We start from the raw sequence: 115,343 nt of genomic DNA on the forward strand, positions 1-115,343 counted from the left end.
TCAGCATACATGCGGAAATAATTGCGGCAGTCTTTTTCATCTTCTTCTCCTTAAAGCGATTTATGCTATTTAAAACGGACTCCGTAACAGGCAAAAATATTTGCCTAACACTCTACAGCATAAGACACTGGTCGGATTTCGCCAGGATATCCAGATAATTCTGATGGTTAGCACAAACCTTGTATCAGCGCCAATTTTACGCCACGATCGGTTCACTGAACTGAGGAATACCATGAACGCTTTCAACCCCGCGCAGTTTCGCGCACAGTTTCCCGCCCTTGCTGATGCTGGCGTTTATCTCGACAGCGCCGCCACCGCGCTCAAGCCGCAAGCCGTCATTGAGGCGACCCGACAGTTTTACAGTCTCAGCGCCGGAAACGTCCATCGTAGCCAGTTTGCCGAAGCCCAACGCCTGACCGCACGCTACGAGGCGGCGCGGGAGAAAGTTGCGCGTCTGCTGAACGCGCCAGATGCTCAAACAATCGTCTGGACCCGCGGTACGACTGAAGCTATCAATATGGTGGCGCAGAGCTATGCCCGCCCCCGCCTGAAGCCGGGCGATGAGATCATCGTCAGCGTTGCCGAGCATCACGCCAACCTTGTTCCCTGGCTGATGGTGGCAGAGCAAACGGGCGCAAAAGTGGTAAAACTACCGCTGAATGCCCAACGGTTGCCGGACATTGAACGCCTGCCGGAACTTATCTCGCCACGAAGCCGCCTCCTGGCACTGGGACAGATGTCTAACGTCACCGGCGGCTGCCCGGATCTCGCACGCGCGGTTACCCTCGCGCATGAGGCCAGAATGGTGGTGATGGTGGATGGCGCACAGGGCGTGGTGCATTTTCCTGCCGATGTGCAGCAGCTGGATATCGACTTTTATGCCTTCTCAGCCCATAAACTGTATGGCCCTACCGGTACAGGCGTGTTGTACGGTAAGCCAGAGCGACTGGAAGCCATGTCTCCCTGGCTTGGCGGCGGCAAAATGATTAATGAAGTCAGCTTTGAAGGCTTTACCACCCAAAAAGCGCCCTGGAAGCTGGAGGCTGGCACGCCTAACGTCGCCGGAGTCATTGGCCTGAGCGCGGCGCTGGAATGGCTGGAGGATATTGATATCGCACAAGCTGAAAGCTGGAGCCGCGGTCTGGCGACCCTGGCGGAAGATGCGCTGGCGCAGCGCCCCGGCTTTCGATCCTGGCGCTGTCAGGATTCCAGCCTGCTGGCATTTGATTTTATTGGCGTTCACCATAGCGATATGGTTACGCTGCTGGCGGAATATGGCATCGCCGTTCGTGCCGGTCAGCACTGCGCGCAGCCGCTGCTGGCTGAGCTTGGCGTGACGGGAACCCTGCGCGCCTCTTTTGCGCCTTATAATACAAAAAGTGATGTGGATGCGCTGGTTAACGCCGTTGACCGCGCGCTGGATATACTGGTGGATTAATGACAAGCCCAATGTTTGCCGGACACCCGTTTGGCACGACGATAACTGAAGAGACGCTGCGCAATACCTTTCTCCCACTTAGCCAGTGGGAGGAGAAATACCGTCAGCTTATTTTGCTCGGTAAGCAACTCCCTCCCCTTCCTGAGGCGCTAAAAGCCCAGGCCCAGGAGATTGCCGGATGCGAAAACCGCGTCTGGCTGGGGTATAGCCTGACGGCAAATGGCACAATGCACTTTTTCGGAGATAGCGAAGGTCGTATTGTGCGCGGCCTGCTGGCGGTACTCCTCACCGCAGTGGAAGGAAAGACCGCGGCAGAGTTGCTGGAGAACTCCCCGCTGGAACTGTTTGATGAACTGGGTTTACGCACGCAGCTCAGCGCGTCCCGCAGTCAGGGGCTACACGCACTGAGCGAGGCAATCGTCCTGGCAGCGCGACAGACTCAGGCCTGACGCGCCGCTTTCGCCATCATTTTCTTCAGCGCATGGGAAACCGCCACAAAACCAAAGCTGGCGGTAACCATCGTGGCGGCGCCGAATCCGGATGCACAATCCATCCGCTTTGGCCCTTCCGCCGTCGCTTTCATCGCACACACGGAGCCATCCGCCTGCGGATAAACCAGCGCTTCCGTTGAAAACACGCAGTCCACGCCCAGCTTACCTTTGCTGTTTTTCACCACGCCAAAATCGCTTTTCAGTCGTTCCCGCAGCTTCGCCGCCAGCGGATCCTGGATCGTTTTCGCCAGATCAACGACCTGGATCTGGGTCGGATCAATTTGTCCACCCGCCCCGCCAGTGGTGACCAGCGGGATTTTATTGCGCCGACAATACGCTATCAGCGCCGCTTTCGGACGCACGCTGTCAATCGCATCAATGACATACGAAAAACCCACGCTCATATACTCCGCGACGTTATCCGGCGTCACAAAATCATCCACCACGGTCACCCGGCACTCCGGATTGATCTGGCGGATACGTTCGGCCATCACTTCCGCTTTCGCCAGCCCGACATTGTCACGCAGCGCGTGGATCTGGCGGTTGGTGTTGGTCACGCAAACGTCATCCATATCGATGAGCGTAATCGCGCCAGTGCCGGTACGCGCCAACGCTTCTGCCGCCCAGGAGCCTACGCCGCCGATACCGACCACGCAAATATGCGCATCGGCAAACAGTTGCAACGCTTTTTCACCATACAGACGCGCGGTGCCGCCAAAACGCTGACGCCAGGCATCACTTATTACAACAGACATACGACCTCAGAATTAAAAAGGGTGAGATTATCCTCACCCTGTCTTATCCGTAGAAATGGTGTTCAGAATACCACAATCAGCCGCTAAACACGTTACCCGCGCCAGGTGCATTCTTAAGCACCCATACGCGACCGTAGTGGTTATACCAGCCTGCGCGGTGTCCGGCGTCCGGACCGATTCCCTGGTAAATATCGAAGTGCTGGCCTTTAATCGCCCCACCGACGTCCAACGCCACCATCAGCCGCAGCTCATACTGGCCGTTAAACTTGCCGTTGTCGTCCAGCAGCGGCACTTCTGCCAGCAGCGTCGTACCGGCCGGGATAATGCTGCGGTCAGAGGCCACCGAGGCGCGACCAATCAACGGCACCGCGCTGGCACCCTTCACCGGCGCAAAAGATTGTGGTTTAAAGAAGACAAACGACGGGTTCTGCTCCAGCAGCTCGCGCACTTCCGCTTCGCTGTGAGTTTCGCCCCAGTGACGAATGGCCTGCATCGACATATCTTCTTTCTTCACTTCACCACGGTCGATCAGCACCTTGCCGATACTGCGATAGGCGTGACCATTTTTACCGGCATAGCTAAAGAAGTTGAGCGGGCTGCCGTCGCCAAAATCGATATAACCGCTGCCCTGTACGTCCATGATGAAGTTATCCATCAGAGAGTTGCTGTACGCCAGAATATAGCTGTCGCTGAGCGCACCGGAGTAGATCTCCGCGCGCGAGGGTAAACGACCACGCTTTGGCGGCATACGATATATAGGATACTGGAATTCGCCCTGACGGGTATGACGCGCCTGGATAACAGGCGTGTAGTAACCGGTAAACTGTACGTTGCCGTAGTTATCCGCCCCTTCCATCTGCCAGGCGTCCAGCCCAAACTGGCGCATTGTGCGCGTATCCCCACCGGAACGCAGCCACTCCTGGACAGCGTTGTAGATATTACTCTGATTGCCATACAGACGCGGAGAAGCGCTGCGGATCTGATTGACTTGCTCGGCAAAATCTCCGGCGTTAATTGGCGCGCCTACGGCATCTGGCTGGTTCACCAGTGAGAAAGGCTGGGTAAATTTCCCATCTTTATACTGCTGTCCGCGATCGGTTGGTTTTGAGGTACAGGCGGCAAGCATTGCAACCACCGCCCCCATAAGAAGGTAATTTACCCAACGTCCTTTCATGAGCTCTCGTCTTTTAGCTGTAAATCATGCGCAACGAAGATAACAAACCCCCGAACCTAATGAAATGCGCAGAGGCCTCCTGAAGCAAATCTCGCACAAAAAACGTACCAAAGTGTTTTGTTTTTGCACACTTTCATCCTGATTTCGTGATCTGGATGAAAAAAGGGTTGCATGAAAATGTTAGCAGAGTATAGTGCGCATCCACGGACGCGGGGTGGAGCAGCCTGGTAGCTCGTCGGGCTCATAACCCGAAGGTCGTCGGTTCAAATCCGGCCCCCGCAACCAATTAAAATTTGATGAAGTACAAAGCAGTACGGTGACGCGGGGTGGAGCAGCCTGGTAGCTCGTCGGGCTCATAACCCGAAGGTCGTCGGTTCAAATCCGGCCCCCGCAACCAATTAAAATTTGATGAAGTACAAGCAGTACGGTGACGCGGGGTGGAGCAGCCTGGTAGCTCGTCGGGCTCATAACCCGAAGGTCGTCGGTTCAAATCCGGCCCCCGCAACCAATATTAAACACCTTAACGGGTGTTTTTTTGTTTCTGCAGTCCGTAAAAAAGCGCCTTTCAGCGCTTTTTTATTATCCCCTTCTCGCCAGCGTCGCCCCATCGGCAAAGTACGCTTTAATCCCCGCCAGAATTGACTCCGCCACCTCCTGCTGGAAGGTCGCCGTTTTGAGCTTGCGCTCCTCTTCAATATTACTGATAAAGGCCGTTTCCACGAGGATAGAGGGAATATCTGGTGCTTTCAGTACCGCAAAACCAGCCTGCTCGACCTGATTCTTATGCAGATTATTCACCTTTCCGAGTTTGTTAAGCACGGCTTTACCAAACTTCAGGCTGTCAGCAATGGTCAGCGACTGCACCATATCGAACATTGTGTGATCGACATAGCGATCGCCGCTTTTGCTGACGCCGCCGATGAGGTCCGAGGCATTCTGGGTCTGCGCCAGATACTTCGCAGCGGTACTGGTCGCCCCTTTGGTCGAGAGCGCAAACACCGACGACCCCCGGGGCTGGCGACTGGTAAACGCATCGGCGTGAATCGAAACAAAAAGGTCCGCACGCTGCTTCTGGGCTTTCGCTACGCGTACCTTCAGCGGAATGAAGATATCTTCATTGCGCGTCATGTAGACCTTCATGTTGCCCTCTTTCTCAATCAAGGCACGCAGACGGCGGGCAATCTGTAGCACCACATCTTTTTCACGGGTCTTGTATTTCCCGACCGCGCCGGAGTCTTCCCCACCGTGCCCAGGATCGAGCATGATCACAATGGGACGATCGCGTCCGGCTTTACCCGGCTGCGGCCCACTCTGCGCTGGGGGTACCTGCTTGTCCAGATCGCCTTTGTTGTAATCTTCAAGCAGCGCCAGCAGCGGATCCTGCACGTCCTGCGCGTTGGCTGGATAGAGATCCATCACCAGGCGTTCCCTGAAGCCTGCCACGGGCGCAAGGGCAAACAGCTGCGGCTTTACGTTCTGCTTCAGTTCAAACACCATGCGCACGGTTTGCGGATCAAACTGTCCGACCCGCGCCGACTTGATGAAAGGGTCATCAGCGCGGATCTGCGTCCCGATCCCTTTGAGTACCGAATTCAGGTTCACACCTTCAATATCCACGACCACGCGTTCAGGATTGCTCAGGGCAAACTGCTTGTATTTTAACTGATGATTCGATTCCACCGTCACACGGGTGTAGCTGGATGCAGGCCAAATACGAACCGCAACGACCTGACTGACCGCAGCCAGGCTGACCTGGCTTACGCTCAATAGCCACATGGCGCCTGCCCCTTGCAGTAAACGACGGCGGCTGATTGGTGAATTGGATCCTGACATACTTCTCCCGAGCAAAACAAACCTAACGATGGTCTTCGACAAAACGCCTGAATTGACCGGAAACTTTAGCGAATGACGCATAATCTGTCATCAATAAAAGGGTAAACTTTCTTTTAGTATTCACGGCATTACTGGGAAAAAAGTTCGATGGGATTGAAATTTGCGCTTGCGCATGAGGAAAAAACAGAATAAAAATACACTAATTTCGAATAATCATGCAATGAGGGTGTGCCGTGGTGAAGGAACGTAGAACCGAACTGGTACAGGGATTCCGCCATTCTGTTCCCTATATTAATACCCATCGGGGAAAAACGTTTGTCATTATGCTGGGCGGCGAAGCCATCGGGCATGAGAATTTTTCCAGTATCGTCAATGATATCGGGCTTCTGCACAGCCTCGGCATCCGCCTGGTGGTGGTGTACGGTGCGCGCCCGCAAATCGACGCGAACCTGGCCGCACACCATCATGAGCCGGTATATCATAAGAATACGCGCGTGACGGATGCGAAAACTCTTGAACTGGTTAAGCAGGCGGCAGGGACATTACAGCTGGATATCACCGCCCGGCTGTCTATGAGCCTGAACAACACGCCGCTTCAGGGAGCGCATATCAACGTGGTCAGCGGCAATTTTATTATCGCCCAGCCACTAGGCGTGGATGACGGCGTGGACTACTGCCACAGCGGGCGCATTCGTCGTATTGACGAGGACGCTATCCATCGCCAACTGGACAGCGGCGCGATTGTCCTGATGGGACCTGTCGCCGTCTCGGTGACCGGGGAGAGCTTTAATCTGACCTCTGAAGAGGTAGCCACACGGCTGGCCATCAAACTGAAGGCGGAGAAGATGATTGGCTTCTGCTCGTCGCAAGGGGTTACCAACGACGACGGCGATATCGTCTCCGAACTCTTTCCTGACGAGGCTCAGGCACGCGTTGAGGCACAGGAAGAAAAAGGTGATTATAACTCCGGTACCGTACGGTTCCTTCGCGGCGCGGTAAAGGCCTGCCGCAGCGGCGTACGCCGCTGCCACCTGATCAGCTATCAGGAAGATGGCGCGCTGTTGCAGGAGCTGTTCTCCCGCGACGGCATTGGAACGCAGATCGTGATGGAAAGCGCGGAGCAGATCCGCCGCGCCACCATTAATGATATCGGCGGGATCCTCGAACTGATCCGCCCGCTGGAGCAGCAGGGTATTCTTGTCCGTCGCTCCCGCGAGCAGCTGGAGATGGAGATTGATAAATTCACCATCATTCAGCGCGATAACATGACCATCGCCTGCGCGGCGCTATATCCGTTCCCGGAAGAGAAAATCGGCGAAATGGCCTGCGTGGCGGTCCATCCGGATTATCGTAGCTCATCGCGGGGCGAGGTGCTGCTGGATCGGATTGCGGCTCAGGCAAGACAAACGGGTCTGAGCAAACTGTTCGTACTGACGACTCGTAGTATCCACTGGTTCCAGGAGCGCGGCTTCACCCCGGTGGATATCGATCTGCTACCCGAAAGCAAAAAAGAGATGTACAACTATCAGCGCCGTTCCAAGGTGTTAATGGTGGATTTGGGATAATCCGCCAGGCCGGATAAGCGCAAGCGCCATCCGGCATTTTTCTCACCGTGTTTCATTAAATAGCGCTGAAAGTCCACTGCGACGCTCGGTGCGGGTGGCGACCGCGCCGCTCAGGATTCGATCATCGGCATACAGCGACAGACGCTGCCGCGCACGGGTTACCGCAGTATATACCAGCTCACGCGTCACCACTGGTGAGCGTTGCGTGGGTAAAATCAGCGCGGCATGATCAAACTCTGAACCCTGCGATTTATGCACCGTCATCGCCCAGGTTGTCTCATGTTCCGGCAAACGGCTGGGCTGCACGGACTTAATGGTGCCATCCGGCATAGCAAACCAGACCCGCAGTCCCTGACCTCTGTCGAGCGCAATACCGATATCGCCATTGAACAACCCCAGCGCGCTATCGTTGCGCGCAATCATCACCGGTCGTCCTTCGTACCAGCGGGAATGCGGATGACGTTGAATGCGACGCTTTTGCTGCATCGCCTGTTCAATGCGTTCATTCAATCCCGCCACCCCGAAGGGGCCTTCCCGTAACGCGCACAACAGCTGATAACGATTAAATTCATGAATGATTACCGCGGGTTCAGCCCTGTCGCGCAACAGTTCCAGATAACGTCCGTACCCGGACAGAGCCTCATCAAGCATCGCAATATAATCGTCACCGCTTTGCAGCACACGTTTTTCGATATCGCTAAAACCCTGCTGGAATACCGCATGAATTGCCGCCTTGTCGCCACGATTAATCGCCGCGGCCAGTTGACCGATGCCGGAATCACTGCCAAAACGGTAACTTTTTTGCAGCAGACAAAGGCTGTCGCGCAGCGAGGCGGCTTCCGCTCCCGCTCCTGCCGGAACGGGCAAGCCGGTCAGGCGGCTCAGCTGCTTCGCCCGCTCTGGCGTAAAACCGGCGTTCACATATGCACAAATATCACCCAGCACCGCCCCGGCCTCGACCGACGCAAGCTGATCGCGATCGCCAAGGAAAATCACCCGCCCATGCGCCGGTAAGGCATCGATCAACCGCGACATCATCGGGAGATCGATCATTGACGCTTCATCAACCACCAGTACGTCAAGATGCAGGGGATTTCCCGCATGGTGACGCAGGCGTTGGCTGCCGGGCTGCACGCCCAGCAGCCGGTGCAACGTGCTGGCATCGTCCGGGATGCGTTTCTTTTGCTCATCGGTTAGCGGCAGCTGGCGCAACGCCTTGCCGAGCGACTCGGTAAGGCGCGCCGCCGCTTTCCCCGTGGGTGCCGCCAGACGAATGCGGCAGCGCTCGCCGTCCGCCATCTGAATCAACGCCGCCAGCAGTTTCGCCACCGTCGTCGTTTTGCCGGTCCCCGGCCCGCCGGATATGACTGAAATGCGACGCGTCAACGCCACGGCAGCGGCGACTTTTTGCCAGTTGATGTCGCTTGTGGTCGGGAAAAGATGCTCCAGCGTTTGCGTCAGCTGCGCCTCATCGACCTCGATGGCCTGATTGACCTCGCCGAAAAATCGGGCAACCGTTCGTTCGTTGCGCCACATTCGATTCAGATACAGCCGATCGCCGGAGAGAACCAGCGGCGTCGGACGCTCTCCCTGGCTCACCGCGTCGGAGGCCAGCAGGCATTCGATCCACGCTTCCGGTTTGCCCACCTCATGGCACAAATCGGCCAACAGAGGTGGCAGATCCTCTTTAAACATCAGCTGCGAGAGCGGCAAACAGACGTGGCCTTCTCCCGCATCGCGGCTCAGTAGCGCTGCGGCCAGCGTAACGGCGGGTTCATTTTCCCCCGCCACCGCCAGCGCAAATTGGGCGTCCAGAGGCCGCAGCTGCTTTTGCTCAACGGCTTCCAGCAATCGCTCCTGTAACGTCATTGCGCTTCCTCCACGTCGGCTCCGGCAAACATCTCATCCATCAGCGCGATCAGCTCACCATCTGGTCGGGTCGCGTAAATCCCCTGCTGCGGTTGTTCGCTATCGACACCGCGCAGGAACAGATATATCACACCACCAAAATGGCGCTCGTAATCATAATCCGCAATGCGGTGGCGCAGATAACGGTGCAACGCCAGGGTATAAAGTTGATACTGCAAATCGTAGCGATGCGCCTGCATTGCTGCCGCCATCGCCTGCTGTGTATAGGCCGTGCTATCTTCACCCAACCAGTTAGATTTGTAATCGAGCAGGTAATAGCGTCCCTGATGACGGAAAACCAGATCGATAAAGCCTTTCAGCATACCGCGAACCTGCATGAACTCCAGCGGAGGGCAGCCTGCGGAGAGCGGATCATACTGGCGGATCAGCGCATCCAGCTGGCTGGCAACCAGCGGTTGAGCAATCGGCAGATAAAACTCCATCTCCACCTGTTTCTCACGTGCGGAAAGCTGGTTCAGACTCACGCCGGAATCATTGAGCGGCGCGCGCAGAATGGCGTCTGTCCACTGGGTGATTACGGGTTCCCAGTGCGCATCATAGCCGCCCAGCGCCAGCTTCTCCCGCACCCAGGCGGCATCTGTCGGTTGGGTAAAATCGAGATCTTCAAACAGGCTGTGCAGGAAGGTACCGGGCGACGCACCGCGCGGAAACTGGTGAGGTGTGAGTACGGGTTTATCCAGCACTTCGCCGACGCCAGCGGCATCCACGTCCAGTCGCGGCATCAGCTCCTGCGCAATGCTATGCCCGCGCTGTTGCAGACCGGAATAACTGGTCACCCGCCAGCTGTCTCCAGGCATACGCTGCATCATCCGGGCGCCCAGCCGTTCACGCTTCTCTTCACAAGCCAGCCAGGGTTGTGTATCAGGATCCTCAGGAGTTCGACAGGCAATATCTTCACCGCAGATAGCCTCAATCGCCGCGCGCAGTCCCGCCGCATCTTTCGGTTCACCTTTTTGCAGCAGCCGCCCCAACGCGCTCAGATGCACATCGGTATCACCTTTCTTATCTCCGCGACGACGTACCAGCGGCGCGACGCCAAGACTGCAATGCCACACTGAACGGGTCAGCGCCACGTAGAGCAGACGCAAATCTTCCGCCAGCCGCTCGGCTTCCGCCAGCTCCATGCTCTCCTGCGCTTCACTGAGATCCAGCACCGCTTCAAACGAACTGCGGTCGTGATAAAACGCCTGATCCTGTATACGGAAATGGGTAATAAAAGGCAGCCAGACCAGCGGGTATTCCAGCCCCTTGGATTTGTGAATAGTGACGATCCGGACCAGATGGTTGTCACTCTCCAGCCGAAGCTGCTGGCTGGAGGCATTGCTGTCCGGCTCAAGAGTATGCTGCGACAGCCAGCGTAGCAGCGCATGCTCGCTTTCCAGCTGCGAGCCTGCTTCCTGCAACAGTTCGCTGATATGCAGAATGTCAGTCAACCGACGCTCTCCGCCAGCGGTTGCCAGCAGGTTTTCCGCGATATTGCGCGCCGATATCAGCGCCCGTAGCATCGGCATAACGCCGCGTTTTTGCCAAAGTTGCCGATAACCGACAAACTCCTCAACCACCGCATCCCAGGCGTTTTCGTCGCCATTGAGCATTTCAATATCAAGTGCGGTTAATCCCATCATTGAGGTCGCCAGCGCACTGCGCAGCGTGGTTTCACGTTCCGGCGTCATCACTGCCTGCAACAACCACAGCAGCTCCTGCGCCTCCAGCGTTTCAAACACGCTGTCACGGTTGGAGAGATAGACAGAGGGAATCGCCAGTAGCGTCAGCGCGTCGCGCACCTGAGCCGCTTCCTGACGGCTTCGCACCAGCACGCAGATATCCGAAGCCCGTACAGGACGCGAGGCGTTGCCGTTAACAAGAAGCGCCTCGCCGGTTTGCCCCGCTTTCAGCCAGTCACGAATCTGCGTGGCGCATACCTGCGCCATGTAGCTCTGGTATTCACCCACGCCGCAGCTTTCGCCTTCCATCAGCCACATTTTCATCGCTGGCTGCGTTTCGCCGTTAAACACAAATCGCAGAGATCGATTTTTCTCTGCCGATTTTACCGGCTGGAATGGAATTTCGCGGAACATAAAGGCATCGTCCATCTGCTTAAACAGCGTGTTAACGCTGTTGACCATGCCGGGGGCGGAGCGCCAGTTCGTATCGAGCGTATAATGCGCACTCACCTCGCTGCGGGCCTTCATGTAGGTAAAGATATCCGCACCGCGGAATGCGTAAATAGCCTGCTTGGGATCGCCAATCAGCAACAACGCCGTTTCCGGCTGATGCTGCCAGATCCGGCGAAAAATACGATACTGCTGAGGGTCGGTATCCTGGAATTCGTCAATCATCGCAACAGGAAAACGGGTGCGGATCGCGGCGGCCAGCGCATCACCGCTTTCACTGCGCAATGCCGCATCCAGGCGGCTGAGCATATCGTCAAAACCGAGTTCACCACGACGCCGCTTTTCCCGCGCAACCGTTTCGCGGATCTCCGCCAGCGCCCGGGTGATCACCAGATCGCGTATCGTCAGTGGTTCAGATAACAACCCATCAATGGCGACAAACAGCGGGTGCTGAGGGGTTACGCCGCCCGCTTTGGTTCTCTCTTCCAGAAAGCGCTGGGAAAATTTTCCCAGCGCCTCAGGCAACTGGTAATTTTGCGTCTCTTCCTGCGCCCACGCGGTGATCTTTTCGATCCACTTAGCCTGATTGCTCCGGTTGAACTTCCGACGATCGATCCCTGAGGATTCGAGCAACTCTTCCAGCTCTGCGGCACTTGCGCACCATTGCTGTTTTATCTCATTGATACGCGACAGAATCTGCGCATGGCGCGAAGCCAGCGTTTCATCTTCTGGCGGCGGGGCTTTAATGACCGGCACTTCGCCCTGCAAATAGCGGTTGATATCCCGCAGCAGCGCCTGTGGGCCTTTCCACGTCTCAAAGACAACCTGAGCAATGTCGCGCGGGAGCGGGTAGCAGTGACGACGCCAGAAATCCGCACAGGCCTGATAACGCAGAAGCGATTCATCTTCAATCAGCTGCTGTTCGAACAACATGCCGGACTCAAATGCGTTCAGACTCAGCATGCGCTGACAAAAACCATGGATCGTAAACACCGCCGCTTCGTCCATCTGCCTTTCCGCTAACAGCAGCCACTGCGCCGCCTGCTTTTTATCGACAATTTCGTCCAGCAGACGGGCATACAGCGGATTTTCTGTCGTTTCGCGCAGACAGGCGATACGCAGTTCATGGATGTTGCTGCGGATTCGGCCACGAAGCTCTTCCGTCGCGGCCTCGGTAAAGGTCACGACGAGAAGTTCTTCAACGGTTAGCGGGCGGGGAAAGGCGGCAGAGCCGCCCAGTCCAAGTAGCAGACGCAAATAGAGCGCTGCGATAGTAAAGGTTTTGCCAGTGCCAGCGGAGGCTTCAATCAGGCGCTCGCCCGTAAGAGGCAGGCGCAGAGGATCAAGGGACTCGGCGACATCATTCATTCTTTTCACTCACCAGGGGCATAGTTTGCTGCAACGCGCTGACGTTCTGCCACACTTTCCAGCCTTCCGGGTGCACATATTCTGCTTTCCCGTTCTGGCTACCGGAAATCTGCGAAAGTATCGCCATGCCTTGCGGCTCCACCACCGCCTGATGGAAGAAATCGGCAAGTTTTTGCGGCGTCAGCAGTTTTATCTGAGCCACAATTTTATCACGTGAATCGAAGCGCATATTACCGCGATCGAAATCTTTGCTCAGCTTCGACGCTTCTTCGCCCAATGTCTGCGGTGCCTGCAGCATTTGAGCAATCATCGCCTGCTGAATTTGGGCGAATTCTTCAGGCTTCATTGCCCGTAGTCTCGCCTCCGCTGTCGGGAAGAACGCCTTATAACGCTCCCAGAGATAAGACGGCTGTTTATCACTGCTTTGCAGCAGGAAACCCATCCCCCACTGGCGACCAACGCTCATCGGAAAGGCAAATACCGCGTAGCCCAGCTGCTCTTCAGTGCGTAACTGGTTGTAGAACCAGGGCTGAACAATTTGTCCTGACATCGCGCTGTAGGCAGAGCTGGTATATTCATCATATCCCGTTGGTACGAACACGGCGGCCAGTGCGGAATCAGTGCTGCTGCCTGCTTTCTCAAAGATGACGGACTGCTTTTTATCCACCCGCACATCCTGGTTGCGGCACCACTCAGAGCCATTCGCGGCTAACTGTTTCTGCACATCACGCGCCATGCTCTTCGTTTGTGCTTCGCTCATGTTACCAATAACCAGAAATTCCGGACGAGCCCCTGCTTTCAAGCGGTCGCGATAGGTCATCACCTCTTGCAAAGAGACTGACGGCAGCAGCGCCCGACGCTCTTCCCGCGAGAAGTAAGGCACCTGCGAAATCATCTGTACCGGCATGATTGCCTGCTCGTAGGCCTTGCCCTTTTCCGCCGAATCCAGCATCTGAGCATACCAGGATTTCGCCTGTTCCAGCTGCTCATCTGTCGCCGTGTAGCTGAAATACCCCTCCAGCAACGCCTGGAACAATTGAGGCAGACGCTGGGTGTAGCCGTTGGCGTTCAGCATCAGCCCGTTATTGGCATTAGTGGAAAAACCAATGCCCCCCACTGCGGCCTGATTACTGAGCTGGTCGAGCGCTATCCCCGCCAGATAATCGTTGAGGGCGAACATCACCTGATTTCTGGCGCTGTCCATGGCTTTTGGATTACGCAAAATCACGCTGACGTCCGCTCTAGGTTCGCTGGCAAAATACCGGCTCGGCGAGTAGACCACACGCAGATCCGGCTCATCAACAATCAGCTCCGGATGCGCGTATTCCTTTTCTGGTTTAATCAGCGAGAAATCATCGGGAATATAGGGGTTCAGCTCAGGTAATGACAGCGCGATGCCCTGCGCTTTTTTCTGCCAGTCAGCAAACGTCTGTTCGCTGATTTTATTCACCTGATAAGGCGCATCAACAAAGTAGGCTGTCTTGTTATGAGGCTCTTTTGGACTGATGTACCAGATACGCGCATTTTGCGGCGTCATCATATCCAGACGATCTTTGATTGCTTTCGCGTCATAACGATCGGCAATGTTGACGGCATCCAGCGTATGCGCCACCGGCACGCGAATCATCGTATCCGCCAGCCATTCGACATAATCCATATCACGAGTGATCGACGGATAGCGGAAGTCGAGATCCAGCACGTGCGCCAACTCATCGAAATAGCGTTTATCCACACCATTTTCGCGTAACAAATTGAGATAACTGAAGATTGCCGCAACGACTTCATCACGGTTCGCCAGACCTTTATCTGTAAGTGTCGCAGAAATGGCCAGCACACCGCTGTTACCGTTGACCACCGGATCGGAGTCAGCACGAATGCCCTCCACTAAGCCCTGCTTTTGCAGCCAGTCAGAAAGCGTGCCCGGGCTGCGGTTGCCGATAAGATAGGTTATCAGCTCGTCCGTTTTGCTACGAAACCGGGCACTGTTGTTGTCGATGCGAAATTCGACGCGCAGCACTTTACGCGGCAATGCAGGAACATAATGGATGACGATACCCTTTTGCGCATCGGTCACCACCGGTACGGTAATTTCCGGTTTTTCAATATTCTTGTTCGGCACCCGCCCGTAAGTTTGTGCAGCAATCTTTGCCAGTTCCGGCAGCGGTTTGTTGCTGTAGATCACCGCCTTCATCAGGTTAGAGGAATAGTACTTCTCATGAAAATGCCGAAGGGCCTGTTGCACCGGATTACCCGGTTTATCGCTCAATGTCTCAAGATTGCCGCCAGAAAAACGCGAACCGGGGTGTGCCGGATTGATGGTTTCTGCGCTCACCTGCGCCATACGCATACCGTCGCGAGTGCGCGCCATCGTCAACTCTGCATTTACCGCATTACGCTCACGGTCAGCATATTTTTTATCCAGCAGCGGTTCCGCAATGGCATCAGCCAGGCGATCCACCGCCCCGGGCAACGCATCATTTTCAACCTCCAGGTAGAAGGCCGTGCGGTAAGGCGCAGTGCTGGCGTTGTGGCTACCGCCGTGCATTTTGAGGAATTCAGCAAGGCTGTCTGCCTGTGGATATTTTTTCGATCCCATCAGACACATATGTTCAAGATAGTGCGCCAGCCCCTGGTGCGCATCCGGATCTTCGAGTGAGCCGACGGGGACCACCAGCGCAGAGAGTGATTTCACAGCCTGCGGATCGGATACCAGCAACACCACCATGCCATTATCCAGACGCACGGCCTGGTACTGACGGGTATCTTTGTCGCTTTTACGGATGGTTTCCGCAATGGGCTGCCAACCGGTATCTGCCTGACTTAAGGGCGCCCAAAGGGCGATAAATAACAGTAACGCTTTGAACCAGGTGCTGCGGGGCATTCACGAACCTCATCATTAACTTTCTTTACTGCTCAGATAAAACACTACGCAGGTGCATATCGGAACAGGGCAAGACTTTGAGCCAAATACGTCAGCATTTCGTATTGTAAAAATCAGTCCGTGACAGAAAGCGCATCATAGAGGAAGCGCCTCTGTTGCGCAATTTTTATACAAACATCAGGACTGATTAAAGCGAAACAGCGGTAACAGGTAGCGTTGAGACTGTGAAATGATGGCCTCAAAGGTATCAGGCTCCAGCTGACGCCACAGGCGCTGATACCAGATGTCATCCCCTTCACCACGAATAACCATGTTACCTTCGTAAGCCTGCAGAAACTTTGTGCGGGCTTTTTGTCGCGTCTCTTCATCATCTAACATGGCATCATTTGCCACGTCATAACAGGTTTTTATCCACGCGCCGCCGCTTTCCGGTAAGACCAGAAGCGGCGATGACATGCCCTCCCGATATCCTTCAATCAGTTGCGCCAGGTAAAACTGAGCCTGTTCTGCCGTAAGCGGTGGAAAACGCCACTCGCCTTCCTTGCGCAGGAGCAATCGGCTCTCACCTTTTCCCCCGCAGGCACAATAGACAAGGTGTTCCAGCCAAAGTTGCACGCCCTGGGAGACGCTTATCAATGAAGGGCGCCAGCGTAACAACCCCTCTTCCTGTACCTGCGGCAGCCAGCCGGTAAGCTGCACCCCATTACAGCACAGGTCTATCTCCATACTCTCTCCCGGCTGACGGCAGGCGACAATTTTATCGGCCAGCGCCTGCATCTCCTCGCGTTGTGCGTCCCAGAGGATTTCACCAAACGCCCCATACGGCAAATCGCCAGCCGCCCGGAAACGGCGAAACAGACGATCGGCATCCTCCTGTTCCACCAGCGTATTGAGCAATTGTTGATTAATTTGATAGCGGGTCAGCCCTTCAAGGGTGAACGGTTCCGTTTCCGGAATATCACTCTCTTCAGAGCGGAAATTGACCTGCAACCGCAACTGGAAAAATGCCCGTACCGGATGCGCCCAAAAACGCTGCAATGTCTCAAGCGTCAGTATCTCTGGCATGTTGAAGGGTAATGGCTGCACAAAATCAGCGTGAGCCAGCCCGGACTGGCTTGCAGCCGGCAGCCACTCGCTGGCATAGCTTTGCTGCTCACCCGGCAGGTAGTTTTGTGCATCAAACGGCATACGGGTGTGCAGACGCGTGATATGCGCTTTGACACGTATTTCACTCTCATCGCAGGTCAGCGCTTCATCACCCGGCAGGTAGTGGCTTTGACCGATGTAGTCCAGCAACTCCTGCACCAGCACAGACGGAAACCGTTCGCTGTTGTCCTGGATAGAACGGCCAATGTAGCTGATGTAGAGCGTTTGCTGCGCAGAAATGAGCGCTTCAAGGAACAGGTAGCGATCATCATCACGACGACTGCGATCTCCCCGCGTGGGCTTCTGGCTCATCAGGTCAAAACCAAGCGGCGCCAGTTGACGAGGATAAACACCATCATTCATTCCCAGCAGGCAGACCACCCTGAACGGGATAGAACGCATTGGCATCAGGGTACAGATATTCACCGGCCCGGCGAGAAAACGCTGGCTGATTCTTTCCTGGTCAAGACGTTGCGCCAGCTCATCGCGTAACAGCGAAAGCGGCACCTCCTCGTCATACTCTGCCCCCAGCCCCTCGGCAATAATGGCCTGCCACTGCTGCTCAATCAGCGTCATCGCGGCTTCGGTATCGGCATCCGGCAGGAAGAAATCGTTCAGCATGTCCCGACATACGGGTAACCATTCCTGCAGCGGACGTTCCTGGGCCAGTCCGCGCCGCCAGAGATTCAGTTGCATCAGCAATGACGCCAGATGCCCGACCAGTTCAGCAATCAACCCGCTGGATTCGTCATAAGGCAGAACGGACTGCCACTCCCCCTGCGCACTCTCCATCGCGTACCCCAACAGCATACGCGTCAGGCCAAATTGCCAGGTGTGCTGACCCGTCGCGGGGAGATCCAGCTCCCGCACGTTATCATCATCAATGCCCCAGCGAACCCCCGATTCGTTAACCCACAGACGCAGGTAACGCAGCCCTTCTTCATTGATATTAAAGCGCGCCGCCAGCACGGGAACATCCAACAGCGCCAATACATCTTCAGAAACAAAGCGGCTATCCGGTAGCGACAGCAGGCTGATGAACGCCTCCAGTACCGGATGAGACTGACGGGCGCGACGATCTGAAATAGCATAAGGTAAATAACGTTCTGCTGGCGCGCTGCCAAACACCGCCTGAATAAATGGGCTGTAGCTATCGATGTCGGCCACCATCACGATAATGTCTCGCGGGGTCAGCGTGGGATCGGCCTCCAGCATCGCCAGAAGCCGGTCGTGGAGAATCTCCACTTCACGCTGCGGGCTGTGGCAGACATGGAACGTCACGCTGGTATCCTGCGGATCGAGCCTGCGCTTATTGTCGCTACGGGAATATTCCTCCAGGCTGACGCCAGCCACCGCGCGGCTTTGCAGTTCCAGGATATCGGCCTGAATATTATGCAGCAGATTGTCGGGCGTCACGTCAACAAACGCATCCAGCTCCTGGCTGTTTTCCAGTTCTGAAAGCAGATAGATATAATCGCGACCCAGCTTGCCCCACGAAGCCAGCAGCGGATTGCCAACATCCTGCTCGCCGTCGCTGTTAAATAATCCTTCCGCATTCTGGCTGTCGCGAAACAGCGGCAGATGACGATCCTCAAAGCTGTGCCGCCGCTGACGCGCCAGCAGCTTAGCCAGATAAGAGGGATCTTTGATATCCCCCCAGTAGTAGCGACAGGGATTGGTAAACAGCAGATGAATCTCAATATGCTTACCCAGCGCCTGCAATGCCTGAAGATAGACGGGCGGCAACGCGGAAATACCGCAGATAAACACGCGGGAAGGCAACCCCGACGGGCAGTGGGTTGCAGACTCTAACGTCTGGATAAAGCGCTGGTAGAGATTCGCACGATGCCAGCACGGCTGCCCCAGCTCTGCGGTATATTCCACCAGCGCTTTCCATAATGGTGCCTGCCAGATCTGCGCGTCCCCTAATCCTTCCACCAGGCGCCCGGCTTGCCACTGCGTCAGCCATTCAGGGCGATACACCAGATACTGGTCGTAAAGATCTGCCGTACGTGAAGAGAGCTGAAACAGCTTACGCTTATCGGTATCATCCGTCAGATAGTGACGCAGGAGCGCAAATTCGTCCCGTTCCAGCAGCTGCGGCAGCAGCGTCATCAGCTTCCAGCTCATGCTCTGTTTGTTAAAAGCGCTCTCTTTTGGAATATCGGGCAATACGCGGACAAACATGTCCCAGATAAAGCTCGCAGGCAGCGGGAATTCAATATTGGCAGCAATACCAAACTTTTGCGAAAGCGTCATTTGCAACCACTGTGCCATACCGGTGCTCTGAACCAGAATCATTTCCGGCTCAAAGGGATCGTCCAGCCTTTCGCGTTCGACGATAAATTCCATCAACGCTTCCAGCACATCCAGACGGTTAGAGTGGTAGACCCTTAACATAGAGACTCCTGACGACTAACGTTTCGGGCAGTGCAGCTGCATCAGCTGACCTTGCCTGCCCAAAGGTGAAGAGAGTGTGACGCTGATGCTGACACATCCCGCCCGCGTTGTCTGCATTCGGTTGGCCTGCCAGTTCTCAGGTGGCGAAAACGAACGCAGTTGCGTCTGTTGCCAGGCATATCGCCAGAGCTGCTGGTACTGGTGTCTGGTGGCGAAACTGTTCATCAACACCCGTTGGTAACCCGACAACGCAGTGACGATCATAATCATCAGAACCAGCGCCAGCATCACTTCCGGCAAGCTAAAGCCGCGCTGAACATTCAGGGGATCTGACATCGCGTCACCTCCTTCAGCGGGCAAAAATCGCTCCAGCCATCTGGAGAAAAAACAACCTGCTCATCCACAATTTTCCCCAGTCGCCATAAAGATATTCCTGCATAATGCGTAATAAGTAGCACCGCATTATCCGCCAGTGTGCGCAGGCATACGCTGACCCCAGGGGTTGCATACTGCCGACACTGCAGGACGGACCGCGCTTGCCAGGACTGTACCCGGCCCCATTCTGCTGCCGACTGTACAACCGCCTGGCGCTGCAAAGCCTGACTTTCCGTTGTCACACGGGCGGCGAAGCTCCGCTCCTGTTGGTTAACGCCTTGTAATAGCAGGCTACCGAGCACCAGAAGCAGCAAAACCAGCGCCAGAGAGGAGCCCCCACGTTCACGGTTCACAGGTTGAACCCCGTTACGCTGTAGTACGCATCAATGCTCGTTTGCGGGTCTGCTTTACTAACGCCGCGGACATACAGCGTTATTTCTGGGGCAAATCCACTGATGTTATGTTGTTCTACTTTGAATGCCTTAATCCGTACCGTTGTCGGATCTGTCATCCTGTCCCATCCCTTACCTTCACAAGATGTGGCCCCGCGCAGCGTCTCCAGCATCTCGTCCTTGAGACGAAACCCGGTCTGGTCAGCCTCTTTCACCGGTGTGGTATCCCATTTACCGTTACTGTTACCATCCCACTGCACGATGAGACATGTCCCCTCACTGGCAATTATCAGCCCTTCGCCAACGCAGGTTCCCCGGCAGTAACCCGCCCGCTGCAGGTGCTTCGCCACCGTCCAGACACGCTGCCAGATCTCCTCTTCCAGCAAGACCTTGCGTGTGTTCTGTAAAATATCTCGCTGTAGTGCCGGTAAAAATCGTGCAGAACCCAGCAGTAAGACACTGCTTATCGCCATCGCGATCAGCACCTCCAGGAGAGAAAAGCCACGTTCGCTTACTGGCATGCTTGCACCTCATCACGCTCGCACAGACGAATTCGTCCCCAGGCGGATACCACCAGCCGCCACTCTCCTGCGCCGTTTTTCAGACGAATATGTCCCGCCCACGCGGTATTGCGTAGTCCGAAGAAGGCCAGCGAGGGAGTGACCTCGACAAGGTCAACATCGGCCCAAAGCGGCGTGAAAACCCACGGCGAATCTGGCGTACAGGTACTTTGCTCCGCAAGTGAACTGATAAGGCACCATGATGCCCCTTCCCTGCCAGCGGTAATGGTATGGTCACGATTGTGCCAGTTGGCGTCTTCGCGTAAATACAGCAGGTAATCTCTTGCCTGGCTGGCGGTTTGCCACAGCCGCTGCTGCTGTTGCCAGTGCTGCCAGCCATAGAGTCCTGTCGCGCTCAGCGCAGCAATTAACAGCATCGCGACCATGATTTCGATGAGCGTATAGCCCTGTTCTCTTTTCATGGCGGCAGTATGACGGGGGCGAAAATAAAAACGAGGCGAGAATTTGGCTTATTCGGCGGGTCACGAGAAATAGTTATCGTATTGCAACACGTTGCAAAATTTCAGGAATCAGCGCCGAAGAATGACGTTCTGGCGAAAAAAAACCGACGCACGCAGGCGTCGGCTATGACAGGATAACGCAGGTCAGATAGCAACCGGCGCTTTGATTCCCGGATGTGGGTCGTAGCCTTCAATCTCGAAATCTTCAAAACGGTAGTCGAAGATAGAGTCAGGCTTACGCTTAATCACCAGCTTCGGCAGCGCGCGCGGCTCGCGGCTTAACTGTAAATGCGTCTGTTCCATGTGATTGCTGTACAGGTGAGTATCTCCCCCTGTCCAGACAAAATCGCCCACGTCGAGGGAGCACTGCTGCGCCATCATATGCACCAACAACGCATAGCTGGCAATATTGAACGGCAGGCCGAGGAACACGTCACATGAACGCTGATAGAGCTGGCACGATAGCTTGCCGTCTGCAACGTAGAACTGGAAGAACGCGTGGCATGGCGCAAGCGCCATTTTATCCAGTTCGCCGACGTTCCACGCAGAAACGATAATACGACGAGAATCTGGATCGTTTTTAAGCTGATTCACAACGGTGGTGATCTGGTCAATATGGCGTCCATCTGGTGCTGGCCATGAGCGCCACTGCTTGCCGTATACCGGGCCAAGATTGCCGTTCTCATCAGCCCATTCGTCCCAGATTGTCACATTGTTTTCATGCAGGTATGCCACATTAGTATCGCCCTGCAGGAACCACAAAAGTTCATGAATAATGGAGCGCAGATGGCAACGTTTGGTTGTAACCAGCGGAAATCCTTCCTGCAGGTTAAAACGCATCTGATGACCAAAAATGGAAAGCGTTCCGGTTCCGGTACGGTCGTTTTTCTGTGTGCCTTCATCCAGCACTTTTTGCATCAGTTCTAAATACTGTTTCATGGTTCCTCAGGAAACGTGTTGCTGCGGGCGACGGCGATAAGCCCAAATCATCATAATCACACCAGCGACAATCATCGGGATAGAGAGGATCTGCCCCATGCTGATGTACTGTACCCATGTGCCGGTAAACTGCGCATCCGGCTGGCGGAAGAATTCGACAATAATACGAAACGCGCCATAGCCTATCAGGAACAGACCTGAAACTGACCCCATTGGACGCGGTTTGCGAATGAACAGGTTAAGAATGATAAACAGCACAATCCCTTCCAGCACCATTTCATACAGCTGGGACGGATGGCGCGGCAGCATGCCGTAGGTATCAAAGATTGACTGCCACTGCGGATGCGACGGCAGCAGAGCGATATCTTCCGCACGTGAACCAGGGAAAAGCATCGCAAACGGGGAGTTCGGATCGACCCGCCCCCACAGTTCACCATTGATAAAGTTGCCCAGACGACCCGCGCCAAGACCAAACGGGATCAGCGGCGCAATAAAATCAGAAACCTGGAAGAAGTTACGTTTGGTACGTCTGGCGAAGATAATCATCACCAGAATCACACCGATAAGCCCGCCGTGGAAGGACATACCGCCGTCCCAGACGCGGAAAAGATACAGCGGATTATCAAGGAACAGCGGGAAGTTATAGAACAGCACGTAACCAATACGCCCGCCGAGGAAGACCCCGAGGAAACCTGCATAGAGTAAGTTTTCAACTTCGTTTTTGGTCCAGCCGCTTCCCGGACGGTTGGCGCGACGAGTCGCCAGCCACATCGCAAAAACAAACCCCACCAGATACATCAGGCCGTACCAGTGAAGGGCGACGGGTCCAATTGAGAAAATGACCGGATCGAATTCCGGAAAATGCAGATAGCTACTGATCATCTGTCACCACAAGTTCTTGTTATTTCGCTGAAATAAGACAGCCATTGATATGTGCGCCTGCCGATGACAGGTGCGCCAAAGGTGCGAATAATAGCACAAGGGGAAGACTGGCGGTGCCTGTAAGATGTAAAAGATATGTATACCCGTCATACTTCAGGTTGCCGGAGCGTTGGCTTTGTTACCCGGCCCATCCCTGGCCTCCCCCCTTTGGGGCCAGCGCAAGCGCTGTTCAAAACGACTACGCCGTTTTGTCCCGCAACCAACTCGAATTATTTAGCGTTTTTACTCTTTCACAATCCCCCGCGTATCAGCCCACCCATGCCGCGACGCTCCATAAACGCGGCCACCTGATGACGTACCTCCGTCGCCAGCTGCGCCTCCAGGCTGCGCTGGGCAAGGTTTTGCGCATCGGCAAAATCAATATGGCGCAACAGATACTTAACGCGAGCCACCGAACGTCCGTTCATGGACAAATGACGGAAGCCCAGGCCGATCAGAATCGCTACGCACATCGGGTCACCCGCCATTTCACCGCACAGACGCAGATCGATGCCGCTTCTCTCCGCTTCCAGGGCAATCATCGCCAGCGCACGCAGCATTCCGGGGTGCAGGCTATCGTAGATGCTGGCAACGCGGGTGTTGTTGCGATCGACCGCCAGAATATACTGGGTCAAATCGTTTGTGCCGACAGAGATAAAGTCGATCCGGTTTGCCAGATGCGGCAGCATAAATACCATTGACGGTACTTCCAGCATGATGCCAATCCGGGGTTTCGGGATCGCATAACCGATCATCTCTTCCACTTCACGTCCAGCACGCTCGATCAGGCGCCGCGCTTCATCCACTTCATCAATACTGGTGACCATCGGCAACAATATGCTGAGGTTACCCGTTGCGGCGTTGGCACGCATCATGGCGCGAACCTGGATCAAAAAAATCTCCGGTTGATCGAGCGTAATGCGGATCCCACGCCAGCCGAGGCAAGGATTTTCTTCGCTGATTGGCATATAAGGCAGCTGCTTGTCCGCCCCCACATCCAGCGTTCGCAGGGTCACCGGCTTGTCGTTAAACATCTGCAACATACCCTGATACTGCGCAACCTGCTCCTCTTCCGACGGGAAGCCGCTTTGCAGCATAAACGGGATTTCGGTGCGATACAGGCCAATGCCGTCAATGCGGCTACCCAGCTTTTCCTCATGTTCCGGGCTGAGACCGGCGTTGAGCATGATCTTCACCCGCTCACCGCTTTTCAGCTGTGCGGGCAGGTTTACGTCATCTTCCGCCAGGCGGCTAAGCTCAATTTCTTCGCTGATAAGGCGCTGATATTCCTGAACCAGTACCGGTTCAGGGTCGACCAACAGCTCCCCGCGATAGCCATCCACGACCAGCGTGCGGCGGTGCAGAACCGATGGCTGAATATCCGCCCCCATCACGGTCGGGATACCGAGCGCCCGTACCATAATCGCAGCATGAGAGTTCGCCGCGCCGTCACGGACAACGACACCTGCCAGCCGGTCCTGCGGCAGCTCAGCCAGCGTAGCGGCGGAAAGCTCGTCAGCAACCAGAATAAAGCGCTCAGGCCAGGCGTTCGGTCCCTGGATGGCGTCATCAAGGTGGAACAGCAGACGCTGGCCCAGCGCACGCAAATCTCCGGCGCGCTCTTTAAGGTAGCTATCGCTGAGTGTGGCAAATTGTTCGGCGAACTTTTCGATGATCGTTTTAACCGCCCACTCAGCCACCGAACCTTTATCCACTTCGGCAAACAGTTCACGGCGCAGTCGGGCATCGGAGAGCAGGTGCGAATAGAGATCGAAAATGGCCGCCGTCTCTTTTTGCGCCCCGGCAGAAAAACGCTTGCTGTAGCGACGAAATTCGTTAGCGGCCTCTTCCAGCGCGCCGGTAAGACGTTCGCGCTCCAGCGCCGAATCGAGTGTCGACGCCTGGTAAACCTGCTCCATCAACGGCAGCGTCGCATCCTGCCAGCCTTCTGCAATTGCCACGCCAGGCGCTGCCGGTAACGCACGGATCCGCGTCTGGCGATATTGCCCAAACAGCGCGGTAAGCTGTGATTGCGAGAGAATGGCCGCCATTTGGGTGGCCAGGGTAACGAGGAAAGACTCTTCACTCTCGTCGTACTGACGCAGCTCGCGTTGCTGTACCACCAGCACCCCCAGCAGCTGACGTCGCTGGATAATGGGCACGCCCAGAAAAGCGCGAAAACGCTCTTCTTTTACCGAAGGTATGTACTTAAAGCTGGGGTGTTTTTGCGCATCGGCGAGGTTGATCGGTTCCGCCAGCCTGCCAACCAGGCCGACGATACCTTCATCAAACGCGAGTGCAACAGTGCGACCGCGTGGTTTTTTAAGCCCCCGCGTCGCCATGAGGTAGTAACAACGTCGGTCATGATCGGCCAGGTAAACCGAACAGACCTCTGTATCCATCGCAAGACAGATGTCGGTGACCAGTATATTCAGCGCTTCATTGAGACGGGGTGCGCTGGCCACCTTTTCGACTATTTCGCGCAGGCGGGTGAGCATAATTTGCGTAACTTAACCTCTTTTACGTCGCCAGGCAGGTGCGCTCTGCGGCTTCGGAGCACTCTCCTGAAGCGCCATCACAACACTTGCAAACTCTTTCATCACCCTACGATAAACATCGCGTTTAAATGAAACCACTTGTCGGACCGGATACCAGTAACTCACCCAGCGCCAGCCATCGAACTCAGGCGTGCTGCTGGTTTGCATATTGATTTCCGCGTCGGCGCTCATCAATTGCAGGAGAAACCACTTCTGTTTCTGGCCGATACACACCGGCTTTGTATCCCAACGCACCAAACGCTTTGGTAACTTGTAACGCAACCAGTTACGAGTAGAGGCAAGGATCCGCACATCTTTACGGCTTAACCCTACTTCTTCAAACAGTTCCCGGTACATCGCCTGTTCTGCTGATTCTCCTGGATTAATCCCGCCTTGCGGAAACTGCCAGGAGTGCTGACCAAATCGCCGGGCCCACATAACCTGCCCCTGACGATTACAAATTACGATACCTACATTTGGGCGGTAGCCATCGTCATCAATCACCGGACTACCTCAACATAAACCTTATATATGAATGATTGTTTCACACTCCAGACAGGCGGTAAACCACTGTGTTGGCAACGTGCATATCTAATAACAATTGAATAACTCACAGTTAAGAAGCAAGTTATAAACAGATAACGGGCATGACAGGCGATTTTATTCACTTTTTCTGTGGATATAGTTGTGAAGAAGTATGGAATTACTACGGGAAAACCCGGAACAGTCTGAATCGCCCTTCCCCGACACCTTAAAAATAGTTATTATTATTCATTAAGTTATATATAAAACATGTAACTATACAGGTAAAAAAGTGACACACATCACATAGAAGATCCTCTTGCTGATGAAAGATCGACCAGCGTCGATTTTATCCACAGATTGTGCCAGTAAGTTAGACACAATTTGGCTGAAAATTCGATTTTCGTCGCACGTCAAGGCTGTAAATTGAAACAGTAGTGGCACTTTTTCACAGTTATCCCATCTTTCTGTGGATAACATGGTGTAAGATCCTGTTTATTTTCAGTGACCAGAATTGGAAAACCTGTTTCGCCGTTGCGCAACGCTACCGTTCGAACAATAAAATTCAATATAAATCATGGCATTGAATCTGGTGCGTGGAAAAAGATAAACTCTGTCCACGCGGTATAAAATCATTGTTCATTTTTTCGCCTAAGGTTTTACACGATGCCTGCACTGACGCCTTTACTCTCGCCACCCGAATCCGAAGCCCAACTGTTCGCTCAGGCGCAGCGACTTTCAGGCTATACGCTGGGTGAGCTGGCAACGCTTGCCGGACTGGTAACGCCAAAAGATCTGAAGCGGGACAAAGGCTGGATTGGCATCTTGCTGGAGATCTGGCTCGGGGCCAGCGCGGGAAGCAAACCTGAGCAGGATTTCGCCGCCCTGGGCGTGGAACTTAAAACCATTCCAGTGGATAGCCAGGGCCGCCCGCTGGAAACGACGTTTGTATGCGTCGCGCCATTAACCGGAAACAGCGGCGTAACGTGGCAGACAAGCCATGTGCGGCATAAGCTCAAACGGGTTCTCTGGATCCCCGTCGAGGGTGAACGCAGTATTCCCCTGGCCCGGCGTCACGTCGGCTCCCCGCTATTGTGGAGTCCGGATGAAGAAGAAGAGCGTCAGTTACGTCTCGACTGGGAAGAGTTGATGGATATGATCGTACTCGGTCAGGTGGAGCGAATCACGGCCCGACATGGCGAATTTTTACAATTGCGTCCAAAGGCGGCGAATGCCAAAGCGCTGACCGAAGCCATCGGCGCGCAGGGCGAGCCAATCCTGACGTTGCCGCGTGGTTTCTACCTGAAAAAGAACTTCACTCGCGCATTGTTGGATCGCCATTTTTTATTACAGCAACCTTAGCACGCTCCGGACTTTCACCTGCCGCGCTCCAGGCCTATAATTACCGCTTCTTTTTTTGGCAGGACTTTTTTCGATGTTATTTGCATGGATAACCGATCCTAACGCCTGGCTTGCGCTCGGTACGCTGACGCTGCTGGAGATCGTTCTCGGGATCGATAATATTATTTTCCTCTCTCTGGTTGTGGCAAAACTGCCCACCGCGCAGCGAAGCCACGCCCGACGTCTGGGACTGGCAGCAGCAATGGTGATGCGTTTAGCGCTGCTGGCCTCGATTGCCTGGGTTACGCGCCTGACGAATCCCCTGTTTGAGGTCTTTGGCGAAGCGATTTCCGCGCGTGATTTGATCCTTCTGCTCGGGGGGTTGTTCCTCATCTGGAAGGCCAGTAAGGAGATTCACGAATCGATCGAAGGTGAAGCAGAGGGCCTGAAAACGCGTGTCTCTTCCTTTATGGGGGCGATCGTGCAGATCATGTTGCTGGATATCATCTTCAGTCTGGATTCGGTGATCACGGCGGTCGGTCTGTCCGATCATCTGTTCATTATGATGGCGGCAGTCGTCATTGCGGTCGGCGTGATGATGTTCGCCGCGCGCCCTATTGGCGAATTTGTCGACAGACACCCCTCGGTAAAGATGCTGGCGCTCTCATTCCTGATTCTTGTTGGCTTTACCCTGATTCTGGAAAGCTTCGATGTCCACGTCCCTAAAGGGTATATCTACTTCGCGATGTTCTTCTCTATCGCGGTAGAGAGCCTGAATCTGTTGCGTAATAAAAAGAATCCGCTGTGATCCCATTCGCTCCTGACCGGGAGCGAATATTCCCCTTATTTCACTCACAGTTTAAGATTTTACTGCTTTCATCGCGCATAACTTCACGTTATTACTAAACTATTATCAGACGCAGGCCACGTGAGGATAAATGGATGAAAAAATGGGCAGTCGTAATTTCCGCAGTAGGACTCGCTTTTGCTGTTTCCGGATGCAGTAGTGATTATGTCATGGCAACAAAAGATGGCCGGATGATCCTGACCGACGGAAAACCAGAAATTGATGATGATACCGGTCTGGTGAGCTATCACGATCAGCAAGGTAATTCGATGCAGATTAACCGTGATGAAGTTTCGCAAATCATTGAGCGCTAGTACCCGACAATCCTGAATGAGGCCAGCCTCTCCGTTGGCCTTTAGAATTTTCCCTTTCCTTTTTCCCTCCTGTTTGCCATTTTTATAGACCCAATGGATTTCAAATTGCATTGAGGCGACAAGTCCGCGAGTCCCCAGGAGCATAGATAAGTATGTGAGCAGGGGTGAGTTGACGCCGCCAACAAACTTGCAGTGTGAAAGACGAAGGGTATAGTCCTTATGTCTTGATAATAAAAAGGAAACGGCTATGCAATATCACCGTATACCCCACAGCTCGCTTGAAGTCAGTACACTGGGGCTGGGCACAATGACGTTTGGTGAACAAAATAGCGAAGCCGACGCACACGCACAGCTCAACTATGCCGTCGCGAATGGCATTAACCTCATCGACGTTGCCGAGATGTACCCGGTACCGCCGCGTCCGGAGACGCAGGGGCTTACCGAAACGTACGTCGGTAACTGGCTGGCGAAGCATGGCAGCCGCGAAAAGTTAGTCCTTGCCTCAAAGGTGAGCGGACCGGCACGTAATAATGACAGCGGTATTCGACCGAATCAGGCGCTGGACCGTAAAAATATCCGTGAAGCGCTGCACGACAGCCTGAAAAGGCTACAGACCGATTATCTCGATTTGTATCAGGTTCACTGGCCACAGCGCCCAACGAACTGCTTTGGTAAGCTGGGATACAGCTGGACGGACTCCGCCCCGGTGATTTCTCTGCTGGATACGCTGGACGCCCTGGCAGAGTTCCAGAGAGCGGGTAAGATTCGCTACATCGGCGTCTCTAACGAAACGGCCTTTGGCGTGATGCGTTATCTGCATCTGGCGGATAAGCATGATCTGCCGCGTATCGTCACTATTCAGAACCCTTACAGCCTGGTGAACCGCAGCTTTGAAGTCGGACTGGCGGAAGTCAGCCAGTACGAAGGCGTGGAGCTACTGGCCTATTCCTGTCTGGCATTTGGCACCCTGACCGGTAAGTACCTCAACGGCGCGAAACCGGCCGGCGCACGCAACACATTGTTCAGCCGTTTTACGCGCTACAGCGGCGAACAGACACAAAAGGCGGTCGCCGCATATGTGGATATCGCGAAACGCCATAACCTCGACCCGGCCCGGATGGCGCTGGCTTTTGTGCGTCATCAGCCGTTTGTCGCCAGCACCCTGCTGGGTGCTACCACGATGGAACAGCTGAAGAGCAACATTGAGAGCTTACATCTGGCGCTAAGCGAAGAAGTATTAGCGGAAATTGAAGCGGTGCACCAGGTTTATACGTACCCGGCACCGTGATGAAAAGTGCCGGGGAGTTTCCCGGCACAAAAACTACGCCTGGCGGCGTTGCCAGACCCACAGCGCCGCGATTGCCAGAGCAAACAGTCCGCCAAAGCCGATACCGATCGCAACGACCGGTATTCCCACCAGCACCGCCAGCGAATAAAGTCCCAGCATCAGCAGCATCGCACTGTTTTCACCCAGATTCTGCACCGCAATCGCATTTCCGGCACCGACACTCTTCTTACCACGCTCCTGTAGTAACGCATTGAGCGGCACCACGAAAAAGCCGCCCAGCACGCCAATAAGCATCAGCAGCGCATAAGCCGGAAGCAGCGCGTGTTGCAGGGAGAAAATCAGTACCACCACGCCTATCAGGATCCCCGCTGGCATGCAGCGCGCCACCGTTTCCAGGGTGACCAGTTTTGCTGCCGCCCCGGCGCCCACCACAATACCAACGGCGACCATCGCGTTCAGATAGGTCGGCGTGGCGTTATCGGTAATGCCTAACGCCACCGGCACCCACAGTACCAGCAGAAAACGCAGCGTCACGCCAGCACCCCAGAACAGGCTGGTGCCCACCAGTGAAAACCGCGTTTCTCCATTGCGCCACAGCGACGTACAGGCACAGAAAAAGCTGCGCACCATGTTCGCCAGATGCCAGGACTGTCCGGGACGTGCGGCGGCCAGCCGCGGAATAAACAGGTTCGCCACCACCGCCCCCGCATAGGCCAACGCACAGGCCACCAGTGCTGCAATCACGTGCCAGTCAGCCAGCACGCCACCCGCCACAGAGCCCAGCAGAATCGCCGCAATGGTAGAGGCTTCCATCAAACCGTTAGCCTTCACTAGCTTATCGCCCGTCGTCAGCTCACCGAGAATGCCATATTTCGCCGGAGAGTAGGCCGCTGCGCCAATTCCCACCAGGGTATAGCCGACAAATGGATTAAAGCCGAAGCAAATACTCGCCGCCCCCAGTAGCTTAAGACCGTTGGCAAACATCATCACCCGGCCTTTGGCAAAGCTGTCTGCCACCTGCCCCACAAAGGGAGCAAAAAGAATGTAAGCACCTACAAACACCATTTGCAGGATCGGCTGACTCCAGTCCGGATAGAACTGTTCCTTCAGCAGCGCCAGCGTGGCAAACAGCAGCGCGTTATCCCCAAACGCAGAGAGGAACTGCGCGGCAATAACGGACATCATCCCTTTCGACCAGATCGACGTGTTAGTACGTACTGACTCACTCATTGTGTTTTTCCGATTCATCAACCCAGCTTTTCAGCGTCACGAAATCCGGCTTACCGCTGCCGAGTAACGGGAGCTGTTTCAGGTAACGGATATCCCGCGGTACGGCCAGTTCAGGCACACCGTGTGTGCGGGCATACTGGAGTAGTTTTTCACGCGTCAGCTCACTGTCGGTGGTGAACAGAACCAGCGCCTCACCTTTGCTGGCGTCGCTCTTGATCGCCGTTGCGTGCATTTTCTCTGCCGAGACGCCCTGCGCCAGTTGTTCAACCATCTCCAGCGACACCATCTCACCAGCAATTTTAGCAAAGCGTTTGGCACGCCCCTGGATCTGCACAAAACCGTTTTCATCGAAGCGTACGATATCGCCGGTGTCATACCAGCCACGCTCCATCTCACCCTGTGCATTTTCCGCCGACGGCACTTCCAGCACGCCCGGTTTCTCCACGCGCAGATAGCCGTTCATGATATTGGGACCTTTCAACTGCAGGCGTCCTCCGTCTTCAATACCGGGAACCGCCAGCAGACGGGCATCCATACCGGGCAGGATACGCCCTACGGTGCCAGGTTTTGCCGCCATCGGCACGTTAATCGACACTACCGGCGCGCATTCGGTCACACCATAACCTTCCAGAATGCGCAGGCCAAACTTGTCCTGCCAGAGCTGCTTTGTGCTCTCCTGCAACTTCTCCGCCCCTGCGACGACATAGCGCAGACGATAGAAATCATACGGATGTGCAAAGCGCGCATAATTACCGAGGAAGGTGGAGGTTCCAAACAGCACCGTACAGTTCCGGTCATATACCAGCTCAGGCACGATGCGATAATGCAGCGGGCTGGGATAGAGGAAAACTTCCGCCCCGGTCAGTAACGGCGTGAACAGGCCAACCGTCAGACCAAAAGAGTGAAACAGCGGCAGCGCCGACATAAAGCGATCGTTAGCAGTGAAGTCGGCAATCGTTTTAATCTGCTCGACGTTGGCCAACAGGCTCTTATGACTGTGCACCACGCCTTTCGGATGGCCTTCAGAGCCAGAGGTAAAGAGGATCACCGCGGCCTCTTCCGGCTGTTGTTTCACCTGCGCCAGATGCGGCATCAGCAGATGGGCAAAAATCCACAGTTTATCGCCGGTGGTCACATCGGCTTTTAAATCTTCCAGATAGATCCAGCGAACCTGGGTTAGCTGTTCTGGCAAGTGCCAGAGTTTGCCTTTATCGAGGAACTGACGGGAAGTAAAAATGGTTTTGATTTCAGCGGCGGTAATCGCGCTGTTCAGCCCTTTCACGCCTGCCGTGTAGTTCATCATGGCCGGAATACGGCGGCGGGAAACCGCGCCAAATATCACCGCCGCGCTGATCGCCGCATTCGGCAGCATCAGCCCAATCTTTTCCCCTTCAACGCTGTATTTTTCCAGAATACGTGCGACAAACAGCGTCCTGGTCAGCAGCTGGCGATAAGTATCCGGCTTAAAGTTAATATCTTCAATGCAGGGTTTACCGGCACCATAGCGATACTTTGCCGCCAGCAGCGATTCGTACAGCGTCTCACGCGGACGCACCGCCATGCGGGCTTCCATCATAATCTGATGCAGCATTTCACCTGCCATTTTACGCCTGTCGCGCGCGCGCGGCGCGTCCGGCATCGGCAATGTCGTCGGGGGCAGAATATGCAGATGAATACGCGGGAAAAAGCGTCGTTTCACCAGACCTTTCAGACGGCTGAAGTGGGTTAACTCTGCTCCTTCAATACGCACGGGCACCACTGTCGCCCCCGATTTCGCCGCCACAAAACCAGCGCCGTCGTAAATTTTCATCAACGACCCGCTTACCGAAATGCGTCCTTCCGGAAAGATCACCACCGGACGTCCCTGCTCGACCAGGCGAACCAGGTGTTTAATTGCCATGGGTTTGGTGGGATCAAGTGGAACGAAATCAATCAGCGACTTCAACCAGCGCATGTACCACTGCTGGCTAATAGAGGTGTAGACCGCGAAAACTGGACGAACGGGCAGAAACAGCGTCAGCAGAATGCCATCGATAAACGAGACATGGTTTGGCGTAATGAGGATGCGCTCTCCCTGTAGCGCCTGAGTATCTCCCGTGACACGCACGCGATAAAACATGCGACACAGATTACGAAAAAAGCCCAAAAGCATATCAACTCCCTTTGCTCACGATTCAGTAAACAGAAATGGGGGCAGATTACACGAGATGGAGAACAGGAGCGACAGTAAAATAGAGACGAAAAAAAACCTGCGCATCCGCGCAGGTTGGTGCAAGAGACAAGGTACGAAGAGCGTACCGAATAATCTCACCAATCAATACCTCTGGGATCCTGATTGTGGTATTTACCCGTCCGCTTCGCCAGTCAGAAAACGCAAAGGAATGAAGGGAAATGCAACGATATGTGTAAATTGTCGGTTGCTGTTACAGATTGATGAAACAGACAAAAAAAAACCTGCGCATCTGCGCAGGCTGGTGTAATGCGTGTGTTCAACCCGAAAGTTGACTTCACCTATCAATACCTCTGGGATCCCAACGTTAACAATTCGTCGCCCGCCGCCACCAGCGAACAATCGCAACAGCCCTGCGTAAAATGTAACTAAAAATGAGCATTCTCTATCTTCAGTCATACATCGCCTGGCGTTTGTTCACAATTGCAAGGTTCTGACGGGCAATCTGCTTGAACAGACCTTCATTTTCCGTACACTGGCAGGATGTAAGCGTTTACCCCTATAGGTACTATTGTCATGGCGACCATAAAGGATGTAGCCCGACTGGCTGGTGTTTCAGTCGCCACCGTTTCTCGTGTGATCAACGCTTCCCCAAAAGCCAGTGAAGCCTCTCGCCTTGCCGTAACCAGTGCGATGGAGTCGCTCAGCTATCACCCGAACGCCAACGCCCGCGCCCTGGCGCAACAATCCACGGAGACTCTGGGCCTGGTGGTTGGCGATGTCTCCGATCCCTTTTTCGGCGCAATGGTCAAAGCGGTTGAGCAGGTGGCGTATCGCACGGGTAATTTTTTACTGATCGGTAATGGCTACCATAACGAACAAAAAGAAAGGCAGGCCATCGAACAACTGATCCGTCACCGCTGCGCGGCGCTGGTTGTCCACGCGAAGATGATCCCCGATGCGGATCTGGCCTCATTGATGCAGCAAATACCGGGAATGGTGTTAATCAACCGGATCCTCCCGGGTTTTGAACAGCGCTGCGTCGCACTGGACGATCGCTACGGCGCATGGCTGGCGACTCGCCACCTGATTCAGCAGGGGCATACGCGGATTGGCTACCTTTGCTCCAATCATTCCATTTCCGACGCCGAAGATCGCCTGAAGGGTTACTATGACGCCCTCGCCGAGAGCAATATTGTAGCGAATGACCGGCTGGTGACGTTTGGCGAACCGGACGAAAGCGGCGGCGAACAGGCAATGACCGAGCTGTTAGGTCGCGGCAGAAACTTCACCGCCGTCGCCTGCTACAACGATTCAATGGCGGCGGGTGCAATGGGTGTGCTCAATGATAACGGTATCGACGTACCGGGTGAAATCTCACTGATTGGCTTTGATGACGTTCTGATCTCACGCTATGTTCGCCCAAGGCTGACAACCATACGTTATCCCATTATCACGATGGCGACTCAGGCCGCAGAACTGGCGCTGGCGCTGGCGGAAAAGCGTCCGTTGCCGGAAATCACGCACGTCTTTAGCCCGACGCTGGTTCGCCGACATTCCGTCATGACGCCGTCGGACTCAGGCCATTTGTCGTCAAACGAATAATCAGGATAGTTTTATGACAACAATGCTGGATGTTTCTCGCCGTGCCGGTGTGTCGAAAGCCACCGTCTCACGCGTACTGAACGGAACCGGTCAGGTTAAAGAAAGCACGCGCCAGAAAGTCTTCAAAGCGATGCAGGCGCTGGATTACCGCCCTAACTTTCTCGCCCGTTCGCTGGCCAACCGGACCAGCAATAGCATCGGTCTGGTGGTTTCGACATTTGACGGATTCTACTTCGGTCGCCTGTTGCAGCAGGCCTCGCGCCAGACGGAATCTCACGGTAAACAGCTGATCGTAACCGATGGTCATGACACGCCGGAACGCGAACTGGAGGCGGTGCAGATGCTGGCTGACAGGCAGTGTGACGCGATCATTCTCTATACGCGCTACATGAACGAAACAGCGATCATGACGCTTATTAATACGCTGCCGATGCCGCTGGTGATCATCAACCGCGACGTCAGCCTGGCGCGCGATCGGGCAATCTTCTTCGAACAGGAAGATGCCGCTTTTCAGGCGGTGGATTACCTTATCTCTCAGGGACATCGCGATATCGCCTGCATTACCGTACCCGGGCATACGCCAACCGGCAAATCCCGTCTGATGGGCTATCGTAAGGCTCTGGAGAAAAACGGCATCGCGTGGGATCCGGGCAAAGTGAAATACGGTGATTCCACCATGATGCGCGGGTACAGCGCATGCAATGAACTACTGCAGGAAGGGGTAAAATTCAGCGCGCTGTTTGCCTGTAACGACGATATGGCGCTGGGCGCGTCCAAAGCGCTGCACCAGGCAGGGCTGAATATTCCACAGGATATCTCGCTATTTGGTTTTGACGACGCCCCCAGCGCAAAATGGCTGGAGCCGGGGCTGTCGACGGTCTATCTGCCTATCGATACGATGATCACTACCGCTATCGATCAGGCCATCCGTCTGGTAAGTGGCGAGGAGATTGAACCTATCCCACCGTTCACGGGAACCCTGGTGCTGCGTGATTCCGTGACCACCGGGCCCTGGTTTACCGGCAGCACCGATGCCTGACGGCATACGCTTATCAGGCCTGCGGCGTTACCTCAACCCACAGGCCGGATAAGGCGACCGGCATGTCAGATCAACTCCAGCGCCAGTAGTTCTTCAATGGTCTGGCGGCGACGTATCAGCCGTGCCTGTCCTTTATCAAATAAGACTTCCGGCAACAGCGGACGGCTGTTGTAATTTGATGACATAGAAGCGCCGTACGCGCCGGTGTCATGCAGCACTAGATAGTCGCCTGGCTCGACCACCGGCAGCGCCCGGGTTTCCACTTTACCGCCTTCCTGCTGGGTGAAGACATCGCCGGATTCGCAAAGCGGCCCCGCCACCACGGTTTCTACCCGTGGTGCGCGATCGAGTGAACGCCCATCCGCCGCCAGCGCGGTAATGTGATGATAGCTGCCGTACATCGCGGGACGCATCAGATCGTTGAAACCGGCATCCACCAGCACAAAATGACGACTCCCCATCTCTTTGACGCTACGCACCTGCGTAACCAACACGCCGGACTGGGCAACCAGGAAACGGCCTGGCTCAATTTCCAGTTTTACGTGATGCCCAAGATGGCGTGCAATCTGCTCACGCGCCGCGTTCCACAGACCATAATAGTGCTGAGTATTCACTACCTCTTCGCCGTCATGATAAGGAATCGATAGCCCGCCGCCTGCAGAAATCGCCTCCAGATCCTGACCACAATCGATCACCTGGCGCACCATCGCACCGCAAACCTGTTCCAGATGTCCGTAATCGACACCGGAACCAATATGCATATGGATACCCACCAGTTTAAGCTGATGGCGCTGCATCACCGCCAGCGCCGCAGGAAGGTCGGTATGCCAAATCCCATGCTTGCTGTTTTCCCCACCGGTGTTGGTTTTCTGGCTGTGTCCGTGGCCAAATCCTGGGTTGACGCGCAGCCAGACGCGATGCCCTGGGGAGACACGACCTAACTGCTCCAGCATATCCACGGAGCCTGCGTTTACCGGGATACTTAGCTCGCTGACGCGGGCAAGCGTAGCGTTATCAATGACATCGGCGGTAAACACAATATCATCAGGATGCGTTTGCGGATCGTAACCCGCTGCCAGCGCACGCTCAATTTCACCTGCTGAGACGGAATCGATCTTCACACCCTGCTCGCGCATTAAACGCAGAATATGGATGTTAGAACAGGCTTTCTGGGCAAAACGTACCACGTCGAACTGGCTGAGTTTAGCAATCTGGGCACGGATAATCTGCGCATCGTAAACCCACACGGGACAGCCAAATTCGGCAGGCAGGCGCAGCAGGTTATCAGCCGTCAGGTCAGTGTCGGTATTGTTGAGTGGGTGTGGCATAACAGACTCCGGTATTCTTTTTTTATGATTACGCCACACTACGAAAAGAATAAAAAATATCGTTTTATTGCGAGTCTATGCAAAAATGATATGAATGACCTTACTGGAGGATTGCCTGTGCCCGCGGTTAACTTGCGCCATATTGAAATTTTTCACGCCATCATGACGACGGGTAACCTGACAGAAGCCGCGCGAATGCTCAATACCTCGCAACCCACCGTCAGCCGTGAGCTGGCGAGATTCGAAAAAGTACTCGGATTAAAATTGTTTGAACGCACGCGCGGACGACTCCAGCCCACGGTACAGGGGCTACGGCTGTTTGAAGAGGTGCAGCGCTCCTGGTATGGTCTCGACAGGATCGTGAACGCGGCGGAGAGCCTGCGCGAATTCCGCCAGGGGGAGCTGTCGATTGTCTGCCTGCCGGTTTTCTCACAGTCTTTTTTACCCCCATTGATTCAGCCGTTCCTGGCCCGCTATCCCGACGTCAGCCTGACTATCGTCCCGCAGGAATCCCCCCTGCTTGAAGAGTGGCTCACCGCTCAGCGTCACGATCTCGGCCTGACAGAAACGCTGCATGCGCCCGCCGGGACCGAACGCATGGAGCTGCTCTCTCTTGATGAGGTCTGCGTCCTGCCACAGGATCATCCGCTGGTGGAAAAAACCGTGTTGACGCCGCAGGATTTCCAGGGGCAAAACTATATCAGTCTGTCACGTACTGACAGCTATCGACAGTTGCTGGATGCGCTGTTTAGCGAGCACAATGTGAAACGCCGGATGGTGGTAGAAACCCACAGCGCCGCCTCGGTTTGCGCGATGGTGCGGGCCGGGGCAGGGATTTCGGTGGTTAACCCGCTTACCGCGCTGGATTACGCAGCAAACGGGGTTGCCGTCCGTCGCTTCAGTATTGCGGTACCGTTTACCGTCAGCCTCATTCGCCCGCTGCATCGTCCCTCTTCCGCTTTGGTTGACGCCTTCAGCAAGCATCTGCAAACCCATTTACCGCGGCTAATTGAGCCTCTTGAAGCGATTTTAGAGCCGGTTACGAAAGCATAAATTCTACCGCATCCGCAGCATGGATCGCCGTGGTATCAAACACCGGCAGCGCGCTACGATCGGCTGGCACCAGCAGGCCAATCTCAGTACACCCAAAGATCACCCCCTGCGCTCCCTGGGCCGCCAGACGTTCGATGACCTGCAGATAATACTGGCGGGATGCTTCGGTCAACTGTCCCAGGCAGAGTTCATCAAAAATTATCTGGTTGATCTTCGCCCGCTCATCAGCTTCCGGCACCAGGCATTCGATGTCAAACTGCTGCGCCAGGCGACCACGGTAAAAATCCTGCTCCATTGTGTAACGCGTGCCCAGCAGCGCGACCCTTGTCATTCCCTGTGCCGTAATCACTCGCCCGGTAGCATCAGCAATATGTAAGAAGGGAAGCGAACAGCGAGATTCAATGGCCGCCGCCACTTTGTGCATGGTGTTGGTACACAACACTATGCCCTCTGCGCCAGCCTGCTGTAAGCCCAGCGCGGCCTCAGCAAGAATATCTCCGGCCCTATCCCATTCACCCCGACTTTGGCACTCTTCGATTTCATGGAAATCAACGCTGTGCAGCAGCAGACTGGCAGAATGCAGCCCGCCAAGACGTTGCCTGATCCCTTCGTTGATCAAACGGTAATAAGGGATCGTCGATTCCCAGCTCATGCCACCCAGCAGACCGATTGTTTTCATTGCACACTCCATTTTGTGAGTCGTTTACCGCAGTGAAGCAAACTTGTGATCAAGTTTCCAGTTCATTTGATCGGCTATTTTCTTTATACTCGCGGTCGGTTAATTTATTTGAAACAACGTTTCAATCAATAACAGGATCCAACATGTTTATTTTTCATAAAGAGACGACGCTTGAAGATCTGGGCAATGGCGTCACCCGCCGTATCCTCGCGCATAACGGTAAAATGATGGCTGTGGAAGTGAACTTCGAACAAGGGGCAGTTGGCCCAATGCACAACCATCCCCATGAACAGCTTACTTATGTACTGTCAGGCGAGTTTGAATTTACGATTGGTGATGAAAAGCATGTCGTCAGTGCTGGCGACACGTTATATAAGAAACCCGATATCATGCACGGTTGCGTCTGCTTAAAATCCGGGACCCTGCTGGATACCTTCACGCCTGTTCGTGAAGATTTCCTGAAATCCTGACGGATATCAATACATTCTGAGCCTTTCTTTCAGGAAGGCTTTTTTTTGTCTACTCGCCCACAAATCGACAAGCTAATAATTGCTAATAATATTAGTTCCCATAATCTGGCTATCGCAGACACTCCCATACTTGTCGCCATCCCTGAGAGAGATAACTGACTAATTCTTCTCAATTATGATATGCACCTCACCTATTTGAAACACTGTTTCGACTTTGATCACATTTCCACCATTATGTGAATGACGTAGAAATAAATAGCAATAAAATAAATTAAAACGATGTTTTACAAATTGAGAACAGTAGTTCATTTGCGTTGAAAGTCAGCCGTCGCCATATCACATCATGCTGATAAATTACTGAATTTACGCACATAACAGGGAGCGTTAGCATGGCGAGACACAAAAAATACTGATGCTTCGTGCAGAAAAAACCTCTGCGTGGCTGTTACATCTGAATTCGTTTTAAACCATTACTTCTCAGGTAGGTCGCTATGAATGAAAACAGGATGCTGGGGCTGGCATGGATATCACCCTATATAATAGGGCTGGTTATCTTTACCGCCTTCCCATTTGTTTCATCTTTCTTCCTCAGTTTTACTGAGTATGATTTGATGAGTCCCCCCGTGTTTAACGGGATAGAAAACTATCGCTACATGTTTGCTGAAGATGCCCTCTTCTGGAAATCCATGGGCGTTACCTTTGCATACGTCTTCTTAACGATACCTTTAAAGCTGGCATTCGCCCTGGGTATTGCGTTTGTCCTTAATTTTAAACTCCGCGGTATCGGCTTTTTCCGTACCGCTTATTACATCCCTTCTATTCTCGGTAGCTCTGTCGCTATCGCTGTACTGTGGCGTGCGCTGTTTGCTATCGATGGCCTCCTGAACAGCTTTATCGGCGTGTTTGGTTTTGATCCGGTGAACTGGTTGGGCGAGCCTTCACTGGCGTTAATGTCCGTCACTTTGCTCCGCGTCTGGCAGTTCGGTTCCGCAATGGTCATTTTCCTGGCAGCGTTGCAGAACGTGCCGCAATCGCAGTATGAAGCTGCAATGATTGATGGCGCATCCAAATGGCAGATGTTTATGAAAGTCACCGTACCGCTGATCACGCCGGTCATCTTTTTCAACTTCATTATGCAGACGACTCAGGCTTTCCAGGAGTTTACGGGGCCGTACGTGATAACCGGCGGTGGTCCAACCTACTCCACCTATCTGTTCTCACTCTACATCTACGATACCGCCTTTAAGTACTTTGATATGGGTTACGGCGCAGCGCTGGCCTGGATCCTGTTCCTGGTTGTCGCGGTGTTTGCCGCCATCGCCTTTAAATCTTCGAAATACTGGGTCTTCTACTCCGCCGATAAGGGAGGCAAAAATGGCTGATATCCAGGAAATCTCGGCAGCACGAACCATTGCTGAACGTGAAGTGGCGCGTACCCTACGTCGGGAAAAAATCAACGCCATCGTCCGTTATGTCATTTTGCTGTTTGTCGGTCTGCTGATGCTCTATCCGCTGGTGTGGATGTTCTCAGCATCGTTCAAACCAAACCACGAGATCTTCACCACCCTGAGCCTGTGGCCTGCCCACGCGACCTGGGACGGCTTTGTGAACGGGTGGAAAACCGGTACCGAATACAACTTCGGTCATTACATGCTGAATACCTTTAAGTATGTGATCCCGAAAGTGATTCTGACCATTATCTCCTCCACCATCGTGGCGTACGGCTTTGCCCGCTTCGAGATCCCGTGGAAGAAGTTCTGGTTCGCCACGCTCATCGCCACCATGCTGCTGCCAAGCACAGTGCTGCTGATCCCGCAGTACCTGATGTTCCGTGAAATGGGCATGCTCAACAGCTATATGCCGCTGTATCTGCCGCTGGCCTTTGCCACGCAAGGATTCTTCGTCTTCATGCTGATCCAGTTCCTGCGCGGTGTCCCGCGTGACATGGAAGAAGCCGCGCAAATTGACGGCTGCAACTCCTTCCAGGTGCTGTGGTACGTGGTGGTGCCGATTCTGAAACCCGCGATTATCTCAGTGGCGCTGTTCCAGTTTATGTGGTCGATGAACGACTTCATCGGACCGCTGATTTATGTCTACAGCGTGGATAAATATCCGATCGCACTGGCACTTAAAATGTCCATTGACGTCACCGAAGGGGCGCCGTGGAACGAAATTCTGGCAATGGCGAGCATCTCCATTCTGCCATCCATCATTGTGTTCTTCCTGGCGCAGCGCTACTTCGTGCAGGGCGTGACCAGCAGCGGAATTAAAGGTTAAGAGGGAAATATCATGGCTGAAGTTATTTTCAACAAACTGGAAAAAGTCTACTCCAACGGCTTCAAAGCGGTACATGGTATCGACCTGAAAATCGCAGAAGGGGAGTTTATGGTGATCGTCGGGCCGTCCGGCTGCGCCAAGTCCACGACTCTGCGTATGCTGGCCGGGCTGGAAACCATCAGCGGCGGCGAAGTGCGTATCGGCGAGAAGATCGTCAATAACCTCGCGCCAAAAGAGCGTGGGATTGCGATGGTGTTCCAGAACTATGCGCTCTACCCGCACATGACGGTACGCGAGAATCTGGCATTTGGCCTGAAGCTGAGCAAGCTGCCGAAAGATAAAATTGAGGCGCAGGTGAATGAAGCCGCCAAAATCCTCGAACTGGAAGAGCTGCTGGACAGGCTGCCGCGCCAGCTCTCCGGTGGTCAGGCTCAGCGCGTCGCGGTCGGTCGTGCAATCGTGAAAAAACCGGATGTGTTCCTGTTCGACGAACCCCTCTCTAACCTCGATGCCAAACTTCGCGCCTCAATGCGCATCCGTATATCGGATCTGCACAAGCAGCTGAAGAAATCGGGTAAACCGGCGACCACCGTTTACGTTACCCACGATCAGACCGAAGCGATGACCATGGGCGATCGCATCTGCGTGATGAAGCTGGGACACATTATGCAGGTGGATACCCCGGATAACCTTTATCACAAGCCGAAAAACATGTTCGTCGCCGGGTTTATCGGCGCACCAGAGATGAATATTCGGGCCAGTAAGCTGGTGGATGACGCGGGTCGTCTGGCCCTGACCATCGGCAACGAAACGATGCCGCTTGGCGAAACGTTGCAGGACAAGCTCTCCGCCTATCAGCAGCAGGAGGTGTTCTACGGTATTCGCCCGGAATTTGTCTCGCTTTCTGATGAACCTTTCGCTGAAGGTGGTTGCAGCGGGGAAATGGTGCGCGTGGAAAACATGGGGCATGAATTCTTTGTGTACCTGAAAGTTGCCGACTACGAACTGACGGCCCGCATTCCTTCTGATGAAGCGAAACCGATGATTGAAAAGGGACTTCATCGCAAAGTGTATTTCAAGTTCGACATGAAAAAGTGTCATATCTTTGACGCAAAAACTGAACAGAACATCTCTCTCTGACTGGAGTTATAAAAATGAAAAAAGTGCTGCTAAGCGCCGCTATCACCGCTACTCTGGGACTAACTGCGCTGCCGTCGATGGCGCAGAACGTTGATTTACGCATGTCCTGGTGGGGCGGCAATGGTCGTCACCAGGTTACGCTGAAGGCGTTAGAGGAATTCCATAAGCAGAACCCGGATATTAACGTTAAAGCAGAATATACCGGCTGGGATGGTCATCTCTCCCGCCTGACCACGCAGATTGCGGGCGGCACCGAGCCGGACGTGATGCAGACCAACTGGAACTGGCTGCCAATTTTCTCGAAGAATGGCGATGGATTTTACGATCTGAACAAACTGAAGGATGTGATCGACTTAAGCCAGTTCGATCCTAAAGAGCTGCAAACGACGACGGTTAACGGCAAGCTGAACGGGCTGCCGATTTCCGTTACCGCCCGCGTGTTCTATTTTAACGACGAAACCTGGAAGAAAGCGGGCGTTGCGTACCCCAACACCTGGGAAGAGCTGATGGCGGCGGGTAAAACCTTCGAAAGCAAGCTGGGTAAACAGTACTATCCGGTTGTGCTGGAGCATCAGGATACGCTGGCGCTGCTGAACTCTTACATGATTCAGAAATACAACATTCCGGCAGTGGATGAGAAGGCGAAGAAATTCTCCTACAGCAAAGAGCAGTGGGTAGAGTTATTCCAGACTTACAAAAATCTTATCGACAGCCACGTGATGCCCGACACCAAATACTATGCGTCATTTGGTAAGAGCAACATGTATGAAATGAAGCCGTGGATCCAGGGAGAATGGGCGGGTACCTACATGTGGAACTCCACTATCACCAAGTATTCCGACAACCTGAAGCCACCGGCTAAGCTCGAGTTGGGTAATTACCCGATGCTGCCGGGCGCAACCGACGCGGGCCTGTTCTTTAAACCTGCGCAGATGCTCTCTATTGGTAAATCAACGAAGAACCCGGAAGCGGCAGCGAAAGTCGTCAACTTCCTGCTGAACAACAAAGCAGGCGTGGAGACGCTGGGACTGGAGCGTGGCGTACCGCTGAGCAAAGCGGCGGTGGAGATCCTGACTCAGGATGGCACCATTAAAGAGGACGATCCGTCAGTAGCAGGCCTGCGTCTGGCGCAGTCCCTGCCCGCTAAACTCTCCGTTTCGCCGTACTTTGACGATCCGCAGATTGTGGCCCAGTTCGGGACTTCTCTGCAGTATATCGACTACGGTCAGAAAACCGTGGAAGAAGCGGCAGCTGACTTCCAGCGCCAGGCAGAACGCATTCTGAAACGCGCAATGCGCTAAATAAGCCCAGGAGCAGGCGTCTCAGCCTGCTCCCTCTCCCCCCGCTACACGCTTTAGACTTTCCACGCTGATAACGAAAAGCTGATTTTCATTGCCACAATCGAAAGGCTGGAGGATATGCCCCTCTGTCAGCAATTCCGGCGCAGTAACAATGACTTCCATTCAGGTTTAATCTCCATTACACGTTTACGCCCGGCTTTGTTTTGCACCGCCGCTTCAGGCATCTTGATCAAATTCTGGTAGCAAGCTCTGACATTAGCCGGCCGATCCCTGGCTGGATTTTGCACCACGCCCCACAGAGACAATTTGCTATACATTGATGACAAAGCTGATGGCAGAGCCCGTGGTGACAAATGGCTGTATATAAAACACCGGTTAGTTCAGCACCTGTAAGCAAAGTGCCAGGGAGATAAAAAAAGACCGCCACGATAATCGTAGCGGTCTCTTAAAAAACCTAAAGCCAGGAAGGCGTATTAACGTGCCAGCCAGCCGCCGTCTACGGCAACGGTGTAACCGTTAATATAATCCGCGGCGCTGGATGCCAGGAACACCACCGGTCCCATCAAATCGCTCGGCAGACCCCAACGTCCCGCCGGGATACGGTCCAGGATTTCCGTGCTACGCTGTTCGTCAGCGCGCAGTTGCTGGGTGTTGTTGGTCGCCATATAGCCCGGCGCGATCGCATTGACGTTAATGTTGTGTTTTGCCCACTCGTTCGCCATCAGACGGGTTATGCCCATCACGCCGCTTTTTGACGCGGTGTAAGAAGGCACGCGGATACCGCCCTGGAAGGAGAGCATGGAGGCGATATTGATAATTTTGCCGCCGTTGCCCTGCGCAATGAAGTGCTTCGCCGCCGCCTGAGACATGAAGAACACGCTCTTGATGTTCAGGTTCATTACGTCATCCCAGTCTTTTTCGCTGAAGTCGATCGCATCTTCACGACGGATCAGACCTGCGTTGTTCACCAGAATATCAATATGACCGAATTCAGCCACGGCGCGATCCAGCAATGCCGGTATGCCGTCAATCTGACGCAGATCGGCAGTCAGGCTTAAAAAGCGACGTCCGAGCGCCGTCACGCGTTCAATGGTCTCTTTCGGCTCAACAATGTTGATACCGACGATGTCACAGCCCGCTTCCGCCAGGCCCAGAGCCATACCCTGTCCCAGGCCAGTGTCACAACCAGTCACAACTGCGACTTTACCTTCAAGGGAGAATGCATTCAAAATCATTGTAACTCCTTATTTTTTTATTGCCTGTCACGGACAGACAGAGTGATCGCCCGCGACTAGCGCAGGTCTTTTACCGCAACGTGATCCATGTCATCGAAGACCTGGTTTTCGCCAACCATTCCCCAAATGAAGGTATAAGCCTGAGTCCCAACGCCGGAGTGAATTGACCAGCTCGGAGAGATCACCGCCTGCTCATTGTGCATCACGATATGGCGCGTTTCCTGAGGCTGCCCCATCATATGGAAGACGCAGGCGTCTTCTTGCATATTGAAGTAGAAATAGACTTCCATGCGGCGTTCATGGGTGTGGCACGGCATGGTGTTCCACAGATTGCCCGGCGCCAGTTCCGTCAGGCCCATACTGAGCTGACAGGTTTCCAGCACGTCCGGAACAAAATATTTGTTGATGGTACGGCGGTTACTGGTGAGGTCGTCGCCTAAAGTCACTGGTGCAACGTCTGCCGGAGTCACTTTTTTGGTGGGGTATGTCGTATGGGCTGGCGCGCAGTTATAGTAGAACTTCGCTGGCGTTGTGCTATCGACGCTTGCAAAGCTCACCTCTTTTGCCCCTTTACCGACATACAGCGCATCGCGATGACCTATTTCATAGCACTTACCGTCTACGGTAATCGTGCCCGCACCGCCGATGTTGATCACCCCTAATTCGCGGCGTTCAAGGAAGTCGCTGACGCCCAACTGCTTACCGACTTCACTACCCACGGCCACCGTTTTGACGACCGGCATAATGCCGCCAACGATAATGCGGTCAATGTGGCTGTAAACCATGGTGTATTCGTCGGCAACAAACACCTTCTCAACTAAAAATTCATTGCGCAGTCCCTGGGTATCCAGCGTTTTAGCATGCGCACTGTGAATACTTTGTCTGACGTCCACGCTTACCTCCAATGATAAATGTCCGTGAATGACTAAACGGATAGCAAAACGCGGTTCCGTTTTCTGTATGCGCTAATGATAAGCCTCAAGGAACACCTTTTCAATATTAAGTAAAACGTTGTTTCACTTTTTCTGCATCTTATTATCAAAAGTGTAAGTACGATCACGAACCCCCAGCCAAACGCTTAACCATTTTTATAAATATTCTTTTAAAACAATATAATAAAAAGAAAATATTGCCGAAAAGCCATACGCATCACTGGACATCCAACAATCTTCAAGCGCTTTTTAAGCGTCTTTTCTCATAAATTGCGTTGTCAATCACACATATTGAAACAATGTTTTGATAAATTGACACCCTGTTTTTAAAACTATCATAAATCTGGGTGCTGTCGCGGAGCGCAGGTATCCACAGCGCAGTAAAGGAGTGAAATATGGCTAAAGGCATGCGGGTCAAGCTGAACTATGAAGTAAGCCGCGATCCGGGTACTGGCGTGGAAGTGACCCGACTAACCCCGCCGGAAGTGACGTGTCACCGGAATTATTTCTATCAGAAGTGCTTCTTTAATGACGGCAGTCACCTGCTGTTTGCCGGGGAGTTTGACGGTCACTGGAACTACTATTTACTGAACCTGGCGGATGCTGAAGCGGTGCAATTGACGGAAGGTCCGGGCGACAATACCTTTGGCGGTTTTTTATCTCCGGATGATAGCGCGCTGTATTATGTAAAAAACGATCGCACGCTGCTGGAAGTCAATCTTAAGACGCTGACAGAACGTGAAGTGTATCGCGTACCGGACGACTGGGTTGGCTATGGCACCTGGGTAGCAAACAGCGACTGCACCAAACTGGTAGGGATCGAAATTGCTAAAAGTGACTGGACGCCGCTCAACGACTGGAAAATCTTCCATGACTTTTTCCATAAAGGCCCGCACTGTCGATTACTGCGCGTTGATTTACGTACCGGGGAAAGCCGTGTTATTCACGATGAAAAAATCTGGCTGGGGCATCCAATCTACCGTCCCTTCGATGACAATACCGTCGCCTTCTGCCATGAAGGCCCACACGATCTGATCGACGCCAGGATGTGGCTGGTTAATGAGGATGGCAGTCACGTACGCAAAGTGAAAGAACACGCTGACGGTGAGAGCTGCACTCATGAATTCTGGGTGCCTGATGGTTCTGCGCTGGTCTACGTCTCCTATCTGAAGGGACAGCAAGGGCGCACAATCTCCAGCTATAACCCGGATACCGGTGTTAATGAAGAAATTATGCCAATGCCTGCGTGTTCACATTTAATGAGCAACTTCGACGGCACGTTGTTAGTCGGTGATGGTTCCGGCACGCCGGTGGATGTGAAAGATACCGGCGGCTATAGCATCGAAAACGATCCCTGGCTTTACGGCTTTGACGTGAACAAAAAAGCGCATTTCCGTATTGCCCGTCACGATACCTCCTGGGCAACCGTGGCAAACAGTCGTCAGGTTACCCACCCGCATCCGTCTTTTACCCCGGACGATCGCGCGGTGCTGTTCAGCTCGGATAAAGACGGAAAGCCCGCACTGTATATTGCTAAACTTCCTGAACAGCCTGAATTATTGCAAATGTAGTGTCCTGTTTTGAGTTAGTGTTTCTGTAACTGGCCTTGCCCTCCTTTCGGAGGGCTTTTTTTATTTGGGTCATGTAGGTAATAAAAACCAGCCAATAAAAAAACCGGCTCACAGAGCCGGTTTTTCCAGAAGGACTGATATTCATTATTAAAAAGAATAGGCTACACCAACGCGAAAACGGGTCTGGCGTTCATCCGTGGTCTTCACCCCAACATTGCCCACTTCTACATACGGTGCCCAGTTTTGATCCCACTTATAGGCTAACTTGGCATTATATTCGTTCGAATAAGTTTTATTATTATTACGGGTAACGCCTTCGGTGCTTTTCGCATAAACATAGTTCAACTCTGTACGCCAGTCACCCATGACCCAACCGACCCAGGCATCGCCACGGTTAACTTTGTCATCATCTTTATGGTCGCTTGAAGGGTAACGGGTATATTCATAGCGGTAGCGTGCTGCAACATAAAAACCACTATCAAAACTGTATTGTAAGTGGATATTCGGTTTATAAATGGTGCGGCTATCGTTACTTTCCAGCGTCATTGCAGGCGTGATCGCAATGTTATCCGTAGCCTTCCAGCGCCAGCTAAGCGAGTCTTCATGCCCATTTCCCACGACATCAGAGAATGGCTGGTCGGCCTTGTCGCCACCGGATTTCCATTTTGCTTCTACGGAAAAACCTATGCCGTTATCAAAACGGTGCGATACCGACACGCGATCGGCATTGACGCCACTGTCAATGTACTCATGTCGTAAATCGATAGTGACCGCTTGCGCTGCAAACGATGCACCAATTAAAGACGCCAAACCCAGAGTTTTTTTAAACATGGACTATCCTCATTTTTGAAATCGTGTTTCTTTTTTATGGAATTTTATTTTATTTTTTATGCAACATGATTTTATTGATCGAGATCGTAATTATTTGTTTCAAAAAAAATGAACAAATCACAACGTGATGAATATCAAAAACCAAAGATTTTGCTGAATAAAATGATGCTAAAGATCACATTTCAACGTGAATTAAATTTTTTTGAAAAATAAAAATAAATAAAGTCCGACATACTATAAAAGATGATGAAAAGCCCATGACAATAACAGCCGTTATTTCACCCACTGAAATAATTAGCGTGTTTATCATCTTGAGGTAATTTAATTTTAACGGAAATCAGTTTTAAAAGCAGAGTCGCCAGAATGCAGTGTCGCTGGTTTTATTTATTTCCAGACATGACTCTGGCGGATCAGGATGTAAGAGAAGAACAGCGGCAGGAGTATCTAAAGGTGGATTAATCGCGCTCAATAGCCAGTGCGACACCCTGACCACCGCCAATACAGAGCGTTGCCAGACCTTTTCGCACGTTACGTTTAACCATTTCATGAACCAGAGAAACCAGGATACGGCAGCCCGATGCGCCAATCGGATGACCAAGCGCGATGGCTCCGCCATTGACATTAACCCGACGTTCATCCCATTCCAGCATTTTACCCACCGAAAGAGCCTGAGCGGCAAAGGCTTCATTCGCCTCGATAAGATCAACATCCGCCAGCTGCCAGCCGACCCGCTCAAGGCAGCGCCGGGTGGCATAAACTGGGGCAATCCCCATCAGCGCCGGATCGACGCCTACGCTTGCAAAAGCACGAATACGCGCCAGCACCGGCAAATTCAGCTCCTGCGCTTTGGCTTCACTCATCATCATAACAGCCGCTGCACCATCGTTAATTGAGGAGGCGTTGCCCGCAGTCACCGAGCCGGACTTATCAAATTCAGGATCCAGCCGCGCCAGCCCTTCAGCACTGGCGTCGGTTCTTGGCTGTTCATCAGTATCAATATGGATCGTCTGGCCCTGACGTTGCGTCGCAACCGGGACGATCTCATCTTTAAAACGACCAGCATCAATAGCGGCACGCGCCTTTTGCTGAGAACTCAGGGCCCAGGCATCCTGTAATTCACGGCTGATACCATATTCCCGGGCCAGATTTTCTGCGGTCACCCCCATATGGTAATCGTTGAACGCATCCCACAGCCCGTCATGTACCAGACTGTCCACCAGCTGGCTGTTTCCCAGCTGCGCTCCGGTGCGACTGTCGGTAAGCACATGTGGTGCCCGGCTCATGTTCTCTTGCCCGCCCGCAATGACAATATCCGCCTCTCCGCACTGAATCGCCTGGGTCGCCAGATGTAGCGCTTTCAGCCCTGAACCGCACACGTCGTTGATCGTGATGGCAGAAACGGTGTTGGGTAGGCCACCTTTAATCGCAGACTGACGCGCAGGATTCTGCCCGGCGCCAGCGGTGAGCACTTGACCGAGGATCACTTCGTCAATGGCCTGGGCGCTCACTCCCGTCTGCGCCATTAACGCTTCCACCACCAGGCTGCCAAGCTCGACGGCTGAATGGCGGGACAGCGCTCCCTGAAAACAACCAATAGGGGTTCGCAGTGCCCCCACTATCACAACCTCTTTCATCACGACCTCGGCACAAAATGACATCGCAATAGTAGAGCATTGTTAAAAATAGTTATCCTGATTGTTTAAAAATGGTGATTTTTATCACAAACGAAATTCGTATAGCCACGTTTATTCGGGCACGCGCCCCTGCTGCAAATGGTATCTCAACCAGCTTCCCGCCACGCCTGGGGGAGATTTTTTATTCCAGAGGAGATCGATAGAGATGGCTTTCGGCCAGCCGGCTACGTCCAGTTGTACCAGCGGTTTTTCCGCGGCAAACTCTTCAACCAGCGCACAAGGCAGCGCACACCAGCCAAACCCCTGCACCGCCATACTCAGCAGCAGCAAATAATTCGGCGCTGACCAGACCGGTCCGCGAGCAACGTGATTTTCACTTTCAATATAGGTATTGAGGCGCAGCTCGCGCCAGGTGTGCAACTGATCCCACTGCAATTGTTGCTGGCTGGCCAACGGATGTGAAGTTGCAGCATAAATTCCCATCCAGGTTTGCATGGGAAGACGCGTCGCCCCGATGTCCGTTGGGTAGCGATCCCGCGCTTCAATTAAGCCAACCTGCGCACGCTCCTTTTGCAACAGATCGATCACATCAACATCTTCACCAATCAGGCATTCAAACTCAGTATGCGGAAATTGCTGGTCAAACTGCACCATTAACTCTTCCAGTACGTCCGGGTGCAGCGTGTCGGAAAGGACAAACGTTAAGCGTGCTTCTGTTTCCCCGCAAAGGGAGAGGGCGACCTCATCCAGCCGCTCGCTGGCGGTCAGGATCGCCTGCACATACCCCAATACCCGTTTTCCCTCTTCAGTGAGCACGGGCTGCCGCGATGAGCGATCGAACAGCAAAAAACCCAGATCGGCCTCCAGATGCGCAATCGCGGTGCTGACGGTGGACTGGCTTTTACGCAACCGCCGTGCCGCTGCAGAAAACGAACCGCAGGAAACCGTTTCAACAAATGCCGTTAAGGCTTCGGGAGAGTAACGCATGAACTATCTACTTTATCGATGGATACTATCTTTTAGATATCATATAAAACGATAAAATTCCCGCTATTCCGTTATCCGGGCGAACAATAAAGGTTTTAAGTTATGCAGCACGATACCGTACAGCGCCGATCGTTACTCGAGCGCATTTTTCATGCCGTCTGTTTTGAAGGCATTGCCACCGCGATCCTGGCTCCTGTAACGGCCTGGTTGATGCAGCGATCCGCACTGGAGATGGGGGGATTAACCATTATCCTGGCGACCACGGCGATGATCTGGAACATCATCTATAACGCTCTGTTCGACCGTTTCTGGCCGTCACATCGCCTTAAACGTACGGCCAAAGTGCGGGCATTTCACGCGTTAGGATTTGAATGCGGCTTTATCGTGATCGGGGTCAGCATTGTGGCATATGTACTGAATGTCACCCTGCTGCAGGCGTTCACGCTGGAGATCGGCTTCTTCCTGTTCTTCCTTCCCTATACCATGCTCTATAACTGGGCGTATGACACTCTGCGCATCCGTCTGGTAAAACGTCGCCAGCAGCGCGTTACTGCCTGATAATGCTCCCGTTTGCCGGAACTGTCCTGGTTCCGGCACTCTCCTTCTTTATCCCCTGCGGTGTTTAAGCCTCCCCCCAAAACCGCCATTCATGGTAAATTGCGCTTCTTTTTGTTTATTTTATAGTTGATACGTTCAAATAATGTCGAAAATTTGGTCAAAAGAAGAGACTCTTTGGAGCTTCGCGTTATATGGGACTGCCGTCGGCGCAGGAACCCTTTTCCTCCCCATCCAGCTGGGGTCAGCGGGGGCGATTGTGCTGTTCATCACCGCGCTGGTCGCCTGGCCCCTGACCTACTGGCCGCATAAAGCGCTGTGTCAGTTTATCCTCTCCTCTAAAACGTCTGGCGGCGAAGGGATCACGGGGGCGGTCACCCACTACTACGGGAAAAAGGTCGGTAATCTGATCACCATGCTGTACTTTATTGCCTTCTTTGTGGTGGTGTTGATTTATGCCGTGGCAATTACCAACTCGTTGACGGAACAACTGGCGAAGCATGTATCGGTCGATCCCGGCGTGCGCATGCTGGTGAGTCTCGGCGTGGTCCTCGTGCTGAATCTGATCTTCCTCATGGGGCGGCACGCCACGCTGCGGGTAATGGGTTTTTTAGTTTTTCCGCTCATTGCATACTTTTTATTCCTCTCAATCTATCTGACCGGAAGCTGGCAACCCTCACTCCTGACCGGGCAGATGACTGTCGATCAACACACGCTTCATCAGGTATGGATCTCGATTCCGGTGATGGTTTTTGCCTTTAGCCATACGCCTATTATTTCCACGTTTGCCATCGACAGACGTGAAAAATATGGCGAGCAGGCCATGGGTAAATGCAAAAAAATCATGAAAGTCGCCTACCTGATCATCTGTCTGAGCGTGCTGTTTTTCGTCTTCAGCTGCCTGCTGTCGATCCCCCCCGGCTATATTGAAGCAGCGAAACATGAAGGTGTGACAATCCTGTCTGCACTGTCGATGATGCCAAACGCTCCCGCGTGGCTGTCTATTTCCGGGATCGTCGTGGCGGTGGTGGCAATGTCGAAATCGTTTCTCGGCACCTATTTTGGCGTGATTGAAGGGGCTACGGAGGTAGTAAAAACCTCATTACATCAGGCTGGCATCAAGAAGAGCCGGGCGTTTAACCGCGCGCTGTCGATCATATTGGTTTCCGCAATCACGTTTGTGGTGTGCTGCATTAATCCGAATGCTATCTCCATGATCTACGCCATCAGCGGCCCGCTGATTGCAATGATCCTGTTCATCATGCCAACGCTATCGACGTACCTGATCCCCGCGTTAAAAGCGCACCGTTCTGTGGGTAACCTGATTACCCTGATTGTTGGCCTGCTGTGTGTATCCGTGATGTTCTTTGGCTGACGTTCAAACTAAACGGCTCTGACGAGCCGTTTACTCAACGTTCCGGCACAGCAGTGAAGGGGCTCCCACCGTTGTGAATGCCCACCCTTCCCGATACCGCTTTATCTGAAAGGATAAGGAGGCGTTATTCGACAGGTAAATAGCAGGTAACGCGCCATCTCCGGCCTTATCCTGCAATTTATCAGACGGAAAGCGCATCAGGCGGCTTGAGCTAATGATGTAATTGTTCCGTATCTTATGCCAGGTAAAGTAAATCACCCGACTTATCTTATAACCTTTGGCCTCCGCCGTTTTCAGCTCACCGGCAACGGTGACAACACCCTGATTATTATGCATCTGGTAGGCGATATCGCCTTTGAAAACCTCATGATTAATCTCCCAAACGACGCTCCCGGTACAATCCAGTTTGGGATTGATTTTATTCGTATACCACAATCCCATTGCCGTTCCAGCCAGAATAACAATGAGCGCAATGGCGCCTCCTGTCAGAATCTTAATTTTCATCATTAATCGAATACCAGGCTGTACATTCAGTGTCCCTCTCTTTTCTTATATCCCCCTGACATGCCATAGCGGCTACGTTTTTTGCACTTTTCATTCCTGAAAGAAAAACATAATTGTTGTCATGGCATATTTCCATATGCCGCTGCATAAACTGAATGTAGCGCATGTCTACCGTACTGTTCTCTTTAAGTAAAAGCGTACAGGAGGAGAAAGAAGTGTTGTCGACTACCGTATAAGAAGAGAATAAAGACTGAGGCGTCAGGTAATAGAGGCTGAATATAGCACCGACGGTAATGAAAAAGAGTGAAAGCGAGAAGAAAATACTTAACAGCGTCACGCGAAGAGGCTTTTTGGTTATAGTATTCACACCAGGATCCGGTATTTCTTCCGTGATTGTGACCTCAGCATCAGCAGTCATTGGCTCCGTATTTTCAGCACCGGAAATATCCGCAAAGAGCATTATTCCACGGCGCGCTATCGTTTTAATCAAATCTCGCGACAGGCCTACCTCAGCCAACGCATTCCTGAGCATCAGCACGGTCTGGTACAATGTATTAATAGAGGTTATATTGTTTTTATCCCCCCACCCAACTTCCATTAACTTTCCCTGAGAAATGACCACCCCATTATTAATTATGAGATAGTGCAGGATAAAACTTGCAGGACTTTGAAGCAGCGTGTTTCTCCCTGAGATTTTATTTTTCAGAGTTCGTTTTCCCGGGTGAAAGTAAACCAGGTTATTAATAGTGTACAATTGTGTGTGTGTTAACAGGTCAGACACTCTGTGCATTCTCGCATTTATGTAATGAATAGTATGCTACAAAAATCTTAAACAGAGATCACGATTTATATTGAGTAATGCGAGGTACATCTAACATACATAACAAAAATACTTATAAATCATGCCAATGCAGAAACAAAAAGATCAGGTAATCTTAATTAAGACCATTTATGATGCAATATTGCTCCCCGGCAGATATTATTGTCGTGAGTGAAAAACGCAGAAAACACATTAGTTTACTTTCTGAATAAAAACAATGTTAGATTTACAAAACGCGCACACAATTTAACATAAATGCAACTTTTAGCCATTAATGCCATTTATAGATAAATCTTAAACATTTTTGCAATATAACTATTCCTGGTCGTTGCTATAAAATTCCTGGTTATAAATGATGGCATTTTCAATAGACCCATTACCCCCCAGGAATTAACGATAAAGAATGCCAGTTTATCCGCTAAAGAATACTGACATTCAGAATAGTATCAATTATTGAAATCGAGTGCTTTTATCTCTGACAAAGTGAAATTTTGTAGAGTATTGACATATTTTAAAACGGATGAAATTATGAAATTATCTACGGATAGGGAGGCTCTCATCATGGGGCTGGATGTCAAATTAAAAAGCCTTACATGCAGTAGTTGTTCTTTGCATTGTAAAATAATGCCAGAAAAATCACCGCGTTTACAATATTGTGCTAACGCCTGCTTTTGTATGTGGCCGGAAGAAAGTGTCTATTTTAATCGTGGAATTATTGATGGCATTTTAAATAATAACCACAATGCCAGATTACGCGGTTATATTTTTGTTGATTTTTCTATCAGCTTTTTACGTCTGTTTCTTGATAAAGAGTGGATTGACTATCTTGCCAGTACGCAAATGGGGATCATTCTGGTCAGCGACCGTAATATGCAATCTTTAGCAAACTTCTGGCGGAAAAATTATCCGACCATTTCAACCATCATTTATCATGACGACGGACTGGCAATCGCCAATGAGAAGATCCGCCAGGTATTTATTGGTCGGCATCTGTCGATCACGAAGGGCAATACGTTGACACAGATGGAGTTCACTGTCCTGGGCAATATAGTGGCAGGGAATAATCCACACCAGATCGCGCAAACGCTGAACATGGATATCCGCAGTGTCTATGCCTACAAGCAGAGAATCGAGAAAAGAATGGGAGGAAGAATCAATTCGCTGTTCATTCATTCCCATCCTGTCTCCAGTGATAAATCGGTGTATCCACTGCAGATGAAGGACGCTGACGGCACGCTTATGCCTTTGCAATGACGCGGTTAAAAAGCCGCTGCCGGACGGACAGGGGACGGTCAATGGGATATGACGAAGAAGAGACTCGTGTGCTGAGCGCAATCCTTCTGTCGCGCTTTACTCAACGCGATGGCAAGGCATTTTTTGCGCTGCCACAAACGCCGGAACACGTCGCGTTCCCACCTGCCGTTTGCCGCCAGTGCGAAGAGGCAATACAGAGACATTCCAGTGACAGACCCTGAAATGCATCAGCGGCTATAAATATGTTGAACGTTACGTTGCCGCGCGAAATCAGACTTCCGTTTGTGGTCACCGCGCGGCTATTTGATATAGGAATCCAGCACTTTCAGGATGACCTCTAAATCGTCCTCCCGCTTTGTTTCATCATTCTGATGCACAATATGTTCCGTCAGGTGCCCCTTAATCACTTCTCGCATAAGCCCATTCACCGCACCACGAATCGCCGCAATCTGTTGCAGAACGGCAGCACATTCATGAGGCTCATCAAGCATCTTCTTCAGAGCGACAACCTGCCCCTGAATCTTGCTGGTACGCGCTTTCAGCTTTTGCTTATCGCGGATTGTATGTGACATAGCTGCACCTCTTTAATATAAATCGTTGTGGATTATAGCATTACGCCTCTACTGGGGGGTAGTATTCAGTACTGGGGGGGAGTAGAATACGGCGAGTTAACACAACCAGGACGCATTATCATGGGTGACTTTTCGACTCTTCTTCAGCAAGGGAACGCCTGGTTCTTTATTCCCAGCGCCATCTTATTGGGCATATTGCACGGTCTTGAACCAGGACACTCAAAAACCATGATGGCGGCCTTTATCATCGCGATTAAAGGGACAATCCGGCAGGCCGTGATGCTGGGGTTAGCGGCAACGCTTTCCCATACTGCCGTCGTCTGGCTTATTGCGCTGGGCGGTATGTACATAAGCAAAGCATTTACGGCTGAATCCGTAGAGCCCTGGCTACAGCTGATTTCCGCTTTCATTATTTTAGGCACCGCATCATGGATGTTCTGGAAAACCTGGAAAGGGGAGCAGAACTGGCTGACAGAAATACACCACGATCGTCAGCACGGGCACCATCATCATGAACACGCTCACCACCATGATGATCATGGTCATCACCCTCATGAACATGATCACCCACACGATCGTTGCGGGTTAGTTCATCTGACGGAAGGGACGAAAGAGTATCAGGATGCCCACGAACGCGCACATGCCCACGACATCCAGCGTCGGTTTCACGGTAAAGAGGTCAGCAACGGACAGATTTTACTTTTTGGCCTGACGGGTGGATTGATCCCCTGCCCTGCGGCCATTACCGTGCTGCTCATTTGTATACAGCTAAAAGCAATAACCCTGGGCGCCACCATGGTGCTCTGCTTTAGCCTCGGCCTTGCCATCACGCTGGTGACGGTTGGAGTCGGCGCGGCAATCAGTATTCAGCAGGTTGCGAAGCGCTGGGACGGCTTCAACACGCTGGCAAGAAAAGCGCCTTATTTCTCCAGTTTGCTCATCGGCCTCGTCGGTTTGTACATGGGGATTCATGGTTACACAGGGATCATCCACACGCCGTAATAACCTCATCTGTCAGTACATACGGTTTTGCGAAAACAGGCACACGCCAGTTTACACCGACAATGCAGTCAGGCGCGGATATCGTCGTACTCACGTGTTTTATCGAATTCATGTTTTGCAAACGGACACAGTGGGATAATTTTACGCCCCTCACGACGCATTTTTTCCACCACTTTTGCCACCAGTTGCTTGCCCACTCCCTGCCCCTTCAGGCTGGCATCAACGTCGGTGTGCTCAATAATGCTCAAATGCTCTCCCGTCGGCACAAAAACGATTTCCGCCACCTGTTTTCCCGCTGCATCATTGACATAGAACTTGTTGTGACCTTCAAGTATTTCCATCATCCCCTCGCTTATTTATGACGATATTTCAGCGCACCGCTCGGGCAGGTATCAATCACCTTCACGACCGTTGCCGTATCCACTTCGTCCGGCGCAATCCAGGGTTTACGCTTCAGATTGAACAGCCGGGAACTCCCGCGCACACAGTTGCCGGAGTGCTGACAGATCTCAGTGTTAAAATAGACATCGATCTCCTCGCCGGTGTAAACCCGATAGCCCGCTTCCAGTAGCTTCTTATCCATAACATTGCCTTTATCATTTTTATGATTTCAAGAGTAAGCATAGCGCTGGAAAACCCCGGTGACCACGTCAGCCGGATACGCTGCCAGTAACCCGCCAGGCATCCCTGGCCAGTGTCGCTGACGCAGAGCTTTCGTGAACAGGCAGGCTTTCCGTTATCCTGCCGGGTTGTTAAAATACGCGATTGGTGCGAAATGCATACCACAAGGGAATTGAGATGACCCGGCGTATCGATTACCAGATTGAAAAATACCGCTTCACCGAGATCGACGAACCCCACCGTATCGCCAGCCAATGGAATGATGTGCTTGAGGAGTGTCAACGGGAACATGCCGGAGCGGAAGAGCGTCTGCGTATTGCGCTGCTGAACGTGGATTACGTGACCAGCTTTGAGCTTCCCTTTCGACTCATCCTCACGCGCACCCCGCAGCTGATTGATAAATTACGCACCAAATTACCGCTGAGCCAAAAAACGGTCACGGTGAATGGAAAAAGACGCGGACAGGTTTACAGCATCAATATCGATCTCAGTAACACACCTGACACATTTCGTTATCGGCTCTCGTCACGCATACGCCGGATCGACAACAGCACGGTAACCACCGCACCGTATCAGCAGATCGCCAGCCAGACTAAATTACCGCGAGAACGTCTGCGTCTGGCGCTGGAGGCGGGTTTACAGGTGAATGCGCTTGATGGCCTTTTCTGGTTCGGAATTCAACGGATAGCCGCCGATATTCAACGGCTCAGAACGTCGGGAATGACCATCCAGGCCGCCGATATTGAGGTCTTTGACAGTCTGACTAAAACACTCAGAACAACAACGACTTATTATCTCTAGTCGTTATTCCTGCAAACGGGATGACTCTCTCCTCAATATAACGCCTTCATCCCGGGTAATAACGGCATCAGCGCTTTCCGCGAGCCCCCCAGCAATAATCATTCATTATGATACATAACTGTTATATTAATGATGTATAAAATTATTTTTCTTGTGATTATTTTATTTCGTTATAAATGAGCTGTCAGAAACCATAAAACGCATTAATATATAAATTGCAATTATAATTACAGTTGATACAGGATAGCGGTGTGGAGTGGTTTCTGGATGTTTTTTCAACTTATCTTTATGGGTTAAAATTTATCGCTATTGCCCTCGCGATAATGATGTTAATCAGCGGGCTGGACGATCTTTTCATTGATATCGTTTACTGGCTGCGACGGCTAAAGCGCGGCATGAGCATTTATCGCCGCTATCCCAGAATGGATTACCACGAACTCTACAAACCCGATGAAAAGCCCTTAGCCATCATGGTCCCAGCCTGGAATGAAACCGGCGTTATTGGTCATATGGCTGAGCTGGCGGCAACCACGCTGGACTACGAAAACTACCATATTTTTGTTGGCACCTACCCTAACGATCCCGATACCCAGCGCGATGTGGATGAAGTCTGCGCCCGCTTTCCAAATGTGCATAAAGTCGTTTGCGCACGTCCCGGTCCCACCAGCAAAGCTGATTGCCTGAACAATATCCTGGATGCCATTACCCAATTTGAACGCAGCGCGAACTTCTCTTTCGCCGGTTTTATTTTACATGATGCCGAAGATGTCATTTCGCCAATGGAATTACGGCTGTTCAACTACCTCGTGGACCGTAAGGATTTAATTCAGATCCCTGTTTATCCTTTTGAACGCAAATGGACACACTTTACCAGTATGTCTTACATCGATGAGTTTTCGGAACTGCATGGTAAAGATGTTCCGGTACGAGAAGCCATCGCCGGACAGGTCCCCAGCGCCGGCGTCGGTACCTGTTTCAGCCGCCGCGCCGTTGCCGCACTGCTGGCCGACGGTGACGGTATTGCGTTCGACGTGCAGAGTCTTACCGAAGATTACGACATTGGCTTCCGTCTGAAAGAGAAAGGAATGACGGAGATTTTTGTACGCTTCCCGGTAGTGGAAGACTCGCAAGCCGGTGAACGACATAAATTCCTGCAACGCTCGCGTACCTCAAACGTTATCTGCGTGCGCGAATATTTTCCCGATACCTTTACGACTGCGGTCAGGCAGAAATCACGCTGGATTATCGGCATCGTTTTCCAGGGCTTCAAAACCCACAAATGGACCTCAAGCCCGACGTTAAACTATTTCCTCTGGCGAGATCGCAAAGGCGCAATCAGTAACTTCCTGAGCTTTCTGGCCATGTTCATCATGCTCCAGCTCTTGCTGCTGCTGATTTACCAAAACCTGTGGCCGGATGCCTGGCAATTCCTGTCAATCTTTACCGGCGGCCCGTGGCTGATAACGCTGCTATGGCTGAACTTTGGCCTGATGGCGAACCGCATCCTCCAGCGCGTGATTTTCGTGACCGGTTATTATGGTCTGGCGCAAGGATTGCTTTCCGTTTTGCGCCTGTTCTGGGGCAATCTGATCAACTTTATGGCGAACTGGCGCGCACTCAAGCAAGTCATTCAGCATGGCGATCCGCGCCGCGTCGCCTGGGATAAAACCACCCATGATTTCCCCAGCGTCACCGGAGAAAACCGTGCATTGCGTCCATTGGGCGAGCTGCTGGTTGAACATCAGGCGATTACCGAAGCCCAACTGGAACACGCACTAACCAACCGTATCCAGGGTTTGCGTCTCGGGGGATCAATGCTGATGCAGGGATTAATCAATGCAGAACAGCTGGCCAGGGCGCTGGCGGAACAAAACAACGTGCAATGGGAATCCGTTGACGCCTGGGATATACCGCAATCCTTGATCGCCGAAATGCCCGCCACCGTCGCACTGCATTACGCGGTCCTGCCATTGCGCATTGAAAACGGCGTCATGGTCGTGGGCAGCGAGGACGGTCTGGATCCTGTCTCCCTGGCCGCCTTATCCCGTAAGGTTGACCGCGCCGTCCGTTATGTGATTGTTCTGCGCGGCCAGGTCGTTGTCGGTTTACGCCACTGGTACGCACGCCGTCGTAGCGAGGACGACAGGCAAATGCTGGACAAAGCAGTACAGCGACACTGGATAAGCCCGCAGAGTGCAGAGCAGATCTGGCAGCAATTTGTCCCTCGTCAGTTCCTGTTTGCCGAAGTATTGAGGACGCTGGGTCATATCAACCGCTCGGCGATTAACGTTCTGTTGCTGCGTCACGAACGGAGCGAAAAACCGTTTGGTCAGTTTCTGGTTGAAGAAGGCGTCATCAGTCAGGAGACGCTGACGCGCGTACTGGAAATCCAGGAGACATTGCAGGTGTCATTGCAATCACTGTTAATGAACGCGGGACTCACCGCGGAGCAGATCGCAGAACTGGAGTCAGTCCATGAAGCAGAATAACGTCAATCGCCTCATCGGCCTGTCTGGTCTGTTTATTACCTCGCTTCTGAGTCACGCCGCGCTGGCGGAAACCGTCAGTAACGCGGCCAGCGGAACCAGCGCAGAAGCGCTGGGGCTAAGCGACTACCGTCACTTTGTCATTTATCCGCGTCTGGAAAAGGCACTGAAAGCGCAAAAGAATAATGATGAAAAAACGGCTATCCACGAACTGGAATATATTCACCAACAGGTGCCGGATAACGTTCCCCTGACGCTGTATCTGGCTGAGGCATATCGTCATTTTGGTCATAACGATCGCGCACAGCTGCTGCTGACGGAACAGCTCAAACGTAATCCCGGCGATGCCCGATTGCAGCAGAGTCTGGACGCCATCCCCGTGAAGGTGAAACCGGTCAATACCGTGGCAGAACTGCTCGCACAGCAGAAAGCCTGCGAGGCTTCACCGTCAGCACGCTGCCGGAGCGAAGTCGGACAAAATGCGCTCCGTCTTGAGCAGTTACCCATTGCCAGGCAACAGCTGGACGACCACACGTTCGCCGCGACGCCGCAGGGGAAAGCGCTACGCAACGATCTGCTGCAGCGGGCAATCTACCTTAAACAGTGGTCGCTGGCAGAGGAGCTGTTCAGCCAGTCGCGAGACACGCTCAGCGTCACTGAACGCCAGCAGTGGTTTGACGTGCTAATGGCCGGGCATCTGGACGACAGAATGCAGGCGCTGCAATCACAAGGGATCTTCAATACGCCGGATAACCGTATCGCGTTCGCAACGGCGCTGGCGGCACGCGGCGACGCGGCACGCTTGCAGTCGTATCTGCAAAGCGCGCCTCCTGCGTTTCAGACCCCCGAACAAGAAAAAAGCTGGCTGTATCTGCTATCGCGCTACAGCGCGCAACCGAAACAGGCGCTGGCTGGCTACTCCGCTCAGTTTGCTGAAAACCGTCAGTATCTGGCGGGGACAACGTTACCGGCAATGATCAAGGCCGGAGATTACGCCAGCGCGCAAAAAATACTGAACCAGCTTCCGGCTGATGAGATGACGGATGAGCGCTATGCGATCGCTCTGGCGACACAAAATCACCCGGAGATATTGCGTCTGGCACGTCAGAGCTATGCCCGAAACCCTGCCGACCTGACACGGCTGGATCAACTTTCGTGGCAACTGATGCAGGCCGGTCAGTCCCGCGAAGCGACCCATTTACTGTTACAACGTTATCCTTTTCACGGGGATGCACAGACCGCACGCACGCTGATGGTCCGCCTTTCCGGTTTGCTGAATGCGCATCCTGACTGGGCGACCCCCACGCAAATCGCCCGCCTGTCGCAGCCGCTCTCTTCCGCAGACCTGCGTCAGCTGCAAAGTCAGCTCCCGGGCCTGGCGGCGAATTGTCAGACGATACGCAACCTGCTCGGCGATATGTCAGCCTCCTACGATGCCGCCGCCTGGAGCAGGCTGGCCCAGTGCTTGCGCGACGATGTGCCCGGAATGGCGCTTTATGACTTCCAACAGGCTGAAACCCGCAAGCCTGATGTCTGGCATCACCGGGCCGTCGCTTATCAGGCGTTTCAGGTACAGGATTATGCCACCGCTCTGCAAGCCTGGAAAAAACTCGCCACCCGCGAGATGAGCAATGACGATCTGATTGCCGCGACGAATACCGCCCAGGCGGCAGGCGATAGCGAAACGCGCGATCGCTGGCTTGAAGAAGCACAAAAACGTGGGCTGGATAACAGCGCGCAGTACTGGTGGCTGCATGCTCAGCGTTATCTGCCGGAACAGCCGGCGCTGGCGCTCGAGGATTTAACCCGCGCCATCACCCTCCAACCGTCCGCAAATGCCTATGCTGCCCGCGCCGCGGTATATCGACAGCTGAAGCAGACGCCTGCCGCCATCCGCGATCTGCGCAGTGCCCTGGCGTTAGAACCTGATAACAGCGCCACGCAGGCGGCGCTCGGCTACGCACTCTGGGACGCTGGCGATAATGCGCAGTCGCGGGAAATGCTGGAAAAAGCACATAAGGCGCAGCCTGACGATCCGGCGATCGTTAAACAGCTCGCCTACGTCAACCAGCGACTGAACGACGTCCCGCGTACGCAAGAATATGCCCGCCAGGTTATTGATGATATTGAGAATCTGGAGCAGGTGGACACACTCACGCCCGAACAAAAACAGCAGCACTTTAACTTCCGTCGTCTGCACGAAGACGTGGCGCGCCGCTGGAGCGTTAATTTTGACACCTCCGTTGGGCTACGTTCAGGGGCGATGAATTCAGCCAACAACAACGTGGGCGGTTCTGCTCCGGGTAAAAGTTATCGCAGCTATGGTCAGCTTGAAGCGGAATATCGCCTTGGGCGCAATATGCTGCTGGATGGCGATCTGCTGTCGGTATACAGCCGCATATTTGGCGATACGGGTGAAAGTGGCGTCGTAATGCCGGTGAAAAATCCCATGTCAGGCACCGGTCTTCGCTGGAAGCCGCTGCGTGATTATGTCGCTTTCCTGGCCATTGAGCAGCAGTTTCCACTGGATCGTCACCGCGGCGAAGCGGATACCATGCTGCGAGCGAGCGCCTCGTTCTTCAACAGCGGAAAATATAGCGATGAGTGGCACCCTGATGGTCAGGGGTGGTTTGCGCAAAACCTCTACCTGGATGCGGCGCAGTATGTCCGCCAGGATATCCAGGCCTGGACGGCTGATTATCGCGTAAGCTGGCACCAAAAAGTGGCGCACGGCCAAACGGTCGAACCCTACGCGCACGTTCAGGAGAACGGCTATCGCGACAAAGCGACGCAAGGGGCACAGATTGGCGGCGTCGGCGTGCGCTGGAATATCTGGAGCGGAGAGACGCATTACGACGCCTGGCCGCACAAAGTCAGCCTCGGCGTGGAATATCAGCGCACTTTCAACACCATTAATCAAAGTAGCGGGGATCGCAACAACGCGTTTCTCACCATTGGAGTTCACTGGTAATGGGCAAGTTCTTTTCCATTTTGCTGGCGCTTCTGCTTGTCAGCCCCTTCTCCTTCGCCATGAACGGTATCTTCTGGCAACCGCAGACGCGTGACAACGCGGTGAGTGACGCGGCCTGGCAGTCGTTGATGAACCAGCTACATCAGCAAGGTTTTGATACGCTGATCCTACAGTGGACCCGCTACGGCGATGCGTTTACCCAGGAGAGTGAGCGCGCAGCGCTGGTTAAGCGCGCCGCAGCCGCGCAGCAGGCGGGCCTGAAGCTGATTGTCGGACTCAACGCCGATCCTGATTTCTTCGAGCGGCAGAAACAACCGGCTACAGCGCTGGAAAATTACCTGAGCCGTTTGCGAGTGAAAGATGTTCAGCAGGCCAGATACTGGGCGGCGGCGGCGGGTATTCACCCCGATGGCTGGTATATCAGCGCCGAAATTGACGATCTGAACTGGCGTGAAACAGGCGTTCGTGAACAAATGCTGAAATGGCTTGGGGATACGCGCAAGCTGCTTGATGGTATTGCCAGTAAGCCCGTCTATATCAGTAGTTTTTTCGCAGGCAACATGTCACCTGACGGTTATCGCCAGCTCGTCTCGCAGATGCATGAACAAGGCGTGAACGTCTGGGTTCAGGATGGCAGCGGCGTCGGCAAATTAAGCGCCGCACAGCGTGACCTGTACCTGAACGCAACCACCGGATGTCAGTCGTCAACGCCTGCCAGCGGCATCGTCTACGAACTGTTTATGGCGGGCAGCGGTCAGACATTTGTTGCCAAACCAAAGACCTCCGCAGAGATAGCCTCGCTGCTGCGCGCGCGCTCCTCCTGTGGCAAAGACCGGGTCTACTTCTCACTGCGCTACCTGCCTGCGGCGCAGGGCGTGCTGGAACATCATTGATGTCTGAGGCCAGCACCCGCTGGCCTGCTCCTCCGGAGATCACATTTCTGACCACTGATAATATCCCTGAACTTCAGGTGTGTTATCATATTCTGCGTAAATACTTTTCATCTCATACCGAGGCTTTGATGCTGGAGAATGTCATCATCTGATAATCAGCTTGCCGACCTTATTGGGCCGGACTGGTTATCAATGCACTTAAACTTTACGCGAACACCGGCTGGTGTTGGCTCGTTTTTGCATATGATGATTAACAGGTTTTCCAGTATGAATTTATCCCGTCAGGAACAGCGTACCTTACACGTTCTCGCCAAAGGTGGACGCATTGCGCACGTCCGCGACGCCTCAGGTCGCGTCACCGCCGTCGAATGTTACAGCCGCGAAGGGTTGCTGCTTAGCGACTGCACCCTTGCCGTCTTCAAAAAACTTAAAACCAAAAAACTGATTAAATCCGTTAATGGGCAACCGTACCGTATCAACACGACCGGACTAAACAATGTCCGCGCCCAAACAGACAATCGCTGAGAAAAGGAGCTCAACTATGGACATCCCACGTATTTTTACCATCAGCGAAAGCGCTCACCGCATCCATAACCCGTTTACAGCGGAGAAATATGCCACCCTGGGTAAAGCGTTACGCATGACGCCGGGCACGAGGATACTTGACCTGGGCAGCGGATCCGGCGAAATGCTCTGCACCTGGGCTCGCGATTATGGCATCAGAGGAACCGGCGTAGACATGAGCGCATTGTTCAGTGCTCAGGCCAGACAACGCGCAGAGGAACCAGGCATCGCAGAGCAAGTTAACTTCATCCATCGCGACGCCGCAGGTTTTGTCGCAGATGAAAAATGCGATATCGCCGCCTGCATTGGCGCTACCTGGATCGGCGGAGGGGTCGCCGGAACGCTCACGCTTCTGCGCGAAAGTCTGAAGCCTGGCGGAATACTTCTCATCGGTGAACCCTGGTGGCGGCACGTTCCCGCCAGCGAGGAGATTGCCAGAGCATGTGGCGCAAACGCTATCTCCGATTTCCTCACGCTACCGAAGCTCGTTTCTTTATTCAGCGAGCTTGATTATGACGTGGTGGAGATGGTTTTAGCCGATCGGGAAGGCTGGGACAGGTATGAAGCGGCGAAATGGCTGACAATGCGCCGGTGGCTGGAGGAGAATCCGGAGGACGAGTTTGCAGCAGAAGTTCGGGCGCAGCTGACTCTCTCCCCGGAGCGTCATGTGACCTACACGCGTGAATACCTTGGCTGGGGTGTCTTTGCACTTATGCCGCGCTGATCCCGTCTTATTAAACGGCAGAGATCTCGTTTCTGTCTGAAGATAAAGGCCGCATTCAATGATGCGGCCTTTATCACTGGGGCCAATTGCATATTAAAATTAATTTGCCAATCATATTAGTTTCCCGCGTTATCATTGTTCACATGGCACGTTTTGCCTGTTGCAGGCTATTTTCAAAAACAGCGATAAAAAGATTTTATGTCGATTTTTTCACTTAAGGTAAATATATCGACTTATCACGGCGCATTCAAAAAAACACCTGAAAACGTCTGTTCACCACAGCATCTGCTGCAATAAATTTTTAATTAAAATAGTATGTTACCACCATCCTGCTATAGTCTTGCGCGGATAACAGGCTGACTGAATATGCCATTAACCAGTAAAATAGCCTCATAACATTCCTGGGATAGTTCCATTAATAAGAATATTCCTAATTAATAAAATAACAAATCCACTCTTTAAATATAACACTGTGCTTATTATCACTATTCTCCAGAGGATTTTTACAGTATGGTTTAATCTTTGTTGTAGTCTCACTGTGAATGCTATCGAAGCGGCCATTTTGTTCTTTGCACACACTGAGGGAACTCACGCAATATTCGCCTTCCCTTCGAGACAGACGTTTTCTTTCATTGTGGAATGAACGACCATCGATTAAGGTCAACGCATTTCTGCACTATTGGTTTGGTTATATCAACCAGACGGACTTCTGAATTCATCATCAAGAGGAACAGGAATGAACAGAACGTTGAAACCACCTGGAAAATCATATTTTATCAATCAGATACATCGCAAGACGCATAAGACGAGTCGCTATTGGCAAGGATGTGACATCATGACCCGACAATATACATCCGTCCCCACTATCCGGTTCTGTTCACCAGAAACTGAGAACCGTCACATGAGATAAATCATTCTCAGCGCGACGCTTAAAATAACTAAAGACCGGATAATACCATCGGATTGATGGTGATAAGAAGAATATTTGCCTGCCTGCAATCAAAGAGGGAACCTAATGAAAAACAGCGCCGATAACAAAAAAAGGAATTTCCTGACTCAAAATGAAGTGGAGTCACTACTCAAAGCAACAAATACCGGCCCACATGCTGCACGTAATTATTGTCTGACATTACTCTGTTTCATTCACGGATTTCGCGCCAGTGAAATCTGTCGCTTACAAATTTCAGATATCGACATTAAATCAAAGTGTATTTACATCCACCGCCTTAAAAAAGGATTTTCAACAACTCATCCTTTATTAGGTGAAGAGATACTGGCATTAAAACAGTGGCTGGCTATTCGTATCTCTTATCCCCACTCAGACAGCGAATGGTTATTTTTATCGAGGAAAGGAAACCCACTTTCCCGCCAACAGTTTTACCAGATCATTTCTGCTTCCGGTGATAACGCCGGCCTGTCACTGGAAATTCACCCGCATATGCTTCGCCACTCATGCGGTTTCGCGTTAGCCAATATGGGTATCGATACCCGTCTCATCCAGGACTATCTTGGACACCGTAATATCCGCCATACCGTCTGGTATACCGCCAGTAACGCGGGGCGTTTTTACGGTATCTGGGATGATGCCCGCCTCAAACAGCGAAATGCAATTTTACTGTAGCCTCTTCAACGCCATGGATGGCGTCGAAATTCCCCTTTCTTGCAATACATTAATAAAAATTAACCTTATGTTAACTATGATTAATGTCCCCGCAAATTCCTGTTACATTCCTTATAGACTCTGAATAATTCAAGTTGCAGGACAAAACGCGTAGTCGTTTTGAACAGCGCTTGCGCTGGCCCCGAAGGGGCGAGGCCGAAGGCCGAGTAATAAAGCCAACGTACCTGCAACTTGAAGTATAACGAGTATAAATGCCCCACCATATCCTTATACTGTATCTGGATATTCGTTCACTCATGTTCAGTTCATTGCCTTAAACCACCCGGCAATAAAAACCGGTTAAAAATATCATTACCCACAACTTTTTTCCTTTTAATTTTATATACCTGACAACGACCACAACAGGCTCTATTGTGATAAGGGATAAAATCTTTAAAAATAAGATTTATCATGTGGCACGATCTTAACCATGTGTAAAAGTAATGTAATCACATGGCTGTGATTAATCCCTTCATATTAATACGCCTTTAACATCGCGGATTATTTTTTAATCGCTATGATGTTTCTCTGCGGGCTTATAAACTTATTTCAGGAGTAATTTATTGTGAATCGACGTCGTTATCTTACCGGCAAAGAAGTACAGTCAATGATGCTGGCCGCTCGTCACGGCCCCACCGGAGAGCGGGATTATTGTCTTATTCTGTTAGCATTTCGTCACGGGATGCGGATCAGCGAACTCCTCGGACTGCACTATCGTGACCTTGATCTCAACGAAGGGCGAATCCATATCCGTCGCCTGAAAAACGGCTTTTCCACCATCCACCCGCTGCGTTTTGACGAGCGTGAAGCCGTTGAACGCTGGAGCCAGGAACGCGCTGACTGGAGAGGTGCCTGCTGTACTGACGCAGTATTTATTTCCCGACGAGGCACGCCACTTTCCCGCCAGCAGGCCTGGCGCATCATTCGTACTGCCGGAATCAATGCCGGTACCGTCACCCACACTCATCCACACATGTTACGTCATGCCTGCGGTTATGAACTCGCAGAAAGGGGAACGGATACCCGGCTGATACAGGATTATCTGGGCCATCGTAACATCCGCCACACGGTACGTTATACCGCCAGTAACGCCGCGCGTTTTGCCGGACTATGGGAGCGAAACAACCTGTTAGAAGAAATTTTACAAGGTAAGAAAAAATGATTTAAGCGATTGATAATGAAAGGAAGTTCTCAAATCGAATTGGTCAATTGGGGCCAAACTGTCCATATCATAAAAAAATTTAACCATCTTTTGCAACTCACAAGTTAAAATTACCCGTAATAAGTATTTATCTAACTGATATTCATAGCATTAACTTCAGGCAATTTCTTCACACTCCCCCCAAAACTCAGCACCTGCCTCCGCTTTGAACTGAAGCAGATGCCGAATGCGTCCATTTGTGCAAATCAAAATATTAGATTTTAAATTCAGAAAATAGTCAGTTTCAAACATAAAAAACCAATAAAAAAGCCAGATAACCGACTGAAAGGTTTTTTACTCTAATGAGACAAAATGGCCCCAATTGTCTCATTAGTTGGGCGAGAACTGTACAGAACCGGCAGTCGAACCATTCGGCTGAAAATATGGAATGCCTGGACGGCAAAACGGCTGCCAACATGGGTTCGTTATATCGATATTGTTTAAAGGAAAAAAGCATGAAAATTAAAACACTGGCAATCGTTGTTCTGTCAGCCCTGTCCCTGTCCTCTGCGGCGGCTCTGGCCGCTACCACGGTAAACGGCGGTACAGTGCATTTTAAAGGAGAAGTCGTTAACGCAGCCTGCGCAGTCGATGCCGGTTCTATTGATCAAACCGTACAGTTAGGCCAGGTTCGCTCTGCAAGACTGGCAACGTCCGGCGACACCAGCTCCGCGGTCGGTTTCAACATTCAACTGAATGATTGTGATACCACCGTCTCTACTAAAGCGTCTATCGCATTCTCCGGCACTGCGGTTGATCCCACCAACACTACCGTCCTGGCCCTGCAGGGTTCCGCTGCCGGTAGCGCAACGAACGTCGGCGTACAGATCCTCGACAACAAAGGCACCCCGCTGGCCCTGGATGGCGCAACCTTCAGCGCGGCAACAACGCTGAACGATGGCACCAACATCATTCCGTTCCAGGCGCGTTACTACGCGACGGGGGCAGCCACTGCCGGTACCGCTAACGCTGACGCAACGTTCAAAGTGCAATACGAGTAATTCATCAGGCAGGGAAGCATTCAGGGCCAGGATGGCCCGTTATCCGCAATGGGACTGAGGTGATAACGATGCAAAGGATGAAATCAGGTTTGCTGATGCTCTTACTGCCCGCATGTGCGCTGGCCGGGAACTCGTGGAACGTCATGTTGCCCGGAGGAAGTATGCGCTTCCAGGGCGTCATTATTGCAGAATCCTGTCGCGTCGAAGCGGGCGATCGCCAGATGACGGTGAACATGGGGCAGATCGGCAGCAATCGATTTCATGCGACAGGGGAAGATACCAATCCGGTTCCCTTCGATATTCATCTGCAGGATTGCAGTACTGCAGTAAGCCAACGTGTCGGTGTGGCGTTTCATGGCGTTGCCGATGGTAAAAATCCCGATGTTCTCTCCGTGGGTGAGGGACCGGGTATCGCCAACGGGATCGGCATTGCGCTGTTTGACCAGGAAGGCAGCCTGATCCCCCTTAATAGCCCTCCGGGAAGCTGGACAAAGCTCTATACCGGGCCAACCACGCTACATTTTGTCGCGAAATATCGTTCAACCGGGCGTCAGGTCACCGGAGGTCGTGCCAACGCACAGGCCTGGTTCTCTTTGACCTACCAGTAATTAAGCAGACATACCGAATACAGGAAATGACGGTGAGAACAACAAGGGTATACATAAAAAAAACGTGGGCAATGACGTACAACTTTCTGGCCGGAGTACTGATGATAGCCGCCAGTGGACTGGCCTCTCACGCAGAAGCGGGCGTGGCGCTGGGTTCAACCAGGGTCATTTATCCGGCAGGACAAAAGCAGGTTCAACTGGCGGTGACCAATAATGATGACAGCAGTACGTATCTGATCCAGTCATGGGTGGAAAACGCTGATGGCGTCAAAGACGGGCGCTTCGTAGTCACCCCACCGCTGTTTGCCATGCAGGGAAAAAAAGAGAACACCTTACGTATTCTCGACGCGACCAATAACCAGCTGCCGCAGGATCGGGAAAGCTTATTCTGGATGAACGTGAAAGCCATTCCCTCAATGGATAAGTCAAAACTTAACGACAACACGCTGCAGCTGGCCATTATCAGCCGCATCAAACTCTATTACCGTCCGGCAAAACTGGCGCTGCCGCCGGAGCGGGCCGCAGAAAAACTGACGTTTCGCCGCAGCGCGGGCACGCTGACGCTGATCAACCCAACGCCCTACTATCTGACCGTGACCGAACTGAATGCCGGTATCCGGGTGCTGGAAAACGCGCTGGTTCCTCCGATGGGAGAAGCCCAGGTGAAATTACCGGCCGATGCAGGCGCTGAAATTACCTATAAGACCATTAACGATTATGGCGCGCTGACTCCGCGCATGAAAGGCGCAATGCAATAACGAACGGGGAACCCCACTCACTCCCCTGAACAAAAAAAGAACTGACAGCCGGGCGATTTCGAACCGGAGGGACTATGTCATATCTGAAATCTGGACTCAACCGCTTGGGGTCCCGGCGTATGCAGCACTTAACCTTGCGTATGTCTGGCGTATTTGCACAGGCCCCCTTTGCCCTTTTGCTTGCCTCACAAACTTTTTGCGCACACGCGGAACTGTATTTTAATCCGCGTTTTCTGGCTGACGATCCAGCTGCCGTGGCGGATCTCTCGGGATTTGAAAAGGGCCATGAGCTACCGCCTGGCACTTATCGCGTGGATATCTACCTCAATGACGGATACATGACGACCCGCGATGTCACCTTCAATGCCAGCGAAAACGGTCACGGGCTGGCGCCATGCCTGACGCGTGGGCAGCTCGCCGGTATGGGGTTGAACACGGCATCCGTCAGCGGAATGAATGTGCTGGCGGCAGATGCCTGTGTGCCGTTAACACAGATGATTAAGGACGCCACGACCCGTTTAGACGTGGGGCAGCAGCGGCTTTACATGACCATTCCCCAGGCATTTATGGGGAGCCAGGCGCGCGGCTATATTCCACCGGAACTCTGGGATAACGGCATTACCGCCGGATTACTGAACTACAACTTCACCGGCAACACTGTCCAGAACACTATCGGCGGCAGCAGTCATTATGCCTATTTAAACCTGCAAAGCGGGCTGAATCTTGGCGCGTGGCGTCTGCGCGATAACACAACCTGGAGCTACAGCAGCGGCGGCAACGCATCAGGTAACGACAACATATGGCAGCACGTGAACACCTGGCTGGAGCGGGATATCACGCCATTACGCTCGCGTCTGACGCTTGGCGACAGCTACACCAATGGCGATATCTTCGATGGCATTAACTTTCGCGGCGTACAGCTGGCGACGGATGACAATATGCTGCCGGACAGTCAGAAGGGCTTTGCGCCGGTTATCCACGGTATTGCCCGCGGCACGGCGCAGGTATCCGTCAAACAAAACGGTTATGAGATCTACCACAGCACGGTGCCGCCAGGCCCCTTTACTATCAACGATCTCTATGCCGCGGGTAACGGCGGCGACCTGCAGGTGACGATCAAAGAGGCCGATGGCAGCAGTCAGATCTTCTCCGTCCCTTACTCCTCGGTACCGGTGCTGCAACGTGAAGGCCACACCCGCTATGCCCTGACCGCCGGGGAATATCGCAGCGGTAATAATCAGCAGGAAGAGCCGACGTTCTTCCAGAGCACCATACTGCACGGGCTTCCGGCTGGCTGGACGCTGTACGGCGGTACCCAACTGGCGGATCGTTATCACGCCTTCAACGCCGGGGTGGGGAAAAACATGGGCGAGCTGGGCGCCCTGTCGGTGGATGTCACGCAGGCCAATGCCACCCTGCCCGATGACAGCAAGCACCAGGGACAGTCAGTGCGTTTTCTCTACAACAAATCACTCAGCGAGCTTGGCACTAACATCCAGTTGGTGGGCTACCGCTACTCCACGCGCGGTTATTTCAGCTTTGCCGATACCACCTACAGCCGGATGAGCGGCTATAACGTTGAAACCCAGGACGGGATCATTCAGGTACAGCCCAAATTCACCGACTACTACAACCTCACTTATAACAAACGTGGCAAGGTTCAGCTGAGTATCACCCAACAGCTAGGGCGCACCGCCACCTTTTACCTGAGCGGAAGCCGCCAGACCTACTGGGGGACCGACAGCGCCGATGAGCAATTACAGGCCGGGCTGAATACCGCGATCGACGATATCAACTGGACGCTGAGCTACAGCCTGACCAAAAACGCCTGGCAAAACGGGCGCGACCAGATGCTGGCCGTCAACGTCAACATCCCCTTCAGCCACTGGCAACGCTCGGACAGCAAGTCCGTCTGGCGACACGCCAGCGCCAGCTACAGCATGTCGAACGATCTCAACGGCAGGATGACCAACCTGGCAGGGCTGTACGGCACATTACTGGAAGACAACAACCTGAGCTACAGCGTTCAGACCGGTTACGCGGGCGGCGGAGAGGGCAGCAGCAGCGGCACCGGCTATACCGCATTGAACTATCGCGGTGGCTACGGCAACGCCAACGTCGGCTACAGCCGCAGCGACGGTATCAAACAGCTTTATTACGGGATGAGCGGCGGCGTACTGGCACATGCCAACGGCGTCACGCTGAGCCAGCCGCTCAACGACACGGTGGTGTTGATCAAAGCGCCGGGGGCGGAAGGGACGAAAGTAGAGAACCAGACCGGGGTACGTACCGACTGGCGTGGCTATGCCGTGCTGCCTTACGCCACCGAATACCGGGAAAACCGGATCGCCCTGGACACCAACACTCTCGCGGACAACGTCGATCTGGATGAGGCGGTCGCGACCGTCGTACCGACGCACGGCGCGATTGTCCGTGCTGAATTCAAAGCCCACGTTGGGATAAAACTGCTGCTGACGCTGACCCACAACGGCAAACCGGTTCCTTTCGGCGCAATCGTCACCTCCGACAGTAATCAGAGCGGCAGCATCGTTGCCGACAACGGCCAGGTCTATCTGAGCGGCATGCCGCTGGCTGGAAAAGTGCGAGTGAAATGGGGTGAAGGCGCGGATACCCGCTGTGTGGCGGAGTACCGCTTACCCACAGAGAGCCAGCAACAGCTGCTAAGCCAGCTATCGGCCGTGTGCCGCTAAGGACATGATGATGAGAAAAACCCTTTATCTGCTGAGCGCCGTCTTCTCGCTGGCCGCCGCCAATGCGTCTGCCGCCGACAGCACGATCACGATCAGCGGTTACGTCAGGGATAACGCCTGCGCCGTGGCGGGGGAATCGCAAGATTTTACCGTCGACCTGATGGATAACGCGACGAAGCAGTTCAGTACCGTCGGCGCCACCACGCCTGCCGTGCCGTTTCGCATTGTCCTCTCGCCCTGCGGCAACTCGGTTACTGCGGTAAAGGTGGGTTTTACCGGTCCTGCCGACGATGACAACACCAGCCTGTTAAAACTCGACGCGGGTACCCAGGCAGCGGCGGGCATGGGGGTGCAGATCCTCAACGGACAGCAAAGCGCCCTGCCGCTCAATGCGGCATCCTCCGCAATCCCGTGGACCACGCTGACGCCCGGCCAGACCAATACGCTGCACTTTTATGCCCGGCTGATGGCAACGCGGGTCCCGGTCACGGCAGGGCACGTTAATGCCACAGCGACATTCACCCTTGAATTTCAGTAAGCGGAGACTTCGATGAAACGACCCCATCCCGGTTGGCTTCTGGCGGCGCTTCTGACCGCCTTCTCCCCAACGCTACAGGCGGCCGACGTGACGATTACCGTAAACGGTAAAGTGGTGGCTAAACCGTGCACGGTGTCCACCACCAATGCCACCGTCGAGCTTGGCGATCTCTATACCTTCAGCCTGGTTTCACCCGGCTCCTCTTCGCAATGGCATACCGTGGCACTCGATCTCAGCAACTGCCCGATCGGCACGTCCAGGATCACGGCCAGCTTCAGCGGAACGGCAGACAGCACCGGCTATTACAAAAACCAGGGAAGCGCCGGAAATATCCAGCTTGAACTTCAGGATGACAGTGGCAACACGCTGAATACCGGCGCCACAAAGTCGGTACAGGTGGATGACGCATCGCAATCCGCCCGTTTTCCATTACAGGTCAGAGCGCTGTCGGTAAACGGTGGCGCGACTCAGGGAACCATTCAGGCGGTGATAAACGTGACCTATACCTACGCCTGACGAGGAGAGTATGTTGATGAAAAAAATGATAACCCTGCTGACCACGCTGCTGCTGATGGGCTGGTCGGTCAATGTCTGGGCATTCGCCTGCAAAACGGCAGGCGGCGCGACAATCCCTATCGGCGGCGGGAGTGCCAACGTCTACGTCGACCTGGCACCTGCGGTTAACGTTGGGCAAAACCTGGTGGTCGATCTCTCGACACAGATTTTTTGCCATAACGACTTTCCGGAGACGATGACCGACTATGTGACACTCCAGCGTGGCTCGGCGTACGGCGGCGTATTGTCGAGCTTTTCCGGCACCGTGAGATACAACGGCATCAGCTATCCGTTTCCTACCACCAGTGAAACGGCGCGGATGACCTACAACTCGACAATCGATCAGCCCTGGCCTGCCTTACTTTACCTGACGCCCATCAGTTCCGCCGGTGGCGTGGCGATAAGAGCCGGAACGCTCATCGCGGTGCTCATTCTGCGCCAGACCAACAACAGAGACAGCGACGATTTCCAGTTCGTATGGAACATCTACGCCAACAACAATGTGGTGGTGCCCACCGGCGGCTGCGATGTCTCAGCCCGCGACGTGACGGTGACGCTTCCTGATTATCCTGGCTCTATGCCGATCCCGCTGACGGTTTACTGCGCACAGAACCAGAATCTGGCTTATTACCTCTCCGGCACCACTGCGGATTCGGCTAACTCGATATTCACCAATACCGCATCGGCCTCACCCGCGCAGGGCATTGGCGTTCAGGTAACGCGTAATGGCAGCGTGGTCCCCGCCAACAGCACGATATCAATGGGTTCGGTGGGCACCTCTGCCGTTAGCCTGGGGTTGACGGCGAACTACGCGCGCACCACCGGACAGGTCACGGCTGGCAACGTACAGTCAATCATCGGGGTGACATTTGTCTATCAATAAGATGAGCGGGCCGATGATGGATTATATTCTGTCCCCCTGCTCGTTCGCCGCCAAAGGGCTTGCCGGCATGATGGCGCACGGCGATCGCCATTTGACGCTGCTGCAACCCCAGGCGCAGGCGATCCTGTCGCTTCCCTCTCCGGCGGCGGTAGGCCGGATCGTGGTATTTCTGCCAGACGATCCCATCTGGCTGCTTACCACGCTCAGGCAGGCGGCCTTTTTGCTGGAACAGGCCTCCACGCCGCTCCCTATGCTTATTCTCAGCCGCTGCCCGATTCGCTGGTTACAGCATACGCTATTGTATCTTGTCGCTGAGCGCGGCCAGCTTTCACAGGTACGGGCTGCAGCCTCCGATCTGCCAGGCCGCTGCATTGCGGCCTTGCTAAGGGAAGAGGCGTTGCTGGACTACCCTCTTCTGGCCCAGCTGTCAGAGCAGGAGACGCTGATTTATGGCGACACCACAAATGGGCTCAGCAAGCAGGAACTGAATGCCATTCTGGATTTGTTGCTCGGATTCAACATCGCGGAGCGGGCACAATACCGTGGCGTAAGCCAGAAAACGCTTTATAACCAGAGAACATCAGGACTCAAAAAGATGGTGGAACATCACCCGCTGCTGGCAGCGAACTTCCCTGGTAATCCGGTGACCAGGCAAAACAGAATGAACAGTGGGGGACTTTCGGCCTTTGAACGTGAATTTGTTCACGCTATTCATTGCCGGCAGGTATTTCCGGTATTTCAACCCATCATTGATGACAAACATCGACTGCAGGGTGTTGAGATCCTCTCCCGCTGGCGTCGCAATGGCAACGTCCTGCCGCCCGGCGCGTTTCTGCCTCAAATAAGTTCTGAATACGCCTGGATGGTCCTGACCGCTTTTGTCCTTCAGGAGGCTATCCAGAAGATTAATCAGTATCCTGGGGACATTTACTTCGCCATTAATATCCCCTCAGCCCTCGCCAGCCACGAAAACCTGGTACGGATGATGGAAAAAGCACGACAGAAGCTGCATCAGCCCCGGAGAACTGACAGGCTGGTACTGGAATTTGCTGAAACAATTGATGTCCGCCGACAGGGGAAGACATCAGAAGTCGTTGCTGAATTACAGCAGCACGGCTTTCGCGTTACGCTGGATGACTGCTTTTCGCAGGGCAGCGTGATGTTTCCGGTCAGGCAGATTCGGTTTAGCGAATATAAGCTGGACATGGGTATCATTAACGATATGCAACGCGACCCTCATGCTCTGGCGCTGATCAAAAGTCTGATCTATTACTGCCAGCTGACGGGCAGCCGCTGTATTGCCGAAGGTGTGGACAGCGTGGAGAAATTGACCATGCTGAAAGCGCTGGGTATGGATCGTTTTCAGGGCCATCTCATCTCACCACCGGTGGGTAGCCACGAGCTGGGGACACTGATCCGGTATCACCAGTCACAGCAGGTTGTCAGCAAAGATAAAGCCGACGCGTAAAGCGTCGGCTTATTTACGATGGCGATCAGGCTTTCGTCGTCGGCTCTGGAGCCTTCTTGCTCTGGGTGTTTTCCAGCATCCGGCGAACCGGCACAATCAGAACACACAGCACCGCAGCACAAATCAGCAGGGCAATTGAGCAACGCTCGAACAGTTCCGGCAGCATATCCAGCTGATCGGCCTTCACATGTCCGCCAATCAGACCCGCCGCCAGGTTGCCCAGGGCGCTGGAGCAGAACCACAGTCCCATCATCTGACCACGCATTCTTTCCGGAGCCAGCAGCGTCATGGTCGCCAAACCAATCGGACTCAGACACAGTTCGCCCAGCGTCAGCATCAGGATACTGCCAACCAGCCACATCGGCGATACGCCTGCGCCACCGCTGTTCAGCACGTTTTGCGCCGCCAGCATCATCAGCCCAAAGCCCGCAGCCGCACAGAGAATACCAATAACGAACTTGGTAATACTGCTCGGACGCACATTGTTACGCGCCAGCGCTGGCCACGCCCAGCTAAATACCGGAGCCAGCAGAATGATAAACAACGCGTTGATGGACTGGAACCATACCGCCGGGATCTCAAAGTCTCCGATCATGCGGTTGGTATAGTCGTTAGCAAACAGGTTGAACGAGGTCGGTTTCTGCTCAAACGCCGACCAGAAAAAGGCAGCGGAAACCAGCAGGATAAAACAGACCAACAGTCGTGCGCGCTCTTTACGGCTCAACCCGGCAAAAACAAACAGCCAGATAAAGTAGAGCACCACCGATGCCGCAATCACATAGACCAGCATACTGGCCACCGCGACAGGGTTAATGACAATAACGCCCTGCGCAATCAACGCGATGACGATCGCCACGCCAACCGCCAGCGCTAACAGCCAGCCGCCGACGCCGCTTCTTTTCACTACCGGGCTATTCCAGGTTGAATCAAGCCCCACTTCGCTGTCATAACGCTTCATCGCCGGAACGGCAAACACGCGGAAGATGATTAACGCCACCAGCATCCCGATACCGCCGATCCCAAAGCCCCAGTGCCAGCCATGTGATTTAATCAGCCAGCCAGAGATCAGCGGCGCGATAAAGGATCCTAAGTTAATCCCCATATAGAACAGCGAGAAACCGCCGTCACGACGGGTATCGCCCTTCTTATACAGCGTACCGACCATCACCGAGATACAGGTTTTGAACAGGCCGGAACCGAGCACAATAAACATCAGACCGATAAAGAACAGGCTGTCGCCCATGACCGCTGACAGGGCAATCGCGAGGTGCCCGAGCGCAATCAGAATGGAGCCGTACCAGACCGCTTTTTGCTGACCCAGCCAGTTGTCCGCCAGCCAGCCCCCAGGCAGCGCAGCGAGATACATACTCCCGGCAAAAATACCCACAATCGCCGAGGCGTTTTCACGCGCCAGCCCCATACCGCCGTCATAAACCGTTGCCGCCATAAACAGGATCAGCAGCGGACGAATACCGTAAAACGAGAAGCGTTCCCACATTTCCGTGAAGAACAGTGACCCCAACGGATAAGGATGACCGAAGAAAGTTCGGCTCTCGTTTTTATTTACAGAGGAATGCATAAAATCTCCCAAAAAATACCCGCAGCGCTTGAAAACCGAGGGAAGCGTGTTGTCCTTTTAACAAAAAGGTTAGTGTTTACATATTACAAAGCGTTATTTAACTATTTGATAACCTAACGCTGGCGCTGTCCAGCCCCTCAACCCTTCTTTTTAGACGAAAAGTCGACAAATGCCTACTTTTTTAGATTTTATATTGGAAGCACCAGGAATGTTATTGACACCACACCCAATGGGTGAAGATGAATATTTATATTTTATAATCAATAAATTACAACAAAATCACATCAAAAAAACGGACAAATCATCGCCAAAAAATAACGCGATAAAGAGTGTGGTAAATATCAGGTTGTCTGTCCTTTCCAGGAAAATTTTGCCGCAAAAGGCAAATTTATTGTCGCTTACTCGTCACCGGGATTCCCCTTCAAGAGATTGCCGCATCGTCATGCAGCGCTCGCTGCAGGGTCATCGTCCACGCATCGTCTGTACCATGCCAGCCATCATCCGGTACATGCGGTGGCATCGGTACGCTGTCCGTGTTCAAACTGCCTGCGCCAATTACGCCTGGTGAGTCAGACTCCTGGTCCGACCAACAATATGAGTCCTGAAAGACAATATTTTTATCAATCATCTGCCTGACAGTATTTAAGCGAAGCGCTGGGGTTACAGATGATAAGTGAAGAAATGCGTCTTCAGAAACACATGGCGTTTCAGGGGGGTGTCATAGCGTATAAATTCAAAAAATATTTCGCCGCTTGTGATAAGAAATTTGCGATTCTGCATGAAAATTTTATTATCCGCAGGTTTAAAGACCGGTTAATAACATTCAAGAAACTGTCTTCCGGACTCCTCTTCATTAAGGTACTCAAAAGAGAGAAGACGAATTGGGGTATGGTTATAAAACCATTCACAATCATTGCGTTGAATCATGTCTCCTGGTTTGAAGCATACCCCGGACGCTTCCCGAACAATGGCATATTTATCATTACTAAATCTCACTCTGTGGATACAGAACGGTTGATTTGCCTCTCCTGGACGGCGGCTGGAGATGATATTTCCTTCAATAAAAACAGATTTCTTCAGTTTCATAAACATAACCTTTATCACTGGAGTCAAAGAGATATGTTGTCATTTTCCTGTTCCGTTCTCGTTCGGTTGCTCATCAGCCGCCAATACACCAGCATTCTGACGGCCGGAATAACAGCCCGCAGGCGGGGCATTCCAGAACGTTATCTTTGCGTAGTTTACCCGCTTTCTGATCGGCTCTGTGAGCGCATACCGGGCAGGCAACATGAACGGGTCTTTCTTTAAAATGCCTGAGTCCGTTTGTGTAAGACATTGGGGAAATACTCTGTGGAATGTCATATTGAGTATACGCCTATATACAAGAATATTCCGGATATGATGGCTCACTCAGGAAGTCAGCCACGCAGAGCGCACTGATGATGTGTGATACAATGCCCTTCCGTGAGAAATTTATAATGAAATCAGAAGACACCCTTGACTGGTACCCGGCCCAGCTGCCACCGGTGAAAATTATCCTCGGTGAAGCCGTGCTGGCGGTGGGTAAACAGGGCCGACCGATTAACACCCGGACATTGCTTGAGTATCTCCAGGTGCTACAGGACAGGCAAAAAAAACGCGATGATAAAGTCGCGATGCAAACCGCAATTGATGTTCTCAGAGACAATCAGCGCATTAACGGTCGACGTTAATGCGCGTTTAAGCCCGCGTCAGTTTTGCAGGATTATAACCGTATGGTTTTGCCCATCATCCCCCAGCGGAATTCTGTCGTCAGGCAGTACGACGCCATCCAGCATAACCTGATATTCCCCCTCACCGCGTGAAACCGTAATCTGATAATGGCTTTCGCCATGTTGATATGTCATGGCAAAAGAGGGCCACTCATCCGGCAACCGGGCATGGACAGTAAAGGCGTTTCCGAAACGTTTGATCCCCAGTAACTCCTCTGTGAGAAGACGCCAGGTCCAGCCTGCGGAACCGGTATACCAGCTCCATCCGGCACGTCCGGTATGTGGCGCAACGCTGTAGACATCGGCGCTCATGACGTAAGGTTCCGCTTTATAGATCGCGACGCCTTCTGCATCCCGCGTGTGGTTTATCGGATTGAGCATTGACCAGAGTTGCCACGCGCGCGCGGTGTTGCCCATCCGGGCAAATGCCATCACCGCCCAGATCGCGCCATGCGTGTACTGTCCCCCGTTTTCCCGCACGCCGGGCAGATATCCCTGAATGTAGCCCGGATTAGGGCCGTGACCATCGAACGGCGGCGTTAGCAGTTTTATCAAGCCGCCCTCTTTATCGACCAGGTACTTATCCAGCGCCTGCATGGCCTGAACGCTGCGGGTCGGGTTTGCGGCGCCGGACAATACCGACCAGCTTTGTGCGATCGCATCAATCCGGCAGTCCTGCGAGGCTTTCGCCCCCAGAGGCGTCCCATCGTCAAAGTACCCGCGCCGGTACCACTCGCCATCCCAGGCGTGGGCCTCAAGATTTTTTTGCAGGCGCAGGGCCTGGGAGCGGCACATCGACGCCATACTGTCGTCCTGCCTGCTCTCCGCCAGCGCGGCGAAGCGCTGCAAAATGTCGTACAGGAAGAAGCCCAGCCAGACGCTTTCCCCCTTCCCTTCAATGCCGACCCGGTTCATCCCGTCATTCCAGTCTCCTGCGCCCATCAGCGGCAGGCCATGCTCCCCGAACCGCAAACCATGCTGCACGGCCCTGACGCAGTGTAACCACAGCGTCTCTTCGCTATCGCTGACGACGGGGGTGTCATAAACGGACTCTTCGCCCGGCTGGAGCGAACGGCCTTCCAGATAAGGGATGCGCATTTCCAGCACACCCTTGTCTCCCGTCGTTTCCACATAGTGGCAAACGGCAAGCGGAAGCCAGAGGTAGTCATCAGAACAGCGGGTGCGTACGCCATTGCCGTGGGGAGGATGCCACCAGTGCTGTACATCCCCCTCAATGAACTGGCGTGATGCACACAGCGCTATCTGGTCGCGCATTCGTTGCGGATCGGCATGGCTCAGCGCCAGCGTATCCTGTAACTGATCGCGAAAACCAAATGCGCCGCCGGACTGGTAGTAACCGCTGCGAGCCATCAGGCGACAGGCCACCGTCTGGTACAGCAGCCAGCCGTTGACCAGTAAATTCACGGAGGTATCAGGCGTGTCCACCACGACCTTATCGAGCACCTTGTGCCAGTGCTGGTGAACCCGGTTCAGCTCCTGGCGGACCGCATCCTCATTCAGATAGCGGGTGAGCGTCTCCTGCGCCAGCGCATGATTTTCATCGGTGCCAAGGACAAAAATAAACGTCCGCTGGTCGCCATCAATGAGTGTGGCCGCTGACTGTACCGCCCCGCAGGGATCCAGACCGGCTCCGGTTTTCCCCGAAAGTCTGCGCAATTTCATGGCAGAAGGATTTTGCAGGGAACCGTTACGGCCAATAAATTCCCGACGATCCCCCGTCAGCGAACAATAATTCCCGCTGACGGCAAAGAATGCGGTGCGTCCCCCGCCGTCATCGCCGTAAAAGTTATTGGCCATCACGCCGCAACCGCCGGGGAGAGTGGCGGCATGAGTCACGATATGAGGGGCAGAGCGGGTTCGGGACTCCCCGAGCGTCCACTCCACATAGCCAGTGACGGACAGCTTACGCGTCCGTCCTGAATTGTTGCTGAGCATCAGGACAGCCAGTTTCACCGGCGCTTTTTCGGCGACCAGAATCGTCAGCTCGCTGTCTATCCCGCTTTCCCGATGGGCAAACACGCTGTAGCCAAAACCGTGGCGGGTCAGATAATCACCGCGTCCGCGAACGGGTAAGGTCGTCGGCGACCAGCACTCCCCGCTCTCTTCATCGCGCAGATAAAACGCCTCACCGCTGCGATCGCTCACCGGATCGTTTTCCCACGGCGTTAACCTGAATTCATGGGCATTCTCATACCAGCTATAGGCCTGTCCCGCATCGGAAATCACGCTGCCAAAACGGGCATTTGCCAGTACGTTTGACCAGGGGGCCGGTGTCTGCGTATTTTCCCGAAGGACAATCTGATACTCCCGGCCATCCGCAGAAAATCCACCGTAGCCGTTGAAATGGCACAACTGACGGGTATCGGGCGTCCAGTCAGTATGTTGATTACTCTCCGGCACAGCTTGCGGGACAAATGCCCTGGCCGGCGGTTTTGGGGTATGAATGCGCTGGTTAAGCTGTTCATTAAGCCCCCCCGCACGGTCATCGAGATACAGACAGGCCACGCTCATCAGCAGCAGCTTATCCTCAGCGGAGAGGTGCTCGCCATTACGGACAAAAAGACCGCCCGTTTTATCCAGCAGGCTGGCCTCCGATCCGGCATAAATTAAATCCATAATCTGATTTTGCAATCCCTGCTGGTAGCCCCCCGGACTGTTATTGAGGATCACTAAATCCACCTCCAGCCCTTTCAGTCTCCAGTAGCGGTGTGCCTGAATCAGTGTGGTAACAGAGGCGATACCTTCCTCGCTGGTCACGCTGAGCAGTACTATCGGCAGATCGCCTGAAATTGCCCAGCCCCACAGACCGGACTGACCGCGGCGGTTACGGCTGATAACCTGACCCTCGGCGCGCAGCTCCTGACTGGGATAAAGTACGGCACTGGCGAGACGATTAAACAAGCTGGCATCATCTTCACTGGCGTTAATCTGGCGCAGCATCACCAGACTGTGCGACCAGGCCAGTTCAAAGACGCGGTCAGCGATAGGGGCGTCGCGATATTTTTCCAGCAACGCCAGACTTTGCTTACGGCTGTCGCTGATGCCATAAACGATATCAATCGTGACCGGCTGCCCCGGTTGCAGAGTGATGGCGTGGCGTATCGCCAGTATCGGATCCAACACCGACCCCGACGTGTTGCTGAGCGCCCCGCCGCCCCTGATGGCCTGGGCATCCGCAGGGCTTCTGCCACGCCCCAGAAATTTTTCCCTGTCCGTTTCAAACGAGACGCGCTTACGGCTATCGCCATGCATCACCATCATGTGAAACAGGCAGGGACTCGGTTCATCCGGCGAACGCGGACGTCGATGGCAAAGGATGGCGTCACGCTCAGGATTAAGCTCGGTCTGAATAAACAAATTGCTGAACGCCGGATGTGCCCGATCGCTGGCGTCAGGCGCCATCACCACTTCGGCATAGGTTGTCAGCTCCAGCGTGCGCGGCAGTCGGCCCCGATGCACCAGCGTGAGGCGCCGCAGTTCAATATCATCCTCCGGCGAAACCACTACCTGGGTTTTGACGCTGAGCTTCCCGAAGGTGCGCCTGAATTCTGCCCCGGCATCGGTAAATATCACTTCATCGCCGTGGTCAGTATCGTTGCCTGTGGGCTGCCAGGTATTGCTCCATACCTCGCCTGTATGCATATCGCGGATATAGCAGAATGCCCCCCAGTTATCCCGGGTGGTATCGCTGCGCCAGCGCGTGAGGGCAATATTGTTCCAGCGACTGTAACCGCCCCCGCCCGCGGTCAACATCAGATGATAATGGCTGTTGGACAGAAGCTGAGTCTCCGGCGCCGGAGAATCCACCCCGGTAAAAATACGGGGTTCATAGCGAACGGGCTTAACCCGCCCCTCATGAGATTCAAAATGCCGACGCGGGCTGTAGAGATCGACCGCATCCGGCACGCGCTCCTGTAACAGCAGACTCGCCGACCGGAAGACGGTACTGGACATGAACCGCTCAGTCATCGGGGCATCAAGCAGCACGTGACTCAGCGCCTGAAACGCCATGCCCTGATGATGAGCCATCCAGGACTGCACCACCGCATACAGTTGACCGGTTGCGAGGCGCGATGGCGTATAGTCCAGCGCTTCATAAAAACCGTATTCCCCGCGCGCGCCGTTTTTTTCCAGTCTGAACAGATTCTCGCAGGCTTTCTGTGGGGAGATCATCAGCGCCAGCAGTGTGGCGTACGGGGCGACAACCATATCGTCGGCAAGTCCCCGACGCAGACCAAGCCCCGGCACGCCAAATGCCTGATACTGATAGTTATGCTGCACATCAAACGCATGGTAGCCAGACTCTGATACTCCCCACGGCACCCCGCGCTCTTTGCCCCAGTGGATCTGGCGCATCACCGCCGACCGGCTCATCTCATCAAGCAGGCTGCCGGGCCAGGTGGGCATGACCAGATTCGGCATCAGGTATTCAAACATCGAACCGCTCCATGACATCAGGGCCGTTTCATTGTCAATGGTGGTGAACAGCCGCCCCAGCGCGTACCAGCTTTTAAGCGGCAGCTGATTGGTCGCAATGGCGAGAAAACTGGTCAGGCGGATTTCAGAGGGCAGGAGATCGTAATGGCTTTTATCTGGCGTGTTGGTGTCACTGTTGTAACCGACGCTGAGCAGACTGGTTTTTTCACTGTACAGAAAGGCGAAATCCATCCGCGCATGGTCATCCAGCCGCTGTTCAAGCTCGGTGATAATTTTCAGCCGCATTCGGGCCTGCGCCGTCACAGATGCGGGAGGCGAGCCTTCCCCGGTATATGTCGCGCGGGCAAGCCAGCTCAGCGTCGGCAGCCTCTGTTCGCACCAGGACGCGGGTAACCAGCCGAGCAGGAGCGACCATTCATGGCAAAGCTGTACCAGCTGATGCTCCAGATGCCCAATCCAGCGCACCAGAAGGGGGTTATCCTGATGGCATTGGGTTGTCAGATGGTTGCACTGGGTGCGCATTTTTTTCAGCTCGCTGAAAATCTCTGGCGGAGGCAGCGACACGGCGCTCAGGCAATGTTTGCGCAGCAGCCGCAGACTGGTGGGCGCACTCTGGCCCCACTGTTTCTCCAGAATGTCCAGCGTATCGTTCAACCCGGCCAGTATCTGTTCGATGTTTAAAACAGGCTGATGACGCATGGCGGTCAGCCCTTCACGCAACGTCAGTAGATGACCCGCCATATTGCCGCTGTCGACGCTCGAGACGTAGCGTGGGCTGAGCGGAGCCAGCGTACGGGTGTCATACCAGTTATAGAGATGCCCCCGGTAGTGTTCCATTTTATCCATCGTGTCGAGCGTGAGCGACACGCGCTGAAGGACCTCCCCGCCGGACAGGTAACCAAAGTCCCATGCCGTCAGGTTGGCCATCAGGGAGAGTCCAATATTGGTCGGAGACGTGCGATGCGCCACCGTCGGCTGCGGTATTTCCTGATAGTTATCAGGCGGAAGCCAGTTCTCCTTTGCGGTGACAAAGGTCTCAAAAAACGCCCAGATTTCACGACTGGTCTGGCGTAACAGCTGCGTTTGCTCCGGGTTCGGCGAAAATGCCTTTCGCACTGGCTGGCGGCTCAGCCAGCTCATCAGCAGCGGAGCCAGACACCATAACATCGCGATCGGCAACGCGATCGCCAGCAGCAGCGGGGCAAACTGCACGGTCAGGATCGCGAGCGCCGCTCCCGCAGCCACATTCAGCCACATAGCCCGATAAAAACGGCTCACCGGGATTCTGTCCCGCTCGCTGTCCAGACTGTGGCTGGTCCACTGGCTGAGGTTGCGCTGGCTGACACCCAGACGCCATAGCGTCACCACAATCGCATACAACGAATATCCGGCTTCGTGCGGCAGTATCGCTAAATTAAGTCCGATACCTGACAAACGCTTCAGCGCTCCTGTCACAACCAGCAACAGATGCTGCTTCAGAGGGCGACGGAGCGGCTTATGCAGGAGGTCATGGGTGATACTGAGCATGGCAGGCAACAGCCATATCAGCGTCAATACGCCAAGCCAGTAAAATGGATTAGGAACCCACAGCAGGGTGAAGAACAGCAATACCAGTAGCGAGGGGGTCACAAGGCTGCGACGCAGATTATCCAATAATTTCCAGTAAGAGAGCGCGGACAGGGGATTCTTATCCCGGGAGCCATCCGCTTTTCTGACGCGTGGCTTCAACCAGTTAAGCAGTTGCCAGTCTCCGCGGATCCAGCGTGAGCGACGAGCAACATCCGAAAGATAATTATTAGGATACTGTTCATAGAGTAAGACCTCGCTTAACAGCCCCGATCGCGCATAGCACCCTTCCAGTAAATCATGGCTGAGAACCAGGTTTTCAGGGCACGTGTTGGCGGTGGCCTGAACAAAGATATCCACATCATAAATCCCCTTGCCCACGAACGAGCCTTCCCCAAAGAGATCCTGGTAGATATCGGAAGACATCATCGAATAGGGATTATTGCCCGGTGCGCTGCTGCGCATGGCGGCATAGCGCCCCTGCCCGTTGCGGGGCATCTCCTCCGCCAGACCCGGTTGTAAAATGCCGAACCCCTTGACCACCCTCTGGCGCACCGGATCATACTCCGGCTTATTCAGCGGATGCGCCATTGTTGCCACCAGCTTGTGCGCCGTATCGCGTGGCAAAACCGTGTCACTGTCCAGGGTGATGACGTATTGAATGTGACCCGGTAAAAGATGCGCCGGCGTGTCTGCAACGCTGACAAATTGTCCCTCCGGATGGCGTAACCAGCTGTTCAGCAAGGCCAGTTTTCCCCGCTTGCGTTCATAGCCCATCCAGGTTCCCTGAGCGGTGTTCCATTCAGGTTGCCGGTGTAGCAGATAAAAACGCGGACGGCTGGAGGGATAGCGCCGGTTAAGCGCCTGCGTATCAGCGATCGCCTGCCTGAGCAGGGCGTTGCTTTCCGGCGAGGATTCATTTCCGGAATCAGCGAAATCGGTGAGCAGAGCGAAACAGAGGTTTTCGTGCTGATTCCCCAGCCAGCACACTTCAAGACTGGTGAGCAGTTTGCCGATGCCTTCGTGGCTTGTCAGCATGCAGGGGATCGCAATCATGGTTGCACTGTCAGCGGGAATACCGGCTGAAAAATCCATTCTCGGCAAGGGACGGGGAACACGAAGACGGGTGGTGGCGTCGCTTAACAGATCGCTCACGAGCTGACTGATCGCAATCACGAGGGGCAACGCCACCGCAATCAGCAGCCAGTCCGCCCCCTGCAGCGCGGTTTCGTGCAGTATCCCGGCCGTCGCTGCCGTGGTCAACAGGCTCAGGCTCCCCAGCCATGACAGCAGGGATATTCTGTTAAAACTGTGGCGCAGACGGACGAGCATTGACGTGTCGGCCAACAGATGAATTTCCAGCTGCTGCCGGCCTTCGCCGACCAGATAATAGCCAATATGATGCTGGGGTGTATCGGGCGCACTTTCCCCGGTCAGCGTCAGTAACCGGCTGGCAACCTCAGGCTCACTTAAGCCGCTGTCCCTGGCCAGTATTTCAATGACATGGCGGTAATGGTCACGGGTATCAAAGTGCATCCGGGGATAGATGCCCGCAGGATCATGACAAAGTGCCTGTTCGACGACGCTTATCGCCTCGGCGAAATCAGCCCAGTTTGTTTCGCTCAGTAAGCGCAACCCGGCGATGCTGTTACTGACAGAAAGCTGGCTGGCAGCAAGCTGTTGATTGAAACGATGAATGAGAACGTCAGTTGTGACCCCCTGCTCCGCCAGGCACTGGTCAACCCAGGTCAAAGGTAACGACAGCGCATTGCCATGTCCCTGTAAACGCCGTACCAGCTCGGCGACAAAGGCGCTGCTCAACGGAGGACGGGAGCGCGCCATGTCGGCAACCACCATGATTAAGTCAGCGGGCGCACTCTCTGCACATTCGAAAAGCCTTGTTATCCACGAATCTGCCAGGTTTCGTTCTTGCTGAGCCTTTACCACTTCCATACTGATACGGCGAAGATTTTCAATCAGCGCCAGGCGCAGCATACCCGGCAGGGCCCAGACTTCACCTAATGTCAGCGGCGTCACCTGCTGATAAGCCATGATATAGCTGGTCAGGCTGGCGGTGTCCCAGCGACCGTCGCCATGAGCGATGGCCTCTGATGCGATATCGTAAATTCGCGGACAATTTCGCGGCGATATCAGCGACGGAAGACCTTTGCCAAAGCTTTTTGGCAAGTGCTGGCGGACAATGCGGATTTGTTCTTCAATCAGGTAGTAATTGTCCAGCAACCACTCCCCGGCGGGCATGATACTCGTCTTTTTCCCCGCGTTAAGCTCATAGCAGTTTTGCGTGATGACGACCTCATTGTCGCCGAGCCGTTTCAGCAGGTAATAAGGAAGTTTATCCGGCGATAATTTATGGGTTCGCGCCAGCTTCTGGCCGTAGCGCTCCATCTGAGCTGTCGAAAACAGTTCTGACCGCAGGTGAGTTTCACCGGCAGGGTCGTTGATCGAAAACGGAACGCCTGCGGAGGCACTCGACGGAATATGGGCGCGGCTAAACCACGACCAGGGGTTCATTTTCATAGCGTTGCTCTGATGCGACGTTAACGCGCAGGAGCAGTTGCGAAATCAGTTCAGAAACGTTCTCTCAGGATGGGCGTAAGGCATCAGGGATTTAACAGCTGCTGGAATATGACTTAACGGCCTGTCTGTCGTTCTGTATCCACCGCTAGGGCCGGGAGATAAACAAAGCCTTGCAGCCAGGGCAAAGCATTACCTGATTGCGTCGAATTTTTGAGATGGGCTGAGCCGATTTTAAGCCACAAGAAGGGCAGGTGGCAGTAGCGGTAGACGCACCATTGATGAGTTTCATTGCGTAATCGATAATGGACATGATGATTAACCTTTCAATGAATGAGCTTCACCCTATCACGTTTGAGTAAATTTTAATCCATTTAATTTATCGCCCCATGACTTATCACTCCGCAATCGGGGGATTATCAGGGGAAATAAAGTTGTGAAAGTATTCTTTCAGCATGTAATTGAAGGCGACAATAAATCTGTCTAATGCACTGAAATATCAGGAAAGGTATATGTTAGCCGCCACGGGGCCATTAAGACCGTTAATCCGACAAAACTCTATACGGATCCCAGGGATGAGTAATTCTGATTCGCTGGAGTTGACGGCTGAAATGTGAAGCAGAACATCTTTTCGACCATCTGATGGGATGATGAGGCCTTTGCCACTGAGGATGTCAAAACTTTTGACAATTCCTGTCATTTTACGGGACAAGTATAAACTCTTTTTTGAAAACACGTGACGACTATACGCTGAAATAAAGTTAAAGCCATCTTTAATTTTTTCTACCCAGGACTTCCGGACGGCTAAAATATAATTTGCTAATTATGCCTGTCCGTGCATTAATAAACTCATCAGTTAGTTGTACAAACGAACGTAAAACATTTTACCAGGCAGTCCTCATTACCAGGCGCTATCGCTGATATCCCCTCCTTTTGAGTCCATATGTTTAATACTATACGTTTCTTATCAATTTCATAATTGTTCAATTGGAGTCAGTATGTCCTCAAGAATTAAAGGGCTGGTAAAGTGGTTTAACGAAGACAAGGGTTTTGGCTTCATCTCTCCACTTGATGGAAGCAAAGATGTCTTTGTTCATTTTTCTGCTCTTCACGGTGATGACTTCAAAACCCTGTTTGAAGGACAGAAAGTTGAATTCGCCATTCACAGTGGTGACAAAGGCCCTGCGGCTACCAACGTAATACTTTGCGATAAATAAATATTTTTGGATCTACGACAACGATGAAGGATTATTCCTGAGTAGATAGATCCATAAATTGATTCAGTGGAAGGTCAGGTGTTCTTAACAACAGGTCAGCAAATTTTGATATTTGTATGAGTGTGCTGACCGATGTGATGAAGTGCAGGTCTGCTGCATGAACAGTCTGTACTCTACATAATTCGAGTTGCAGGAAAGCCAACGCATCTGCAACTTGAAGTATGACGAGTATAAAAGCAGAAGCTAGCTGCTTGTAAAATATTAAAGTGCATAAGAGGTCAGGCAACCTCCAAAAGCATCACTTCCTCGATTTAACCTGATTTACACGAGCCAGAAAAACTCATTGCCAAATGAAGCGTTTTTAATTTATTGATCGCGCATCATCCGGCAAGTTTTTTTAGAATCGTTGTATTGATTTGAACAACGTACTGCAATACGGGCAGACAAGCTGAGATCCTTTTTGGATACGGCTAAAACTATGCTCAGAATCTTTAGTACAGTTTGGGCATGGGCATTTGACTAAGTGATTACGACGGGCTTGTGTTTTTTTATTTCCGGACATAGGCATCTCCTGATTTACGGGACTGTCACCTTACACGTTTAATCAGATTATTGCTTGTTTTTTTTCTGATGGCTTACGAGAATGTAAAAATTTTAAAATGCAAGCCCTGCTATAAAGATGGGACAAAACCATCATTAATAAGGTAAAAGTTATGACTCTACACATTCATTTTAAATGCCCACGTTGCCATGGTTCTCAATACCGGACATCTGTTTTTGATGTATCCGAGAAGAATCCCTTTGGCGCAAAGTGCATTTTCTGTAAATCAATCATGGAATGTGATGACAGCAAAATCATTAAGAATAAAACCTTAACATACACCGCATAGCGGCAACGGGTTTGTTGTTAACGTTATTTACCTCCTTTTCCGGGGAGGTGATATCTATGAAAAACACAACAGAATCATGGTGGTAAATGAAAAAGGTCATTGTTTTTTTTAATGCTGAACCCTGCAAGGTGATCACTGTTCTTAAAGGTATTACCTCGATCCGAGAGGAGTACCCAAATGGTGAAGAAACACATCTTCGGATAATGTCTGCGGAGTTTCCTTCGTTGACCGGAGATCGTGGCATTGTTTACGTGGCTTCAGACAGAGAACTGACTTCGCAAGAGATACTTGATGCGGCTCAAAAGTATTTATAGCATCCTCTGCGTTTTTCATTTTTCTAATCTGTGTCACATCGTGTACTGACTCTCGCAGTGTCCAGGCGTTCCCGAAAAATCAGATATAAATAAAAACAATGCGTAAAATCCTTTGATTGCCTGCATAAAAAGCAGGCTTTTTTTTTAGAAAAAATAAAATCCACGACGATTATTATTTTGAGAGTAGTTGCTAAAATTATTGGTCAGCAAAAATATGTTGATATCCCTTTAATGTCCTTCCATGATACCTTGCCTTTTATGGTGGATCCTCCTAAGCGGCAGGGCTAATTAACCGGATGACTCTCCTTCACTGGCGTTCATCATGCACTACTGAAGCAGCGAGTCATGGGGGGTTACCCAAAGACTCACCGGGAGGCACCCGGCATCATACCCGTAAGCCTTTGCAGCAATGCAGGGGCTTTTTAAAAGGGATGAAAGACTAAATCATCCCACCGCCCTCCCCCTTTAAAACCCTTCAAAATATTCAACCGAACGGCGTTCGCCTGCTTTTCTGGAATCAGCAAAACTATCCGCGCTTCACCGGAGGCTTAAAAGACGATATTAAAAGCAACCTCTGCATTCTTCCTGGAATGAGCTCACCGTACCTGACAAATTGCACGATCCGGGGACATGGCAGACGGGTATTCACAATGTCCACGGACCATACAGGAGAGAGCATCAGGCCGCGCTACACCAGCCATTCCCCCCCTTCAACGCCATTCACCAGCAGCTTACGTTTTTCCCCGGTCGGCACAGCGATCTTCAGCGCTTTCCACGCCGGACGATAATCCCCGCGCGCGTTGATTTTCAGGTTGATGGTTGCCCCATCGCAAACCATATCCCACTCCACCCACAGCGCATTCCCGTTCTGGTAGCCCCAGCTTTCCCCGTCATCTTCAAACAACAGGCCGGAAGTCGTACCGACGCCTTTCACCGGGAACAGCTTCAGCTCGCGGGTATCGTCTTTTGCGGCGCTGACATGAGTGATGCGTTCGCTGAGCGGCAACCCCGCGCCCGCACGGACCAGCAGCGGCAGCTTTTCCAGCGGTGCATCACGAACTATCCATTGCCCGCCGGAGAACCACTCATGGGTATAAAAATCATACCAGCCGGTTTCGTTCTCAGGCAGCCAGACTCGCCGCTCGCGCTGCCCGGCCTCGACCACGCTGGCGACCAGCACGTCGCGCCCCAGCAGGAAGTCGTCGCACTCCTCAAAGGTCTGAATATCATGTTCATGATCGAGGAAGGTTGGGCGCAGCATCGGTTCATCGTCGGCATGCGCCTGCCAGAGCAGAGTGTAGAGATACGGCAGCAGACGATAGCGCAGCTCAATCGCACCACGAATGGCCGGTGTGACGCCCGGGTACATCCACGGTTCGTTAACCGTGTGGTCATCATTCCAGGAATGAATGGTAAAACGCGGATGCATGACACCGTTCTGGACCCAGCGCACAAACAGCTCAGCGTCTGGTTTGTCACCGGAGAAACCGCCGACATCGTGGCCGACGTTGAACAGGCCGGATAAACTCATCCCCAGCCCCATGCGAGTGTTATAGCGCAGGGTGTCCCAGCTGGTGCGGTTGTCGCCGCTCCAGGTCTGGACGTAGCGCTGCATCCCGGCGCAGCCGGAACGGGAGATCAGATACGGACGTTTTTCCGGCGCGAAGCGTTGCTGTGCTTCCAGTGAAGCGCGCATCATAAGCAGCGGCATCACCGGACGAATGTGCTTGATGGCGATTTCCCTGCCAAAGCCATTGCAGCGTGCTTCGCCATCCCAGACTTCATACTCGTTGTTGTCGTTCCAGGTAGAGTCAATCCCCATCTCCAGCAGCTGCGTGGTCACCCCTTCCTGCCACCATTTCACCGTCTGCGGGTTGGTAAAGTCGAGATGTGAGCCTTCGTCATCCCAGAAACTGGAGCGTTCCGGCGCATCGCTCTCAGAATCACGAATAAACAGTCCACGTTCCGCTACTTCATTATAACGCGGGTGATCCTGCAGCAGGCACGGCTTGATGTTGGCCGCCAGCTTTAACCCTGCGTCGTGAAAAGCCTGCGTCATCACTTTTGGCTGTGGCACTTTGTCGTAGTTCCAGTTAAAGACGTAGCGCTTGCCGTTGATCGAGGTATAGCCGGAAGAGAGCTGGAAGGAATCGCAGGGGATCGCGTGTTCTTCGCACAGGCGAATAAAATTCATCAGCTGGTTTTGGGCGTCCGGGGCATCGGTGTAGTGCATGGTTGAACCGCTGTAACCCAGGCTCCATTTTGGTCCAAACAGCGTCTTACCGGTCAGGCGCACGAAGGCTTTGGTGATATCGAGTACCTGTTTGCCAGTGAAAATGTAGTAATCAATATCGCCCGCCTCCGCCTGCCAGCGGCGATAGGCGGTGTGGTAGTTGTCAATCTCATTGCCCAGATCCAGCCAGCAGCTGCTCAGGTTGTCGTAGAACAGACCGTAGCTCACGTCATCACGACGGGCAATGGTGAACGGGATGTGCTTGTACAGCGGATCGGTGCTGGCGGCGTTATATCCCATTGCGTCAAGGTTACGCATCTCATAGCGTTTCCCGTTGCGCTGGAGATCGCCGGCTTTCTCACCCAGACCATAGAACCTCTCGTCCTTACGACGGCTCAGATAGTGCGCCACGCCATCGCCATGGGCATTCAGCAGATATGCACTGGTCGGACGGTCATTCACCAGCGGCTGCCACTCACCCGCGTCGTTGCGGTAGTGCCACTCCAGCCACAGCGGCTGATGCACGGTCACGCGCAGTTGTTCGGTAGCCACCGTCAGCACATTGTCCTGCCGCGTCAGCGTCCAGACGGGGCAGGTGAAACCGCTCAGGTCATCGCGACGGCGCCCCTCCCACGGCACATCTTTTTCCGGGGCGATGCTCCAGGTGCGTCCGAGCGCCAGTTCGCCTTTGCGCTTAATCAGCACGCGGAACAGGTTCTCTTCCAGCACATACAGGCACAGGCGGTGCTGATTATCGACCAGCAGTTCCAGATGGTTTGCCGACTGCTTATCAATGGTCCAGTTTTTCAGGGTTTTCATATGCAATACATCCACTATCAGGTGCGCTTGACGCGACGTTCAGCAATAAATGCTACCAGGAAAACAGCGCCAATCAGGTCAAAGAACCCCATGGCAATAAAAAGTGGGTTGAAGCCGATTTTGTCGGCGGTCACACCAATTAACAGAGAGAACAGGAAGCTGGCGATCCAGGCTGCGGAGCCGCGCATACCGTTGACGGTCGCCATCTGGCCTTTATCGAACGACTCCACCACCAGGGCGCTGAGCATGCAGGAGATGATCTGGTGCCCGAAACCGCCAATGGAAATCAGCACGATGGTGATATACGGGTCACGGGTTATGGCGACGACCCCTAAGGAGATCATCAAGAATGCGCCGGTCACGGAGCTTGCTACCACCGAGTTCACGCGGGTGCAGCCGAACAGACGGGTATACAGCCGGGTGAGGTAGCCGCTCGCCACGCTGCCGAGATCGGCGGCGAGGAACGGCAGCCAGGCAAACATCGCAATCTGCTTAAGGTCCATACCGTGCTCTTTGGCGAGATACAGCGGAACCCAGAAACTCAGTACGGCCCAGGCCGGTTCCGCCATAAAGGCCGGGATGGCGATCCCGTAAAAACGTTTGTTCTTCGAGACGGTTTTCAGCGCGGTCAGGAAGGGCAGTCTGACGGCAGGCGGTTCGTTATCCTGCTTAATAAACGCCAGCTCGTCTTTGCTCAGGTTCGGGTGCTGCTCCGGGTTGTGATAGAACGCCCACCACAGGATCACCCATACCAGCGCCAGCACGCCGGTAAACATAAATGCCCCCTGCCAGCCAAACGAGGCGTGAGCGAAGTAGATGATAGGTGGGGCCAGCATGGCGCCAATGGAGAAACCCACGCCCGCCCAACCGGCCGCCACAGGACGTTCCGATTTCGGGAACCACTCGCCAATGGTTTTGGCATTCGCCGGGGTGGCGGCCGCTTCCGACGCCCCCATAAAGAAGCGCAGGATCGCCAGGTGTATCCAGCTTCCGGCGCCAGCGTGGAAAATACACATCAGCGCCCAGATCCCGGCGCAAACCATAAAGCCAATCTTCAGGCCAATCACGTCAATCAGCCAGCCGCACAGAGGCTGGAAAATGGTGTAGGCGATCTGGAAGGCCCCGACGATCCAGGAGTATTGCTCAGTGGTGATCCCAAGGCTCTCTTTCAGCTCCGGGGCAAGAATACCTAACGAGTTTCGGGTGATGTAGTTAACGGTGACGCCAAGTAAGAACAGTACCAGCACATACCAGCGCAGGTTTTTAATGACGCGACGGGTTTTGCTTGTCGCAACGGTGTTATTGATGTCCTGACTCATTTTACTCTCCACAAGACGGACGGTAAGGGACGTAGGTTCAGGTGGCACACAGATTTTTATGACACTGATTGTTAACCGTTTTAATGCTTAAGATTGGTATGCAACTAGTATGGAACCTGTATGACAACTTCACCTTAAGAGAGAATGTGAGAGGGGAATAGTGGATTTTGTGCAAAAAATCTCATCACTGACGCAAATCATTTGGCAGCATGGGCTTAACATCAATTATTACCTGATGAAAAGACTGTGAAAATTTTGTCATTTCGCAAATGGAGCCAGATCACAAAATGGACAAAAGGCTAAAAATCACCGAAATTGCCGCCCGCACTCAGCTCTCTATCAGCACCGTTTCGCGCGTGCTGGCGGGGAAGGCGAATACCAGTGAAAGAGCACGCAAAAAAGTGCTGTCATGCGCGCGGGAGCTGGGCGTAATGGAGGGACTGGCGGCGGGGCGGCTTCTGCTTAACAGCCTTATGGTGTTTGCACCACAGCGGGCATTTGATGAGCGGTCTGACATCTTTTACTACCGTGTGATCCAGGGGGTGAGTAAAGGTCTTGCCTTGCATGATGTCCGACTTCGCTATTGTGCCCTGGAAGAGAATGACAGCGACGCACAGTTGTTTCTGGCGCGAATGAACGAACCCGACACCCAGGCGGCAATTCTTCTCGGTATCGACGATCCGCATATCCACGATCTGGCGGTAGATATAGGTAAACCCTGTATGCTGATTAACTGTCACGACCGCCACATGCGGTTGCCTGCCGTCACGCCCGCTCACCGCGCTATTGGCGAGCGGGCGGCAGAGTACCTGTTTGAAATGGGGCACCGCGAGATAATGAACGTGCTTTGCCTGCGGCGCTACACGATGGAGCTGCGTCTGGCGGGGATCCGGGATGCGTGGCAGTCGCACAATCTGAAGTTCAACGATAAACGCGATTTGCTGGTAGTGCCAAGCTTCAGCGCACGCGAAACGGAGCAGCTGGTCAGCGTCTGGCTCAGTCAACGTCGGGGGAAAGAACTGCCCACTGCATTTTTAGTCGGCGGTGATTTTATGGCAGCCGGCATCATCAGCGCATTGCAGAAACAGGGGTTGCGTGTGCCGCAGGATGTCTCGGTGATGAGCACTGACGGGTTTAATCTGGCGGCGATCCAGGATGTACCGCTCACCGCAGTGCACGTTCCGCGAGATGAACTGGGGACTGAAGCGGTTCATATGCTTCAGCAACGGCTGATGCGCCCGGACGCGCCTGTAGGGACGCTGATGCTGAATGGAACGCTGACCGTAAGGGAATCAGTCCGGCGAATACGTCAGGGGAAACGACGTACTGCCGTTGAGCGGGAGGGGCTATACGACAGCTAAACGCTCACTTTGGCACAAAGCAGACGCCCGCCTTAAACGTCAACTGGCTGAGCAGGCTGATGCACTGACCATCCTCCAGACGGCCGCGACACACTTCGCAAAGCGCCTGAATGGCCTGCGGCCTGGGGAAATTGCCCAATAAAATCATTGTTACCTCTTACGCATCCGGTCCTTATGTGCTGTATGCGAAACATTGAAAAACCACAAAGCCCCGCGTAGCCTGCGAGGCTTTGTTATCTGGTGCGTTACGTCATCTGACGGGCAATATGCCCTGCCCCTTTGATCGCCAGCTGGGCGATCTCGTCTTTATCACAGATAAAATGGACCGGGTTCTCAAGTCCATATCGGCTGCGCCACAAAGAACGATACATTTCGCAGCGCTGCCGCTTGCCTGTCAGCACAATGTCGCCTTGCAGAGAAAAGCCTAAACGCTCGGCCTCATCAAAAAGTTTCATGTCATCCGCCGCCAGCGCCGCCTGACAAAAAAACGTTCTTTCGACTGCGGTGCACGGCAACGAGAACTCGATAAAACGCGTAAACAGCAGCGTGCGCAGAAGGCCCGCATGATGCACGCTATCACAGGCATATTGCAGGATGTCCGCCGAGAAAAAATCGTCATCCTCTTCTTCCAGCATACTGGCGCCAATAAACGTCTCTTTTTTCACCGCCGCATAAACTTGCCCGCTCAGACTGGTAATACTGCCGGCGATTCTTCCCTGCGCGTCAATGTGGATAAGCTTGGTTGTTGAACCCAGTTCGATCATCGTCAGCGGCAGGTTCCTGTAAATCGACGTCATCAGCCCCACGGCCTGAGTCTCTTCCCCGCGCATCAGGTCGATATCCCGCAGGCTGGACCAGCTACGATCCGCCTGCGCATTTTTGATACCAGGGACAAAACGGATCTCCAAATCCAGAGGCAGTATTGCGGGATCTTTAACCTTCACCACCCGGGAGACAAGCTGCTCAAGGCTCACCGGAGCGGTGATATGCGGTATCTCCAGCAGCCCGAGGTTAGAGGTGATCATTCCCGAGGCAATCGCAAAACGCACATCACCGGGCGTCAATTGGTTAGCGCGCAGCAGTTCACTTATCCCTGCGGCAATGGCGTCTCTGAAATCCCCCTGAGAACGGGCCTTCCCGGAGTTAACGCCAATAGCGAGGAGATGTTCAGCAACGATCTCCTCATCGCGTAACAAATAGAGCCGGGTCTGGGTTGAACCGCTGTCGATGATAATAATCATAAGCTTGCTCCTGAGGCGGTGGCGTGGGTTTAGAGGCTTTGCTGATAAATGGCGCGAATCTCATCGGCATCAGGCACGCGGGGATTATTCGCAAGCACGACGCGCATCGTGGTGGTGGCATTGCCAATAAACCAGTCGAAATGTTCCTCTTTAACGCCCAGAGAGCTGAGCGACGGCAGCATATTGACGTAGCCCAGCAGCGCACGCACCGCATCAATACTGCTTCTCGCCGCTTCTTCTTCGGTCATATTGAGGGTATTCACGCCAAGCGCTTTGGCGATAGCGGCGAATTTTTGCGGCGCGCTTTGCCAGGTGAATTCCATAAAGGCCATGTAAATGGCGGCAATGCCTTCGGCATGTACGACATCAAGCAACCCGCCCATCGGGTGCTGCAACGCATGGGGCAATGTCGTCCCGGCACAATCAATCGCCATACCCGCCAGCGAACTGGCAAAAGTGACTTTTTCCCACGCCTCAATATTGGTGGCATCGTCATAAACCTGCGGTAAATATTTGCCAATCAGCTCAAGCGCCTGTAATGAAAGCATTTCACTCATCGGATGGGCATTTTTCGAAATAAATGACTCCAGTGCATGAAACAGAACATCTGCCCCCGGACCGGCAATAACGCGCCGGGGTAACGTCAGCATTAACAAAGGATCAATAATTGCCGCCTTCGGATAAATCAGCGGGTTCACCAGCCCTTTTTTGTCATTGGTCTGTGGATTCGTAAATACCGCCGTTTTATTCGCTTCGCTGCCCGTGCCTGCGGTAGTCGGAATTAACACTACCGGTAGCGCCGAATCAGCCGGAGTTTGTCCAAATACATAGTCCCAAATTCCTCCGCTATTACAGGCCATAAAGGCAATGCCTTTTGCCATATCCATCGCGCTTCCCCCGCCGATGCCGACAATCACATCGCATTGCTGTTCACGGGCGAACGCAGCCCCTTCATCGACAAGGGTTGAAAGCGGGTTCTGCATGAAACGGTCAAAACAGACGGACGTCACGCCCGCCTGCGTCAATACATCAACCAACGCCGCCAGCTGCCCCGTGGGCTTCGCACTATCTGAAGCAATAATCAGCGCCTTTTTGCCGTATTGCGCGGTAATTGTTCCCGCCTGTGCCAGTTTCCCCTGGCCAAAATAGAAATTAACCGGATTAACGAAATTAAATCCTGACATAATTTTTCCCTTATGGTGTGAATTCACGATGAAGTTAATGCGGCGCGCGATGCCCATTAATAATCAGCCATTCGCCTGAACGAGAAGCTATTCGATACGCATCACCGACAGTCCAAAATATATATTTCACCCCGAACCTCAATTGTGATTACTATCGCTTTATTCACCCTAATAATCCCTATATATGAAACACGGGTTTATAATGTGGTATTGTGTGAGCGAATTCATATTTCCAGTTAATTGACTATGGAAATATACCGCCATCAAATAAGCGACCTGGCGGAAATTATCATGACCTCCTCTCCTTCGACTGTGAACGGCGTACAAACGTTACTGCGCGGACTGGCTGCCATTGAAGCGGTTGCCGCAGGACATCATGATTTACGCGCAATCAGTCAGCACATTTCCGCACCGCGCAGTACAACGCATCGTCTGATCAGCGCCCTGGTCGCTCAACGATATTTGCGACAAATTTCCAGCCGGGGCTATTTTCTCGGGCCAAGACTGATTGAGCTGGGCGGCGCATCGCTTGCCGGTTACCCGCTACGCATCGCTGCCCGCCCGCTGCTCGAAGCGCTGGCTCAGCTCACTCAGGACACCGTCCATCTCGGCATTCGCGAGCAAGGCGACGTGTTGTATATCGATAAAATACCCGGCACCCGCGGGCTGGAGATGCGCTCGCGCGTTGGGCACCGTATGCCGCTGTTTTCGACTGGCATTGGCAAAGCGCTGATGCTCGGCGCGACGATGGCGGAATGGCAGCACTTTTATCGACTGCATAATCCCGGCGCGGACGCCGGTTCCTTTATTCGCAGCATGCACCATTACGCTGAGCGCGGTTACACCCTGGATCTGGAAGAGAACGAACTCGCCATCCGCTGCGTGGCGGCACCGATTCGGGATGCCGGAAATCATGTTGTCGCCGCTATTTCCGTCGCCAGCATCGCCCCCTACATGCCGGATGAACGCATGCAGGAGCTCAGCGGCATCGTAAAACGTTACGCTGAGGACATTTCCGCAGAGCTGGGCTGGGTGGCGCATCGAACCTCTCTGATTTATCCCTTCGTCTCTACGCATGCAAAAGGATCCTGATATGACTGCATTGATCGCCCTGGATTGGGGAACCAGCGCGCTACGCGCCTACCGCTTAGCCGCAAACGGCACCGTGACTGCACGGCGGGAACTTCCCCACGGCATCATGAAATTACCCGACGCGCCCAATCGGCTGATGAGCTTTCGTCTAGCCTTCGACCTGGCCTGCGCAGACTGGCTGGCAGCCGATCCCGCCTGTCCGGTTATTGCCAGCGGCATGATTGGCAGCGCCCAGGGCTGGCAGCCCGCGCCCTATTTGCCTGCGCCCTGCGATGCTCGTCAGTTGGCGGAGCAGTTAACCCGCGTCGATGTCGATGACCAGCGCTGCTTCTATATCATTCCTGGCGTTCAGCAAACGAACCTTTTGCCGGAAGTGATGCGTGGAGAAGAAACCCAGGTGTTCGGCGCAATCGCGGGTGATGAACGCCTGCGTGATGTTCAGGCCAGCGGCAGAGAATCGCTGATTGCCCTGCCCGGTACGCATTCAAAATGGGTGAGCGTCACGCAGGGGAAAATTGACCGCCTGCGTACGTTTATGTCGGGGGAACTTTACGATGTGCTGCGCCACCATTCGATACTGGGGCTGACGATGCAGCCCCCTGAAGCTCCTGACTGGCAGGCTTTTGCTGAAGGCATCCGCGTCGCCCGCCAGCAGTCAGGCAATTTGCTCGGCTCTCTCTTTTCGGTGCGCACCCGGCTCCTTTGTCAGCAGCTATCGCCGCAACAACAGCCGGACTATCTCTCGGGTCTCCTGCTGGGCAATGAGCTTGCCATCGCGCTGGATGGGATCTCCGCCGATACCGACATCACCTTAATTGGTTCGCAGCCGTTGTGTCAGCGCTACCAGCGCGCCATGGCGATTTTTGAATGCCGCAATCCGGTGTATATCGCCCCCGGAGCGGCGGAACAGGGAATGTGGCAGGTAGCGCGTTACGCCAGTCTTGTGGCCTGATTTCCCGTTGACCTTTTTCTCGACCAACACCAGGAACTGACTATGGATTTTATCACCACGCTACGTCAAACCGGTCTGATTGCCATTCTGCGCGGTATACCGCCCGAACAGGTTGAAGCCGTCGGAGCCGCCCTGTATGAACAGGGATTCCGCATCATCGAAGTCCCGCTTAATTCGCCTGAACCCTTGCTGAGTATTTCACGTCTGCGTCGTATTTTACCTTCGGACTGTTGGGTGGGCGCTGGAACGGTGATGACCGTGACTCAGCTGCATGACGTGGCGCAAAGCGGCGGCCAGCTGATTATCTCTCCCCATACCGATCCGGTATTAATTGAAGAGACAAAGCGCGCGGGATTGATAAGCCTCCCCGGGGCGGCGACGCCAGGCGAGGCTTTCAGCGCGCTGGCGAAGGGAGCGGATGCGGTGAAACAGTTTCCCGCTGAGGCGATCCCTCCCGTCGTGGTGAAAGCGTGGCGCGCCGTGATCCCCGCGGCGATCCCGCTGCTGCCCGTTGGTGGAATCACGCCGCAGGCAATATCCGACTATCGCGCTGCCGGAGCCAGTGGATTCGGCCTTGGCGGCGCGCTTTACCAACCAGGTATGACAGCAGAGCAAGTGGCCAGTCGCGCCGCTGACTTCGTGACCGCCTGGAGAACGTCCTCGCCCCTTAATACATAAAAAGAACCAAACGGAGTTGACTATGAAAATTCAAAAATTTACCTCTGGATTATTAACCTCGCTGTTAGCCGCCAGTTCATTACTGCTGGCAAGCCCGACTCAGGCGGCGGATTATCCTACGCGCCAGATAGAGCTGATCGTCCCCTTCGCCGCTGGCGGCGGCACCGATCTGGTGGCGCGCGCATTTGCTGAAGCCTCTAAGCCGCACTTTCCGGTCGGCGTTGGCGTCATTAATAAGCCTGGCGGAGGCGGCGCAATTGGTTTTAGCGAGCTTGCTGCGTCGCGCCCTAACGGCTACAAGCTGGCGATGGGCACCGCCGAACTGACTATCCTGCCCTCTCTGGGAATGGTGAAGTTTAAAACGGAGGACTTTACTCCACTGGGCCTGTTCAATATGGAACCCAGCGCCGTGACCGTTAAAATCGACGCACCATGGAATACGCTGGAAGAGTTCCTCGCCTGGGCGAAAGAGAATCCGGGCCAGGTCAGGGTAGGCAACTCAGGAACGGGCGCAATCTGGCACCTGGCAGCCGCGTCGCTGGAAGATAAAACCGGCGTGACCTTCAACCACGTTCCTTTCGATGGCGCGACGCCAGCCGTCACCGCGCTTTTAGGCGGGCACATTGAAGCCGTCACGGTGAGCACTGCGGAAGTCCTCAACCAGGTTGAGGATGGCAAGCTGAAAACACTGGCCGTAATGAGCACTCAACGTGACGCCAACATGCCTGACGTCCCCACGCTTCAGGAAAAAAACATCGATCTGTCGATCGGCGCATGGCGTGGGCTGGTTATCTCCAGCAAAACCCCGCAAAACGTGATCGATTTTCTGACCACCGCTATCGCCGCCACTGCCGATGAACCCTCTTTCAAGGAAGCGTTAGCCAAAATGCGCCTCAACTATGTCTGGCTCGATCGTGCTGAATTCCAGGCATTGCTTGAAGAGCAGCAGCGCGATTTCTCCGTCACCATCGAAAAACTGGGCCTCGGTCAAAAATAACGGTGACGTCCGGCCAGCCCCCTCTGGCCGGATAGTCCTTATGGGAGTCGTTTATGGTTGAAAATCCGTTAACTCCGACAACGCCGCCACCAGCGTCTACGGCAGAACGACAATGCTACATTTTGGTCGCTCTGCTGCTCTGTCTGATCGCCGTAGTGGTGCTGACGATTGCCAAAAGCTTTCCCGCAACGTCCATTTCTACGGATATCGGGGCGGGCGCATTTCCTTCGGTTTATAGCTGGTTGCTGATTATTCTCTCGTTGATCTTAATTGCTGGTCAGTTCTCTGGTACCACGCTACGCCAGCTGATGGTTCTACCCACTCGCCCCACTCAGGGGTTTGGACGCTGGACGGGGCCGTTTTGTACCGTCGTCACCTGCGTGGCATACCTCTACGCCATGGAGCTTTTTGGCTACCTGGTCGCAACGGTACTTTTTATGATGCTGATTATGAAAATCTCCGGTATCCAACGCTGGTGGGTTAATGGACTGCTGGCCATCGTGCTCTCCATTACGCTGTATATCCTCTTTTCGCTGGCGCTGAACGTTCCGCTGCCGGAAAGCAGCCTCCTGGAATCGCTGACTCTGGAGTAATTATGTCCCAATTTGATCTTATTCTCGGCGGCGTAAATAGCTTGCTGGCCCACCCGGAAGCCATTTTATTTTCAATGATTGGCGTCTGGCTTGGCATCCTGGTGGGCGCGTTACCGGGCCTGACTGTCACCATGAGCGTTGCCGTAATGCTGCCTTTTACCTACGGCATGGATCCGATTTCTGGCTTACTGATTATCTCCGGCGTCTTTTTTGGTGGCGTTTATGGTGGTTCGATTATTGCCATTCTGCTCCGGATCCCCGGCACGCCAGCCGCCGCGGCAACGGCGATTGACGGCTATGAACTGACGAAAAAAGGTCAGGCCGGTGTGGCGCTGGGCACGGCGACGTTCTCCTCTTTTTTCGGCGGCTCCCTCAGCATAATCGTGCTGATGTTCCTCTCGCCGATTCTGGCCGAGGTGGCGCTAAAATTCAGCGCCGCTGAGACGTTTGCGCTGGCCGTTTTCGGCTTAAGTATTATTGCCAGTATTTCCGGTGAATCGCTGATTAAGGGGCTGATCGCCGGCGTTGGGGGTTTGCTGGTCGCGACCATTGGCCTCGATCCGATGGGCGGATTTCCGCGTTTCACCGGCGGTTTTGTCGAGCTGATGAACGTGCCTTTTATCCCGGTGATGATTGGCCTGTTCGCCACTGCAGAAGTGCTTAAGTCGCTGGAAAAAGACGAGGTAGTGAGCAAGACGGTGCAGTACGCTATTGGTCGAATCATTCCGCCGTGGTCTACGTTTAAACGTCTGATTGTCACACTACTGCGCTCCTCCGGTCTGGGCGTGTTTATTGGCATGATTCCCGGCGCGGGGGCGGATATTGCCGCTTTCGTTTCTTACAATGAAGCGAAGCGCTTTGCCAGGCCGGAAGATCAGTTTGGCAAGGGTGAGCTCAAAGCGGTTTCGGCCTGTGAAGCAGGCGCCAATGGCTGCACGGGCGGCGCGCTGTTGCCTATGCTGACGCTGGGGATTCCTGGTGACGCCACGACGGCGGTGATGCTGGGTGCGCTGACGCTACAGGGAATGCAGCCTGGGCCTCGTCTATTTACCGAACACAGCGACACGGTCTATATGCTGTTTGTCGGAATGCTGTTTTGCTATCTGATGCTGCTTATTCTTGGCCTGGTTTCCGTTCGTTTCATCGCCAAAATGATCAACATTCCCAAGAGCGTCCTGACTCCGCTGATCCTCGCGCTGTGTATCGTCGGCACCTATGCCCTGAACAACAGCATGTTTGACGTCGGCATTATGCTGGTCGCGGGCGTGATCGGCTATTTCATGCAAAAAGGCGGTTTCCCGGCATCTCCTGTCGTGCTGGCACTCATCATGGGGCCGATGGCGGAAAGTAACTTCCGTCGCGCGATGTCGCTGTCCAACGGGAGTTTTGATTTCATTTATACCCGTCCCATCACCGCCACGCTCCTGCTATTGGCGATGCTGACTCTGTTTGGCCCAATGGTACGCAAAGCCATAGCCGCAAGACGCGCACGTAAAAATCAGTTGCTCTCCTGAGTGAGCAGAAACGGGCAGAAAATCCGTCACTGTTACACGGAATTTCTGCCCGCGGTGGCGAAATCACGGCGCGGTTACATTTTTATCGCACAGAATCGGTTATTGTTATCGTACTGATCTTAAACATGAATATGACCACTGTATCAGGGTGAATTATGGATGCTCAACCTACCGAAATTACGGGAGTACAAACCCTACTGCGCGGTCTTGCTGTTATTGATGCCGTCGCGTCAGGATGTCGGGATTTACGCAGCGTCGGCGAGTTTACCGGAACCAGTAAAAGCACGACCCATCGGCTGCTCAGCGCGCTGGTACAACAGCGTTTTCTTCGCTTCACTCACCACGATGGCTATGCGCTCGGCCCACGCTTAATTGAGCTGGGCACCCGTTCACTGGAAAATACGCCGCTTTATCCTCTGGCGCGCCCCTTCCTGCAACAGCTGGCGGATTTTACCCGCGACACGGTTCATCTGGGGCAACGGGAAGGCGCGGAAGTCCTGTATATCGATAAAATTCCAGGCCAGCAGGGACTGGAGATGCGCTCGCGTATTGGACACCGCATGCCGCTGGTGCTGACCGGCATTGGCAAAGCGCTGTTACTCGACGCGGATGAATCCGAATGGCGTCAGCTCTTTTTAGCGCATGGCGAATTATGTCATCTCCCGGACTTCCTCGCCCGGATGCGCGGCTACGCCGACGCAGGCTTCGCGTTCGATCTTGAAGAAAATGAGCCGACGATTCGCTGCGTGGCGGCTCCGGTTTACGATGCCGGAAACCATGTGGTCGCGGCCATCTCCGTCGCCAGCACGGTCATCTATATGCCGGACGCACGCATGCAAGAACTCGTCCCTCACGTCAAAGAGTGCGCTAAAAAAATCTCGCTGGAACTGGGCTGGCGCGCCCCTTCTTTTACCCCGTAATCCCACCGCTTAATGTCAACATCCTTGAATGTTAACGGGCGACATATCGATTGCAACTATGTCGTCTGTTGCTGTCCCGCGAGTAGAGTGCCCCACTGCCGGGTTCTCCAACATGCAGGTTCGAAAACACACTCTTTTTCGTGCAGGAGAAGGATCGTTGCCAGCCGCGAATGTCCTTTTAGCCTCCTGACGCTGGCTTCTGGCTTCAGCCAGAGAAACATCGGGGTAAACGCCAATAGCGGACAGGAATAATGAATAAAACCGATCGGCACGATCGACAGAATCGATTATGAACAAGCAAAATGCTTTATCGTCGGACGTGGATAACGGTGTGTGTAGCAGCCTGCAAGGCCTGGCGGTCAATCTATTTTTGACGCAAAGAAACTAAGGTGAACTATCAGAGCAGGTTATCATTCAGATAAGCAGAATAGATTTTTTGTTTATAATTTATTATGTTAGCTTAAGTTAAGACGCAGAATCGCACTCATCCTGGCTGCAATTCTGGTCTTATCTGATAGCACCACGCGTGCGGGAGGAAAAAATGAGTCAACCTGTTTATCAGAATATCGCGCAGGAAACGAAAACCTCCCTGGATGAATGCTTTGCTCAGCGTGTGATTCCTCTGGAGCAGCAGTATCTCGCCGGGCTTCAGGCGCTGAGAACAACACTTTTCGGTCAGCAGGAAATGGCTGAGCTTTCACCCGCGCAGCGTGACGAGCTGATCGCCTGGGTTGACGAGCTCGATCGTCGCATCATCACCTACCAAACATTGTGCACCAAATATCTGAACGCCCTTAACTCTGAGCAGCAGCGTGAATTAATGACCTTTATGCTCTTCGGCGATACCCGGACAGCACGGGCACAGAAGAATATCCAGGAACATATACAGCTGCGCAGCGAAGCCGTGAGCAGAATCAACGAGCGGCTGGTCGATCTGCACTCTCCTGAGGCGCTCAAACGTCAGCTTCAACAGCGGCTGGAAAAAGAAATCCACATCCGGCGTTTTCTTGACGAATCCACCCACTATCGTCCTGTGCGTAAAACAGGCTGAGCGGTTGCTCAGCTTTTATTGCCGGATGTCGGCGTAAACACCTTATCAGGCCTACAGATGTGGAACCCGCAGGCCTGATAAGCGCTGCGCCATCAGGCATTTTATCTCTGTCGTCAGCCCTCTTCGCTTTCTGATTCCCCGGCAGTAAAAACTGGCTCAATGCGCTTGATACCCGCGCTGTTAATAATGATGCGTGCCCGCTCCAGAAAACTCTCTTTGCCATCCGTCACCCGACGAATAAGGTTGATGTGATAGACCTTTTCCCCGTACAGCACCTGCTCATCATCCAGAGTCGGTAATTCATTCAGCAACTCATCGGTGTATTTCAAAAAAGGGGTGATATCCAGGCGCGTAATATCCATCACAGAACGATTCACGGCGGAAAACATCTGGTCGCCGCCGCGCAGATGAACGTGTTTGGAGTAGTGCAAAATGTCTTCGCTCAGATAATAGTTTTGAATATCCAGAATGTGCACCTTACGGCGCATCGTCCTGACGTCATCGGGTAGCTGACGCTCCCCCACAAAGACGAAAGATTCGTTGCACTTACCGACCGGAGAGCGCAGGTTCTTATAAATTATCTGCTGTCGGTCAGGTAGCCAACGGCGAAATGTCGAAAACAATCGCGCCCGAAATCCCTCTTTCATTCTGTCTTTAAAGATATAGCCAATCACCATTGCGAGAAATAGTTGAAAGCTCAGCGCTCCGTATTTCCCCTGCCAAATAAACGCCACCGCCGTCGCGAAAATCATCGCAATTGCCGCGGCGATTCCGGCAATGGTATGCGCCAGAAAGGTCTCGCCTTTTTTACGCCGGATATCCAGATACATTGGACTGCTGATATATTTTTTCAGGGTATTAACGTGATAAATCACCAGTTCGTTATCCGAATTAGGTGACGGGAAAGTCCCCGGATGATTGGCTTTGCGATACAGCATCTGCTCGCGCCAGAAAATACGCAGAGTATCGTATCCCGGTGAAGGCGAAAGATCATTGAGCAATTTACGCCCATAGTGCGTCAGCATCAGAGAGAGGAATTCGTCACCATAGTCAATGATGCGTAACGCATTGACCTCAGCCACCTTTGACATCTTTATCCGCATCCGGCGATAGTTATTGAGAATATCCTCTGCGGTGGCGGCGAAGCTCAGCAGCGCCTGCTCCTGTTTGTCTTCGCTCAGCTTGCCGATATAACGTACCTCTACGTGAAGCGCCCGTTTGAAGGTCAGGCAAAACATTTTGAGTCGGTATTCAAAACCCTGCGCAGAGGTATCTTTGCTCTGTTCGGTAATTAACCGTTCAATTGTCCCCAGCGTCTTCGGCACGCTGACGGACAATTTACGCAGCGACAGGGTGGGAGGACGCAGACGAATATAGTTCTTCAGGTTTTGCTGAAAGGCCTGCGGCGGAAATGTCCAACGATTGATCTGCAAACTGGAAGGAAAGAATAGCCAGGTTTCAATATGGTAGTTTTCGCTTCGTAGAGGTTTGGTGCCGACTTTCTGCGGGAAAAAAATCCGCTGCTTAATTTCGATACAGCGTTTTCCTGATGCTTTTATCGTATCGCCTGGCATCTTTGCCTCCTGCAAATCAGGCGGTAATGTGAATTACCGCCTTCACATCAATGCTACCAGAGGGCGCTATTGAACCCCATCAGCGGCATGACATATTGAGTCCATAAAATCAGTAACACCCAAATAATAGCCATCTGGATAATACCATATTTGAAAGACTCACCGGTCGAGTAGTGATCGAGCAGGTAACTGATGTTTGCGGGTTTAGAGTTAAAGTAGAGCACGTAAACCTGGTTAATCAGGAATGCCATCGGCAGACAGAATCCCACCACGTCCCAGCCGAACTTTTTAGCGATACTGATAATGATCGGGAACATAATGATGGTACGTGCCGTTTTACTTTCGCTCACCAGCGTGGTGATGGCGAACACGCCGCTCAGTACGGCAAAGACCAACAGTTTGCCGCCACCTGAAGGGTCGATCTGCCATTTATCAAACAGGCTGTGAATATAGAGGCCGACGATATCCGTCTGATCGACCATTCCGCCAAGGACGTAAGCACCAAAGCTGAACATCAGCATATGCCAGGGAATGTCCGCATCGTTCCACTTCATCACGCCCAGCGCCGGAAGTTTGCACACCGAAGGCATCAGCACAACGCAGGCACCGGCCACGGCGATAACCTCGGCACGCATACCGTGCACCCGGTCGGTCGCCCACAGCAACAGGACGATAATAAAGGTCAGCGCCGCGCGAACTTCACCCGCGCTAATCTTGCCGAGCTGCGCCAGTTCCCCTTTCAGGCGATCCATGCCGCCTTCAATTTTCGGCTTAGCATCTTCTTTCTTAATGGGGAAAATCCAGCGTGTTCCGGTGTACCAGGCAATGGCACACTGAATCAGCGCCAGTGGACACAGGGCAATGAACCAGTCGCCGTAATAGACTTTGAATCCCGCCTGCTCCATCATCGCGACCGCCAGCAGGTTAGCTGCGGAACCGGTGATAAAGGCGCTGGCCGACACGTTATTCGCCAGCAGATTCAGCAGCACCATGTTGCGCCCGACGTTATTGCGTTTTTCCCCGCCGGTCGCACCGTAGATGGCGGCGATAACCATAAACAGCGGTAACAACAGCGCCGTTTTCGCTGAGGTCGCACTGATGAACGCCCCGAGAATCAGGTTGAGTAATATAAAGCACCAGAACAGCAGCGAGATATTATTCCCCATGCGTACCAACAGCCAGAGCGACATACGCTTCGCCAACCCTGTCACCACCAGGGCGCTGGCCATGATGAAGCTGGCAATGTTCAGGATCATTACTGGCTCACCCAGCATGGCAAACGCTGGACGCATCTTCATTGTGCCGGTCAGGATCACCGTGACGACCACGATAAGCGAGGTGAGATAGTTCGGAATCGCCTCCGTCAACCACAGCACCAGCGAGGCAAGAAAAATTCCCGTTGCGCTGTAACAGTTGGCCGGAGGAACTTTGGTTTGGGTATCGAACATTTCGATAGGCCCGACCCACTGCAAATGAAAGAACAGGAACAGCAGGATAGCCAGCGGCATACCGATGAATTTGATCCGCTCCATCCAGATACCGGCTTTAATCTCCTTGAATTTCTCCAGAGAGTAATTGCTCATATCCAGCGGATCGAAAACTTTCTTAGCGCCTTTGTCTGACATGGCCATGTCTCCTTATGCGCCTCCATGGGCAGCAAGCTACCCCTGGAGGCGTGAATTTCACATGCCAACAACCTGTCTGGCGGCTTTCAGATAATTCGTGTTAGGCAGTTCGTCGAGCCCCAGCGCCGCAACCGCTGCCTTAATTCCGGCATAATCTTCACTTTCGCAACAGGCGGTTTCGACCATCGCACCGTTAAACCATACCTGCGCGTATTCGCTGATGATGCCGTTAACGGAAAAACCGTAGCGCATTTTCTCTACTTTAACCGGTACTAAATCGCTACTGGCCCGCGCCATATTGGTAAATTCTTCCAGGGTATAGCACTCTTTATCCAGCGCCATGTTGACCTGGAGATGCTGCAAAATGGTGGCTAACTCCTCACGCTGCACCGGGAATTGAAACTTGCCGCGCGGCTGGAAGATCTCATAGCCTTCCGGGGTTTCACCGGTTTTCGTTTTGATATCCAGCAGACCGTCGCGGACTTTAACGTTAACCGTATCGGTATGTAGCGACAGAAAGTAGGTCTCTTCCGGCATCTTACGAGCCTTAAATAATGTGGCTTTGGCATCCCACATTTTTTCTTTTACCCGTTCGATAATGCCGTGGCCGAATACGCGGAACTCCGCGCGGGGAATGATTTTTTCAGCGTCGCTCGACGACGTGGCGGTATTCTTATCCATATGCGTAGCCATTGTGATTCTCCTGTTCCATTAAGAATGGTGAATGCCGCTATTTATCCCATTCGGTAAAAGGATGGGCGACCAGATTGGAGTTGAAGTAGCGCGGATCGCCGCTCACCTCTTCACCAATCCACTCGGGTTTATCGAACTGCTGCTCTTCACTTTTCAATTCCACTTCTGCGACGATCAGTCCGGCGTTAACCCCCATGAATTCGTCGATTTCCCACACCACATCACCCACCGGGATTTTGTAGCGTTTCTTTTCGATAATGGGGCGCTCTGCCAGCTCATCCAGCATGGCACAGCAATCGGCATACGGAATTTCGTATTCATATTCAGTTCGCGTTGCAGAAACGGTAACTCCCTTGATGGTCAGGAACGCCTTATCGTTTATCGTCCGGATACGAACGGTTCTCTCTTTTATACTGCTGAGATATCCCTGACGATAAACGGTTCCCTCTGCAAGTGCGCGCCACTGCTCTGAGCACACCAGGAATTTCCTTTCAATTTCTTTAGCCATCTTAAGCCTCTCATTGTCGGAACATCTGTCGATAGTTATTCACTATCTCTCTTAATTGACTCCATATTAGGCAGGCTTCTGACAGGATTAAAAATTGTAAATCAGTATCAGACCTATAAGCTCAGTTTATAGATTGATGCCGATCACATTTATTATTTTCTCATTAATTTTAGAGAGTTAAATTTGATAGAGGCGTAAGCAATGTGTTCGGCTTATAGGCTGGTTTTTTTCAGACATAAGCGTATGAGTCCTTGTTTTATCAAGGATAATGAACAATGCCACTTAGCGATGATTATGGAATATATTTTCCAGCAGCTCAGGAAAACTCCCCCACTCATTATCTGGAGTGTCATCATAAAGCAGTGAAATAAAGCCGAGGGCGGCGCGGGACAGTGAGTGCTCCCCCTGGTAAACAAGGTAGTAATCTACCGCGAGATTAAAACCTTTGACATGAAGTTCGACCAGCTCACCGCTGTTCAGCTCATCGGATATCGCCAGATGAGGAATCACGGTTACGCCATAACCGCTGCCGATAAGCCGTTTAGTCGCCTCCAGATTAGAGAGCGTCACTCGGTTTTGCGGAGCGGTGTTCGCTGAGTGACGTTTAAACCACGAATTTATTTTGGCTCTTATCCGCGTTCCTTTCTCACGCATAATGAAAGGTGATTGTAGCAATTCATCCGGACTCATATCCCGCCCGGCACATGCCGCCAGGGGGGAGTGCTTGCCCACCACTACTTTGTAGTTTTCCCGATGCAGAAATACCTGTTGTAACGGAGAGCGAATTACGGAACGTCCGGCAAAACCGATCTCAACCTCGCCGCTGGCGACCAGTTCCGCAATGTGGTGCGAGTTACCGGTCAGAATTTCCAGTTCAATTCCCGGAAAGCGTTCGTGGAAACGCTGAATAAAGCGTGTGAGATAGTAAGTGCCCATCACGCCCGTCGCCCCGATGGTCAGACGGCCTACCTGTAGTTTACTGATGTCCTGAAACACGCTCTGTACTTCATCAAAAAGATGAAAAATACGCTGTGTGTATTCAAACAGGACTTCGCCTTCTTTGGTCAAACTAATTTGCCGACGGGAACGATCGAATAATGACACCTTCAGATAGCTTTCCAGCGCCTGGATCTGCATGCTGATGGCGGGCTGAGATAAAAAGAGTGCCTGTGCGGCCTTAGTAAAACTGCCGCTGATAACAACCTGGTTGAACGTCTTAAAATGGTCAATATCCATATTCAGGTACCAGCGGTTAGAGGTGCGTTTAACGATTCTGAATATGAATATACCGAATTAACACAGAAAAAGCAGGGGAGCATCCGTTCGTTTTCCTGGATGACGTATTCCGGAAACCGCATGAGAAAAGGTGATAATGCCTCGCTGTCTCAACAAGTAGAAGCGCATCCACGCAAACAGGGCGTTACCATTGTTATACGTACCGGGATACAGGTAAATTGAAGGGCCGCACGCTTATACCCGGCAGAAAACAGCGGAAAAACAAAAGGTAACGGAACGTAGTTGGCAAAATCATCCCGCGCCGTCATACCCGCCGCCACCCCAAGCCCAAGGCGAAAATCCTGAGCACTGTCGGGGAACCAGTCCTTTTGTATAGAACACACGTAGCAGCCGCTTGAACTCATTTTTGCAAAAAATATACCTGGCTCAGTGAAGCAAACCGCTGCAGGAAACTCTCGGGCACACCACCAACCCAAACAAAGCTTTCGGGCTGGTGGTAGTTTTTGATACTAAGCTGGCTTACCAGCGAAGTTCTGAAGTAGGAATATACACGACAGAAGAAACCATATCCGCCATATCATAATTAACCTGCATACTCATAGGAACAGATCGCCCACTAACCATGAAAATGTCTGTCCAGCCAAAAGCTCTTTTCATGATGACCTCAGGGGGAGAACTTCGCTCCGGCTTCCCTAGCGTTTCGTGAATCCAACTTCGCGACATAGTATTTTTAAGAGGAGGTGGTAATTCATTAGGGAAGCTCCATCCATTAACATTATCATGTTGAATACTGAGGATAACCGACCATAACAGACGCCCCTCTCTTTTGAATGTGAGATGAACCCCTTCCCTTGCCATATCCAATGTTAAATCTGGGTCTCCAGCATAACCAGTTGGTTTCGTTTTATAAGGAATTAGCCCTTCATCAAACAATTCTTGATAAGTCTTTCCTATCCCGTCAATTAAAGCGTTAATATTCACCGTCATTTATACAGCCCCATTTCATTGTTCAACTCATGCATTTTCACCCTTGCCGCCTCTATCTGAAATTCGGTTGCCCCATGCTCTTTTAGTGCAGGCTTAACGGCATCCAGGTTGCGATCCGCTGCTGCCCGCAGATTCAGAGAATCCTGCTCAATTTGTGCTGGTTTATTACGACCACCGTATGTCTCACTTAATTTTTGATGCACTTCTTTGGGAACAACAATCGCAGCGACATCTTCAGCCATTCGATCTAACTGTTTAGTGTCGAGCTTCGGATATTTTTTCCTCAAGTAGGCACGAGCAGCCGCAGCCGAAGGCATATGGTCAACCTCATATTTCTCCTGTCGTGAGCGGCGCTTAAAGTCGCTGTACAGCTCGACTTCCAGAAACTCCACAGGTGGTTTGCTCAGGTAAATATAAATCGGCGGCAGGTCTGGCAACGGCAGGATAAGAATATAATCTGCGAAATTTTTCTCTTCCGGTGCCGGGCTGGTGGTGGCTGTTATACTGGTATTGTCTGGCAACGGGTCCACAATCACCGGATTCGGCAGCACCGGTCGCGCCTGATTGCCGGTATTTGATGGCACACTGACGCCGGAATGATCCGGTGTCCAGACGATGGTGATGCGCGGTTCTTCCTCGGTGGTGAACGTGTACGCCTGATAACGGCTGTCCCACGCCATTTTGCGCACCCGAACCATATCCTTGCCCGGCTGCGTATGCCAGCCGTGCGGTGTCGGGTTGCCGCTGGCGTCAGTCTCCCACGTAAAGCGTACACGGGTTGGGACTTCCTGCATCTGCACCGCCCGCATCCGGTCAATAAAATCCTGCTCGCCGTCATTTAACCGGCCAGGCATCATC

The 115,343-nt window shown here is 53.1% G+C and carries 101 protein-coding genes, 3 tRNA genes and 2 pseudogenes (2 of these 106 only partly in view); 53 read left to right on the top strand and 53 right to left on the bottom strand.

Going from position 1 to position 115,343, the window contains the following annotated elements; all coding sequences use genetic code 11:
- A protein-coding gene (locus tag C3432_RS13910; RefSeq protein ID WP_103777200.1) for a YgdI/YgdR family lipoprotein crosses the window boundary here: on the bottom strand, positions 1 to 40 show its 5' portion. It extends 188 nt beyond the left edge of the window; only the first 40 of its 228 coding nucleotides appear in the window; its start codon is at positions 38 to 40; the stop codon falls past the left edge of the window.
- A 192-nt stretch (positions 41 to 232) separates the two neighbouring features.
- Between C3432_RS13910 and csdA the strand changes: the two genes are divergently transcribed.
- On the top strand, positions 233 to 1,438 hold the full coding sequence (gene csdA, locus C3432_RS13915; protein WP_103777201.1) for a cysteine desulfurase CsdA: 1,206 nt from the start codon (positions 233 to 235) through the stop codon (positions 1,436 to 1,438).
- Positions 1,438 to 1,887, top strand: a complete 450-nt coding sequence (gene csdE, locus C3432_RS13920) for a cysteine desulfurase sulfur acceptor subunit CsdE (protein WP_103777202.1) — start codon at positions 1,438 to 1,440, stop codon at positions 1,885 to 1,887. The genes csdA and csdE overlap by 1 nt, the downstream gene beginning before the upstream one ends.
- Here the strand turns inward: csdE and tcdA are convergent.
- Positions 1,878 to 2,684: a tRNA cyclic N6-threonylcarbamoyladenosine(37) synthase TcdA gene (gene tcdA / locus C3432_RS13925; RefSeq protein ID WP_103777203.1), complete on the bottom strand. Its 807-nt coding sequence runs from the start codon at positions 2,682 to 2,684 to the stop codon at positions 1,878 to 1,880. The two genes, csdE and tcdA, sit on opposite strands and share 10 nt — an antisense overlap.
- Positions 2,685 to 2,760: 76 nt before the next feature.
- Entirely contained in the window at positions 2,761 to 3,858 is a 1,098-nt protein-coding gene (gene mltA / locus C3432_RS13930) for a murein transglycosylase A (RefSeq protein WP_103777204.1), read from the bottom strand.
- Positions 3,859 to 4,066: 208 nt separating this feature from the next.
- Here mltA and C3432_RS13935 point away from each other — a divergent pair.
- The 3 genes from C3432_RS13935 to C3432_RS13945 all read left to right on the top strand — a co-directional run bounded on the left by C3432_RS13935 (position 4,067) and on the right by C3432_RS13945 (position 4,366).
- Positions 4,067 to 4,143 (top strand) — tRNA-Met (locus C3432_RS13935).
- A gap of 35 nt (positions 4,144 to 4,178) precedes the next feature.
- Positions 4,179 to 4,255 (top strand) — tRNA-Met (locus tag C3432_RS13940).
- Positions 4,256 to 4,289: 34 nt separating this feature from the next.
- Positions 4,290 to 4,366, top strand: a tRNA-Met gene (locus C3432_RS13945).
- A gap of 71 nt (positions 4,367 to 4,437) precedes the next feature.
- Here the strand turns inward: C3432_RS13945 and amiC are convergent.
- Positions 4,438 to 5,691, bottom strand: coding sequence for an N-acetylmuramoyl-L-alanine amidase AmiC (gene amiC, locus C3432_RS13950; protein ID WP_103777205.1), 1,254 nt, complete (start codon positions 5,689 to 5,691; stop codon positions 4,438 to 4,440).
- A gap of 233 nt (positions 5,692 to 5,924) precedes the next feature.
- On the opposite strand from amiC, the gene argA reads away from it, so the two are divergent.
- Positions 5,925 to 7,256 carry an amino-acid N-acetyltransferase gene (gene argA / locus C3432_RS13960; protein ID WP_103777206.1) on the top strand — a complete coding sequence of 444 codons (1,332 nt, stop codon included), beginning with the start codon at positions 5,925 to 5,927 and terminating at the stop codon, positions 7,254 to 7,256.
- Between the two features lie 42 nt (positions 7,257 to 7,298).
- Here the strand turns inward: argA and recD are convergent, their stop codons facing one another.
- The 12 genes from recD to rppH form a co-directional block, all read right to left on the bottom strand.
- Entirely contained in the window at positions 7,299 to 9,125 is a 1,827-nt protein-coding gene (gene recD, locus C3432_RS13965) for an exodeoxyribonuclease V subunit alpha (RefSeq protein ID WP_103777207.1), read from the bottom strand.
- Positions 9,122 to 12,667, bottom strand: coding sequence for an exodeoxyribonuclease V subunit beta (gene recB / locus C3432_RS13970; protein ID WP_103777208.1), 3,546 nt, complete (start codon positions 12,665 to 12,667; stop codon positions 9,122 to 9,124). The genes recD and recB overlap by 4 nt, the downstream gene beginning before the upstream one ends.
- The gene (gene ptrA, locus C3432_RS13975; RefSeq protein ID WP_103777209.1) at positions 12,660 to 15,548 is read right to left on the bottom strand and encodes a pitrilysin; all 2,889 of its coding nucleotides are present in this window, start codon (positions 15,546 to 15,548) and stop codon (positions 12,660 to 12,662) included. The genes recB and ptrA overlap by 8 nt, the downstream gene beginning before the upstream one ends.
- A gap of 177 nt (positions 15,549 to 15,725) precedes the next feature.
- A complete protein-coding gene (gene recC / locus C3432_RS13980; protein ID WP_103777210.1) occupies positions 15,726 to 19,094 on the bottom strand; it encodes an exodeoxyribonuclease V subunit gamma in 3,369 nt (1,122 codons plus the stop codon).
- Positions 19,095 to 19,109: 15 nt separating this feature from the next.
- Positions 19,110 to 19,430 (bottom strand): prepilin-type N-terminal cleavage/methylation domain-containing protein, encoded by a 321-nt coding sequence (locus C3432_RS13985; protein WP_103777211.1) that lies wholly within the window; start codon positions 19,428 to 19,430, stop codon positions 19,110 to 19,112.
- On the bottom strand, positions 19,415 to 19,822 hold the full coding sequence (locus tag C3432_RS13990) for a DUF2509 family protein (protein ID WP_103777212.1): 408 nt from the start codon (positions 19,820 to 19,822) through the stop codon (positions 19,415 to 19,417). Before C3432_RS13990 ends, C3432_RS13985 begins: the two co-directional genes overlap by 16 nt.
- Entirely contained in the window at positions 19,819 to 20,382 is a 564-nt protein-coding gene (locus C3432_RS13995; RefSeq protein WP_103777213.1) for a prepilin peptidase-dependent protein, read from the bottom strand. The genes C3432_RS13990 and C3432_RS13995 overlap by 4 nt, the downstream gene beginning before the upstream one ends.
- Positions 20,373 to 20,843, bottom strand: coding sequence for a prepilin peptidase-dependent protein (locus tag C3432_RS14000; RefSeq protein WP_103777214.1), 471 nt, complete (start codon positions 20,841 to 20,843; stop codon positions 20,373 to 20,375). The genes C3432_RS13995 and C3432_RS14000 overlap by 10 nt, the downstream gene beginning before the upstream one ends.
- A gap of 183 nt (positions 20,844 to 21,026) precedes the next feature.
- Positions 21,027 to 21,821, bottom strand: coding sequence for a thymidylate synthase (thyA, locus tag C3432_RS14005; protein ID WP_103777215.1), 795 nt, complete (start codon positions 21,819 to 21,821; stop codon positions 21,027 to 21,029).
- 6 nt (positions 21,822 to 21,827) lie between these two features.
- Positions 21,828 to 22,703 carry a prolipoprotein diacylglyceryl transferase gene (lgt, locus tag C3432_RS14010; protein ID WP_103777216.1) on the bottom strand — a complete coding sequence of 292 codons (876 nt, stop codon included), beginning with the start codon at positions 22,701 to 22,703 and terminating at the stop codon, positions 21,828 to 21,830.
- Positions 22,704 to 22,993: 290 nt separating this feature from the next.
- Complete coding sequence (ptsP, locus tag C3432_RS14015; RefSeq protein ID WP_103777217.1) at positions 22,994 to 25,240, bottom strand: phosphoenolpyruvate--protein phosphotransferase; 2,247 nt, start codon at positions 25,238 to 25,240, stop codon at positions 22,994 to 22,996.
- A gap of 12 nt (positions 25,241 to 25,252) precedes the next feature.
- On the bottom strand, positions 25,253 to 25,783 hold the full coding sequence (rppH, locus tag C3432_RS14020) for an RNA pyrophosphohydrolase (protein WP_103777218.1): 531 nt from the start codon (positions 25,781 to 25,783) through the stop codon (positions 25,253 to 25,255).
- Between the two features lie 684 nt (positions 25,784 to 26,467).
- On the opposite strand from rppH, the gene mutH reads away from it, so the two are divergent.
- The 4 genes from mutH to C3432_RS14055 all read left to right on the top strand — a co-directional run bounded on the left by mutH (position 26,468) and on the right by C3432_RS14055 (position 29,591).
- On the top strand, positions 26,468 to 27,163 hold the full coding sequence (gene mutH, locus C3432_RS14035) for a DNA mismatch repair endonuclease MutH (RefSeq protein WP_103777221.1): 696 nt from the start codon (positions 26,468 to 26,470) through the stop codon (positions 27,161 to 27,163).
- A gap of 73 nt (positions 27,164 to 27,236) precedes the next feature.
- Entirely contained in the window at positions 27,237 to 27,950 is a 714-nt protein-coding gene (locus C3432_RS14040) for a TerC family protein (protein ID WP_103777222.1), read from the top strand.
- A 134-nt stretch (positions 27,951 to 28,084) separates the two neighbouring features.
- On the top strand, positions 28,085 to 28,303 hold the full coding sequence (gene ygdR / locus C3432_RS14045) for a lipoprotein YgdR (protein ID WP_103777223.1): 219 nt from the start codon (positions 28,085 to 28,087) through the stop codon (positions 28,301 to 28,303).
- Between the two features lie 247 nt (positions 28,304 to 28,550).
- Positions 28,551 to 29,591, top strand: a complete 1,041-nt coding sequence (locus C3432_RS14055) for an NADP(H)-dependent aldo-keto reductase (RefSeq protein ID WP_103777225.1) — start codon at positions 28,551 to 28,553, stop codon at positions 29,589 to 29,591.
- A 33-nt stretch (positions 29,592 to 29,624) separates the two neighbouring features.
- On the opposite strand, the gene lplT is transcribed toward C3432_RS14055, so the two are convergent.
- From lplT to C3432_RS27670, 3 genes are all read right to left on the bottom strand, one after another.
- Positions 29,625 to 30,821 carry a lysophospholipid transporter LplT gene (gene lplT, locus C3432_RS14060; protein WP_103777226.1) on the bottom strand — a complete coding sequence of 399 codons (1,197 nt, stop codon included), beginning with the start codon at positions 30,819 to 30,821 and terminating at the stop codon, positions 29,625 to 29,627.
- The gene (gene aas / locus C3432_RS14065; RefSeq protein WP_103777227.1) at positions 30,814 to 32,973 is read right to left on the bottom strand and encodes a bifunctional acyl-ACP--phospholipid O-acyltransferase/long-chain-fatty-acid--ACP ligase; all 2,160 of its coding nucleotides are present in this window, start codon (positions 32,971 to 32,973) and stop codon (positions 30,814 to 30,816) included. The genes lplT and aas overlap by 8 nt, the downstream gene beginning before the upstream one ends.
- Before the next feature lie 192 nt (positions 32,974 to 33,165).
- Positions 33,166 to 33,450 (bottom strand): hypothetical protein, encoded by a 285-nt coding sequence (locus C3432_RS27670; RefSeq protein WP_181012917.1) that lies wholly within the window; start codon positions 33,448 to 33,450, stop codon positions 33,166 to 33,168.
- 117 nt (positions 33,451 to 33,567) lie between these two features.
- Between C3432_RS27670 and galR the strand changes: the two genes are divergently transcribed.
- Together galR and C3432_RS14085 are read left to right on the top strand one after the other, a co-directional pair.
- Positions 33,568 to 34,596 carry an HTH-type transcriptional regulator GalR gene (gene galR, locus C3432_RS14080; protein WP_103777229.1) on the top strand — a complete coding sequence of 343 codons (1,029 nt, stop codon included), beginning with the start codon at positions 33,568 to 33,570 and terminating at the stop codon, positions 34,594 to 34,596.
- Between the two features lie 13 nt (positions 34,597 to 34,609).
- Positions 34,610 to 35,635, top strand: coding sequence for a LacI family DNA-binding transcriptional regulator (locus C3432_RS14085; protein ID WP_103777230.1), 1,026 nt, complete (start codon positions 34,610 to 34,612; stop codon positions 35,633 to 35,635).
- 65 nt (positions 35,636 to 35,700) lie between these two features.
- On the opposite strand, the gene lysA is transcribed toward C3432_RS14085, so the two are convergent.
- A complete protein-coding gene (gene lysA, locus C3432_RS14090) occupies positions 35,701 to 36,963 on the bottom strand; it encodes a diaminopimelate decarboxylase (protein ID WP_103777231.1) in 1,263 nt (420 codons plus the stop codon).
- A gap of 117 nt (positions 36,964 to 37,080) precedes the next feature.
- Between lysA and C3432_RS14095 the strand changes: the two genes are divergently transcribed.
- Positions 37,081 to 38,016 carry a LysR family transcriptional regulator gene (locus C3432_RS14095; RefSeq protein WP_103777232.1) on the top strand — a complete coding sequence of 312 codons (936 nt, stop codon included), beginning with the start codon at positions 37,081 to 37,083 and terminating at the stop codon, positions 38,014 to 38,016.
- Here the strand turns inward: C3432_RS14095 and C3432_RS14100 are convergent.
- Complete coding sequence (locus C3432_RS14100; RefSeq protein ID WP_103777233.1) at positions 38,003 to 38,695, bottom strand: aspartate/glutamate racemase; 693 nt, start codon at positions 38,693 to 38,695, stop codon at positions 38,003 to 38,005. The two genes, C3432_RS14095 and C3432_RS14100, sit on opposite strands and share 14 nt — an antisense overlap.
- 143 nt (positions 38,696 to 38,838) lie before the next feature.
- Between C3432_RS14100 and C3432_RS14105 the strand changes: the two genes are divergently transcribed.
- From C3432_RS14105 to C3432_RS14125, 5 genes are all read left to right on the top strand, one after another.
- On the top strand, positions 38,839 to 39,165 hold the full coding sequence (locus C3432_RS14105; protein WP_103777234.1) for a cupin domain-containing protein: 327 nt from the start codon (positions 38,839 to 38,841) through the stop codon (positions 39,163 to 39,165).
- Between the two features lie 491 nt (positions 39,166 to 39,656).
- Positions 39,657 to 40,547, top strand: coding sequence for a carbohydrate ABC transporter permease (locus C3432_RS14110; protein ID WP_103777235.1), 891 nt, complete (start codon positions 39,657 to 39,659; stop codon positions 40,545 to 40,547).
- Positions 40,540 to 41,442, top strand: coding sequence for a carbohydrate ABC transporter permease (locus C3432_RS14115; protein ID WP_103777236.1), 903 nt, complete (start codon positions 40,540 to 40,542; stop codon positions 41,440 to 41,442). The genes C3432_RS14110 and C3432_RS14115 overlap by 8 nt, the downstream gene beginning before the upstream one ends.
- 12 nt (positions 41,443 to 41,454) lie before the next feature.
- Positions 41,455 to 42,582, top strand: a complete 1,128-nt coding sequence (locus tag C3432_RS14120) for an ABC transporter ATP-binding protein (protein ID WP_103777237.1) — start codon at positions 41,455 to 41,457, stop codon at positions 42,580 to 42,582.
- A gap of 14 nt (positions 42,583 to 42,596) precedes the next feature.
- A complete protein-coding gene (locus C3432_RS14125; protein ID WP_103777238.1) occupies positions 42,597 to 43,883 on the top strand; it encodes an ABC transporter substrate-binding protein in 1,287 nt (428 codons plus the stop codon).
- 21 nt (positions 43,884 to 43,904) lie between these two features.
- On the opposite strand, the gene C3432_RS28340 is transcribed toward C3432_RS14125, so the two are convergent.
- The 3 genes from C3432_RS28340 to kduI form a co-directional block, all read right to left on the bottom strand.
- The gene (locus C3432_RS28340) at positions 43,905 to 44,045 is read right to left on the bottom strand and encodes a hypothetical protein (RefSeq protein WP_374755468.1); all 141 of its coding nucleotides are present in this window, start codon (positions 44,043 to 44,045) and stop codon (positions 43,905 to 43,907) included.
- A 311-nt stretch (positions 44,046 to 44,356) separates the two neighbouring features.
- Positions 44,357 to 45,118 carry a 2-dehydro-3-deoxy-D-gluconate 5-dehydrogenase KduD gene (gene kduD / locus C3432_RS14140; protein WP_103777240.1) on the bottom strand — a complete coding sequence of 254 codons (762 nt, stop codon included), beginning with the start codon at positions 45,116 to 45,118 and terminating at the stop codon, positions 44,357 to 44,359.
- 56 nt (positions 45,119 to 45,174) lie between these two features.
- Positions 45,175 to 46,011, bottom strand: a complete 837-nt coding sequence (gene kduI / locus C3432_RS14145) for a 5-dehydro-4-deoxy-D-glucuronate isomerase (protein WP_103777241.1) — start codon at positions 46,009 to 46,011, stop codon at positions 45,175 to 45,177.
- Between the two features lie 434 nt (positions 46,012 to 46,445).
- Here kduI and C3432_RS14150 point away from each other — a divergent pair, with 434 nt between their 5' ends.
- A complete protein-coding gene (locus tag C3432_RS14150; protein ID WP_103777242.1) occupies positions 46,446 to 47,621 on the top strand; it encodes an oligogalacturonate lyase family protein in 1,176 nt (391 codons plus the stop codon).
- A 147-nt stretch (positions 47,622 to 47,768) separates the two neighbouring features.
- Here the strand turns inward: C3432_RS14150 and C3432_RS14155 are convergent, their stop codons facing one another.
- From C3432_RS14155 to C3432_RS14165, 3 genes are all read right to left on the bottom strand, one after another.
- Entirely contained in the window at positions 47,769 to 48,452 is a 684-nt protein-coding gene (locus C3432_RS14155) for an oligogalacturonate-specific porin KdgM family protein (protein WP_103777243.1), read from the bottom strand.
- Positions 48,453 to 48,907: 455 nt separating this feature from the next.
- Positions 48,908 to 50,086 (bottom strand): acetyl-CoA C-acetyltransferase, encoded by a 1,179-nt coding sequence (locus C3432_RS14160; protein ID WP_103777869.1) that lies wholly within the window; start codon positions 50,084 to 50,086, stop codon positions 48,908 to 48,910.
- Positions 50,087 to 50,197: 111 nt separating this feature from the next.
- Positions 50,198 to 51,073: a LysR family transcriptional regulator gene (locus C3432_RS14165; protein ID WP_103777244.1), complete on the bottom strand. Its 876-nt coding sequence runs from the start codon at positions 51,071 to 51,073 to the stop codon at positions 50,198 to 50,200.
- Positions 51,074 to 51,175: 102 nt separating this feature from the next.
- On the opposite strand from C3432_RS14165, the gene C3432_RS14170 reads away from it, so the two are divergent.
- Together C3432_RS14170 and C3432_RS14175 are read left to right on the top strand one after the other, a co-directional pair.
- On the top strand, positions 51,176 to 51,631 hold the full coding sequence (locus tag C3432_RS14170) for a multidrug/biocide efflux PACE transporter (protein ID WP_103777245.1): 456 nt from the start codon (positions 51,176 to 51,178) through the stop codon (positions 51,629 to 51,631).
- A gap of 142 nt (positions 51,632 to 51,773) precedes the next feature.
- On the top strand, positions 51,774 to 53,003 hold the full coding sequence (locus tag C3432_RS14175) for an amino acid permease (RefSeq protein WP_103777246.1): 1,230 nt from the start codon (positions 51,774 to 51,776) through the stop codon (positions 53,001 to 53,003).
- A gap of 30 nt (positions 53,004 to 53,033) precedes the next feature.
- Here the strand turns inward: C3432_RS14175 and C3432_RS14180 are convergent, their stop codons facing one another.
- On the bottom strand, positions 53,034 to 53,510 hold the full coding sequence (locus C3432_RS14180; protein ID WP_103777247.1) for a hypothetical protein: 477 nt from the start codon (positions 53,508 to 53,510) through the stop codon (positions 53,034 to 53,036).
- Positions 53,497 to 54,297: a winged helix-turn-helix domain-containing protein gene (locus C3432_RS14185; protein WP_103777248.1), complete on the bottom strand. Its 801-nt coding sequence runs from the start codon at positions 54,295 to 54,297 to the stop codon at positions 53,497 to 53,499. Before C3432_RS14185 ends, C3432_RS14180 begins: the two co-directional genes overlap by 14 nt.
- 591 nt (positions 54,298 to 54,888) lie before the next feature.
- Here C3432_RS14185 and C3432_RS14190 point away from each other — a divergent pair.
- The gene (locus tag C3432_RS14190; RefSeq protein WP_103777249.1) at positions 54,889 to 55,581 is read left to right on the top strand and encodes a helix-turn-helix transcriptional regulator; all 693 of its coding nucleotides are present in this window, start codon (positions 54,889 to 54,891) and stop codon (positions 55,579 to 55,581) included.
- Positions 55,582 to 55,622: 41 nt separating this feature from the next.
- Entirely contained in the window at positions 55,623 to 55,802 is a 180-nt protein-coding gene (locus C3432_RS14195; protein WP_103777250.1) for a hypothetical protein, read from the top strand.
- Between the two features lie 78 nt (positions 55,803 to 55,880).
- On the opposite strand, the gene rcnR is transcribed toward C3432_RS14195, so the two are convergent.
- Positions 55,881 to 56,153 carry a Ni(II)/Co(II)-binding transcriptional repressor RcnR gene (gene rcnR, locus C3432_RS14200; protein ID WP_103777251.1) on the bottom strand — a complete coding sequence of 91 codons (273 nt, stop codon included), beginning with the start codon at positions 56,151 to 56,153 and terminating at the stop codon, positions 55,881 to 55,883.
- Between the two features lie 120 nt (positions 56,154 to 56,273).
- Here rcnR and C3432_RS14205 point away from each other — a divergent pair, with 120 nt between their 5' ends.
- Positions 56,274 to 57,155 (top strand): nickel/cobalt efflux protein RcnA, encoded by an 882-nt coding sequence (locus tag C3432_RS14205; RefSeq protein ID WP_103777252.1) that lies wholly within the window; start codon positions 56,274 to 56,276, stop codon positions 57,153 to 57,155.
- 68 nt (positions 57,156 to 57,223) lie between these two features.
- On the opposite strand, the gene C3432_RS14210 is transcribed toward C3432_RS14205, so the two are convergent.
- Both C3432_RS14210 and yjdI read right to left on the bottom strand, forming a co-directional pair.
- Positions 57,224 to 57,496 carry a GNAT family N-acetyltransferase gene (locus C3432_RS14210; RefSeq protein ID WP_103777253.1) on the bottom strand — a complete coding sequence of 91 codons (273 nt, stop codon included), beginning with the start codon at positions 57,494 to 57,496 and terminating at the stop codon, positions 57,224 to 57,226.
- A gap of 11 nt (positions 57,497 to 57,507) precedes the next feature.
- Positions 57,508 to 57,738, bottom strand: a complete 231-nt coding sequence (gene yjdI, locus C3432_RS14215) for a 4Fe-4S mono-cluster protein YjdI (RefSeq protein WP_103777254.1) — start codon at positions 57,736 to 57,738, stop codon at positions 57,508 to 57,510.
- Between the two features lie 215 nt (positions 57,739 to 57,953).
- Between yjdI and C3432_RS14220 the strand changes: the two genes are divergently transcribed.
- The 16 genes from C3432_RS14220 to C3432_RS14305 all read left to right on the top strand — a co-directional run bounded on the left by C3432_RS14220 (position 57,954) and on the right by C3432_RS14305 (position 77,598).
- Positions 57,954 to 58,577, top strand: coding sequence for a DNA-binding protein (locus C3432_RS14220; protein ID WP_103777255.1), 624 nt, complete (start codon positions 57,954 to 57,956; stop codon positions 58,575 to 58,577).
- A 251-nt stretch (positions 58,578 to 58,828) separates the two neighbouring features.
- Positions 58,829 to 61,066 carry a cyclic di-3',5'-guanylate-activated glycosyltransferase NfrB gene (nfrB, locus tag C3432_RS14225; protein ID WP_103777256.1) on the top strand — a complete coding sequence of 746 codons (2,238 nt, stop codon included), beginning with the start codon at positions 58,829 to 58,831 and terminating at the stop codon, positions 61,064 to 61,066.
- Entirely contained in the window at positions 61,053 to 64,034 is a 2,982-nt protein-coding gene (locus C3432_RS14230) for a phage receptor (protein WP_103777257.1), read from the top strand. Before nfrB ends, C3432_RS14230 begins: the two co-directional genes overlap by 14 nt.
- A complete protein-coding gene (locus C3432_RS14235) occupies positions 64,034 to 64,927 on the top strand; it encodes a DUF4434 family protein (RefSeq protein WP_103777258.1) in 894 nt (297 codons plus the stop codon). The genes C3432_RS14230 and C3432_RS14235 overlap by 1 nt, the downstream gene beginning before the upstream one ends.
- Positions 64,928 to 65,194: 267 nt before the next feature.
- A complete protein-coding gene (locus tag C3432_RS14245; RefSeq protein WP_103777259.1) occupies positions 65,195 to 65,452 on the top strand; it encodes a YjhX family toxin in 258 nt (85 codons plus the stop codon).
- Between the two features lie 16 nt (positions 65,453 to 65,468).
- Positions 65,469 to 66,215 carry an SAM-dependent methyltransferase gene (locus C3432_RS14250; RefSeq protein WP_103777260.1) on the top strand — a complete coding sequence of 249 codons (747 nt, stop codon included), beginning with the start codon at positions 65,469 to 65,471 and terminating at the stop codon, positions 66,213 to 66,215.
- A gap of 1,015 nt (positions 66,216 to 67,230) precedes the next feature.
- Entirely contained in the window at positions 67,231 to 67,836 is a 606-nt protein-coding gene (locus tag C3432_RS14255; RefSeq protein WP_103777261.1) for a tyrosine-type DNA invertase, read from the top strand.
- Between the two features lie 604 nt (positions 67,837 to 68,440).
- On the top strand, positions 68,441 to 69,037 hold the full coding sequence (locus tag C3432_RS14265) for a tyrosine-type DNA invertase (protein ID WP_103777263.1): 597 nt from the start codon (positions 68,441 to 68,443) through the stop codon (positions 69,035 to 69,037).
- Positions 69,038 to 69,531: 494 nt separating this feature from the next.
- Entirely contained in the window at positions 69,532 to 70,077 is a 546-nt protein-coding gene (gene fimA / locus C3432_RS14270) for a type 1 fimbrial major subunit FimA (RefSeq protein ID WP_103777264.1), read from the top strand.
- A gap of 68 nt (positions 70,078 to 70,145) precedes the next feature.
- Complete coding sequence (locus tag C3432_RS14275; protein WP_103777265.1) at positions 70,146 to 70,685, top strand: fimbrial protein; 540 nt, start codon at positions 70,146 to 70,148, stop codon at positions 70,683 to 70,685.
- Positions 70,686 to 70,756: 71 nt separating this feature from the next.
- Positions 70,757 to 71,443 carry a fimbria/pilus periplasmic chaperone gene (locus C3432_RS14280; protein ID WP_374755469.1) on the top strand — a complete coding sequence of 229 codons (687 nt, stop codon included), beginning with the start codon at positions 70,757 to 70,759 and terminating at the stop codon, positions 71,441 to 71,443.
- A 74-nt stretch (positions 71,444 to 71,517) separates the two neighbouring features.
- Positions 71,518 to 74,154: a fimbrial biogenesis usher protein gene (locus C3432_RS14285; protein ID WP_103777267.1), complete on the top strand. Its 2,637-nt coding sequence runs from the start codon at positions 71,518 to 71,520 to the stop codon at positions 74,152 to 74,154.
- 10 nt (positions 74,155 to 74,164) lie between these two features.
- On the top strand, positions 74,165 to 74,692 hold the full coding sequence (locus C3432_RS14290) for a fimbrial protein (RefSeq protein WP_181012944.1): 528 nt from the start codon (positions 74,165 to 74,167) through the stop codon (positions 74,690 to 74,692).
- A gap of 12 nt (positions 74,693 to 74,704) precedes the next feature.
- Complete coding sequence (locus C3432_RS14295) at positions 74,705 to 75,208, top strand: fimbrial protein (protein ID WP_103777269.1); 504 nt, start codon at positions 74,705 to 74,707, stop codon at positions 75,206 to 75,208.
- 16 nt (positions 75,209 to 75,224) lie between these two features.
- The gene (locus tag C3432_RS14300; RefSeq protein WP_103777270.1) at positions 75,225 to 76,130 is read left to right on the top strand and encodes a fimbrial protein; all 906 of its coding nucleotides are present in this window, start codon (positions 75,225 to 75,227) and stop codon (positions 76,128 to 76,130) included.
- Positions 76,131 to 76,146: 16 nt separating this feature from the next.
- On the top strand, positions 76,147 to 77,598 hold the full coding sequence (locus C3432_RS14305; RefSeq protein ID WP_103777870.1) for an EAL domain-containing protein: 1,452 nt from the start codon (positions 76,147 to 76,149) through the stop codon (positions 77,596 to 77,598).
- Between the two features lie 25 nt (positions 77,599 to 77,623).
- On the opposite strand, the gene C3432_RS14310 is transcribed toward C3432_RS14305, so the two are convergent.
- The 3 genes from C3432_RS14310 to C3432_RS28350 all read right to left on the bottom strand — a co-directional run bounded on the left by C3432_RS14310 (position 77,624) and on the right by C3432_RS28350 (position 80,513).
- Complete coding sequence (locus C3432_RS14310) at positions 77,624 to 79,177, bottom strand: peptide MFS transporter (RefSeq protein WP_103777271.1); 1,554 nt, start codon at positions 79,175 to 79,177, stop codon at positions 77,624 to 77,626.
- A gap of 813 nt (positions 79,178 to 79,990) precedes the next feature.
- Positions 79,991 to 80,263 (bottom strand): hypothetical protein, encoded by a 273-nt coding sequence (locus C3432_RS28345; RefSeq protein WP_103777273.1) that lies wholly within the window; start codon positions 80,261 to 80,263, stop codon positions 79,991 to 79,993.
- 73 nt (positions 80,264 to 80,336) lie between these two features.
- Positions 80,337 to 80,513 (bottom strand): YnfU family zinc-binding protein, encoded by a 177-nt coding sequence (locus C3432_RS28350; RefSeq protein ID WP_219816730.1) that lies wholly within the window; start codon positions 80,511 to 80,513, stop codon positions 80,337 to 80,339.
- Positions 80,514 to 80,655: 142 nt separating this feature from the next.
- On the opposite strand from C3432_RS28350, the gene C3432_RS14330 reads away from it, so the two are divergent.
- Positions 80,656 to 80,889: a hypothetical protein gene (locus tag C3432_RS14330; RefSeq protein WP_103777275.1), complete on the top strand. Its 234-nt coding sequence runs from the start codon at positions 80,656 to 80,658 to the stop codon at positions 80,887 to 80,889.
- Positions 80,890 to 80,907: 18 nt separating this feature from the next.
- On the opposite strand, the gene C3432_RS14335 is transcribed toward C3432_RS14330, so the two are convergent.
- From C3432_RS14335 to cspF, 3 genes are all read right to left on the bottom strand, one after another.
- Positions 80,908 to 89,490 (bottom strand): GH36-type glycosyl hydrolase domain-containing protein, encoded by an 8,583-nt coding sequence (locus tag C3432_RS14335; protein WP_103777276.1) that lies wholly within the window; start codon positions 89,488 to 89,490, stop codon positions 80,908 to 80,910.
- Positions 89,491 to 89,635: 145 nt separating this feature from the next.
- On the bottom strand, positions 89,636 to 89,800 hold the full coding sequence (locus C3432_RS27820; protein ID WP_219816733.1) for a YnfU family zinc-binding protein: 165 nt from the start codon (positions 89,798 to 89,800) through the stop codon (positions 89,636 to 89,638).
- A gap of 186 nt (positions 89,801 to 89,986) precedes the next feature.
- Complete coding sequence (gene cspF, locus C3432_RS14340) at positions 89,987 to 90,199, bottom strand: cold shock-like protein CspF (protein ID WP_103777871.1); 213 nt, start codon at positions 90,197 to 90,199, stop codon at positions 89,987 to 89,989.
- A gap of 286 nt (positions 90,200 to 90,485) precedes the next feature.
- Here cspF and C3432_RS14345 point away from each other — a divergent pair, with 286 nt between their 5' ends.
- On the top strand, positions 90,486 to 90,704 hold the full coding sequence (locus tag C3432_RS14345) for a cold shock domain-containing protein (protein ID WP_103777277.1): 219 nt from the start codon (positions 90,486 to 90,488) through the stop codon (positions 90,702 to 90,704).
- 397 nt (positions 90,705 to 91,101) lie between these two features.
- On the opposite strand, the gene C3432_RS27825 is transcribed toward C3432_RS14345, so the two are convergent.
- Entirely contained in the window at positions 91,102 to 91,272 is a 171-nt protein-coding gene (locus C3432_RS27825; protein WP_308457665.1) for a YnfU family zinc-binding protein, read from the bottom strand.
- 145 nt (positions 91,273 to 91,417) lie between these two features.
- On the opposite strand from C3432_RS27825, the gene ymcF reads away from it, so the two are divergent.
- Complete coding sequence (gene ymcF / locus C3432_RS14350) at positions 91,418 to 91,594, top strand: cold shock small protein YmcF (RefSeq protein ID WP_103777278.1); 177 nt, start codon at positions 91,418 to 91,420, stop codon at positions 91,592 to 91,594.
- 86 nt (positions 91,595 to 91,680) lie between these two features.
- Positions 91,681 to 91,908 carry a hypothetical protein gene (locus C3432_RS14355; protein ID WP_103777279.1) on the top strand — a complete coding sequence of 76 codons (228 nt, stop codon included), beginning with the start codon at positions 91,681 to 91,683 and terminating at the stop codon, positions 91,906 to 91,908.
- Between the two features lie 688 nt (positions 91,909 to 92,596).
- On the opposite strand, the gene C3432_RS14360 is transcribed toward C3432_RS14355, so the two are convergent.
- The gene (locus C3432_RS14360; protein ID WP_146050922.1) at positions 92,597 to 94,960 is read right to left on the bottom strand and encodes a glycoside hydrolase family 31 protein; all 2,364 of its coding nucleotides are present in this window, start codon (positions 94,958 to 94,960) and stop codon (positions 92,597 to 92,599) included.
- Positions 94,961 to 94,977: 17 nt separating this feature from the next.
- Positions 94,978 to 96,279 (bottom strand): MFS transporter, encoded by a 1,302-nt coding sequence (locus C3432_RS14365; protein WP_103777281.1) that lies wholly within the window; start codon positions 96,277 to 96,279, stop codon positions 94,978 to 94,980.
- A 287-nt stretch (positions 96,280 to 96,566) separates the two neighbouring features.
- Here C3432_RS14365 and C3432_RS14370 point away from each other — a divergent pair, with 287 nt between their 5' ends.
- On the top strand, positions 96,567 to 97,640 hold the full coding sequence (locus C3432_RS14370; RefSeq protein ID WP_103777282.1) for a LacI family DNA-binding transcriptional regulator: 1,074 nt from the start codon (positions 96,567 to 96,569) through the stop codon (positions 97,638 to 97,640).
- Between the two features lie 4 nt (positions 97,641 to 97,644).
- Here the strand turns inward: C3432_RS14370 and C3432_RS27680 are convergent, their stop codons facing one another.
- The 3 genes from C3432_RS27680 to C3432_RS14380 form a co-directional block, all read right to left on the bottom strand.
- A complete protein-coding gene (locus C3432_RS27680) occupies positions 97,645 to 97,788 on the bottom strand; it encodes a hypothetical protein (RefSeq protein ID WP_181012922.1) in 144 nt (47 codons plus the stop codon).
- A gap of 97 nt (positions 97,789 to 97,885) precedes the next feature.
- Positions 97,886 to 98,881: a 2-dehydro-3-deoxygalactonokinase gene (locus tag C3432_RS14375; RefSeq protein ID WP_103777283.1), complete on the bottom strand. Its 996-nt coding sequence runs from the start codon at positions 98,879 to 98,881 to the stop codon at positions 97,886 to 97,888.
- Positions 98,882 to 98,910: 29 nt separating this feature from the next.
- A complete protein-coding gene (locus C3432_RS14380; protein WP_181012923.1) occupies positions 98,911 to 100,065 on the bottom strand; it encodes an iron-containing alcohol dehydrogenase in 1,155 nt (384 codons plus the stop codon).
- A gap of 291 nt (positions 100,066 to 100,356) precedes the next feature.
- Here C3432_RS14380 and C3432_RS14385 point away from each other — a divergent pair, with 291 nt between their 5' ends.
- The 7 genes from C3432_RS14385 to C3432_RS14415 all read left to right on the top strand — a co-directional run bounded on the left by C3432_RS14385 (position 100,357) and on the right by C3432_RS14415 (position 106,811).
- Positions 100,357 to 101,157 (top strand): IclR family transcriptional regulator, encoded by an 801-nt coding sequence (locus tag C3432_RS14385; RefSeq protein WP_016153306.1) that lies wholly within the window; start codon positions 100,357 to 100,359, stop codon positions 101,155 to 101,157.
- Between the two features lies 1 nt (position 101,158).
- Complete coding sequence (locus C3432_RS14390; protein WP_103777285.1) at positions 101,159 to 102,109, top strand: 2-dehydro-3-deoxygalactonokinase; 951 nt, start codon at positions 101,159 to 101,161, stop codon at positions 102,107 to 102,109.
- A 42-nt stretch (positions 102,110 to 102,151) separates the two neighbouring features.
- Positions 102,152 to 102,787, top strand: a complete 636-nt coding sequence (locus C3432_RS14395) for a 2-dehydro-3-deoxy-6-phosphogalactonate aldolase (RefSeq protein WP_103777286.1) — start codon at positions 102,152 to 102,154, stop codon at positions 102,785 to 102,787.
- Positions 102,788 to 102,809: 22 nt separating this feature from the next.
- A complete protein-coding gene (locus tag C3432_RS14400; protein WP_016153309.1) occupies positions 102,810 to 103,784 on the top strand; it encodes a Bug family tripartite tricarboxylate transporter substrate binding protein in 975 nt (324 codons plus the stop codon).
- Positions 103,785 to 103,837: 53 nt separating this feature from the next.
- On the top strand, positions 103,838 to 104,377 hold the full coding sequence (locus tag C3432_RS14405; protein WP_103777287.1) for a tripartite tricarboxylate transporter TctB family protein: 540 nt from the start codon (positions 103,838 to 103,840) through the stop codon (positions 104,375 to 104,377).
- Positions 104,378 to 104,379: 2 nt separating this feature from the next.
- Entirely contained in the window at positions 104,380 to 105,891 is a 1,512-nt protein-coding gene (locus C3432_RS14410) for a tripartite tricarboxylate transporter permease (protein ID WP_103777288.1), read from the top strand.
- A gap of 155 nt (positions 105,892 to 106,046) precedes the next feature.
- Positions 106,047 to 106,811 (top strand): IclR family transcriptional regulator, encoded by a 765-nt coding sequence (locus tag C3432_RS14415; protein WP_047389881.1) that lies wholly within the window; start codon positions 106,047 to 106,049, stop codon positions 106,809 to 106,811.
- A gap of 135 nt (positions 106,812 to 106,946) precedes the next feature.
- Here the strand turns inward: C3432_RS14415 and C3432_RS28355 are convergent.
- Positions 106,947 to 107,057: pseudogene (locus C3432_RS28355) on the bottom strand (Arm DNA-binding domain-containing protein); the annotation flags it as partial.
- 295 nt (positions 107,058 to 107,352) lie between these two features.
- Here C3432_RS28355 and C3432_RS14425 point away from each other — a divergent pair.
- The gene (locus C3432_RS14425; protein WP_103777290.1) at positions 107,353 to 107,862 is read left to right on the top strand and encodes a hypothetical protein; all 510 of its coding nucleotides are present in this window, start codon (positions 107,353 to 107,355) and stop codon (positions 107,860 to 107,862) included.
- A 113-nt stretch (positions 107,863 to 107,975) separates the two neighbouring features.
- On the opposite strand, the gene C3432_RS14430 is transcribed toward C3432_RS14425, so the two are convergent.
- From C3432_RS14430 to C3432_RS14465, 8 genes and pseudogenes are all read right to left on the bottom strand, one after another.
- A complete protein-coding gene (locus C3432_RS14430) occupies positions 107,976 to 109,436 on the bottom strand; it encodes a hypothetical protein (protein WP_103777291.1) in 1,461 nt (486 codons plus the stop codon).
- A gap of 53 nt (positions 109,437 to 109,489) precedes the next feature.
- Complete coding sequence (locus C3432_RS14435; RefSeq protein ID WP_016153315.1) at positions 109,490 to 111,061, bottom strand: SLC13 family permease; 1,572 nt, start codon at positions 111,059 to 111,061, stop codon at positions 109,490 to 109,492.
- 57 nt (positions 111,062 to 111,118) lie between these two features.
- On the bottom strand, positions 111,119 to 111,754 hold the full coding sequence (locus C3432_RS14440; RefSeq protein WP_016153316.1) for a hypothetical protein: 636 nt from the start codon (positions 111,752 to 111,754) through the stop codon (positions 111,119 to 111,121).
- A gap of 37 nt (positions 111,755 to 111,791) precedes the next feature.
- Entirely contained in the window at positions 111,792 to 112,262 is a 471-nt protein-coding gene (locus C3432_RS14445; RefSeq protein WP_047497931.1) for a CYTH domain-containing protein, read from the bottom strand.
- 282 nt (positions 112,263 to 112,544) lie between these two features.
- Entirely contained in the window at positions 112,545 to 113,498 is a 954-nt protein-coding gene (locus C3432_RS14450) for a LysR family transcriptional regulator (RefSeq protein ID WP_103777292.1), read from the bottom strand.
- A gap of 159 nt (positions 113,499 to 113,657) precedes the next feature.
- A pseudogene (locus tag C3432_RS28000) lies at positions 113,658 to 113,869 on the bottom strand (lipid IV(A) palmitoyltransferase PagP); the annotation flags it as partial.
- Positions 113,870 to 114,017: 148 nt separating this feature from the next.
- Positions 114,018 to 114,485 carry a DUF6392 family protein gene (locus C3432_RS14460; RefSeq protein ID WP_103777293.1) on the bottom strand — a complete coding sequence of 156 codons (468 nt, stop codon included), beginning with the start codon at positions 114,483 to 114,485 and terminating at the stop codon, positions 114,018 to 114,020.
- Positions 114,482 to 115,343, bottom strand: partial view of an S-type pyocin domain-containing protein gene (locus C3432_RS14465; protein ID WP_103777294.1) — the 3' portion only. 857 nt of this gene lie beyond the right edge of the window; only the last 862 of its 1,719 coding nucleotides appear in the window; the start codon falls outside the window, past its right edge; the stop codon is at positions 114,482 to 114,484. Before C3432_RS14465 ends, C3432_RS14460 begins: the two co-directional genes overlap by 4 nt.

It is taken from the genome of Citrobacter amalonaticus (genome assembly GCF_002918555.1).
GTDB lineage: Bacteria > Pseudomonadota > Gammaproteobacteria > Enterobacterales > Enterobacteriaceae > Citrobacter_C > Citrobacter_C amalonaticus_A.

Bases quoted from the DNA above. Each gene is read 5' to 3' on its own strand.
- galR (WP_103777229.1), top strand. From the start codon at position 33,568: ATGGCGACCATAAAGGATGTAGCCCGACTGGCTGGTGTTTCAGTCGCC.
- C3432_RS14220 (WP_103777255.1), top strand. From the start codon at position 57,954: ATGACCCGGCGTATCGATTACCAGATTGAAAAATACCGCTTCACCGAG.
- C3432_RS28350 (WP_219816730.1), bottom strand. From the start codon at position 80,513: ATGTCTTACACAAACGGACTCAGGCATTTTAAAGAAAGACCCGTTCAT.
- C3432_RS13995 (WP_103777213.1), bottom strand. From the start codon at position 20,382: ATGCCAGTAAGCGAACGTGGCTTTTCTCTCCTGGAGGTGCTGATCGCG.
- C3432_RS14160 (WP_103777869.1), bottom strand. From the start codon at position 50,086: ATGAAAGAGGTTGTGATAGTGGGGGCACTGCGAACCCCTATTGGTTGT.
- yjdI (WP_103777254.1), bottom strand. From the start codon at position 57,738: ATGGATAAGAAGCTACTGGAAGCGGGCTATCGGGTTTACACCGGCGAG.
- ptrA (WP_103777209.1), bottom strand. From the start codon at position 15,548: ATGCCCCGCAGCACCTGGTTCAAAGCGTTACTGTTATTTATCGCCCTT.
- csdA (WP_103777201.1), top strand. From the start codon at position 233: ATGAACGCTTTCAACCCCGCGCAGTTTCGCGCACAGTTTCCCGCCCTT.
- C3432_RS27680 (WP_181012922.1), bottom strand. From the start codon at position 97,788: ATGATTTTATTGGGCAATTTCCCCAGGCCGCAGGCCATTCAGGCGCTT.
- C3432_RS14175 (WP_103777246.1), top strand. From the start codon at position 51,774: ATGTCGAAAATTTGGTCAAAAGAAGAGACTCTTTGGAGCTTCGCGTTA.
- C3432_RS14180 (WP_103777247.1), bottom strand. From the start codon at position 53,510: ATGATGAAAATTAAGATTCTGACAGGAGGCGCCATTGCGCTCATTGTT.
- C3432_RS27670 (WP_181012917.1), bottom strand. From the start codon at position 33,450: ATGACTGAAGATAGAGAATGCTCATTTTTAGTTACATTTTACGCAGGG.
- C3432_RS14405 (WP_103777287.1), top strand. From the start codon at position 103,838: ATGGTTGAAAATCCGTTAACTCCGACAACGCCGCCACCAGCGTCTACG.
- C3432_RS14190 (WP_103777249.1), top strand. From the start codon at position 54,889: ATGGGGCTGGATGTCAAATTAAAAAGCCTTACATGCAGTAGTTGTTCT.
- C3432_RS14360 (WP_146050922.1), bottom strand. From the start codon at position 94,960: ATGAAAACCCTGAAAAACTGGACCATTGATAAGCAGTCGGCAAACCAT.
- fimA (WP_103777264.1), top strand. From the start codon at position 69,532: ATGAAAATTAAAACACTGGCAATCGTTGTTCTGTCAGCCCTGTCCCTG.
- C3432_RS28345 (WP_103777273.1), bottom strand. From the start codon at position 80,263: ATGAAACTGAAGAAATCTGTTTTTATTGAAGGAAATATCATCTCCAGC.
- C3432_RS14115 (WP_103777236.1), top strand. From the start codon at position 40,540: ATGGCTGATATCCAGGAAATCTCGGCAGCACGAACCATTGCTGAACGT.
- recD (WP_103777207.1), bottom strand. From the start codon at position 9,125: ATGACGTTACAGGAGCGATTGCTGGAAGCCGTTGAGCAAAAGCAGCTG.
- C3432_RS14450 (WP_103777292.1), bottom strand. From the start codon at position 113,498: ATGGATATTGACCATTTTAAGACGTTCAACCAGGTTGTTATCAGCGGC.
- lplT (WP_103777226.1), bottom strand. From the start codon at position 30,821: ATGAGTGAGTCAGTACGTACTAACACGTCGATCTGGTCGAAAGGGATG.
- C3432_RS14210 (WP_103777253.1), bottom strand. From the start codon at position 57,496: ATGGAAATACTTGAAGGTCACAACAAGTTCTATGTCAATGATGCAGCG.
- ygdR (WP_103777223.1), top strand. From the start codon at position 28,085: ATGAAAAAATGGGCAGTCGTAATTTCCGCAGTAGGACTCGCTTTTGCT.
- C3432_RS14040 (WP_103777222.1), top strand. From the start codon at position 27,237: ATGTTATTTGCATGGATAACCGATCCTAACGCCTGGCTTGCGCTCGGT.
- C3432_RS14365 (WP_103777281.1), bottom strand. From the start codon at position 96,279: ATGAGTCAGGACATCAATAACACCGTTGCGACAAGCAAAACCCGTCGC.
- kduD (WP_103777240.1), bottom strand. From the start codon at position 45,118: ATGATTTTGAATGCATTCTCCCTTGAAGGTAAAGTCGCAGTTGTGACT.
- C3432_RS27825 (WP_308457665.1), bottom strand. From the start codon at position 91,272: ATGCCTATGTCCGGAAATAAAAAAACACAAGCCCGTCGTAATCACTTA.
- C3432_RS14460 (WP_103777293.1), bottom strand. From the start codon at position 114,485: ATGACGGTGAATATTAACGCTTTAATTGACGGGATAGGAAAGACTTAT.
- C3432_RS14125 (WP_103777238.1), top strand. From the start codon at position 42,597: ATGAAAAAAGTGCTGCTAAGCGCCGCTATCACCGCTACTCTGGGACTA.
- C3432_RS13985 (WP_103777211.1), bottom strand. From the start codon at position 19,430: ATGTCAGATCCCCTGAATGTTCAGCGCGGCTTTAGCTTGCCGGAAGTG.
- C3432_RS14410 (WP_103777288.1), top strand. From the start codon at position 104,380: ATGTCCCAATTTGATCTTATTCTCGGCGGCGTAAATAGCTTGCTGGCC.
- C3432_RS14165 (WP_103777244.1), bottom strand. From the start codon at position 51,073: ATGCGTTACTCTCCCGAAGCCTTAACGGCATTTGTTGAAACGGTTTCC.
- C3432_RS14385 (WP_016153306.1), top strand. From the start codon at position 100,357: ATGACCTCCTCTCCTTCGACTGTGAACGGCGTACAAACGTTACTGCGC.
- C3432_RS27820 (WP_219816733.1), bottom strand. From the start codon at position 89,800: ATGTCCATTATCGATTACGCAATGAAACTCATCAATGGTGCGTCTACC.
- ymcF (WP_103777278.1), top strand. From the start codon at position 91,418: ATGACTCTACACATTCATTTTAAATGCCCACGTTGCCATGGTTCTCAA.
- C3432_RS14275 (WP_103777265.1), top strand. From the start codon at position 70,146: ATGCAAAGGATGAAATCAGGTTTGCTGATGCTCTTACTGCCCGCATGT.
- C3432_RS14380 (WP_181012923.1), bottom strand. From the start codon at position 100,065: ATGTCAGGATTTAATTTCGTTAATCCGGTTAATTTCTATTTTGGCCAG.
- tcdA (WP_103777203.1), bottom strand. From the start codon at position 2,684: ATGTCTGTTGTAATAAGTGATGCCTGGCGTCAGCGTTTTGGCGGCACC.
- C3432_RS14375 (WP_103777283.1), bottom strand. From the start codon at position 98,881: ATGATTATTATCATCGACAGCGGTTCAACCCAGACCCGGCTCTATTTG.
- C3432_RS14300 (WP_103777270.1), top strand. From the start codon at position 75,225: ATGAAAAAAATGATAACCCTGCTGACCACGCTGCTGCTGATGGGCTGG.
- mutH (WP_103777221.1), top strand. From the start codon at position 26,468: ATGCCTGCACTGACGCCTTTACTCTCGCCACCCGAATCCGAAGCCCAA.
- csdE (WP_103777202.1), top strand. From the start codon at position 1,438: ATGACAAGCCCAATGTTTGCCGGACACCCGTTTGGCACGACGATAACT.
- C3432_RS14355 (WP_103777279.1), top strand. From the start codon at position 91,681: ATGAAAAAGGTCATTGTTTTTTTTAATGCTGAACCCTGCAAGGTGATC.
- C3432_RS14245 (WP_103777259.1), top strand. From the start codon at position 65,195: ATGAATTTATCCCGTCAGGAACAGCGTACCTTACACGTTCTCGCCAAA.
- C3432_RS28340 (WP_374755468.1), bottom strand. From the start codon at position 44,045: ATGGAAGTCATTGTTACTGCGCCGGAATTGCTGACAGAGGGGCATATC.
- C3432_RS14170 (WP_103777245.1), top strand. From the start codon at position 51,176: ATGCAGCACGATACCGTACAGCGCCGATCGTTACTCGAGCGCATTTTT.
- C3432_RS14425 (WP_103777290.1), top strand. From the start codon at position 107,353: ATGAGTCAACCTGTTTATCAGAATATCGCGCAGGAAACGAAAACCTCC.
- C3432_RS14345 (WP_103777277.1), top strand. From the start codon at position 90,486: ATGTCCTCAAGAATTAAAGGGCTGGTAAAGTGGTTTAACGAAGACAAG.
- C3432_RS14185 (WP_103777248.1), bottom strand. From the start codon at position 54,297: ATGCACAGAGTGTCTGACCTGTTAACACACACACAATTGTACACTATT.
- C3432_RS14310 (WP_103777271.1), bottom strand. From the start codon at position 79,177: ATGCATTCCTCTGTAAATAAAAACGAGAGCCGAACTTTCTTCGGTCAT.
- C3432_RS14235 (WP_103777258.1), top strand. From the start codon at position 64,034: ATGGGCAAGTTCTTTTCCATTTTGCTGGCGCTTCTGCTTGTCAGCCCC.
- C3432_RS14280 (WP_374755469.1), top strand. From the start codon at position 70,757: ATGACGTACAACTTTCTGGCCGGAGTACTGATGATAGCCGCCAGTGGA.
- C3432_RS14250 (WP_103777260.1), top strand. From the start codon at position 65,469: ATGGACATCCCACGTATTTTTACCATCAGCGAAAGCGCTCACCGCATC.
- C3432_RS14085 (WP_103777230.1), top strand. From the start codon at position 34,610: ATGACAACAATGCTGGATGTTTCTCGCCGTGCCGGTGTGTCGAAAGCC.
- C3432_RS14195 (WP_103777250.1), top strand. From the start codon at position 55,623: ATGGGATATGACGAAGAAGAGACTCGTGTGCTGAGCGCAATCCTTCTG.
- C3432_RS14100 (WP_103777233.1), bottom strand. From the start codon at position 38,695: ATGAAAACAATCGGTCTGCTGGGTGGCATGAGCTGGGAATCGACGATC.
- amiC (WP_103777205.1), bottom strand. From the start codon at position 5,691: ATGTCAGGATCCAATTCACCAATCAGCCGCCGTCGTTTACTGCAAGGG.
- C3432_RS14335 (WP_103777276.1), bottom strand. From the start codon at position 89,490: ATGAAAATGAACCCCTGGTCGTGGTTTAGCCGCGCCCATATTCCGTCG.
- C3432_RS14330 (WP_103777275.1), top strand. From the start codon at position 80,656: ATGAAATCAGAAGACACCCTTGACTGGTACCCGGCCCAGCTGCCACCG.
- lysA (WP_103777231.1), bottom strand. From the start codon at position 36,963: ATGCCACACCCACTCAACAATACCGACACTGACCTGACGGCTGATAAC.
- C3432_RS14370 (WP_103777282.1), top strand. From the start codon at position 96,567: ATGGACAAAAGGCTAAAAATCACCGAAATTGCCGCCCGCACTCAGCTC.
- C3432_RS14255 (WP_103777261.1), top strand. From the start codon at position 67,231: ATGAAAAACAGCGCCGATAACAAAAAAAGGAATTTCCTGACTCAAAAT.
- recC (WP_103777210.1), bottom strand. From the start codon at position 19,094: ATGTTAAGGGTCTACCACTCTAACCGTCTGGATGTGCTGGAAGCGTTG.
- mltA (WP_103777204.1), bottom strand. From the start codon at position 3,858: ATGAAAGGACGTTGGGTAAATTACCTTCTTATGGGGGCGGTGGTTGCA.
- aas (WP_103777227.1), bottom strand. From the start codon at position 32,973: ATGCTTTTGGGCTTTTTTCGTAATCTGTGTCGCATGTTTTATCGCGTG.
- C3432_RS14055 (WP_103777225.1), top strand. From the start codon at position 28,551: ATGCAATATCACCGTATACCCCACAGCTCGCTTGAAGTCAGTACACTG.
- C3432_RS14000 (WP_103777214.1), bottom strand. From the start codon at position 20,843: ATGAAAAGAGAACAGGGCTATACGCTCATCGAAATCATGGTCGCGATG.
- C3432_RS14230 (WP_103777257.1), top strand. From the start codon at position 61,053: ATGAAGCAGAATAACGTCAATCGCCTCATCGGCCTGTCTGGTCTGTTT.
- lgt (WP_103777216.1), bottom strand. From the start codon at position 22,703: ATGATCAGTAGCTATCTGCATTTTCCGGAATTCGATCCGGTCATTTTC.
- C3432_RS14120 (WP_103777237.1), top strand. From the start codon at position 41,455: ATGGCTGAAGTTATTTTCAACAAACTGGAAAAAGTCTACTCCAACGGC.
- C3432_RS14435 (WP_016153315.1), bottom strand. From the start codon at position 111,061: ATGTCAGACAAAGGCGCTAAGAAAGTTTTCGATCCGCTGGATATGAGC.
- C3432_RS14400 (WP_016153309.1), top strand. From the start codon at position 102,810: ATGAAAATTCAAAAATTTACCTCTGGATTATTAACCTCGCTGTTAGCC.
- C3432_RS14440 (WP_016153316.1), bottom strand. From the start codon at position 111,754: ATGGCTACGCATATGGATAAGAATACCGCCACGTCGTCGAGCGACGCT.
- C3432_RS14395 (WP_103777286.1), top strand. From the start codon at position 102,152: ATGGATTTTATCACCACGCTACGTCAAACCGGTCTGATTGCCATTCTG.
- C3432_RS14295 (WP_103777269.1), top strand. From the start codon at position 74,705: ATGAAACGACCCCATCCCGGTTGGCTTCTGGCGGCGCTTCTGACCGCC.
- recB (WP_103777208.1), bottom strand. From the start codon at position 12,667: ATGAATGATGTCGCCGAGTCCCTTGATCCTCTGCGCCTGCCTCTTACG.
- rcnR (WP_103777251.1), bottom strand. From the start codon at position 56,153: ATGTCACATACAATCCGCGATAAGCAAAAGCTGAAAGCGCGTACCAGC.
- C3432_RS14445 (WP_047497931.1), bottom strand. From the start codon at position 112,262: ATGGCTAAAGAAATTGAAAGGAAATTCCTGGTGTGCTCAGAGCAGTGG.
- C3432_RS14290 (WP_181012944.1), top strand. From the start codon at position 74,165: ATGAGAAAAACCCTTTATCTGCTGAGCGCCGTCTTCTCGCTGGCCGCC.
- C3432_RS14415 (WP_047389881.1), top strand. From the start codon at position 106,047: ATGGATGCTCAACCTACCGAAATTACGGGAGTACAAACCCTACTGCGC.
- C3432_RS14105 (WP_103777234.1), top strand. From the start codon at position 38,839: ATGTTTATTTTTCATAAAGAGACGACGCTTGAAGATCTGGGCAATGGC.
- C3432_RS14305 (WP_103777870.1), top strand. From the start codon at position 76,147: ATGGATTATATTCTGTCCCCCTGCTCGTTCGCCGCCAAAGGGCTTGCC.
- C3432_RS14390 (WP_103777285.1), top strand. From the start codon at position 101,159: ATGACTGCATTGATCGCCCTGGATTGGGGAACCAGCGCGCTACGCGCC.
- C3432_RS14110 (WP_103777235.1), top strand. From the start codon at position 39,657: ATGAATGAAAACAGGATGCTGGGGCTGGCATGGATATCACCCTATATA.
- C3432_RS14285 (WP_103777267.1), top strand. From the start codon at position 71,518: ATGTCATATCTGAAATCTGGACTCAACCGCTTGGGGTCCCGGCGTATG.
- C3432_RS14430 (WP_103777291.1), bottom strand. From the start codon at position 109,436: ATGCCAGGCGATACGATAAAAGCATCAGGAAAACGCTGTATCGAAATT.
- C3432_RS14205 (WP_103777252.1), top strand. From the start codon at position 56,274: ATGGGTGACTTTTCGACTCTTCTTCAGCAAGGGAACGCCTGGTTCTTT.
- C3432_RS14155 (WP_103777243.1), bottom strand. From the start codon at position 48,452: ATGTTTAAAAAAACTCTGGGTTTGGCGTCTTTAATTGGTGCATCGTTT.
- thyA (WP_103777215.1), bottom strand. From the start codon at position 21,821: ATGAAACAGTATTTAGAACTGATGCAAAAAGTGCTGGATGAAGGCACA.
- C3432_RS14150 (WP_103777242.1), top strand. From the start codon at position 46,446: ATGGCTAAAGGCATGCGGGTCAAGCTGAACTATGAAGTAAGCCGCGAT.
- ptsP (WP_103777217.1), bottom strand. From the start codon at position 25,240: ATGCTCACCCGCCTGCGCGAAATAGTCGAAAAGGTGGCCAGCGCACCC.